The organism is Janthinobacterium sp. GW458P (genome assembly GCF_002127585.1).
Taxonomy (GTDB): Bacteria; Pseudomonadota; Gammaproteobacteria; order Burkholderiales; family Burkholderiaceae_D; genus Janthinobacterium.
Genome location: NZ_NEGZ01000003.1, coordinates 1 through 114,262 on the forward strand (window position 1 = coordinate 1; position 114,262 = coordinate 114,262).

Annotated in this window: 100 protein-coding genes (1 of these 100 cut by a window edge); 59 read left to right on the top strand and 41 right to left on the bottom strand. The window is 63.4% G+C overall.

Going from position 1 to position 114,262, the window contains the following annotated elements; all coding sequences use genetic code 11:
- On the bottom strand, positions 1-1,356 hold a 1,356-nt coding region (locus tag CBW50_RS03520; RefSeq protein WP_139842389.1), incomplete at its 3' end, for a FecR domain-containing protein.
- A gap of 112 nt (positions 1,357-1,468) precedes the next feature.
- Positions 1,469-2,110 carry a LysE family transporter gene (locus CBW50_RS03525; RefSeq protein WP_086144243.1) on the bottom strand — a complete coding sequence of 214 codons (642 nt, stop codon included), beginning with the start codon at positions 2,108-2,110 and terminating at the stop codon, positions 1,469-1,471.
- Between the two features lie 192 nt (positions 2,111-2,302).
- Between CBW50_RS03525 and CBW50_RS03530 the strand changes: the two genes are divergently transcribed.
- From CBW50_RS03530 to CBW50_RS03540, 3 genes are all read left to right on the top strand, one after another.
- Entirely contained in the window at positions 2,303-3,250 is a 948-nt protein-coding gene (locus CBW50_RS03530; protein ID WP_086144244.1) for a DUF808 domain-containing protein, read from the top strand.
- 84 nt (positions 3,251-3,334) lie between these two features.
- Positions 3,335-3,766, top strand: a complete 432-nt coding sequence (gene yiaA / locus CBW50_RS03535) for an inner membrane protein YiaA (protein WP_086144245.1) — start codon at positions 3,335-3,337, stop codon at positions 3,764-3,766.
- 45 nt (positions 3,767-3,811) lie between these two features.
- On the top strand, positions 3,812-5,920 hold the full coding sequence (locus tag CBW50_RS03540) for an EAL domain-containing protein (protein ID WP_086144246.1): 2,109 nt from the start codon (positions 3,812-3,814) through the stop codon (positions 5,918-5,920).
- A gap of 10 nt (positions 5,921-5,930) precedes the next feature.
- Here CBW50_RS03540 and CBW50_RS03545 read toward each other — a convergent pair whose 3' ends face one another.
- Positions 5,931-7,148, bottom strand: coding sequence for a hypothetical protein (locus tag CBW50_RS03545; RefSeq protein WP_086144247.1), 1,218 nt, complete (start codon positions 7,146-7,148; stop codon positions 5,931-5,933).
- A 265-nt stretch (positions 7,149-7,413) separates the two neighbouring features.
- On the opposite strand from CBW50_RS03545, the gene CBW50_RS03550 reads away from it, so the two are divergent.
- The 5 genes from CBW50_RS03550 to ccoS are packed head-to-tail and all read left to right on the top strand — an operon-like array spanning position 7,414 to position 13,984.
- Entirely contained in the window at positions 7,414-9,084 is a 1,671-nt protein-coding gene (locus CBW50_RS03550; protein ID WP_086144248.1) for a PAS domain-containing methyl-accepting chemotaxis protein, read from the top strand.
- 25 nt (positions 9,085-9,109) lie between these two features.
- Positions 9,110-10,558, top strand: a complete 1,449-nt coding sequence (gene hemN, locus CBW50_RS03555) for an oxygen-independent coproporphyrinogen III oxidase (RefSeq protein ID WP_086144249.1) — start codon at positions 9,110-9,112, stop codon at positions 10,556-10,558.
- Positions 10,559-10,567: 9 nt separating this feature from the next.
- Positions 10,568-11,338, top strand: a complete 771-nt coding sequence (locus CBW50_RS03560) for a sulfite exporter TauE/SafE family protein (protein ID WP_086144250.1) — start codon at positions 10,568-10,570, stop codon at positions 11,336-11,338.
- Positions 11,339-11,360: 22 nt separating this feature from the next.
- On the top strand, positions 11,361-13,802 hold the full coding sequence (locus tag CBW50_RS03565) for a heavy metal translocating P-type ATPase (protein ID WP_086144251.1): 2,442 nt from the start codon (positions 11,361-11,363) through the stop codon (positions 13,800-13,802).
- Complete coding sequence (gene ccoS / locus CBW50_RS03570) at positions 13,802-13,984, top strand: cbb3-type cytochrome oxidase assembly protein CcoS (protein WP_086144252.1); 183 nt, start codon at positions 13,802-13,804, stop codon at positions 13,982-13,984. The genes CBW50_RS03565 and ccoS overlap by 1 nt, the downstream gene beginning before the upstream one ends.
- Here ccoS and CBW50_RS30265 read toward each other — a convergent pair.
- Genes CBW50_RS30265 through CBW50_RS03585 form a run of 4 tightly spaced genes read right to left on the bottom strand, consistent with a single transcriptional unit; the run spans position 13,972 to position 17,577 of the window.
- A complete protein-coding gene (locus CBW50_RS30265; protein WP_319017211.1) occupies positions 13,972-14,709 on the bottom strand; it encodes a hypothetical protein in 738 nt (245 codons plus the stop codon). The genes ccoS and CBW50_RS30265 overlap by 13 nt on opposite strands.
- Complete coding sequence (locus CBW50_RS30270) at positions 14,700-15,443, bottom strand: hypothetical protein (protein ID WP_319017210.1); 744 nt, start codon at positions 15,441-15,443, stop codon at positions 14,700-14,702. The genes CBW50_RS30265 and CBW50_RS30270 overlap by 10 nt, the downstream gene beginning before the upstream one ends.
- 37 nt (positions 15,444-15,480) lie before the next feature.
- Positions 15,481-15,888 (bottom strand): DUF3274 domain-containing protein, encoded by a 408-nt coding sequence (locus tag CBW50_RS03580; RefSeq protein ID WP_086144253.1) that lies wholly within the window; start codon positions 15,886-15,888, stop codon positions 15,481-15,483.
- 21 nt (positions 15,889-15,909) lie between these two features.
- The gene (locus CBW50_RS03585) at positions 15,910-17,577 is read right to left on the bottom strand and encodes a hypothetical protein (RefSeq protein ID WP_086144254.1); all 1,668 of its coding nucleotides are present in this window, start codon (positions 17,575-17,577) and stop codon (positions 15,910-15,912) included.
- A gap of 246 nt (positions 17,578-17,823) precedes the next feature.
- Here CBW50_RS03585 and ccoN point away from each other — a divergent pair, with 246 nt between their 5' ends.
- From ccoN to CBW50_RS03615, 6 genes are all read left to right on the top strand, one after another.
- Positions 17,824-19,251 carry a cytochrome-c oxidase, cbb3-type subunit I gene (gene ccoN / locus CBW50_RS03590; RefSeq protein ID WP_046681775.1) on the top strand — a complete coding sequence of 476 codons (1,428 nt, stop codon included), beginning with the start codon at positions 17,824-17,826 and terminating at the stop codon, positions 19,249-19,251.
- Positions 19,252-19,266: 15 nt separating this feature from the next.
- On the top strand, positions 19,267-19,881 hold the full coding sequence (gene ccoO / locus CBW50_RS03595) for a cytochrome-c oxidase, cbb3-type subunit II (protein WP_086144255.1): 615 nt from the start codon (positions 19,267-19,269) through the stop codon (positions 19,879-19,881).
- 1 nt (position 19,882) lies between these two features.
- Entirely contained in the window at positions 19,883-20,086 is a 204-nt protein-coding gene (locus CBW50_RS03600) for a cbb3-type cytochrome c oxidase subunit 3 (protein WP_086144256.1), read from the top strand.
- The gene (gene ccoP, locus CBW50_RS03605; protein ID WP_086144257.1) at positions 20,079-20,999 is read left to right on the top strand and encodes a cytochrome-c oxidase, cbb3-type subunit III; all 921 of its coding nucleotides are present in this window, start codon (positions 20,079-20,081) and stop codon (positions 20,997-20,999) included. The genes CBW50_RS03600 and ccoP overlap by 8 nt, the downstream gene beginning before the upstream one ends.
- A 4-nt stretch (positions 21,000-21,003) precedes the next feature.
- Positions 21,004-22,386, top strand: coding sequence for a cytochrome c oxidase accessory protein CcoG (gene ccoG, locus CBW50_RS03610; protein ID WP_086144258.1), 1,383 nt, complete (start codon positions 21,004-21,006; stop codon positions 22,384-22,386).
- A gap of 147 nt (positions 22,387-22,533) precedes the next feature.
- On the top strand, positions 22,534-23,058 hold the full coding sequence (locus tag CBW50_RS03615; protein WP_086144259.1) for a FixH family protein: 525 nt from the start codon (positions 22,534-22,536) through the stop codon (positions 23,056-23,058).
- Positions 23,059-23,182: 124 nt separating this feature from the next.
- Here the strand turns inward: CBW50_RS03615 and fnr are convergent, their stop codons facing one another.
- Complete coding sequence (fnr, locus tag CBW50_RS03620) at positions 23,183-23,941, bottom strand: fumarate/nitrate reduction transcriptional regulator Fnr (RefSeq protein ID WP_086144260.1); 759 nt, start codon at positions 23,939-23,941, stop codon at positions 23,183-23,185.
- 240 nt (positions 23,942-24,181) lie between these two features.
- Between fnr and CBW50_RS03625 the strand changes: the two genes are divergently transcribed.
- Positions 24,182-27,256, top strand: a complete 3,075-nt coding sequence (locus CBW50_RS03625) for a response regulator (RefSeq protein ID WP_086144261.1) — start codon at positions 24,182-24,184, stop codon at positions 27,254-27,256.
- Positions 27,257-27,322: 66 nt separating this feature from the next.
- Here CBW50_RS03625 and CBW50_RS03630 read toward each other — a convergent pair whose 3' ends face one another.
- From CBW50_RS03630 to CBW50_RS03670, 9 genes are all read right to left on the bottom strand, one after another.
- Positions 27,323-28,090 (bottom strand): TOBE domain-containing protein, encoded by a 768-nt coding sequence (locus tag CBW50_RS03630; protein WP_086144429.1) that lies wholly within the window; start codon positions 28,088-28,090, stop codon positions 27,323-27,325.
- Between the two features lie 40 nt (positions 28,091-28,130).
- The gene (locus tag CBW50_RS03635) at positions 28,131-28,832 is read right to left on the bottom strand and encodes a sulfate/molybdate ABC transporter ATP-binding protein (RefSeq protein ID WP_086144262.1); all 702 of its coding nucleotides are present in this window, start codon (positions 28,830-28,832) and stop codon (positions 28,131-28,133) included.
- Positions 28,833-28,837: 5 nt separating this feature from the next.
- A complete protein-coding gene (modB, locus tag CBW50_RS03640) occupies positions 28,838-29,509 on the bottom strand; it encodes a molybdate ABC transporter permease subunit (RefSeq protein WP_086144263.1) in 672 nt (223 codons plus the stop codon).
- A gap of 16 nt (positions 29,510-29,525) precedes the next feature.
- Positions 29,526-30,284: a molybdate ABC transporter substrate-binding protein gene (gene modA / locus CBW50_RS03645; RefSeq protein WP_086144264.1), complete on the bottom strand. Its 759-nt coding sequence runs from the start codon at positions 30,282-30,284 to the stop codon at positions 29,526-29,528.
- Positions 30,285-30,402: 118 nt separating this feature from the next.
- Complete coding sequence (locus CBW50_RS03650) at positions 30,403-31,416, bottom strand: bile acid:sodium symporter family protein (RefSeq protein ID WP_086144265.1); 1,014 nt, start codon at positions 31,414-31,416, stop codon at positions 30,403-30,405.
- 203 nt (positions 31,417-31,619) lie between these two features.
- Positions 31,620-31,982 (bottom strand): BON domain-containing protein, encoded by a 363-nt coding sequence (locus CBW50_RS03655; protein WP_070223276.1) that lies wholly within the window; start codon positions 31,980-31,982, stop codon positions 31,620-31,622.
- A 267-nt stretch (positions 31,983-32,249) separates the two neighbouring features.
- Positions 32,250-33,617, bottom strand: coding sequence for a sigma 54-interacting transcriptional regulator (locus CBW50_RS03660; protein WP_086144266.1), 1,368 nt, complete (start codon positions 33,615-33,617; stop codon positions 32,250-32,252).
- Positions 33,614-34,156 carry a hypothetical protein gene (locus CBW50_RS03665; RefSeq protein ID WP_226936154.1) on the bottom strand — a complete coding sequence of 181 codons (543 nt, stop codon included), beginning with the start codon at positions 34,154-34,156 and terminating at the stop codon, positions 33,614-33,616. The genes CBW50_RS03660 and CBW50_RS03665 overlap by 4 nt, the downstream gene beginning before the upstream one ends.
- Positions 34,153-35,565, bottom strand: coding sequence for an ATP-binding protein (locus CBW50_RS03670; protein ID WP_086144267.1), 1,413 nt, complete (start codon positions 35,563-35,565; stop codon positions 34,153-34,155). Before CBW50_RS03670 ends, CBW50_RS03665 begins: the two co-directional genes overlap by 4 nt.
- A 284-nt stretch (positions 35,566-35,849) precedes the next feature.
- On the opposite strand from CBW50_RS03670, the gene CBW50_RS03675 reads away from it, so the two are divergent.
- A complete protein-coding gene (locus CBW50_RS03675; protein WP_086144268.1) occupies positions 35,850-38,720 on the top strand; it encodes an insulinase family protein in 2,871 nt (956 codons plus the stop codon).
- A gap of 60 nt (positions 38,721-38,780) precedes the next feature.
- Here the strand turns inward: CBW50_RS03675 and CBW50_RS03680 are convergent, their stop codons facing one another.
- Complete coding sequence (locus CBW50_RS03680) at positions 38,781-39,185, bottom strand: VOC family protein (protein WP_086144269.1); 405 nt, start codon at positions 39,183-39,185, stop codon at positions 38,781-38,783.
- A gap of 57 nt (positions 39,186-39,242) precedes the next feature.
- Positions 39,243-40,133 carry an AraC family transcriptional regulator gene (locus CBW50_RS03685; RefSeq protein WP_226936152.1) on the bottom strand — a complete coding sequence of 297 codons (891 nt, stop codon included), beginning with the start codon at positions 40,131-40,133 and terminating at the stop codon, positions 39,243-39,245.
- 128 nt (positions 40,134-40,261) lie between these two features.
- On the opposite strand from CBW50_RS03685, the gene CBW50_RS03690 reads away from it, so the two are divergent.
- Complete coding sequence (locus CBW50_RS03690) at positions 40,262-41,299, top strand: class I SAM-dependent methyltransferase (RefSeq protein ID WP_086144270.1); 1,038 nt, start codon at positions 40,262-40,264, stop codon at positions 41,297-41,299.
- Positions 41,300-41,651: 352 nt separating this feature from the next.
- Positions 41,652-42,404, top strand: a complete 753-nt coding sequence (locus tag CBW50_RS03695; protein WP_086144271.1) for an SDR family oxidoreductase — start codon at positions 41,652-41,654, stop codon at positions 42,402-42,404.
- Here CBW50_RS03695 and CBW50_RS03700 read toward each other — a convergent pair.
- Positions 42,401-43,297, bottom strand: coding sequence for a LysR substrate-binding domain-containing protein (locus CBW50_RS03700; RefSeq protein WP_086144272.1), 897 nt, complete (start codon positions 43,295-43,297; stop codon positions 42,401-42,403). The two genes, CBW50_RS03695 and CBW50_RS03700, sit on opposite strands and share 4 nt — an antisense overlap.
- Positions 43,298-43,409: 112 nt before the next feature.
- On the opposite strand from CBW50_RS03700, the gene CBW50_RS03705 reads away from it, so the two are divergent.
- Positions 43,410-44,666, top strand: coding sequence for an MFS transporter (locus CBW50_RS03705; RefSeq protein WP_086144432.1), 1,257 nt, complete (start codon positions 43,410-43,412; stop codon positions 44,664-44,666).
- Here the strand turns inward: CBW50_RS03705 and CBW50_RS03710 are convergent.
- Positions 44,663-45,322, bottom strand: coding sequence for a MarR family transcriptional regulator (locus tag CBW50_RS03710; protein ID WP_086144433.1), 660 nt, complete (start codon positions 45,320-45,322; stop codon positions 44,663-44,665). The genes CBW50_RS03705 and CBW50_RS03710 overlap by 4 nt on opposite strands.
- 125 nt (positions 45,323-45,447) lie before the next feature.
- Here CBW50_RS03710 and CBW50_RS03715 point away from each other — a divergent pair, with 125 nt between their 5' ends.
- The 5 genes from CBW50_RS03715 (at position 45,448) to CBW50_RS03735 (ending at position 52,221) form a co-directional block, all read left to right on the top strand.
- Positions 45,448-45,930 (top strand): DUF2165 family protein, encoded by a 483-nt coding sequence (locus CBW50_RS03715; protein ID WP_086144273.1) that lies wholly within the window; start codon positions 45,448-45,450, stop codon positions 45,928-45,930.
- A 66-nt stretch (positions 45,931-45,996) separates the two neighbouring features.
- A complete protein-coding gene (locus tag CBW50_RS03720) occupies positions 45,997-47,097 on the top strand; it encodes an efflux RND transporter periplasmic adaptor subunit (RefSeq protein WP_086144274.1) in 1,101 nt (366 codons plus the stop codon).
- 12 nt (positions 47,098-47,109) lie between these two features.
- A complete protein-coding gene (locus CBW50_RS03725; RefSeq protein ID WP_086144275.1) occupies positions 47,110-50,208 on the top strand; it encodes a MexW/MexI family multidrug efflux RND transporter permease subunit in 3,099 nt (1,032 codons plus the stop codon).
- Positions 50,205-51,620: an efflux transporter outer membrane subunit gene (locus tag CBW50_RS03730; protein WP_086144276.1), complete on the top strand. Its 1,416-nt coding sequence runs from the start codon at positions 50,205-50,207 to the stop codon at positions 51,618-51,620. The genes CBW50_RS03725 and CBW50_RS03730 overlap by 4 nt, the downstream gene beginning before the upstream one ends.
- 25 nt (positions 51,621-51,645) lie before the next feature.
- Positions 51,646-52,221, top strand: coding sequence for a DUF1349 domain-containing protein (locus CBW50_RS03735; RefSeq protein ID WP_086144277.1), 576 nt, complete (start codon positions 51,646-51,648; stop codon positions 52,219-52,221).
- Between the two features lies 1 nt (position 52,222).
- Here the strand turns inward: CBW50_RS03735 and CBW50_RS03740 are convergent, their stop codons facing one another.
- Positions 52,223-52,621 carry a hypothetical protein gene (locus CBW50_RS03740; RefSeq protein WP_086144278.1) on the bottom strand — a complete coding sequence of 133 codons (399 nt, stop codon included), beginning with the start codon at positions 52,619-52,621 and terminating at the stop codon, positions 52,223-52,225.
- On the bottom strand, positions 52,618-54,045 hold the full coding sequence (locus CBW50_RS03745; RefSeq protein WP_086144279.1) for an MFS transporter: 1,428 nt from the start codon (positions 54,043-54,045) through the stop codon (positions 52,618-52,620). Before CBW50_RS03745 ends, CBW50_RS03740 begins: the two co-directional genes overlap by 4 nt.
- A 122-nt stretch (positions 54,046-54,167) precedes the next feature.
- Here CBW50_RS03745 and CBW50_RS03750 point away from each other — a divergent pair, with 122 nt between their 5' ends.
- Together CBW50_RS03750 and CBW50_RS03755 are read left to right on the top strand one after the other, a co-directional pair.
- Complete coding sequence (locus tag CBW50_RS03750; RefSeq protein ID WP_086144280.1) at positions 54,168-55,070, top strand: LysR family transcriptional regulator; 903 nt, start codon at positions 54,168-54,170, stop codon at positions 55,068-55,070.
- 138 nt (positions 55,071-55,208) lie between these two features.
- Complete coding sequence (locus CBW50_RS03755; protein ID WP_139842390.1) at positions 55,209-56,042, top strand: hypothetical protein; 834 nt, start codon at positions 55,209-55,211, stop codon at positions 56,040-56,042.
- Positions 56,043-56,068: 26 nt separating this feature from the next.
- On the opposite strand, the gene CBW50_RS03760 is transcribed toward CBW50_RS03755, so the two are convergent.
- The 4 genes from CBW50_RS03760 to CBW50_RS03775 form a co-directional block, all read right to left on the bottom strand.
- Positions 56,069-57,124, bottom strand: coding sequence for a bifunctional nicotinamide-nucleotide adenylyltransferase/Nudix hydroxylase (locus CBW50_RS03760; protein WP_086144282.1), 1,056 nt, complete (start codon positions 57,122-57,124; stop codon positions 56,069-56,071).
- Positions 57,121-58,836 (bottom strand): NAD+ synthase, encoded by a 1,716-nt coding sequence (locus tag CBW50_RS03765; RefSeq protein ID WP_086144283.1) that lies wholly within the window; start codon positions 58,834-58,836, stop codon positions 57,121-57,123. Before CBW50_RS03765 ends, CBW50_RS03760 begins: the two co-directional genes overlap by 4 nt.
- A 95-nt stretch (positions 58,837-58,931) precedes the next feature.
- Positions 58,932-59,444, bottom strand: coding sequence for a ClbS/DfsB family four-helix bundle protein (locus tag CBW50_RS03770; protein ID WP_086144284.1), 513 nt, complete (start codon positions 59,442-59,444; stop codon positions 58,932-58,934).
- Entirely contained in the window at positions 59,444-60,088 is a 645-nt protein-coding gene (locus CBW50_RS03775; RefSeq protein WP_086144285.1) for a metalloregulator ArsR/SmtB family transcription factor, read from the bottom strand. The genes CBW50_RS03770 and CBW50_RS03775 overlap by 1 nt, the downstream gene beginning before the upstream one ends.
- Before the next feature lie 63 nt (positions 60,089-60,151).
- Here CBW50_RS03775 and CBW50_RS03780 point away from each other — a divergent pair, with 63 nt between their 5' ends.
- The gene (locus CBW50_RS03780) at positions 60,152-60,640 is read left to right on the top strand and encodes a DUF2938 domain-containing protein (RefSeq protein WP_086144286.1); all 489 of its coding nucleotides are present in this window, start codon (positions 60,152-60,154) and stop codon (positions 60,638-60,640) included.
- A 9-nt stretch (positions 60,641-60,649) separates the two neighbouring features.
- Here CBW50_RS03780 and CBW50_RS03785 read toward each other — a convergent pair whose 3' ends face one another.
- On the bottom strand, positions 60,650-63,118 hold the full coding sequence (locus tag CBW50_RS03785) for a DUF3772 domain-containing protein (RefSeq protein ID WP_226936150.1): 2,469 nt from the start codon (positions 63,116-63,118) through the stop codon (positions 60,650-60,652).
- 372 nt (positions 63,119-63,490) lie between these two features.
- Here CBW50_RS03785 and CBW50_RS03790 point away from each other — a divergent pair, with 372 nt between their 5' ends.
- From CBW50_RS03790 to CBW50_RS03805, 4 genes are read left to right on the top strand one after another with little or no spacing between them, the layout of a single operon-like run.
- Positions 63,491-64,612, top strand: coding sequence for an AAA family ATPase (locus CBW50_RS03790; protein ID WP_086144287.1), 1,122 nt, complete (start codon positions 63,491-63,493; stop codon positions 64,610-64,612).
- Positions 64,613-64,620: 8 nt separating this feature from the next.
- Positions 64,621-65,028, top strand: a complete 408-nt coding sequence (locus CBW50_RS03795; RefSeq protein WP_139842391.1) for a hypothetical protein — start codon at positions 64,621-64,623, stop codon at positions 65,026-65,028.
- Positions 65,025-66,836, top strand: a complete 1,812-nt coding sequence (locus CBW50_RS03800) for a hypothetical protein (RefSeq protein WP_086144289.1) — start codon at positions 65,025-65,027, stop codon at positions 66,834-66,836. The genes CBW50_RS03795 and CBW50_RS03800 overlap by 4 nt, the downstream gene beginning before the upstream one ends.
- Complete coding sequence (locus CBW50_RS03805) at positions 66,826-69,534, top strand: bpX6 domain-containing protein (protein ID WP_139842392.1); 2,709 nt, start codon at positions 66,826-66,828, stop codon at positions 69,532-69,534. The genes CBW50_RS03800 and CBW50_RS03805 overlap by 11 nt, the downstream gene beginning before the upstream one ends.
- An 86-nt stretch (positions 69,535-69,620) precedes the next feature.
- Here CBW50_RS03805 and CBW50_RS03810 read toward each other — a convergent pair whose 3' ends face one another.
- The 3 genes from CBW50_RS03810 to msuE all read right to left on the bottom strand — a co-directional run bounded on the left by CBW50_RS03810 (position 69,621) and on the right by msuE (position 72,302).
- Complete coding sequence (locus CBW50_RS03810; protein ID WP_086144291.1) at positions 69,621-70,646, bottom strand: methionine synthase; 1,026 nt, start codon at positions 70,644-70,646, stop codon at positions 69,621-69,623.
- Between the two features lie 23 nt (positions 70,647-70,669).
- Positions 70,670-71,650 carry a DUF1852 domain-containing protein gene (locus CBW50_RS03815; protein ID WP_086144292.1) on the bottom strand — a complete coding sequence of 327 codons (981 nt, stop codon included), beginning with the start codon at positions 71,648-71,650 and terminating at the stop codon, positions 70,670-70,672.
- Between the two features lie 70 nt (positions 71,651-71,720).
- Positions 71,721-72,302, bottom strand: coding sequence for an FMN reductase (gene msuE, locus CBW50_RS03820; protein WP_086144293.1), 582 nt, complete (start codon positions 72,300-72,302; stop codon positions 71,721-71,723).
- A 127-nt stretch (positions 72,303-72,429) separates the two neighbouring features.
- Between msuE and CBW50_RS03825 the strand changes: the two genes are divergently transcribed.
- Entirely contained in the window at positions 72,430-73,329 is a 900-nt protein-coding gene (locus CBW50_RS03825) for a LysR family transcriptional regulator (protein ID WP_086144294.1), read from the top strand.
- Between the two features lie 27 nt (positions 73,330-73,356).
- Here the strand turns inward: CBW50_RS03825 and CBW50_RS03830 are convergent, their stop codons facing one another.
- On the bottom strand, positions 73,357-74,475 hold the full coding sequence (locus CBW50_RS03830) for a serine hydrolase (protein WP_216356309.1): 1,119 nt from the start codon (positions 74,473-74,475) through the stop codon (positions 73,357-73,359).
- A gap of 178 nt (positions 74,476-74,653) precedes the next feature.
- Positions 74,654-76,483 carry a glutamine--fructose-6-phosphate transaminase (isomerizing) gene (gene glmS / locus CBW50_RS03835; protein WP_086144295.1) on the bottom strand — a complete coding sequence of 610 codons (1,830 nt, stop codon included), beginning with the start codon at positions 76,481-76,483 and terminating at the stop codon, positions 74,654-74,656.
- Between the two features lie 161 nt (positions 76,484-76,644).
- Between glmS and CBW50_RS03840 the strand changes: the two genes are divergently transcribed.
- Complete coding sequence (locus tag CBW50_RS03840; RefSeq protein ID WP_086144296.1) at positions 76,645-77,118, top strand: Lrp/AsnC family transcriptional regulator; 474 nt, start codon at positions 76,645-76,647, stop codon at positions 77,116-77,118.
- Between the two features lie 782 nt (positions 77,119-77,900).
- Here the strand turns inward: CBW50_RS03840 and glmU are convergent.
- Complete coding sequence (glmU, locus tag CBW50_RS03845) at positions 77,901-79,277, bottom strand: bifunctional UDP-N-acetylglucosamine diphosphorylase/glucosamine-1-phosphate N-acetyltransferase GlmU (RefSeq protein WP_086144297.1); 1,377 nt, start codon at positions 79,275-79,277, stop codon at positions 77,901-77,903.
- A 29-nt stretch (positions 79,278-79,306) separates the two neighbouring features.
- On the opposite strand from glmU, the gene CBW50_RS03850 reads away from it, so the two are divergent.
- From CBW50_RS03850 to CBW50_RS03870, 5 genes are all read left to right on the top strand, one after another.
- Complete coding sequence (locus tag CBW50_RS03850; protein WP_086144298.1) at positions 79,307-80,203, top strand: DUF6279 family lipoprotein; 897 nt, start codon at positions 79,307-79,309, stop codon at positions 80,201-80,203.
- A 69-nt stretch (positions 80,204-80,272) separates the two neighbouring features.
- Positions 80,273-80,932: a 16S rRNA (guanine(966)-N(2))-methyltransferase RsmD gene (gene rsmD / locus CBW50_RS03855; protein WP_172404667.1), complete on the top strand. Its 660-nt coding sequence runs from the start codon at positions 80,273-80,275 to the stop codon at positions 80,930-80,932.
- 112 nt (positions 80,933-81,044) lie between these two features.
- Positions 81,045-81,542 (top strand): pantetheine-phosphate adenylyltransferase, encoded by a 498-nt coding sequence (gene coaD / locus CBW50_RS03860; protein WP_034752633.1) that lies wholly within the window; start codon positions 81,045-81,047, stop codon positions 81,540-81,542.
- Between the two features lie 14 nt (positions 81,543-81,556).
- Positions 81,557-81,823 (top strand): YfhL family 4Fe-4S dicluster ferredoxin, encoded by a 267-nt coding sequence (locus CBW50_RS03865; RefSeq protein ID WP_070218911.1) that lies wholly within the window; start codon positions 81,557-81,559, stop codon positions 81,821-81,823.
- 100 nt (positions 81,824-81,923) lie between these two features.
- Positions 81,924-82,520, top strand: a complete 597-nt coding sequence (locus CBW50_RS03870; RefSeq protein WP_086144300.1) for a chalcone isomerase family protein — start codon at positions 81,924-81,926, stop codon at positions 82,518-82,520.
- A gap of 66 nt (positions 82,521-82,586) precedes the next feature.
- Here the strand turns inward: CBW50_RS03870 and CBW50_RS03875 are convergent, their stop codons facing one another.
- Positions 82,587-82,892 carry a hypothetical protein gene (locus tag CBW50_RS03875; protein ID WP_076564739.1) on the bottom strand — a complete coding sequence of 102 codons (306 nt, stop codon included), beginning with the start codon at positions 82,890-82,892 and terminating at the stop codon, positions 82,587-82,589.
- A gap of 197 nt (positions 82,893-83,089) precedes the next feature.
- Here CBW50_RS03875 and CBW50_RS03880 point away from each other — a divergent pair, with 197 nt between their 5' ends.
- Positions 83,090-84,070 carry a LysR family transcriptional regulator gene (locus CBW50_RS03880; RefSeq protein WP_086144301.1) on the top strand — a complete coding sequence of 327 codons (981 nt, stop codon included), beginning with the start codon at positions 83,090-83,092 and terminating at the stop codon, positions 84,068-84,070.
- 49 nt (positions 84,071-84,119) lie between these two features.
- On the opposite strand, the gene CBW50_RS03885 is transcribed toward CBW50_RS03880, so the two are convergent.
- Positions 84,120-85,682, bottom strand: a complete 1,563-nt coding sequence (locus tag CBW50_RS03885) for a methyl-accepting chemotaxis protein (protein ID WP_086144302.1) — start codon at positions 85,680-85,682, stop codon at positions 84,120-84,122.
- A 205-nt stretch (positions 85,683-85,887) separates the two neighbouring features.
- Positions 85,888-86,349 (bottom strand): Lrp/AsnC ligand binding domain-containing protein, encoded by a 462-nt coding sequence (locus CBW50_RS03890; RefSeq protein WP_216356310.1) that lies wholly within the window; start codon positions 86,347-86,349, stop codon positions 85,888-85,890.
- 201 nt (positions 86,350-86,550) lie between these two features.
- Here CBW50_RS03890 and putA point away from each other — a divergent pair, with 201 nt between their 5' ends.
- Positions 86,551-90,204 (top strand): trifunctional transcriptional regulator/proline dehydrogenase/L-glutamate gamma-semialdehyde dehydrogenase, encoded by a 3,654-nt coding sequence (putA, locus tag CBW50_RS03895; RefSeq protein ID WP_086144303.1) that lies wholly within the window; start codon positions 86,551-86,553, stop codon positions 90,202-90,204.
- A 166-nt stretch (positions 90,205-90,370) separates the two neighbouring features.
- Here putA and CBW50_RS03900 read toward each other — a convergent pair whose 3' ends face one another.
- Entirely contained in the window at positions 90,371-91,147 is a 777-nt protein-coding gene (locus tag CBW50_RS03900; RefSeq protein WP_086144304.1) for a 5'-methylthioadenosine/adenosylhomocysteine nucleosidase, read from the bottom strand.
- A gap of 1,479 nt (positions 91,148-92,626) precedes the next feature.
- On the opposite strand from CBW50_RS03900, the gene CBW50_RS03905 reads away from it, so the two are divergent.
- From CBW50_RS03905 to CBW50_RS03935, 7 genes are all read left to right on the top strand, one after another.
- Entirely contained in the window at positions 92,627-94,252 is a 1,626-nt protein-coding gene (locus tag CBW50_RS03905; protein WP_086144305.1) for a GMC family oxidoreductase, read from the top strand.
- Positions 94,253-94,385: 133 nt separating this feature from the next.
- A complete protein-coding gene (locus tag CBW50_RS03910; protein ID WP_086144306.1) occupies positions 94,386-95,156 on the top strand; it encodes an ABC transporter ATP-binding protein in 771 nt (256 codons plus the stop codon).
- A complete protein-coding gene (locus tag CBW50_RS03915; RefSeq protein ID WP_076564748.1) occupies positions 95,156-95,884 on the top strand; it encodes an ABC transporter ATP-binding protein in 729 nt (242 codons plus the stop codon). The genes CBW50_RS03910 and CBW50_RS03915 overlap by 1 nt, the downstream gene beginning before the upstream one ends.
- A gap of 73 nt (positions 95,885-95,957) precedes the next feature.
- Positions 95,958-97,166: an ABC transporter substrate-binding protein gene (locus CBW50_RS03920; protein WP_076564750.1), complete on the top strand. Its 1,209-nt coding sequence runs from the start codon at positions 95,958-95,960 to the stop codon at positions 97,164-97,166.
- A gap of 163 nt (positions 97,167-97,329) precedes the next feature.
- On the top strand, positions 97,330-98,214 hold the full coding sequence (locus tag CBW50_RS03925; protein ID WP_086144307.1) for a branched-chain amino acid ABC transporter permease: 885 nt from the start codon (positions 97,330-97,332) through the stop codon (positions 98,212-98,214).
- Between the two features lie 31 nt (positions 98,215-98,245).
- Entirely contained in the window at positions 98,246-99,226 is a 981-nt protein-coding gene (locus tag CBW50_RS03930) for a branched-chain amino acid ABC transporter permease (protein ID WP_086144308.1), read from the top strand.
- 76 nt (positions 99,227-99,302) lie between these two features.
- Positions 99,303-101,369 carry a 3-hydroxybutyrate oligomer hydrolase family protein gene (locus CBW50_RS03935; RefSeq protein ID WP_086144309.1) on the top strand — a complete coding sequence of 689 codons (2,067 nt, stop codon included), beginning with the start codon at positions 99,303-99,305 and terminating at the stop codon, positions 101,367-101,369.
- 3 nt (positions 101,370-101,372) lie between these two features.
- Here CBW50_RS03935 and CBW50_RS03940 read toward each other — a convergent pair whose 3' ends face one another.
- From CBW50_RS03940 to sugE, 3 genes are all read right to left on the bottom strand, one after another.
- Positions 101,373-102,530, bottom strand: coding sequence for an iron-containing alcohol dehydrogenase (locus CBW50_RS03940; RefSeq protein ID WP_086144310.1), 1,158 nt, complete (start codon positions 102,528-102,530; stop codon positions 101,373-101,375).
- 186 nt (positions 102,531-102,716) lie between these two features.
- Positions 102,717-103,076 carry an NADH-quinone oxidoreductase subunit A gene (locus CBW50_RS03945; RefSeq protein WP_086144311.1) on the bottom strand — a complete coding sequence of 120 codons (360 nt, stop codon included), beginning with the start codon at positions 103,074-103,076 and terminating at the stop codon, positions 102,717-102,719.
- Between the two features lie 11 nt (positions 103,077-103,087).
- Positions 103,088-103,408: a quaternary ammonium compound efflux SMR transporter SugE gene (gene sugE / locus CBW50_RS03950; protein WP_086144312.1), complete on the bottom strand. Its 321-nt coding sequence runs from the start codon at positions 103,406-103,408 to the stop codon at positions 103,088-103,090.
- 312 nt (positions 103,409-103,720) lie between these two features.
- On the opposite strand from sugE, the gene mnmG reads away from it, so the two are divergent.
- From mnmG to atpD, 12 genes are all read left to right on the top strand, one after another.
- The gene (gene mnmG / locus CBW50_RS03955) at positions 103,721-105,658 is read left to right on the top strand and encodes a tRNA uridine-5-carboxymethylaminomethyl(34) synthesis enzyme MnmG (protein WP_086144313.1); all 1,938 of its coding nucleotides are present in this window, start codon (positions 103,721-103,723) and stop codon (positions 105,656-105,658) included.
- On the top strand, positions 105,655-106,299 hold the full coding sequence (gene rsmG / locus CBW50_RS03960) for a 16S rRNA (guanine(527)-N(7))-methyltransferase RsmG (protein WP_086144314.1): 645 nt from the start codon (positions 105,655-105,657) through the stop codon (positions 106,297-106,299). The genes mnmG and rsmG overlap by 4 nt, the downstream gene beginning before the upstream one ends.
- Positions 106,300-106,456: 157 nt before the next feature.
- Positions 106,457-107,227, top strand: coding sequence for a ParA family protein (locus CBW50_RS03965; protein WP_086144315.1), 771 nt, complete (start codon positions 106,457-106,459; stop codon positions 107,225-107,227).
- A gap of 64 nt (positions 107,228-107,291) precedes the next feature.
- Entirely contained in the window at positions 107,292-108,176 is an 885-nt protein-coding gene (locus tag CBW50_RS03970) for a ParB/RepB/Spo0J family partition protein (RefSeq protein WP_086144316.1), read from the top strand.
- Positions 108,177-108,457: 281 nt separating this feature from the next.
- Positions 108,458-108,826, top strand: coding sequence for an ATP synthase subunit I (locus CBW50_RS03975; protein WP_076564767.1), 369 nt, complete (start codon positions 108,458-108,460; stop codon positions 108,824-108,826).
- Positions 108,827-108,877: 51 nt separating this feature from the next.
- The gene (gene atpB, locus CBW50_RS03980; RefSeq protein ID WP_046681851.1) at positions 108,878-109,687 is read left to right on the top strand and encodes a F0F1 ATP synthase subunit A; all 810 of its coding nucleotides are present in this window, start codon (positions 108,878-108,880) and stop codon (positions 109,685-109,687) included.
- Positions 109,688-109,746: 59 nt separating this feature from the next.
- Positions 109,747-110,025, top strand: coding sequence for a F0F1 ATP synthase subunit C (gene atpE / locus CBW50_RS03985; RefSeq protein WP_034752695.1), 279 nt, complete (start codon positions 109,747-109,749; stop codon positions 110,023-110,025).
- Positions 110,026-110,068: 43 nt separating this feature from the next.
- Positions 110,069-110,539: a F0F1 ATP synthase subunit B gene (locus CBW50_RS03990; protein WP_071325906.1), complete on the top strand. Its 471-nt coding sequence runs from the start codon at positions 110,069-110,071 to the stop codon at positions 110,537-110,539.
- A 2-nt stretch (positions 110,540-110,541) separates the two neighbouring features.
- On the top strand, positions 110,542-111,087 hold the full coding sequence (locus tag CBW50_RS03995) for a F0F1 ATP synthase subunit delta (RefSeq protein WP_076564768.1): 546 nt from the start codon (positions 110,542-110,544) through the stop codon (positions 111,085-111,087).
- A gap of 78 nt (positions 111,088-111,165) precedes the next feature.
- A complete protein-coding gene (gene atpA, locus CBW50_RS04000; RefSeq protein WP_034752701.1) occupies positions 111,166-112,707 on the top strand; it encodes a F0F1 ATP synthase subunit alpha in 1,542 nt (513 codons plus the stop codon).
- Positions 112,708-112,769: 62 nt separating this feature from the next.
- Positions 112,770-113,645 carry a F0F1 ATP synthase subunit gamma gene (gene atpG / locus CBW50_RS04005; RefSeq protein ID WP_086144317.1) on the top strand — a complete coding sequence of 292 codons (876 nt, stop codon included), beginning with the start codon at positions 112,770-112,772 and terminating at the stop codon, positions 113,643-113,645.
- 29 nt (positions 113,646-113,674) lie between these two features.
- Positions 113,675-114,262: the beginning of a F0F1 ATP synthase subunit beta gene (gene atpD, locus CBW50_RS04010; protein WP_034752705.1), read on the top strand. The gene runs 813 nt beyond the window's last position; 588 of the gene's 1,401 nt are visible here — the first part of the coding sequence; its start codon is at positions 113,675-113,677; the stop codon falls past the right edge of the window.

Below are 114,262 nucleotides of genomic sequence, written 5' to 3' on the forward strand. Positions count from 1 at the left end.
GTACTCAAGGGCAAACTTTGCATGACGGGCGGCGGCATGGTGGTGCGGTTGCGGCGCGGCACGTCCACCGTGCGCGCGCCGCCAAAACGTTCGCCCGGCAGCACGGTCATGCCTGCGCGCCGTTCGCGCTCCCCCAGTACTCAAGGGCAAACTTTGCATGACGGGCGGCGGCATGGTGGTGCGGTTGCGGCGCGGCACGTCCACCGTGCGCGCGCCGCCAAAACGTTCGCCCGGCAGCACGGTCATGCCTGCGCGCCGTTCGCGCTCCCCCATGACGGGGCGCCGGCCGTCGGCATAGCGGTTGAGGCGGCGTTCATAGTCGGCGCTGGCGCGGTAACCGGGCACGTAGCGGTCGTGCGGCGACAGGGGGAACCAGCCGACGCCGGGCCCTGGCCGCTGGCCATGCTGCTGCCAGTCGTTGCCGCCGACCCAGCCCACCAGCGCCGGCGCCCACGGCACGCGGCCGCGCTCGCGGCCCGGCGCCCAGCCCCAGCGGTGGCCCAGCAGCACCCAGCGGCCGTAATGCGAAGGCGCATAGCCCCACGGCGCATTGTCGACCCAGGTCCAGCCCCACGGCGCGATCCACGTCCAGCGCCCGTCGCTGTACGGCGCCCAGCCGGCCGGCACCGCGCTGGGCAGCCACAAGGGGCCATATTCGGCGTCGTCCTGCCAGGCGCCGTAGCGGTCCAGCTCTTCATAGCCGGTCGTATCGTCCGTGACATAGCGCAAGGCCGGTGCCGCGACGGGCAAGGCTTCGGGCCAGTTGTCAAAGGCGATCCTCTGCACGGCGCCCGTGCGCCATTCCTCGTCCGTCAGTTCCGCGCGCTTGCCGGCGCGCAAAGTCACGCTACCCGTCGCGCCATCGACGTCGGCCGTGCCTTCCAGCACGCTGACAACGCTGACGCCGGGCGGGCGCCCCGCCTCGACGCGCACCCAGCCAGCCTGCGGCAAGGTCACGCGGGCCTGGTGCGTCGTCAGCGCCAGGCCGCGCAGCGCATCGGGATTGCGCACGCGCACGCTGACCGTGCCATAGCTGAGGTGCAAGCTGACACTGTCGTCATCGAGTGCGTTCACGTCCAGCTCGGAGTCGCCATCGAGGCGCACGGCCACGGCGCCCACGCGAAACTCGGCCAGCGCGCCGCGCAGGGTGGTCAAGCGGTTATCCGTCGTGACGGGCCAGTTCAGCAGGGCGTTTTGCACCTCGCCATCGCCGGCGCGCACCACGACCTGCCCTTCGACGGTGGAAATGCGCCCCACGCGGGCGGGCGGGTCCTGCGCCAGGGCAAGGGCGCACGCCGAGGACAGCAGCACGGCGCACACGGTGTTGAACAGGGGAAGAGGCAGGGTCGGACGCATGGCAGCGCTCCAGGCAGGACGGACAGCAATGAAAGATGGACAACAGCCCGATTACATTCCTATCGGGCCGGCATCGCAAGCGGGCTTACAAATGTTTGCAAGTTGTCCTGTTTCAGGCGGCCGCCTGGCTGCCGCGCTTGACGAAGAACAAGGCCGTGCCGACGGCCATCAGCAGGCCGCCGAAGAAGCGGTTCTGCTTCTTCACGGCGCGGGCATCGCGAAAAAAACGCTGCATCGACGAGGCGAGGAAGGCGTAGCCGTGCATGACGAGCAGGTCGATCGTGCACATGGTGACGGCCAGGATCAGCAGCTGCGGCAGCAGCGGCGCCGTGGGGCTGATGAATTGCGGCAAGACCGCCACCATGAAGATGATGCCTTTCGGATTCGTCACATTGGTCAAAAAGCCCGTCAGCACGCGCCGGCGCAGCGACGGCAGCACGGCCGCCGCATGTAGGTCGCCCGTCACCGCCACCCGGGCGCGCCACTGCGACAGGCCCAGGTAGATCAGGTACAAGGCGCCCACCGTCTTGACGACATTGAACGCCACTTCGGAGGCCAGCAGCAAAGAGCCGACGCCGGCGCCGGCGATGCCCAGCACGACCAGCAGCCCCAGCTGCAGGCCCAGAATCGTCGCGCTGGCCTTTCTGACCCCGTACGACAGGCCGTGCGACATCGACAGCACGGCGCCCGATCCCGGCGAGACGGCGATGATGGAAGCGGCGAAGACAAAGGCGATCCAGGTGGCGAAATGCATGCGGTGTCCAGAAAACGGTGACGAGAAGCAATTTTAACCCGGCCAGTGCGACCCTGCCGGCCATCCCTGGGGTAAGATCGCAGGCGCGCCTTAGCGGTGCTTTTCCTTGCCGTACAACCAAGAATAACATCATGAAAAACAATACTTTCCTCGCTGCACAATTCCCTGCCACCGCCGCGGGAGCGCGCTGAGATGGCCGGCTCCAGCCTGCTGGCCCTGCTCGACGACATCGCCAGCATCCTCGATGACGTTTCCCTGATGACCAAGGTGGCCGCCAAGAAGACGGCCGGCGTGCTCGGCGACGACCTGGCCCTGAACGCGCAGCAGGTGGCCGGCGTGCGCGCCGAGCGCGAACTGCCCGTCGTCTGGGCCGTCGCCGTCGGTTCGCTGAAGAACAAGGCCATCCTCGTGCCCGCCGCGCTGGCCATCAGCGCGTTCGCGCCGTGGGCCATCACGCCGCTCTTGATGGTGGGCGGCGCCTACCTGTGCTTCGAGGGTTTCGAAAAGATCGCCCACACCTACCTGCACCCGGACGACAGCCACAAGGCCGAGCTGGCGCAGGCGCTGCGCGATCCGCAAGTCGACCTCGTCGCCCTGGAAAAGGACAAGATCAAGGGCGCCATCCGCACCGACTTCATTTTGTCGGCGGAAATCATCGTCATCGCCCTGGGCACGGTGGCCGCGGCCACCTTCGCCGAGCAGGTGGCCGTCGTCGTCGGCATCGCCATCCTCATGACGGTGGGCGTGTACGGCCTGGTGGCGGGCATCGTCAAGCTCGACGACGCGGGCTTTTATTTGTCCGCGCGCAAGGGCGCGGGCGCGCTGATGGATGGCGTGCGCGGCTTGGGCCGCATGCTCGTGTCGGCGGCGCCGAAACTGATGAAATTCCTGTCCGTGGTGGGCACGCTGGCCATGTTCATGGTGGGCGGCGGCATCCTGACGCACGGCTGGCCGTGGGCCAGCGCCATGCTGCACCACGCAGAAGTTGCCGTCGGCAGCGTGGCCGTCGCCGGCCCCGTGCTGGCGGCCGTCACGCCCAGCCTGATCAATGCCGTGGCCGGCGTCATCGCCGGCGGCCTGGTGCTGGCCGGCGTCACGGCCGTGTCGGCTTTGTTGCGCCTGGTCAAATCGGGCAAATAGCTTTTCTGGTCTGATGGAGCGGCAGGCGCATCCCTGCCTGCCGCCCCGGCCATGCCGGCGGCGCCGTCCGTCCATGGAGACCCTATGCAGACTTCCCCCGTCCCACGTCCCAGCAGCGCCTTCATCGGCGCTTCCTGGGCGGCACTGCTGATCGGCATCGTCACTTACCTGTCCGGCCTGTGGAACGCCAGCATGGCGCTCAACGAGAAGGGCTATTACTTCACGATCCTGATGTACGGCCTGTTCGCCGCCATCTCGCTGCAAAAATCCGTGCGCGACCGCAGCGAAGGCATCGCCGTGACGGGCATTTACTTTGGCCTGTGCTGGATTTCCGTGCTGCTGGCCTTGCTGTTATTGACTGTGGGCCTGTGGAACGCTAATCTGCAAAATAGCGAGAAGGGGTTTTATGCGATGGCATTCCTGTTGAGCCTATTTGCAGCCGTGGCCGTGCAAAAGAATGTGCGCGACGTGGCGCGCGCCCTGCCTGCCACCTCTGCCGAGGCGCCGGGAACCTAGCCGCCGCCCGCCTGTCTATGTCGGTATCCGGGTAGGGGAAAGGGCATGAGCGACCTGCAGAAACGATTACAGATGGCGCTGGAAGCGGCGCACATGGCGATCTGGGATTCGCGCATCATCGATGGCCGGGTCATCGACGGCACGGTCAGCTGGTCGGCCAAGGGCGCCGCGCTGCTGGGCCTGGAGGAACGCGCCCTGACGCAGCCGTTTCGCCGTTTTCTCGACTGCGTGCATCCCGGCGACCGCGACAAGGTGATCAAAGTGCTGCAGGACGGCGTGCGCCGGCGCGGCGGCTATGCGCTGCAGTACCGCGTCGTCTGGCCCGACGGCAGCGAACACTGGCTGGCGGCCAAGGCGCACGTCTTCGTCGATGCCGCCGGGCAACCCGAACGCACCCTCGGCATCATCTGGGATATCACCGAGCACATGGCGCGCGAACTGATGATCGCCGAGCGCAAGGAACTGGCCGAAGTGACGCTCAGCTCCATCGCCGACGGCGTCATCACCACGGACCCGCAGGGCAAGACGCGCTACCTGAACCGCGTGGCCGAGCTGTTGACGGGCTGGAGCAGTGACATGGTGCAGGGGCAGGACATCCGGGAAACCCTGAGCCTGATCGATGAACACACGGGCCAGCCGTCCGAGCACGTGGCCGTCAAGTGTTTGCGCCTGCGCCAGGCCATCGGCATGTCCACCCACACGCTGCTGCTCACGCGCGAAGGGCGGCGCATCGCCATCGAGGAGTCGGCCGCACCGATCTGGTCGCGCGAGGGCGACATCCTCGGCGCCGTCGTCGTGTTTCGCGACGTCAGTCACGAACGCAAGCTGAGCCAGGAACTGTCATGGCAAGCCACGCACGATGCGCTGACGGGCCTGCTCAACCGGCGCGAATTCGAACACCTGGTGGCCGGCGCCCTGCACACGGCCAAGCAGGACGGCCACGTGCATGCGCTGCTGTACCTGGACCTGGACCAGTTCAAGGTCATCAACGACACTTGCGGCCACGGCGCCGGCGACGTGCTGCTGCAGCTGCTGGCGAAGATGCTGCAGGGGCGCATGCGCGACAGCGACATCCTGGCGCGCCTCGGCGGCGACGAGCTGGGCGTGCTGCTGCCGCATTGTCCGCTCGAACATGCGCGCCAGATCGGCGAACAGCTGCGCCAGTCCGTGCGCGAATTCCGCTTCGCCTGGGACGAACGCAGCTTCGAGCTGGGCGTGAGCATCGGCATCGTGGAAATCAGCCAGGACAGCAAGTCCATGAGCGAGCTGCTCAGCGCGGCCGACCAGGCCTGCTACCTGGCCAAGGAGCAGGGCCGCAACCGTCTGCACGTGTACCGGGAGGCCGACGTCATGCTGGCGCAGCGGCATGGCGAAATGCTGTGGATTTCGCGCCTGAACGAAGCGTTCACGCACGACTATTTCCGCCTGTACGCCATGCCCATCGTGCACCTGCGCGACAGCCCGGAACACCACGACGAAGTGCTGATCCGCATCCGCAACGGCAAGGGCGACCTGATTCTGCCCGGCACCTTCATTCCCGCCGCCGAACGCTATGACATGATGCTGTCCATCGACCGCTGGGTCATCCGCGCCGTCTGCCAGCATATCCAGAGCGTGCGCGACAGCCTGCCGCCGCTGGTAGCCATGGCCGAAAGCCGCCGCCGCGCGCCGGCCCTGTATTCGGTCAACCTGTCGGGCATGTCGCTGGCCGACACGGGCCTGCACGACTACATCACCGGGCAGTTCGTGCAGTACGCCGTCGCGCCCGAGCAGATCTGCTTTGAAATCACGGAAACGGCCGTCATTGCCAACCTGCCCCAGGCGCAGGTGTTCATGCACAAGCTCAAGGCGCTGGGCTGCCGCTTCTCGCTTGACGACTTCGGCAGCGGCTTTTCCTCGTTCGGCTACCTGCGGGCCCTGCCCGTCGACTACCTGAAGATCGACGGCGTCTTCGTGCGCGACATCGCCAGCAATGCCGTCAACCGCGCCATGGTCAAGGCCATCAATGAAGTGGGCCACGTGATGGGCTTGAAAACCGTGGCCGAATACGTGGAAGACGACGCCACCCTGGCCATCATCCGCGACCTGGGCATTGATTATGCGCAAGGCTACGCCGTGGGCGGCTTGCGGCCGCTGACGGCGGGCGTGGACTAGCGGCCAGGCTTCAGAGCTCGCAGGCCGGCGCCGCCGCCACGCACTGCGCATCGGGAAACGCGCGCACGCGGTAGCGCACCGGGTAGCAATCGATTTGCTCCATCAGGCCGCCGCCGATGGCTTGCGCCTCGTCCCACGCCAGCAGCTTGCTGCCGCTGCGCTCGCCATGCTCGTCGCGCACCTCGAGCGCCACGACATCGGTGCGCGGCAGCAAGGTATGCACGTCGCGGGCCCAGCTGCTCACGGAAACGACGCGCTCGCCCGGCTGCCGTTCGATCAGCAGGCAGCTGGCGACGAAGACATCTTCGCCCGTGCTCGTGTTGAGTTGCTCCCACTCTGCCTTCTGCTGGTTGTAGAGATCGGCGCGCACGATCGTCTGGAAACGCCGCAGCGCCGTGGCGACGGCCGCATCGGCCGGTTCGCAGGCGACGATTTTCCCGTCCCGCACGCCATACAGGGCGGTCGAGACCTGCCGCCCCTCGTCGCGCGCCAGCTGGTCGGCCAGGGCCACCATGGCCAGCTGTCCCGCCGCATGGTGCGACGACGCCAGCAGGAAGCGGCCGCGCGTGGGCACCATCACCAGCGGTTCGCCGCCTTCGCAGGCGCGGTACAGCAAGTCCGGCAGCAGCAGACGCGAAGAATCATAGGCGTCGTTCCAGTCGCCCAGCAGCAAGCCGTTGCCCAACGCGACGAAACTGTGCGCCGTGCGGTCGCGCAAATTGTCCATGGCCGCCGCCAGCGCCTGTTCGAACGTCACGCCCCACTGCGCCAGCGTAGCCTGGCCGATGGTGGCCATATTCGCTTCCGTATCGTAGGCCAGCATGACGACCGCATCCTCGCTGAAGTCCTGGCAGGCAGTGGCAAATGCCGGACGCTGCGGCTCGGTCTGCGCCAGCAGGCGCAGATGGTCGCCCTGCCGGCGGCTGCGCAGTACGGGCATCAGGCTGGCGCGGGCGTCGGCAAAGCTGGATGGCACGCCGGGAGCCGAGTAGATGCTCAGGTAGTGCTGCACGACGTGTGCCCGCTGCTTGCGCGGCGCGGCGCAATAGTCGCGGTAGGCATTGTCCAGATTGAAAACATGCCCGTCGTCGCTGCCCGACACGATGCGAAACTGTTCCCGTTCATAGCGGCTGTCGGATGCCAGGCCATCCTGGCCGATCTGCCGCAGGACGATCTGCGCAAAGGCATCGCGCGAGGGAGGGCGGCGGAAAAAATCGAATAAACCCATGGGTCTCCTGAATCCAAAGAAAGCCGCCAAGGCAAATAGTGCCAATTGGCAAAATAAATAGCCAATTTGGCACTATAAACGAAAAGCCGCCATGACGAAACCGCTGCTCGCTTGAGGGGCACGGTAAATTACCGAAGCCAATCTTGAGGATTTTGATCTACATCAATAAAAATGCGTAGTCGACTCCTTACACTGATCTCCGTTCTTGCAATCGTGCAAGTCTTACTCACCAATTGCTTATTTAACTGATCAGGAAGCCGCGACCATGCGCCAAAATTTGCCAGTGACTAACCGCGAAGTCCTCGTCCTGGACGACCAGGCCATCGTGTCGAAAACGGATATGAACGGCAATATCGTGTATGTGAATCCGTACTTCAGCCAGGTCAGCGGCTTCAGCGAGGCAGAGCTGCTCGGTTCGCCACAAAACATCGTGCGCCACCCGGACATGCCGGCCGAAGCGTTTGCCGACCTGTGGGCGTCGATCCAGGCGGGCACGCCGTGGACGGGCCTGGTCAAGAACCGCTGCAAGAACGGCGATTTTTACTGGGTGCGCGCCAACGTCACGCCCATCCGCGAAGCGGGCAAGACCATCGGCTACATGTCCGTGCGCGTGAAGGCGGACAAGGACCAGGTCAAGGCGGCCGAAGAGGCGTATGCGGCCATCCGCAGCAAGCAGGGCGGCAACATCATCATCAAGCATGGCCAGATCGTGCGTCCTGGCCTGGCGCACCTGCTGCACAGCCTGACGCACATGTCGCTGAACCTGCGCATCTGGGCCGCCACCTCCATCGTCAACTGTCTGCAATTGCTGGTGTGCCTCATCAGCCTGTTCGCCAGCGGCGGCCAGATCACCAACTACGCCATCTTCGGCGCCACCCTGTTCGGTTTCCTGATCAACGTCTTCCTCTGGTACACCTTGCGCATGTCCGTGCTCAAGCCGCTGGGCAAGGCATTGAACGGCGCGCGCGCCATTGCCGCCGGCGACCTGTCGGGCAGTTTCGAGACGGACAGCACGGATGAAATGGGGCAATTGCTGCGCGCGCTGCAGCAGATGAACAGCAACCTGATCGCCACCATCCGCGACGTGCGCATCAACGTCGAAACCATGGCCGTGGCCACCAGGCAGATCGCCGTCGGCAATATGGACCTGTCGGGCCGCACGGAATCGCAGGCGGCCAGCCTGGAAGAGACGGCCTCGAGCATCGAGGAATTCTCGTCGACGGTAAAACAGAACGCGGACAACTCCGTGCAGGCCAACGAACTGGCCGTGGCCGCCTCGAAAGTGGCGGTGCAGGGCGGCGAAATCGTTTCCGACGTGATCACCACCATGGACGACATCAACACCTCGTCGAAGAAGATCGTCGACATCATCGGCCTGATCGAGGGCATCGCCTTCCAGACCAACATCCTGGCCCTGAACGCGGCCGTGGAAGCGGCGCGCGCCGGTGAACAGGGCCGGGGCTTCGCCGTCGTGGCGGGCGAGGTGCGCAACCTGGCGCAGCGCTCGTCGGTGGCGGCCAAGGACATCAAGCAGCTGATCGAGATTTCCGTCGGCAAGGTGGGCGCCGGCATGCTGCAGGTCAACCGCGCCGGCGCCACCATGGAACAGGTGGTCAGTTCCGTCAAGCAAGTCACGGCCATCATGCAGGAAATTTCCATCGCCTCGCGCGAACAGAGCATCGGCGTCGACCAGGTCAACCAGGCCATCGCCCACATGGACCAGGTGACGCAGCAGAACGCGGCCCTGGTGGAAGAAGCCGCCGCGGCCGCCACCCGCCTGGCGGAAGAAGCAGCCAGCCTGTCGCAAGCCGTGAGTCTGTTTAATTTCGGCAAAATGCCGCCACCGCGCCGCGTCGCCATGCCTGGCGGCAAGTCGGGCGCTGCGGGCGCCGCGAATACCGGCAAGAGCGCCGGCCTGAAACGCCTGGCCGCCTAATCCTTTCAAGACCTCAAAACACATCATGCCTACACTACTCAGCAGTGCTTCCGCCGAACTCGATGCGGTCGTCGAATTCGACCCGGTCATCATCGGCAAGATGAGCCAGTCCGGCCCCCGCTACACGTCGTATCCGACCGCCGACCGTTTCAATACCGACTTTGGCTACGGAAACTTCCTCGAAGCGCTGGCCGCGCTGCGCATGCGCGGCGGCCGCCGTCCGCTGTCGCTGTACGTGCACGTGCCGTTCTGCGACACCCTGTGCTACTACTGCGCCTGCAACAAGATCATCACGAAAGACCGCAGCAAGGCCGCCACCTACCTCAGCTATCTGAAGCAGGAAATCGCCATGCAGGGCAAGCTGTTTGCCGGCATGAACCACATCGAACAGCTGCATTTCGGCGGCGGCACGCCGACCTACCTGAGCGAAAAGCAGATGGACGAGCTGATGACCCACCTGCGCCAGCATTTCGAGTTCGCTTCCGATGAAGACGGCGAATATTCGATCGAAATCGACCCGCGCACGGTGTCGCGCGAACGCGTGTTTTCGCTGCGCGCGCAAGGTTTCAACCGCATCAGCCTGGGCGTACAGGATTTCGACGCCGACGTGCAGAAGGCCGTCAACCGCATCCAGCCGGAAGCGGAGACGGTGGCCATCATGCAGGCGGCGCGCGACGCCGGTTTCCGCTCGATCAGCATCGACCTGATCTACGGTTTGCCCAAGCAGAATCTGGAAACGATGACGGAAACCTTGCGCAAGGTCATCTCCGCCAGCCCCGACCGCATCGCCCTGTACCACTACGCGCACATGCCGCACCTGTTCAAGCCGCAGCGCCGCATCCTCGACGCCGACATGCCCGACAGCGCCGCCAAGCTGGCCATGCTGGGCCTGTGCATCGCGCGCCTGACGGCCGCCGGCTATGTCTACATCGGCATGGACCATTTCGCCAAGCCGACGGACGACCTGGCCGTGGCGCAGCGCCAGGGCCGCTTGCACCGCAACTTCCAGGGCTATTCGACGCGCGCGGAAGCCGATTTGATCGCCTGCGGCGTGTCGGCCATCAGTTCCGTCGGCGCCGTCTACAGCCAGAATGAAAAGACGCTGGACGCCTACTACGAAAAGCTCGACGAAGGCGTGCTGCCGATCGCGCGCGGCATCAAGCTCGATACCGATGATTTATTGCGCCGCATCATCATTCAAATGCTGATGTGCAACTTCGAATTGTCGATCGCCACCATCGAGCAGGCACACCCCGTCAAGTTCCGCAGCTATTTCGCCAGCGAGCTGGAAAAGCTGCGCGAACTGGCCCGCGACGGCTTGCTCGTCATCGAGGAAGACTGGCTGACGGTGACGCCGAAAGGGCGCTTGCTGATCCGCAATATCTGCATGGTCTTCGACCGCTACCTGACCCTGGCGCGCGCGAACGCCACGCCGGATGCGCCGCAGCCGCTGCGCTACTCGAAAACGGTGTAACGCCGCCCGATGAACGCCCTGAGCCTCCTGCCGCTGTTCATGGTCGGCCTGGCCGGCAGCGTGCACTGCATCGGCATGTGCGGCGGCATCGTCGGCGCCCTGTCGATCAGCGGCGGCGCAGCGGCAGCGCCGGCCCGCCCCGTGATCGCCATCGCCGTGGCGCGCCCGGCATTGCAGACAACCGTGCAGACCAATGTGCTGCGCGTGCTGGCCTACAACGGCGGGCGCATCGTCAGCTACATGCTGGCCGGCGCCCTGGCCGGCAGCCTGGCGGGCGCCGGCATGCTGCACCTGGCGTCCTTGCAGGTGGCCGGCTACTGGCTGGCCAACCTGATGCTGGTGGCTTTGGGCCTGTACCTGATGGACGCCTGGCGCGGCCTGGCCCGCCTGGAAGCGGCCGGCAACGTCATCTGGCGCCGCGTGCGCCCCCTGCTGAAACCGCTGATGCCGATGGACACCGTCTTCAAGGCCCTGGCCGTGGGCGGCCTGTGGGGCTGGGTGCCGTGCGGCATGGTCTACAGCGCCCTGCTGACGGCCATGATGCAAGGTTCGGCCCTGAGCGGCGCGGCCGCCATGGGCGCCTTCGGCCTGGGCACCCTGCCCACCCTGCTGGGCATGGGCTTGCTGGGCACGCGCCTGCGCGCGCAGATGCAGCGCCGTCCCGTGCGTATCGCCAGCGGCTTGCTGGTGCTGGGCTTTGGCCTGCTGGGCCTGCTGCGCGCCGCCAACGGCGTCTCGCTGGGCTGGCTCGACGCCCTGTGCGTCACAGGCCATCCATGAAAAGACGCATGAAAACAAATCTATGAATGCTGTTTTACAATCCTCCGCCTGCTTCCATTGCGGCTTGCCCGTGCCTGGCGGCTCGAACTGGAACGTCACCATCGACGACGTGCCGCGCGCCATGTGCTGCCCCGGCTGCGAAGCGGTGGCGCAGACCATCGTCGACATCGGCCAGAGCGCGTATTACCGCGACCGCGACGAATACGCCGTCAACGCGGCCGGCGCCGCCATGGTGCCGCCCGAACTGCGTTTGTACAGCAATGACGACGCGCAATTCGCGCGCGACGCCAGCAGCTGCGAGGCGACGCTGTCCGTCGAGGGCATCCGCTGCGCCGCCTGCGTCTGGCTGATCGAGCGCCAATTGACGCGCCTGCCCGGCGTGCAGGCAGCCAGCCTGAACGTCGCCACGGAGCGCCTGTACGTGCGCTGGAGCCGCGCGCAATGCGAGCCGGGCGATATCCTGCAGGCCGTGCGGCAAGTCGGCTACACGGCCTACCCGTATGACGCCGTGCGCCATGGCGAACGGCTGCAAAAGGCCAGCAAGACGCTGGGCCGCCAGCTGTTCGTGGCGGGCCTGTCGATGATGCAGGTGATGATGTACGTGGCGCCTTCCTACCTGGCGGCCGAAGACGGCACGCTGGACGAGAATATGGGCAGCCTGATGCGCTGGGCCAGTTTGCTGCTCACCTTGCCGGCCATCTGCTATTCAGCCATGCCGTTTTTCCAGGGCGCCTGGGCCAGCCTGCGCGCGCGCACCCTGGGCATGGACGTGCCCGTGGCGCTGGGCATCCTGGCCGCCTTCTTCGGCAGCGTGGTGGCGACGTTTACGGGCCGCGGCGAGGTGTATTACGACTCGGCCACGATGTTCATCTTCCTGCTGCTGTGCAGCCGCTATTTCGAGCTGCAGGCGCGCCGCAAGGCCGCCTCGGCGCTGGAACGGCTGCAGCACGCCTTGCCCGCGTCCGCGTCGCTGATGGCGGGCTTCCCCGACAACCGCGCCACCACCCTAGTGCCGGCCGGCAGCCTGGCCGTCGGCGACATCATCCTCGTCAAACCGGGCGAGGCGATCGCCGCCGACAGCGTCATCATCGAAGGCACGAGTGCGCTCGATTTATCGCTGCTGACGGGCGAAAGCGCGGCCCAGCGCCGCAAACTGGGCGAGCGGGTGCCGGGCGGCGCCATCAACGCCAGTGCGGCGCTGATCTTGCGCGTGCTCAAGCCGGCGCGCGAAAGCACCCTGTCCGATTTGTTGAAACTCATCGAGCGGGCCGGCAGCGGCAAGCCGCAGATCGCGCAGTGGGCCGACAAGGTCGCCGCCTGGTTCGTGCTGGGCCTGCTGCTGTTTGCCGTCGCCGTGTTCGCCTTCTGGAGCTGGCATGATGCAGCGCAAGCGTGGCCCGTGGCCATTGCCGTGCTGGTCGTGTCCTGCCCCTGCGCGCTGTCTCTTGCCACGCCGACGGCGCTGGCGGCCGCCACCGACAGCCTGCTGCGGCGCGGCGTGCTGATCGTCCAGCCGCACGTGCTCGAAACCCTGCACCGCGCCACGCACATCGTCTTCGACAAGACGGGGACATTGACCCTGGGCCGGCCCGTGCTCAAGCAGATCGAGGGCCTGGACAGCATGACGGAAGACGACTGCCTGCAGGTGGCCGCCGCGCTGGAAGCGGGCAGCGCCCATCCGCTGGCGCAAGCCATCCTTGACGCCGCCGAAGGGTTGCCAGGACCGCAGCCGCGCGCGCATGCGGAGCACCTGCAGGAAGTGCAGGGCCAGGGACTCGAAGGCGTGGTCGACGGCGTGCGCTACCGCCTGGGCAATGCGGCCTTTGTCGCCGCCGTCGCCGGTCCGCCGCTGGGCGACACGGCCGTCGGCATGCAGGGCATGACGCCGCTGTACCTGGGCACGCAGGGGCGCTGGCTGACGCGTTTCCTGCTCAGCGACGCGCTGCGCCCGGAAGCGCGCGACGTCGTCGCGTATTTCCACCGGCACGGCAAGCAAGTCGTGCTGCTGAGCGGCGACCAGGAAGCGCTGACGCAAAGCGTGGCGGCGGAGCTGGGCATCGCCACGGCGTGCGGCGAGTGCCTGCCCGATGAAAAGCTCGATTTCGTGCAGCAATTGCAGGCGACGGGCGCCGTCGTGGCCATGGTCGGCGACGGCATCAACGACGCCGCCGTGCTGAGCGGCGCCGACGTCTCGTTCGCCATGGGTTCCGGCGCCGCGCTGGCGCAAGCCCATGCGGACACGGTGCTGCTGTCGAGCCAATTGGTTTCCGTGCTGGACACGGCCAGGACGGCGGCGCGCAGCATGCGCATCATCCGCGAAAACCTCGGCTGGGCAACCCTGTACAATCTGACGGCCATCCCGGCCGCCGCGCTGGGCTTTTTAAACCCCTGGCTGTCCGGCGTCGGCATGGCTGCCAGCTCGGCGGTCGTCATCGCCAACGCCCTGCGCCTGCGGAAAGTCTAATGGAAGCTCTCTACCTCCTCATCCCCCTCAGCGTCGTGGTCGTCTTCATCGCCCTGTGGGTGTATTTCACGGCCTCGGACAGCGGCCAGTTCGACGACCTCGTCGGACCGGGCCTGCGCGTGCTGCAGGACGACGATACGCCGCCGGAAGCGCCCGCCCCGCCCGCGCCTCAGCGCGAATAACCCTGCGACCCCGGCCGCGCATCGAAGCGCCGGCCCCACCATGGTAAAAACACGGTATTGCCGCCGCGCGCGCGGAACCACGGCTGTTCGTGGTCGACGGGCCGCACGACGGCCGGCGGCGCCACCACCACGGCAGTCGCGCTCTCGCTGTCGCTGCTGCCCGCCACCAGCACGGGCCGGCCCACGTGGTTGGCATGGGCGATGGCCAGTGCCACGTTCGTCAGCGCCGTGCCCGCGCCCGTCTCGCCCAGCAGCGCCGGCATGTTGAACGTCTGCTTGTTGAAATCAAAGTCGGGCAATTGCTGCGTCAGGCTTTGCGCCAGCGGACCGAGACGCTCCGACGAGGCAGGATAGCTGCTGCCCGCATCGTGGATGACGTAGCCGATGGCGTCGTCGTTCACTTGCGCGTTCCGGGCGGCAGCGTCGATGGCAGCGCTCCACGCCTGCACGGCGCGCGGGGACTGTCCCTTGCCGGCGCTGAAATCGGCGACACTGCGCGTGGCGGGAAAGCCCAGCCAGGCCAGCGGCGCGCGCTGCGTCTTGTAGCCGGGACCGGCCAGGACCAGCAAGACCATGTTTTCATTGATCTGCTCATCCCTGGGCGGATAGCTGGGCGCATCCCAGTTCATCACCCACACCGTCTTGTCGGGATTGGCCTGCAGGTAAGCCAGGCCCGCCGCCAGGGACGTAAAGCCCGCATTGGCACCACCCAGGGTCACGCGCACGTCGGGCGGCGTGGCCGTGGTCCAGGAATCGGGGAAATGGGGGTTGCCGATGCTGAAGGCATCGGTAATCGTTTCAACGACATACTTTCCCGCCTCGTCTGGATAAGGCGTCCAGCCGGCAAGGCATATTCGACGTGAATGCCCGCCAGTTCGCGGCGCGTGGATTTGTCGGTCAGCGAGTGTGCGTTGTAAAAATACTCCTGATTAGAAAAGTAAATATCATGAAACAACATAATCATTTTGTACACATATTTTTCGTGAAACCCTACGAATGATTCTTTCCCATTATTACCATAAGCAATCATGCCGACTGATTGCACTTTGCCAAAACGCACGGGGTTCTCTTTCACTTTGCTATCGTCCTTGTTCGGCTTGGCCAGGCCCAGCGTCCACAGCAGTTGCCATGCGGTCGGATAATCGCGCCGCTGCAGGGGATTGAGCCACTGCACGCCCACCACCTGCGCCATGTACGGCTGCGCGGGCGCAGCAGGGATAACGGCGGCAACCGGTGCCGCGATCGGCGCCTTGCTGGCACAGGCCGAGGTCAGGAAAAGGACGGCAAGCGCCAGCAATCCCGGCTTCAACAATAATCGTTTCATCAGCAATCCTTCTTCAAGAGGAACGTCGACTGGCGGGGCCTGCAATACCGACCAGAGTGCAATACCAGACGCAAAGCTGAATACGCACATGCTCCAGCCCAGCCGACGAGGAAAAGTAGCAATCAAGTTGCGCATCAGGATGTCTCCGGGCGCTTGTACATACGTTCATCCACTATTTCGGCAGGCATGCTCCCGGTGCCGCCACCACATTGACCCATGCCAGCAAAGACATTTTCATAAACTTTCCAGTAGAGAAATATTCAAGAAATATCTTGCTAGATCCGTCCTTATCCGTATCCTCCGATAAGCGCCAATCAGCAGCAATCCTCAATTCCCGCATCGCCTCCTCGCTGATATGGCACACCCCGATCGCCACGTCATACGCCAGCGCCTTTTCCGCGTGCCGGGGATTGCTCAGGATGGTGGAGTGGTCGGTCGCATGCGTGTCGCAGGTGGCCGCCAGCTGCCCCTGGATTTCCTGCTTGCGCCATTGCAAATATTCCGGCGTGGCCGTGGACAGGTCGTCTTCCATCATCGCCTCGCCGTCAAGGCCGTCGAGCTTCCCGCGGCGGGCCTTCATGCGCAGGCGGGCATGGTCTTCCTAGCGCAGTGCCGCCTCGGTATCGCGGTCGCCCTGCGGCGTGCCGCCCACGCTTGTATCGGCATACGGCTCGCCTGCCGGGCGCGCCTTGCCCGCATGGCGGTGCGTGCCGGGCGGATCGAGATTCTGGTCGAACTGCGGGCTGGGTACGCCAAAGCGCACGGCCTGCGGTGTAAACACCTGCGGCAAGGCGGGCGCCGTCACGGGGATGCGCCAGTCGTCGGGCGGCACGGCATTGATGGGCGTCTTCAGCATCTTCATGAGGGCCGACATGGCGGCAGCCGTGCGCACGCTCGCCGCCTTGCCGGCCGCGCTGGTACTGGCGCGCACGCCCTTGTCCGGGTCGTATCTGGAGATCGGCGAACGGGGATGCCAGAAATCGGCGCTGCCCCGCGCGGGCTGGCGATAGTGATTGCTCCAATAATCATAATCGCCGTGCTGGCCAACGGGAAAGCCTTGCGCAAACACGCGCTGGCTGAACACGCCGGCGCCGCGCGTGGCCTTGATCTCTTCGGCGCTCAGACCCAACCAGCCCATGCCCTGGATGGGCGTGGCGGAAATCACCCGGTCGTGCGGATTGCAATACAAGGTGACGCGGCCGCGCGTCGTGGGCTGCTGGCCGCAGGCATAGGCGGCCCGGTCTTTCTCCAGCGTGAAATCATGGCGCACGTTGGCGGCCATGTCCGCCAGCGCTACAGACAGGGGCGGCTCCGTGGCCTGACCTCGCACGATGTCGAAGAACGCCGCCAGGGTCTTGCGGCGCGCCTCGCCGCTTTGCCGGCCCACATTGCCATCGACGTCCCTGACCTGCCCCTGCAGCCAGCCTTCCGTGTCGTTTCTGCGCAACAGGCTGTAGGGCGGGTTGCACAAGACATAAGTATCGGCCACGCAACGGCCGCTTTTGCCTGCCGCATCCCGCACCCTGGCCATCTTATTGCCCAGAAATGCGGCCGCCATGCCCACCATATTGCCCTGGCTGTGGCAGACGAGGGGAATCGGCACGTCGGCCTGCTGCCGGCGGATGGCCGCCACCAGGTGCGCCAGGCGCAGCGCGGCCAGCACGAAATAGGGGCGCGGCGGGCAGGCATGCACGATGCGGTCGTTGACGGGATTCAGATGCTCGATGTGGATGAACAGGAAGAGGGCGTCCGACAGGCCCTCGCCCCACAGGTCAGGCAGCGATGAGCAGCCATTGGTGAACGGGCCGCCGCCCCAGTAAGCGTGTTCGTTCAGGTAGACCGAATCGCCATATTGCTGCAATTCCCTGTCGCTGGCCTTGTAGCCCCAGCGGAACTGGATCACGGGCGAGAAATGCGCGTGCGGCCCGATGAAGGTGGCGGCCGTGTAGTCGGGATCGACATAGCCGTCATCGCTCAGTTCGCTACGGTAGCATACCGGCGTCAGCTGCCCCGCCTGCGCCGTGGCATGGACTATATGCTCGTCGCAGCGCTTCATGCGCATGTTCAGGCCCTGGCACAGGCCGGCTTCGGCCGCGCGGTACCACTCGCCGTCGGAATTGACGCCATGCACGAAGATGACGATGCCCGGCGACGGCATCTGCTGCAGGCAATCGAGCAGGCAGTGACTGAACAGGGTCGTACCTTCGGCCTTGCCCACGACCATGTCCACCTGGGCATCAAACGGATCGCGGCGTTCGGGATCTTCCATGGCGGGCCTTGGGCGTGTCTGGACAAGCCACAGTAGGCCATTGCTTCCAGGTACGTTTTACGCCATGTCAAGCCAGCCGTTGCAGGGATCTTGCACGGCTTTTTTGACCGGAATATCACTTTATTTCGATGCCACTTCGCTACGCTTATTTCATCCGGGGAATTTTGATCCACATCAAAGTTTTTTCGCGGTCAAACACTTACTCTCTGGCCACCATCATAAATAGTAATTCCAGGGAGAGTCTTTGTGGATCAATCGCTGAACTATAACTACAAGATCGTGAAGCAATTCGCGGTCGCTACTGTGGTATGGGGCATCATCGGCATGCTGGTTGGCGTTATCATCGCCGCGCAGCTGGCCTGGCCTGCCCTGAACCTCGACATACCATGGCTGACATACGGACGTCTGCGTCCGCTGCACACGAATGCGGTGATTTTCGCCTTCGGCATCTGCGGCCTGTTCGCCACCTCGTACTACGTCGTGCAACGCACCTGCCAGGTGCGCCTGTTTTCCGACAAACTGGCCGCCTTCACGTTCTGGGGCTGGCAAGCCGTGATCCTGTGCGCGGTCGTCAGCCTGCCCATGGGCCTGACCCGCGGCAAGGAATACGCCGAACTGGAATGGCCTATCGCCATCCTCATCGCCGTCGTCTGGATCGCCTACGCCATCGTGTTCTTCGGCACCTTGATCAAGCGCAAGGTCAAGCACATCTACGTGGCCAACTGGTTCTTCGGCGCCTACATCCTGGCCGTGACGATTCTGCACGTGGTCAATGGCGCCGTCATGCCAGCCTCGTTCACCAAGTCGTATTCCGCCTATGCGGGCGTGCAGGACGCCATGATCCAGTGGTGGTACGGCCATAACGCGGTGGGCTTCATCCTGACCGCCGGCTACCTGGGCATGGTCTACTACTTCATCCCGAAACAGGCCGAGCGCCCCGTGTACTCGTACCGCCTGTCCATCGTCCACTTCTGGGCGCTGATCTTCACCTACATGTGGGCCGGCCCGCATCACCTGCACTACACGGCATTGCCTGACTGGACGCAATCGATCGGCATGGTCTTCTCGCTGGTCCTGCTGGCACCAAGCTGGGGCGGCATGATCAACGGCATCATGACCCTGTCGGGCGCCTGGCACAAGCTGCGCACCGACCCGATCCTGAAATTCATGATCGTTTCGCTGTCGTTCTACGGCATCGCCACCTTCGAAGGTCCGATGATGTCGATCAAGACCATCAACTCGCTGTCGCACTACACCGACTGGACCGTTGCCCACGTGCATGCGGGCGCCCTGGGCTGGGTCGGCTTCATCACCATGGGTTCGATCTACTACCTGCTGCCGCGCCTGGCGGGCCGCACGCAGATGCACAGCACGCGCCTGGTCGACGTGCACTTCTGGGTGGCCACCATCGGCATCGTGCTGTACATCGCCGCCATGTGGATCGCCGGCGTGATGCAGGGCCTGATGTGGCGCGCGGTCAATCCGGACGGCACCCTGACCTACACCTTTGTCGAGAGCGTGAAAGCAACGTATCCGTACTACGTGGTGCGCGTGGCCGGTGGCCTGCTGTACCTGTCGGGTATGTGCATCATGGGCTACAACACCTGGATGACCTTGCGCGGCAGCAAACTCCCCGTCGCCCGCATTCCGGAACTGAACGCGGCGCACGCCTGATAGGAGCAAAAGCAAATGAAATTTTCACATGCATGGATTGAGAGAAACCCCTGGCTGCTGATCGCCCTGGTCACGGTGGTGATCAGCATCGGCGGCGCCGTCGAGATCGTCCCCCTGTTCTTCCAGAAGAGCACGACGGAGCCGGTCGCCGGCCTGAAGCCGTATTCGCCGCTGCGCCTGGCGGGCCGCGACATCTACGTGCGCGAAGGCTGCTACAACTGCCACTCGCAGATGGTGCGTCCGCTGCGCGCGGAAACGGAACGCTATGGCCACTATTCGGTCGCCGGCGAGTTCGTGTATGACCGTCCGTTCCAGTGGGGTTCCAAGCGCACGGGGCCGGACCTGGCCCGCGTGGGCGCCCGCTACAGCGACGAATGGCACCGCACGCACTTGAACAACCCGCGCGACGTGGTGCCCGAGTCGAACATGCCGGCCTACCCCTGGCTGGCGAAGACCAAGCTGGTGCCCGACGACATCATGCCGAAGATGCGCGCCCTGAAGCGCCTGGGCCAGCCGTACAGCGATGAAGAAATCGCCGCCGGCCCGGCACAGCTGCAGGACAAGACGGAAGAGGACGCCCTGGTCGCCTATCTGCAAGGCCTCGGTACATTAATCAAAACAAGGAATTAGCATGGCAATCGAGAACCTGTTTGACAGCGCCAGCAGCGTCATGACGGTGGTTTCCTTTATGACGTTCGTGGGCATCCTGTGGTGGACTTTCAGCCGCAGCAATGGCGACTTCGACGCGGCGGCACGCCTGCCGTTCGCCGACGAGGCGCTCGACTATCCGGCCGAGGCCGAGATGAACCTGGCGAAGGAGCGCAACCATGGCTGACTTTACCAATGGCTTCTGGAATATCTATGTCATCGTGCTGTCCCTGCTGGGCATCATCGGCTGCGGCGTGCTGCTGTACTCGCAGTCGAAAGTGAAAGTGGCCGCCGGCGCCCCCGCCGACGGCACCACGGGCCACGTCTGGGACGAGGACTTGAAGGAACTCAATACGCCGATGCCGCGCTGGTGGATGTGGTTGTTCTACATCACCATCGTCTTCGCGCTGGCCTACCTGTTCCTGTACCCGGGCCTGGGCAACTATGCGGGCAGTCTGGGCTGGAAATCCACGGGCCAGTACGAGGAAGAGCTGAAGAAGGCGGAAGCCGACTACGGTCCCCTGTTCAACAAGTACCTGAGCCAGGACCTGAAGACGGTGGCCGCCGATCCGCAGGCGCAAGCCATCGGCCAGCGTCTGTTCCTGACCTACTGCGCGCAATGCCACGGTTCGGATGCGCGCGGCAACAAGGGCTTCCCCAACCTGACGGACAAGGACTGGCTGTATGGCGGTGATCCTGCCACCATCAAGACCACCATCCTGCACGGCCGCAATGGCCAGATGCCGCCGATGGGCGCCGCGCTCGGTTCCGAGAAGGATATCGAGAACGTGGCCCACTACGTGCTGAGCCTGTCCGGCTCCACCTCGGACCCCGTCAAATCCGTGCTGGGCAAGGGCAAGTTCGGCGCCTGCATGGCCTGTCACGGCGCCGATGCGAAGGGCAACCCGATGCTGGGCGCGCCTAACCTGACGGACAAGGTCTGGCTGTACGGCGGCAGCGCCGATACCATCATGGAAACCATCCGCAAGGGGCGCAACAACACCATGCCGGCATTCAGCGATTTCCTTGGGGAATCAAAAGTGCACGTGCTGTCAGCCTATGTCTGGAGCTTGTCGAATCCCCAGACGCCCGTGAAATGATGTAATGGAACCTCAAGTCATCAAGATGTATGCGGCCCGCGAGCAAATCTACCCTCGCGAGGCCAAAGGACGCTACGCTACCTGGCGATGGGTGTGCGTGTGGCTTACCCAGCTCGCGTTCTACGGCTTGCCGTGGTTGACCTGGAATGGCAGGCAAGCCCTGCTGTTCGATTTGACCACGCGCAAGTTCTACATTTTCGGCGTCGTGCTGTGGCCCCAGGATTTCATCTATCTGGCGGCCCTGCTGATCATCTGTGCCTATCTGCTGTTCCTCGTCACGGCCATTGCGGGGCGGGTGTGGTGCGGGTTTTCCTGCCCGCAAACGGTGTACACGGAAATCTTCCTGTGGGTCGAACGCCGCATCGAAGGCACGCGCAGCGCGCGCATGGCCCTCGACAAGCAGGGCCCGTCGCTGCGCAAGACGGCCAAGAAGACGGCCAAGCACCTGGTGTGGGGCGCCATCGCCCTGTGGACGGGCTTTACCTTTGTCGGCTACTTCACGCCGATCAAGGAACTCGCGCATTCCGTGCAGACCCTCAACTTTGGTCCCTGGGAATGGTTCTGGGTCTTGTTCTACAGCCTGGCAACCTACGGCAACGCGGGCTGGCTGCGCGAGCAGGTGTGCAAATACATGTGCCCCTACGCGCGTTTCCAGAGCGCCATGTTCGACCAGGACACGCTGATCATCACCTACGATGCCAAGCGGGGCGAACCACGCGGCGCGCTGAGCAAGAAGGCCGGCAACAACGACAAGCTGGGCGACTGCATCGATTGCACCCTGTGCGTGCAGGTGTGTCCGACCGGTATCGATATCCGCAACGGCCTGCAGTATGAGTGCATCGGCTGCGCCGCCTGCGTCGATGCCTGCAACAGCGTGATGGACAAGGTCGACCGGCCGCGGGGACTGGTACGCTACAGTACCGACCATGCGATGGAAAACAACTTCGATTCGAAGCAGATACGCCAGCGCGCCATGCGCCCGCGCGTGCTGATCTACACCTCCATCCTGGCCCTGATCATCATCGCCGTGTGTACGTCGCTGGCCCTGCGCACGCCCCTGAAAATGGACGTGATCCGCGACCGCGGTTCGATGGGACGCGAAGTGGAGGACGGCATGATCGAAAACGTCTACCGCCTGCAGATCATGAACACCTCGGAGCAAAGCCAGCATTTCAAGATCAGCGCATCGGGCTTGCCGGGCCTGACCTTGCTGACGCGCGAAGAAGTGACCTTGCAGCCGACGGAAACGCTGGGCTGGCCGATCCGCCTGCGCGTGCCGCACGGCGTGGGCGAAAAGGGCTCGAACAAGATTGCAATCGAATTGCAATCGCTGGACGACCCGTCGCTGCATGTGCGTGAAAGCGCGGTCTTCATCGTGCCGCGGTAACGGTGATGCGGGGTCGGGCCCTCCGGGTCCGCCCCCGGTATTTTCGCCGCAGGAGTATCATCAATCATGCGTTGGGTTGATTTTATGCTCAACCCGGAAGCAAAAGCCGGGGGCAGGCCCACAGGGTCTGGCCCCAAGGAGAACACAATGTCCGACAGTCTGAAACTGCAAGCCCCCGTTGCCCCGTGGTACAAGCACCGCTGGCCATGGCTGCTGATGATCGGTCCCGGCCTGTCCGTGGTCGTCGGCAGCTTCATGGGCTATATTGCGTTTACGCAACCCGATGCGCTGGTGGTGGGCGATTATTACAAGCAGGGCAAGGCCATCAACCAGGATTTGAAGCGCGACACGATCGCCAGCGACCTGGCGATGGATACGACCCTGGCGTATGACGTCGCTGCAGCGCGCCTGAGCGGCTCCGTGCACAGCTTCGGCAAGGCGTACCAGAAGCCTTTGCTGCTGCACCTGGCGCATGCGACCCTGCCGGAAAAGGATATCAAGCTGCTGGTGCAGCCCGATGCGGCCGGCAATTTCTCGGTGGCGCTGCCGATGCTCGAACGCAGCCGCTGGCAGGTGCTGGTGGAAAACGACAAGCGCGAATGGCGCCTGTCCGGCATCTGGACCTGGCCGCTGCAGCGCAGCATCGCGCTGCACGCCGATGAGGAACTATAACGTACAGTGGCGGGAAAACCGTAGCGAGCGGCAGTGATTTGTGGCTGAGAAGCACAGCTGTGCTATAGCACAGCGAGCATCGCAGGCCGCAAAGCGCGACGCGCAGTCGGTTTTGACGGTGCGGTTATTTGCAGACGTCCGTACCGGCCGTAATGGCCTTCAATTTCGCTGGCTGCAGGATTTCAATCTCGCGGTTCGACACGCGCAGCCAGCCTTCCTTCTTGAATTTCGACAATAAACGGCTGACGCTTTCGATGGTCAGTCCCAGGTAGTTGCCGATTTCCTCGCGCGACATGCGCAGCTGGAATTTGCTGCTCGAATAGCCGCGCGCTTCATAGCGCGACGCCAGGTTGACGATGAAGGCGGCAAAGCGCTGCGTCGCCTGCATGTTACCTAAAAGCAACATAACGCTTTGCTCGCGCGTGATTTCCTGGCTCATCATGCGGTGGAAATGGCGCAGCAGGGTCGGCATATTGCCCAGCAATTGTTCCAGGCTGGAAAACGGGATTTCACATACTTCGCTGTCTTCCAGCGCCACCGCATTACAGTGGTGGCGGTCGGCGCTGATGGCGTCCATGCCCAGCAGTTCGCCCGCCATCTGGAAACCCGTCACCTGCTCTTCGCCGCCCGGATTGATCTGGTAGGTCTTGAAGTGGCCCAGGCGGATCGCGTACAGGTTCTGGAACGAGTCGCCGATGCGGAACAGCGAGGCGCCGCGCGCGATCTTGCGGCGGCGGCCGATGATCTGGTCCAGCCTGTCCATGTCGCCCACGTCGAGGCCCATCGGCAGGCACAATTGATGCATGCTGCAGGTCGAGCATCGCGCACGCAACGCTTCCACGTTCACGGTGGGCAAGGTTGGAGAGAGTAGCGCTTCAGTCATGTCGGTACCTTTTAGAAAATGCAATAACAAGTTTACTGCATACACGGTTGCCGTGTGCCAATTTCACCGTAATTTCGCTGAATAAACGACGTTCGGACTTTAATTATATGGCAACATCGTCAAAAGCCCGTGCGGGGCGGGCCATTTGCGCGGCGCCGCTTGCCAAGTTGATGTATTGATAGGAAAATTCCTAACGGCATTATCTGCCGCCTGTAGCGCCCGGTACCGAAAAAGGAAATCATGAAGCCTCTCGGCATCAAAGCAAAAGTCGCGCTGGCAACCAGCCTGACCTCGATCGCCATGATCGCGCTGGTCACCATGATCCAGGTGCAGCACATGCGCGACGACTTCACCCGAGTTCTGCTGAGCCAGCAGTCATCGCTGATCACCCGCACCGCCGCCGAGCTCGATGACAAGCTGGCCATGCTGCTGCAAATCGTCACCCTGACGGCCAGGCAGCAGCCGCCGGAACTGATCGCGCAGCCCGCCCAGTTGCGCCAGTACTATTCGCGCCGCTCGATGCTGGTGCTGTTCGACGACGTGCTGGTGCTCGACGCGCACGGCGCCGTCGTGGCCGACATGCCGGAAGTGGCGGGGCGCGCCGGCATCAACGTGGCCGAGCGCGAGTACTTCCAGACCGTGCTGCGCACGCGCCAGCCCATGATCACCGAACCGATGCTGGGCAAGTCCAGCGGCATGCCCATCGTGCAGATGGTGGCGCCCGTGCTGGCCGCCGACGGCCAGGTGGCCGGCGTGGTGATCGGCGTATTGCGCCTGTACAAGGATAACCTGCTGGGGCGTTTGCGCACGGAAAAGATCGGCAAGAGCGGCTATTACTTCATCCTCACGCGCGGCGCCGTGCCGCGCTACGTGCTGCACCCCGACACCAGCCGCTTGCTGCAGCCGCGCAAGCCGAACGCCAACCTGACCACCACGCAGCTGCTGAAGGACGACGGCGAAGGCAGCATGGTCAGCACCAACAGCCGCGGCATCACGGCCGTCAACAGCTTCAAGCGCCTGAAATCCGTGAACTGGCTGCTGGCCGCCTCGCTGCCCCTCGACGACGCCTTCGAGCCGTTCGACGGCGTGCTGTACCGGCTGGTGCTGTGGAGCATCCTCGCCTCGCTGCTGGCCGCGTCGGTGCTGGGCTGGGTCACCGTGCGCCTGCTCTCGCCCCTGGTGCGCCTGCGCGACACCCTGCAGGCCCTGCGCACCAGCGGCAGCCGCTTCACCCCCGTTCCCGTGCAGCAGCGCGACGAGATCGGCGAGCTGACGGAAGCGTTCAACAGCCTGATGAGCGAACGCGACCGGCTGCAGCAGGAGCTCGAAGCGCGCGCGGCCGAGCTGGAACAGGAGCGTGACCGGGCCGAGGCGGCCAACCGCGCGAAGAGCGATTTCGTGGCCAACATGAGCCATGAAATCCGCACGCCCCTCAATGCCGTGCTGGGCATGGTGTATCTGTTAGGCAATACCAAGCTCGATACGGAACAGCGCAAATACCTGACCATGGTGCGCGTGGCGGGCCAGTCGCTGCTGGGCATCCTGAACGATGTGCTCGACTATTCGAAGATCGAGGCGCGCCGCATGGAGCTGTCGCCCGTCGAATTCGACCTCGACGAGGTCATGAACACGCTGGCCACGACGATGACGATGAATGCGGGCGAAAAGGAACTGGAGCTGGCCATCGCCGTCGAAGCGGACGTGCCGCGGCGCCTCATGGGCGACGCCCAGCGCCTGCAGCAGATTCTCGTCAACCTGGCCGGCAACGCCATCAAGTTTACCGAGAGCGGCGAAGTGGTGGTGGCCGTCAGCCTGGCCGACAGCCAGCAAGGCCGCGCCTGGCTGCGCTTCGAAGTGCGCGATACGGGCATCGGCATGACACAGTTGCAGCAACAGCAATTGTTTGCCGCGTTTTCGCAGGGCGACCAGAGCATCACGCGGCGCTTCGGCGGCACGGGGCTGGGCCTGGCCATCAGCAAGCAGCTGATCCACATGATGGGCGGCGACATCGCCGTCGCCAGCAGCGAAGGCAAGGGCAGCCGCTTCTGGTTCAGCGTGCCGTTCGAGCTGCTGGCGCAGCCGGCCGAAACGCGGCGCACGCCGGCCCTGGGCCATCTGCGCCTGCTGGTGGCCGACGATAACCGCACCACGCGCGAACTGATCGTCAAGCTGATCGAGGCCTGGGGCTGGAACGCCGACGAGGTCGATTCCGGCTTTGCCGCCATCGAGCTGTACCGCGAGCGCCTGGCGCAGCAGCAGCCCTACGACGTGGTGCTGGCCGACTGGCACATGCCCGTGATGGACGGCCTGGCCACGGCCAAGGCCATCCGCCAGGCGGCCGCCGGCCAGCGCCAGCCCATCGTCGTGATGGTCAACGCCTTCGCCCGCAACCACCTCGAGGAAATCTCCAGCGCGGCCGAGGCCGACGTCGTGCTGATGAAGCCGATCACGGGATCGAGCCTGTTCGACGCCCTGCACCAGGCGCTGATCGCCAAGCACGACGGCGGCGAACAGCACATCCTGCACCAGCCGCTGGGCACGCAACTGGCCGGCGTGCATTTCCTGCTGGTGGAAGACAATCATTTGAACCAGGCCGTGGCGCGCGGCATCCTCGAACACATGGGCGCCACCCTGGACGTGGTCGGCGACGGCTTGCAGGCCGTGGAACGGCTGCGCACGGAAGCGCTGCGCTACGACATCGTGCTGATGGACATGCAGATGCCCGTCATGGACGGCTTCAGCGCCACCCACATCATCCGCACGGAACTGCGCCTGACCCTGCCCGTGATCGCCATGACGGCCGGCGTGCTGGCGTCCGAGCGCGAGCGCTGCATGACGGCCGGCATCAGCGACTTCATCGCCAAGCCCGTGGTGGTGGAAGAGATGATGGCCGTCATCGCGCGCCACCTGCCGAAGCGCCCGCCAGTGCAGACGGCCGGGCCGGCGCGCGTCGCCGATGAAGAAGTGTTTTCCATGGCCCCTTTGATGCGCGTGATGGGGCGCGACGCCAAGGGGCGCGGCGTGCTGCGGCGCATGGTGGAAGACGCGCTGAACAAGGGCATGACGCCCCTGCGCGACGCCGAAACGGCCCTGCAGGCGGGCCGCCACAGCGACGTGGCGCGCATCCTGCACAGCGTGCGCGGCTCCGTCGGCACCCTGGGCACGAAGCGCCTGATCCGCGCCGCCTTCGCCACCGAGGAAGCCATCGACGGCGGCCGCCTGGACGAGGTGCCGGCGCTGCTGGCACGCACGGCGCAGGAGCTGGAGCAGGCGCTGGCGGCCGCGGCGGATTGGTTGTCCAGGCTGAAGGATTAAGCCTGCAACGTAAAACTGGGGTCAGACCTGCCGGGTCTGCCCCCGGAACCTGGTCAGCATCGCCGCTTACGCCGGCACGCCCAGGATCACGCTGGACGCCTTGAAAATCGCCGTCACGCTGCTGCCGATGGCGATGCCCAGGTCGGTGCTGCTCTGGTTCGTGATGATGGCGGCGATGGTGCCGCCGCGCGGCAAGTCCAGCACCACTTCCGTGTTCACGGCGCCCGTCTGCACGCGCGTGACGGTGCCGGTCAATTGGTTGCGCGCCGAAAAGCGCGCGCCCGCGCTGTCAGCGACGAGGATGATGGACGAGGCCTTGATCAGCGCAAACGCTTCCGCGCCCGGCGCCAGGCCCAGGCTGTCGCTGCTGCCCTGCGTGACGATGGCCACGATATGCTGTCCGCCCGGTAATTCCAGCGTGACTTCGTCGTTGACGGCGCCTTGTTTCATTTCAGCAACTTTGCCGAGGAATTGATTGCGTGCCGTGGTTTTCATGGCCATTCTCCGTATGAGTAAAAGATCGTCGGCGATGCCTTCCGCCTGGCTGCCCAGCTGGCGCAGGTAGCGGGCATGCTCGCGCTCGATGATACGGAAATTGTCGACCAGCTGGCGTCCCCGTTGCGTCAGCCGCGTGCCGCCGCCGCCCTTGCCGCCCGTCAGGCGTTCCACCAGCGGCTCGCCGGCCAGGTTGTTCATCGCGTCGATGGCGTCCCAGGCCGCCTTGTAGCTCATCTTGACGAGCTTGGCCGCCTGCGTGATGGAGCCGCATTCGGCGATGGCGCCCAGCAATTCCACCCTGCCGGCGCCGCCCAGGTTTTCTCCGCCCACCGTCATCCATACCGAGCCTTGCAGGCCGATTTCCGCTGCCGCTGATTTATCCAATGCGTTCACCCCATGCCTTATTTTCTTCCATGCTGTCAATTTGTCCGTCACGCAAGTAAAGCACATGTTCGCCCAGAATGCGCGCATCTTCGGGATCATGTGTGATCAGGATCATGGGCACGTCCAAGCGCTGCTGCCACTGGCTCAGTTCCAGGCGCATTTTGACACGCAGCGCCGGATCGAGGGCGGCAAACGGCTCGTCGAGCAGCAATGCGGCCGGTTCGGCCACGAGCGCCCTCGCCAGCGCCACCCTTTGGCGCTGGCCACCGGACAACTCGTCGGGGAACTGGTGCGCCAGCTCCTGCAAATGAAACGCATCGAGCCAATGCTCGACTTTCTGCAGTTTTTCGCGCGCGCGCGGATTGAACCAGCCGCGGCTCAGGCCGAAGCCCACGTTCTGGCGCACCGTCAGGTGCGGGAACAGCGCGTAATCCTGGAACAGGTAGGCGACATTGCGCTGCTGCGGCGGCAAATTGACGCCGGCGGCCGAATCGAACAGGGTGCGCCCGTTCAGGCGGATATGGCCCGCCTCCGGTGTAAACAGTCCGGCAATGGCTTTCAGGGTCATGCTCTTGCCGGCGCCGGAGGGGCCATACACGGCGATGCGCTGGCTGCTGGACGTGCATTGCACCTGCATGTCGAAGCGGCGTTTGCCGGAGCGCAAGGTGGCGCGGATGTCGAGGTCGAGTTGCATAGTGGTCATTTGTGCACGATGCGCCCGGGCGCCAGGCGGCCGGCGGCCAGCAGCACGGCGATGCAGACGAGCGAAGTGATCAGCACCAGCATGTTGGCGGCGTCGTCCTGGCCCGCCTGCACGGCCTCATACACGGCCACCGACAGGGTCTGCGTCTTGCCGGGGATGCTGCCGGCCACCATCAGGGTGGCGCCGAATTCGCCGAGCGCGCGCACAAAGCCCAGCAGGACGCCGGCCAGGATGCCGCGCCAGGCCAGCGGTAACGTGACGCGGAAGAAGATCGCCATTTCAGAGATGCCCAGCACGCGGGCGGCCTGTTCCAGCTGCCCGTCGACGGCTTCGAAGGCGGCCCGCGCCGGCTTGAAGACGAGGGGAAAGGCGACCACCGTGGAGGCGATGACGGCGCCCTGCCACGTAAAAATGAGGTTGATGCCGAAGTTGTCCTGCAGCCAGATGCCCAGGGGGCCGCGCCGACCCAATAACACCAGCAGATAATAGCCGAGCACGGTGGGCGGCATCACCATCGGCAAGGTCAGCAGCGCATCAAGCAAGTTACGCCCAGGAAAGCGGGCGCGCGCCAGCAGATAGCCGGTACCGATGCCGAGCAGCAAATTGAGCGCCGTGGCCCACGCCGCCACTTTCAGCGACAGGGCCAGCGCGGTCCAGGCGATATCCATGTGCAGTCGTTTTACTTTATGGCTTTTTAAACCCGTATTTGGCCAGGATGGCTTGCGCCGGCGCCGTTTGCAAATAGCTGACGAAGCGCTTCGCTTCGGCGGCATTGCCGCTGCCCTTGATGGTGGCGATCGGGTACAGCACGGGCGCGTCGAGCGGCACTTCCAGCACCACGTTCACTTTATCCTTCATGATGGCCGCGTCCGTGCCATACACGAAGCCCGCATCGACTTCACCGCGCGCCACGTAATCGAGCGACTGGCGCACGTTCTGCGTGCTGATGGCTTTCGGCTGCACCGCATCCCACAGCTTCGCCTTCTTCAGCGCGCCTTCGGAATAGCGGCCGACGGGCACGCTGGCCGGGTTGGCGATGGCCACGCGGGTCACGCTTTTTTGCGTCAGGTCCGTCAAGCTCTTGATGCCCAGCTTGCTATCGTGCGGCACGATCAGCACCAGGCTGTTGCCGACGAAGTCCATACGCTCGGCCGGCAACACCAGGCCCTGCTTTTGCGCCGCATCCATGGTTTCCTGGTCGGCCGAGGCAAACACGTCCACGGGCGCGCCCTTGACGATCTGCTGCAGCAGCACGCCCGAGGCGGCAAAATTCAAGGACACCTTGCTGCCCGGATACTGCGCCTCATAGCCCTGCGCCGCATCCTTGAACGCATTCGTCAGGCTGGCCGCGGCCGACACCACCACCTCGCCGGCAAAGGCGGACGAGGCGGCGCTGGCCAGCAGGGCGGCACTGAGGAGTTTGGCGAGGGAGGTGAGGCGCATGATCGTATCCTTGTAAAGTGAACGGTGAACAAGGACCGTAATATACACTTATATATAGCGTTCTGCCATGGCGCAAGTCAAGACGGCTGAACTTGCTTCAAGCACGCCCTTGGCAGCCTCAGGCGGCCGCCTTCCCGCTGTCCAGCTCATCCTTGCGCCGCGCATAGCGCTGCGCGATCACGGCGCAGACCATCAATTGAATCTGGTGGAACAGCATCAGCGGCAAAATCACCATGCCCAGCGAGTGTGTGGCGAACAGCACCTTGGCCATGGGCACGCCGCTGGCCAGGCTTTTCTTCGAGCCGCAAAAGACGATGGCGATTTCATCTTCCTTGTTAAAGCCCAGGCGGCGGCTGATGAACGTCATCAGGCCCAGGACCAGGGCCAGCAGCAAGATGCTGAACAGGCCCAGGGCCACCAGGGTTTCCACTGAAATCGTGTGCCACAGGCCTTCGCTGACGGCTTCGCTGAAGGCCGTGTAGACCACCAGCAAGATCGAACCCTGGTCGACGAATTTCAGCATGGCCTTGTGGCGGTCGACCCAGCGGCCTATCCAGCGGCGCAGGAACTGGCCGGCCAGGAAGGGCAGCAGCAGCTGCATGACGATGGCGAGCACGGCGTCCGACGACGACTTGCTGGCCGCCCCCTTGGCCACCAGCAAGCCCACCAGGATGGGGGCGAGGAAGATGCCGATGAAATTCGAGGCCGAGGCGCTGCAGATGGCGGCCGGCACGTTGCCGCGCGCCATGGCCGTCAAGGCGATCGACGACTGCACGGTCGACGGCAGGGCGCACAGGAACAAAATGCCCACGTACAGCTCGGGCGTGAGGAAAGTCAGCGCCAGCGGCCGCAGAGCCAGGCCCAGCAGGGGGAACAGGATGAACGTGCTGGCCAGCACCAGCAAATGCAGGCGCCAGTGCAGGATGCCGGCCACCACGGCTTCGCGCGACAGCTTGGCGCCGTGCAGGAAAAACAGGGCGCCGATGGCCACCGTGGTGATATGGCCGAAGACGACGGCCGTCTGGCCGGTGCAGGGCAGGAAGCTGGCCAGCGCCACGGTGGCGAGCAGGGCGATGGTGAAATTGTCGGGTTTCAGATTGCGCAACAGGGCGGCGGGAGAGAATGAAGACATGCGGTAGCCTGGTAGCGGCCCAGCCTTGCAACACTGCGCCATGGATGACAAAAAGCGCCGGAAACGGCGCCAGTGCTGGCTATTCTAACCGTATTGCCGAGCTATCTGCCTAACAGCATGGCTTGCCAACAACAAGCGCACGCGCAAAAAAATGCCCTGTCCGCAGACAGGGCAACCCGGAGTAAAGTACAGCGCGAGGACGTTTAGCCGGCGGCTTTGACTTTCAGCTCGTTCTTGATTTCTTTCACGCCGCTCACGGAAGCGACGATCTGCACGACGCGGTCGCCCGCTTCGGCGCTCGGCACGTCGCCCGACAGGACGACCACGCCTTGCTGGGTTGCCACCTTGACCGGCAGGGCAGCGGCTTGCGCATCGGCGCTCAGGGCGGCCTTGGCCGAGGAAGTGATGGTTTCATCAGGGACGGCAGCGGCGGCGTTGGCGGCCACGACAGTGTTAGCAGGAGCTTGTGCTTTTGGGGCGGAGTCAGCTGCATGCGAAGCGGTGATCGAGGCGCCCGACAGTACGATAGCGGCGACCAGGGTATTGAACAGTTTCGATGTTTGCATGGTAGTTCCTCTCAATGAAGTTAAAAGCTTCTTACTTAGATAAAGCAACACTTTGAAGCGTCACATCTACCCATGTAGCAAGCACCGTGCCAGCTTTTAAATTTCCTTCAAAATCAACAACTTATATTCACACGCAATTTTTTCGGCCGCTTCCGGCAGGATCCGGCGCGAAAAACCGGGCCTTTTGTCGCCAGACAGCGACAAGGCATGGCAACAATATCAATGTTTTAAGATAAGTCGTTGATTATGAATACTTTATTTTTGTCGCTATTCAGCGACAGGGTCGCCGTCGGCCCGGAACAGGGCCGGCGTCAGCTCGTATTTCTGCAGTAAACGGTAGAACTCCGTGCGGTTGCGGTCGGCCAGGCGGGCCGCGTCGGCCACGTTGCCGTCCGTCAGGCGCAGCAGCTGGATCAGGTAGTCGCGCTCGAAGCGCTGCTTGGCTTCGTTGTAGCTGAGCGCTTCGAGCGACGGCACGCGCAAGGCGCGTTGCACCAGGCTCAGGGGCACGAGCGGCGCCGTGGCCAGCGCGCACACCTGCTCGACCACATTGACCAGCTGGCGCACGTTGCCGGGCCAGGGCGCCGCCACCAGGGCCGTGAGGGCGTCGGGGGCGAAGCCGTTCAGGGGTTTTTGGTACTTGGCGGCCAGCTTCTGCAGGAAATGGTTTGCCAGCAGGGCGATGTCTTCGCGACGCTCGGCCAGCGGCGGCAGGGTCAGGGTCACCACGTTGAGGCGGTAATACAGGTCTTCGCGGAATTGCCCCTCCCCCATGGCCACATCGAGGTCGCGGTGCGTGGCGGACAACAAGCGCACGTCCACCGGCCGCGTCTGGTCGGCGCCGACGGGGCGCACGGCCCGCTCCTGCAGCACGCGCAGCAGTTTGACCTGCAGCGGCAGCGGCATGTCGCCGATCTCATCTAAAAACAGGGTGCCGCCGTCGGCCGCCTGGAATAAACCTTCGCGGTTGCCGACGGCGCCCGTAAACGCGCCTTTGACGTGGCCGAACAGTTCCGATTCCAGCAGCTGCTCGGGAATGGCGCCGCAGTTGACGGCGATGAACGGCGCCTTGGCGCGGCGGCTGGCGTTGTGCAGCGCGCGCGCCAGCAGCTCCTTGCCGGTGCCGCTGGGGCCGCGGATCAAAATGCTGGCGTCGGAGCCGGCCACCAGCCTGGCTTCGGCCAGCAGCTCGGCCATCTGCGCACTGCGGCTGATCAGCTCGGCACGCCAGCTCTCGTCGCCGGGCGCCGGCGCCGGCATGACGGTGGACAGGTTGACGGCATACGCCACCTTTTCCATCAGCAACTTGCCGTCGAACGGCTTCGTCAGGTAGGCAAACGCGCCGCGCGCCGTGGCGTCGACGGCGTCGGGGATGGTGCCGTGCGCCGTGAGCAAAATGACGGGCAGGGCCGCGTGCTGGCGGCGGATTTCATCGAACAGGGCCAGGCCGTCGCGGCCCGGCAATTGCACGTCGGTAATGACCAGGGCCGGCAATTCCACGGCCAGGCGCGCCAGCGCCGCTTCCGCGCTGCCCACGGCCGTGACGCGGTAATTGCCCGCCTTCAGGCGGATGGTCAGCAGGCGCAGCAGGTCGGGATCGTCATCGACCAAGAGGATGTGGGCGTGCTCGCTCATTTCGGCGCTCCCGCGGCAGGGCGCACGGACAGGCTGCGCTCGATGTTTTTCAGCGCTTCCAGTTTTTCATTGAGCAAGTCGTTGCGGCGCTGGGCGTCGCGCAGCTGGGCATTGAGCTTGTCGATGCTCTCTTCCTGGCGGCGCAGTTCCGCGTACTGGCTGCCCAGCAATTGCGCCAGCGGCGCCAGCAGCTGCTCATCCTTGCCCGTCGCCGTGGCCAGCGGTTCGAGCAGGGCCTGCGCGCGGGCCAGATCGCCGGCGCCGCGCAAGGTCGAGTGCAGCATGGCGCGGCGGATGACGTTCTGCGGCGCCGTATCGGCCTTGGCCAGGTCGAGCTGGGCTTTTGCCAGTTCCGACGGCGTCATCAGGCGCAAGGCGTTCTGGTATGCCAGCAGTTCAGTCAGCTTGGGATCGGCCACGACCACCACGCGGGGCGGCGTCTGCACCAGCACGGGCGTCTGTTTGGCGGGCTTGGCGGCGCAAGCGCCCAACAGCAGCGCACAGGCGGCCACGGTGGCCACGGAAGTTCTCGTCATCATAAGGGCAGTTCTATCCGAAAATGCGCGCCGGCCTGGCGCGGTAAAAGAGTGACGCTGCCATCGTGGGCGGCGACATATTCGCGCACGATGGACAGGCCGATGCCATTGCCGTTGCGCGCGCCGGCCGCCTGGCGCACGCCCTGGTAAAACGGTTCAAAAATACGCGCGGCGTCCTCGGGCGCCACGCCGCTGCCTTCGTCGATGCAGTCGATGCGCGCGCGGCCGCCCTCGGCGGACAGGCTGAAGCGCACGCTGCCGCCTTCCGGGCTGAAGCGCACGGCATTCGACAGCAGGTTCGCCAGGGCGGTGGCCAGCTTGTCGCGGTCGGCCTGCACGATCAGGGACGCGCCATGCAGCTCGACCGTCAAACGGCGCGCCTGCCATTGCAGGCGCTGGCCCGCCACCACATCGTGCAGCAGAACCAGCAAGTCCACCTTGCTGTGCGCCAGATGCTGGGCGTCGAAGGCGGCGGTATTGTAGCGCAGCAAGTCCTCGATCTGGGTTTGCAGCGATGCCGTGTTTTGCCGCAGGATGCCGGCGATTTCGCGCTGGCCCTCGCTGAGCTTGCCGGCCACCTCGTCTTCCAGCAGGGCCACGCCTTCGCGCAGGGCCGCCAGCGGGGTTTTCAGCTCATGCGAGATATGGCGCAAAAAGCGTTCCTTGTCGGCGTCGAGGTCCGCCAGGCGCTGGCGCAGCCAGTCCAGCTGCTGGCCCAGGCGGCGCGTGTCGGCCGGGCCGCCGACGACGATGGGCTGGTCATAGCGCTTCTCGCCGAGGCGCTCGATGGCCGTCTTGATGCGGCGCAAGGGACGCGACAATAAAAAACCGAAGCAGGTGGCCAGCACGGCCGCCAGCAGCACGGCGCCGATGACCAGCGCGCCGAGCAGGCGGCGCTGGCGTTCCAGCTCGGCCAGCAACGCATCGTTGCGGCTGCCGATGGCCGTCTTGCTCTCGCGCGCCAGGCTGTCATTGATCTGCGTCATGCGGGCAAACGCGCGGTAGACAAGGGCGTGGCCGTCGCGCTTGCGGCGCTTTCCGGCCTGCAATACTTCCCATGCCGATTGCGCCTGCGCCGTCCACTCGTCGGCCAGCTGCGGCGCGAAATGGGGCGTGGCGCGGTTCAGCACTTGCAGCGCCGCCGTCGCTTCGTCGCGGGCGGCCGCAAAACGCTCGCGGAAGACGGGATCGTCCAGCACGAGGAACTGGCGCGCGCTGCGCTCCATGGCCAGGGTGCGCTCGGACAGGCGCTGCGACTGTTCCGTCAGGGTAATCGCCTGCGCCGCCGTCTCGCGCCCCAGCCGCGCCAGGTGTTCCAGGGTCAGCAGCGCTTGCACGGATGTGGCCGTMAAAATACCCGCCGTCAAAATGAAGGCGGCGAACAATAATTGGCGAAAAGAAAGTCGGGACAAGGTAGGCGCCTTCGGTTCAGTCTGGAGTGCAAAAGGCGCATGGTACGCTAAGCCCCCATCCTGGGGCGCCGCCTGTCAGAAAATAGTCTATTTTGCAATATTGTTGCTTTTACGGCGAACAAGCAAGGCCCGGCGGCGGCGCGCGAGTACTCCTAGTACAATAGGGAAAAACTTCACGCAGGCATCAAAGTGGCCCACGGCCCTCGCATTGCGCCACTTTGCCCCCACATGTGATGCAGCCCCACCGACCATCCGAATCACCTACCGCAGAGATCCCATACCGCATGAGCACATTTGAAAAAGTCAGCAGCAACTTCATTCCAGTCTTGCAGGCGACCATCGAGCAGTACGTCGACCCCGCAACGGGCATGCGCCATATCCACATGCATACCGAGCAGGCTGAAATGGTGTTCCTGGTGGCGTTTCCCACTGTGCCCGAAGTGAGCGACGGACGCGCCCACATCCTCGAGCACCTGGCCTTGTGCGGCTCGGCCCGCTACCCGGTGCGCGACCCGTTCTTCTCGATGCTGCGCCGCTCGACGGCCACCTTCATGAATGCGATGACCTATCCGGACCGCACCGTGTACCCGTTCGCCAGCACGGACCGCAAGGATTTCTTCAACCTGCTCGACGTGTACCTGGACGCCGCCTTCTTCCCGAATCTCGATTACCTGAATTTCCGCCAGGAAGGCTGGCGCCACGCCTTCGAAGGCGACAAGCTCGTGTACCAGGGCATCGTCTTCAATGAAATGAAGGGCGCCTTCAACAGCCCCATGCGCGCATTGGACAGCGGCATCGCCAGCGCCTTGCTCAAGGGCACGACGTATGAAGTGGAATCGGGCGGCGACCCGCTCGACATCCCCGCGCTGACGCATGCCATGCTGAAAGAATTCCACGCCAGCCACTACCACCCCTCGCAAGCCGTGATCATGACTTCCGGCAATATCGAGGCGTCGGCCGTGCAGGAACAGGTCGCCGAGCGCGTGCTGTCCAAGCTCAGCGGTTTCAGTCCGCGCCGCCTGCCGCAGCTGGCGCCCGCGTGGACGGCGCCGCAGGAAAATGTGGTGAAAATTCCGTCGCAGGAAGCGCGCGACGATGAATTCGGCCTGCAATTCGCCTGGCTGATGGGCGAGTCGAGCGATCCCGTCGCCTACTATCACGCGCATCTGCTGTCGCACGGCTTGCTCGGCGAATCGTCGGCGCCCGTCATGCGCGCCATGGAATCGGCCGGCTATGGCCGTCCATCGGACATGAATGGCCGCGACGCGGGCATCCGCCAGATGGTGTTCCACATCGGCATGGAAGGTTTAACCAAAGAACAGATCGCCGACGCGCACCAGCGCATCTGGACGGCGCTGGAAGAAACGGCGCAAGAGGGCATCCCGGCCGCCGTGCTGCACGCGGCCTTGCGCGATATCAAATACAGCCAGCGCGAAATCAGCAGCGGCCGCATGCCGTATGGCCTGGGCCGTTTGCTGCACGCCTTGCCGCTGGCCATGTACGACGGCAACGTCATGGACGCCTTCGACAATGCGGCGATTTTGGAAACGCTGGAACAACAGATCGAGGACCCGGCATTCTTCAAGCAGCTGGTGCGCGAGCTGATCGCCAACCCGACCCGTTTGACCACGCGCGTGGTGCCCGATGCCGCCTTCTTCACGGACCGCGCCGCGCAGGAAGACGCCACATTGGCGGCCCTGCAGGCGCAGCTGACGGATGCCGAGCGCGAGCACATCGTCGCCGAGTCCGCCGCGCTGGAAGCGCACCAGCAACTGCCGTCGAATTCGGAAGTGCTGCCGCGCATCCGCCCGGGCGACGTCAGCGCCTCGCCGCGTCCGGCGCTGCCGATTCCGCCCGCCGTCGACGGTGCCGTGGCGTTTTCCATCGCCTCGAACGGCATCAGCTACGCCAACGTGCTGTACGACGTGTCGGCCTTGCCGGAAGCGTCGTGGCCCTGGCTGCGCCTGTACACGGACCTGGCGCCGGAACTGGGCGTGGGCGACATGTCGTTCGACGACGCCAGCGCCTGGCGCCAGAGCATGGTGCCTTCGTTCCACATCGGCCTGGAAGCCATTCCCCGCCCGCAACAGGCAATGCGCGTGGAACTGTCGTTCTCGGCCAGCGGCTTGCGTGAAGAACACGCGGCCATTGCCGCCGTGCTGTCGGCCTGGATCGCCAAGCCCCGCTTCGATGAAGAAGAGCGCCTGGCCTTCCTGATCGAAAGCCTGGTGCAGGACAAATTAAGCAGCCTGGCCGAATCGGGCAACCGCTACGCCATGCTGGCGTCGGCAGCGCCGCTGTCGCCGACGCGCCGCTTCGACGACATCGTCGGCGGCCCGGCCGCCTTGCCGTTCTACCACCGCTTGCAGCAGCTGAGCAAGACCTCGGCAGGCTTGCAGGAAATCGCGCGCGAGCTCGACACCCTGCACGCGCACATCATCGCCCAGCCGCCGACCGTGCTGTGCGCGGGCCTGGAGCAGGATGGCATCACCCTGGCCCGTCTGCTGGACTTGCCTGCCGCCACCGCTGGCGCGGCCGCGCCTGTTGAAGTGGCAACGCCGGCAGCATTGCCGCTGGCCAATTCAGCCCTGCATGCAACGAGCCAGATCAACCATTGCTTCGTTTCCTGGGCCGTGCCCGGCGTGCACAATCCGGACGCCTCCGCCCTGGCCGTGGCCGCCGAACTGATGACCAACCAGGTGCTGCATACGGCCCTGCGCGAAAAAGGCGGCGCGTATGGCGGCAGCGCCAGCTACGCGGCCGGCGCCGGCACGTTCACGCTCAGTTCCTACCGCGATCCGCGCCTGGCCGGCACGTTCGCCGACTTCGGCACGACGCTGGACCAGATCCTCGCCGGCGATTTCTCGCAAGAGCAGGTGGAAGAAGCCATCATCTGCGTCATCAAGGGCCTCGACAAGCCGCATTCGCCGTACGCGGAAGCGCTGACGGCGTGGAACATGCAGCAGCGGGGCACGACGGAAGCCGTGCGCCAGCAGTTCCGTACCGGCGTGCTCAATTGCACCCTGGCGCAGATCAAGGACGTGACGCGCACCTGGCTGAAAAACGGCCAGCAAAGCCGCGCCGCGTTTGCGGGCAACACGACGCAGGACCTGGCCGGGCTGGAGGTGGTCGATCTGCTGGCGCTGGCGTCCTAAGCTGGCCGGAGATGCCGGATTACGCGCGGCTTTGCCGCGCTAATCCGCCACCACCACCGATCAGCCAGGTACGGCGCCCGGCTCCATGTACATCAATTCCCATTGATGTCCATCGGGGTCCTGGAAACTGTGGCCATACATGAAGCCGAAATCGATGGGCTCCTTGTAGATGCTGCCGCCCGCCTGGACGGCTTTGGCCACCAGCTCATCGACCTCGCCGCGGCTCTCGGCCGACAGGCACACGAGCACTTCCGTCGCCACCTTGGTGTCGCACAGCTGCTTGGGCGTGAACTGCTTGAATTTGTCGTGCGTCAATAACATGACGAAGATATCGTCGGTGACGATCATGCAGGTCGCTGTTTCATCGGTGAAATGGGCATTGAAACTGAAGCCCAGCGCCGTGAAGAACGCGACGGAACGCTCGAGCGACTGGACGGGCAGATTGACAAAGATTTTGCGGGCCATCATGTCTCCTTGTGGGTCGTATGAGTATTTGCTGCCCGCCGATTCTACACCGGCTTTTTACCCGCCCGCGCGCCCCACGGTCTTCGGCGCATAGCCGAAATAGCGGCTGAAGGCGGCGCTGAAATTGGCCGGATGCCGATAACCGGTCTGCCAAGCTGCCTGCGCCACCTGGCAACCATTTTCCAGCAGTAACTTTGCCCGCCGCATGCGCAACGCCAGCAAGGTACGCTGGGGGCTGTCCCCATAGCGGTAGCGCCACCCCTGCTTGAGCTTGAACAAGCTCAGCCCCGCTTGCGCGCACAGGTAATCGAGCGTGAGTGCCTGCGCCATCTGCTCCTGCATCAGCGCGTGGACGCGCTCGAGCTTGATGATATCGGCGTCGGACCAGCGCGGCACGGCAAGCGGCGGCGGCTGCAAGCCCCGCAGCTGTTCCGCCAGGATACTGAGCACGCCGATATGCACGGCCAGCGGGTCCGCCGCGCGCAGCAGGGCGCGCGCGTGCTGGGCGACAGCTGCCGTGGTGGCCGCATGCGCCAGCTGGCGCGCGCCGCCATGGGGCAGCAGCGATGCCAGGCCCTGCGGCCAGTAGCGCGCCAGCGCGTGCTCGTCGACCAGCACGCGCAATTGCGCCGCCCGCTGGTTCGCCTCGAAGCGGCGCTCGCCGCTGACGTGCTGGAACACCGTCATGGTCGTGTGGCCGCCCTGGAAACGCAGTTGTTCGCCATCGCGCGTGGCGTAGGCGGATGCGCCTTCCAGGCCGATGGTGATCACCATGCCGCCCCCGTCGTCATGCTGCGATGGCTCGACGAGCGCCAGGCGCGGGCGGTAATCGGAATGCACGAGCAGCACGCCCTGGTCGACCTGGCGCTGGTCGGCGCGGCACTCTTTCAACCCCGGGTCCAGCTGGCGCCGCACCCAGCCTGCCGCTGCCCTGTCCTGTTCCATCATCGCTCCTCCCGTTTTCCCGCGCGCCGTCCCGCATACGAAAAACGCCGCCGCGCATACAAATGCAAATGATAATTATTCTCATTGTTGCATAAAATGACGCTGATGCCCACCTCGCCGAAAGGAAGATCATGTCATGCAATCCGCAACACGCCCTGCAGCCGTACTGGGACCTGGCCGTCGCCCCCGTGCAGGCGGACGGGCTGGCCGCCGCCCTGGAACTGGGCATACTCGATGTACTGACCGTGCCGCACACACCGGCGCAACTGGCCGAGGCCCTGTCGCTGCATGCGCCGCACACGGCCCTGCTGCTCGAATTGCTTTGGAGCATGCAGGTGCTGGAACGCGATGCGGCCGATGCGGATGCACAGCGCTACCGCTGCACGGCCGCCACCGTGCAGTATTTCTGCCGCGACTCCGTGGCCTTTTGCGGCGACGCCTGGCTGTACCGGCTGCACGCGCTGCGCCATTTCGCCACGCAATTGAACTCGCTCGTGCGCGACGGCGGCAAAGCGGCGCCGTACAGCACGGCCAATGGCGTCAACTGGGCCGCCGCCGCGCAGCAGCAGATCGGCCAGGAGCAGCGCGCCGTCACCATGCGCGCCGCGCTGTCCGTGATGGAGCGCGTCGCGCCGTTCGCGGCACGCGCTACGCCCTTGAACTTGCTGGACCTCGGCGGCGGCCCCGGCTGGGTTGCCATTGCGCTGGCGCAAGCCCACGCGGGCTTGCACGGCTGCGTTTTCGACTGGCCGGAAACGGTGGCCGTGGCGGCCGCGAACATTGCCCATGCGCAATTATCCGAGCGCCTGGAAACGTTGGGCGGCGACCTGGACAGCGACGATATCGGCGGCGATTACGACCTCGTCTGGTGCTCGTCCGTGCTGCATTTCGTGCCCGACATGGCGGGCGCCTTGCGCAAGATCCATGCGGCCTTGAAGCCCGGCGGCGTGTTCGTCTGCGTGCAGGCGGAAATCGCCGCGACAGCGGGCGAGGCGGCGCGCGTGCTGCCGTATTACTTGCCGATGCGCATGCTGGGCCGCGCCGTCACGCGCCAGGGAGAACTGGCGCTGCTGCTGCGCGCGGCCGGATGGCGGCAGGTGGAACAATATGGCGCCAGCGACTTCCCCATGGCGCCCGTGCAAGTGCTGGTCGCCCGGCGGGACGCTTGAGCTTTATCCAGGGCAACGGCCGCCAGCCAGGTCACTATCGACAAGCAAGCGGCGAGGCGCCGCCGTCGCGCGCCTCATGCTCGACAGCGGCGCGAGCTGTTGCACGGCTTGCCACCTAATAATTGTCAATTATGCAGCAAATGCGCTAAGCTGTAGCTGCCGCGTATTGCAGTGAAACAACCCAGTTCGGCAGCGCAGCAAAAAATACCAGCATGTCCAGTCGATTCACCATATGGCGGCCTCGCAATGCTGCCCATTTTGGGAATGGTAAACAACATCATTTCCATGGGAGCATGGCGGGCCCGATACTGATGTCAACCGCAGCAGCCGCTGCCTCCACGAGGAATTCATCATGAGTCAAAATATCGCAGGAAAAGTCGTCGTCATCACCGGTGCCAGCAGCGGCCTGGGCGAAGCCACCGCGCGCCACCTGGCCTCACTGGGCGCTTCCGTCGTGCTCGGCGCGCGCCGCATGGACTTGCTCACCGCCATCGCTGAAGAAATCACGGCCGCCGGCGGCCTGGCCGCCGTTGCCCTGACCGACGTCACAGTGCCTGCCGACGTCAAGAATCTGATCGATACGGCCCTGGCCGTGTTCGGCAAGGTCGACGTGATGATCAACAATGCGGGGCTGATGGCCATCGCACCGATGAGCGCCTTGCAAGTCGACGAGTGGAACAACATGATCGATATCAACATCAAAGGCGTGCTGAACGGCATCGCCGCCGTCCTGCCGCATTTCCAGGCGCAAAACAGCGGCCACTTCATCAATATTTCGTCGGTGGCGGGGCTCAAAGTCTTCAGCCCCGGCGGCACCGTCTACAGCGGCACCAAGTTTGCCGTCAGCGCCATTTCGGAAGGTTTGCGCCACGAGCTGGCGGCCAGCGGCGGCACCATCCGCACCACCGTCATTGCGCCGGGCGCCGTGGACACGGAATTGAGCCAGGGCAGCAGCCACGCCGAGAGCGCCAAGGCCGTCAAGGAGTTCTACCAGATCGCCATTTCCGCCGGCTCGGTGGCGCGCGCCATCGCGTATGCGATCGAGCAGCCGGCCGACGTGGATATCAATGAAATCGTGCTGCGCCCCACGGCACAGGCGTTTTAAGGCCCAGCCTGCAGTGCCGCGATGAGCAGGGCCGCCAGGCGCTCGACTGGCGGCCCGGGCACGCTGGAGGCCTGCAGCAATTCCAGCGACAGCGCGGGCAGGGCGGGCAAGCCCGCCGCCACGTGGTCGAGCACGCGCACGGACGGCGGCAAGCCCAGGCTGGTGCGCACCGTCACCCCGAGCCCTGCGGCGGCCGCGGCCCACAGTCCCGCCAGGCTGGGACTGGTAAACGCGATGCGCCAGGCGATGCCGGCCTGGTCCAGCGCCTGCGTGGCGCAGCGCTGGAACAGGCATTCGCGGTCGAACATGATCAGGGGCAAGGCTTCGCCCGACTCGGGCTGCCACGCCAGGCTGGACGAGGCGATCCAGCGCATGGCCGGTTCGGCGATGCGCTGACGCTGCTGCGGCGGATAGGCCGCCACGTCGGCGATGCACGCGCCGCCCCACAGCAGGGCCAGGTCCAGCTGGCCCATGGTGAGCCGGTCCATCAGTTCCGTGTTGCGCGCCACATGCGCCTCGATGCGCACTTTCGGATGCGCGCGCGCAAAGCGCCCCAGCACCTCGGGCAGCAAGGCTTCGCCGAAATCCTCCTGCAGGCCGAGCTTGATCCAGCCGTCCAGTTCCACGCCGCGCAAGGCGACGGCCGCCTCGTCGTTCAGTTCCAGCAGGCGGCGCGCATAGCCGAGCAAGACTTCGCCGGCCGGCGTCAGCGCCAGGCCCCGGCCATCCTTGCGGAACAGGGGCAGGCCCGCCTGCTCCTCGAGTTTTTTCAGCTGCGCGCTGACGGCCGAGGTGGAGCGGCCCACCTTGTCGGCCGCGCGGGCAAAGCTGCCCAGCTCGATGCCGGCCACATAGCTGCGCAGGAAGGCGATGTCGAAATTGAGCTGATGCATGGCGTGACGGCAATCGTCCTGTTTTATGGGATGGTATAGCGTAAATTATCTGATATTCAGAATGATCGTAGCGCGCCACACTGCCTGGGTCAACCACTTTCCTGTCCCTGCCATGCGCACCAGCTGCCCTGCCGTCCCTGTCCCCATCACCGCGCCCTCGTTGAGCGCCTCGCACCGCTGGAAAGTACTGGCCGTCGGCGTGGCGGCCAACGCCAGCTTTTCCGCCGCCGCCAACGGCATGCCCACGACGGCCGTCTGGCTGCGCAGCGGCTATCACCTGAGCAATACGGAACTGGGGGTGGCGCTGGGCGCCATGGGCCTGGGCGTGGCGCTGACTGAATTGCCATGGGGCATGGCGACCGACCGCTGGGGCGACCGCCCCGTGCTGCTGACGGGCTTGCTGGGCACCATGCTGGCCTTGCTGGCCCTGCTGTTGTGGATCACGCCCGCTGACGGGTCCGTGCCGCCGTTGTGGGCGCTGGCGGCCGGGCTGGCGGCAGTCGGCGTGCTGGGCGGCAGCGTGAACGGCGCCAGCGGCCGCGCCGTGATGCGCTGGTTCGGCGCTGGCGAACGGGGTTTCGCCATGAGCATCCGCCAGACGGCCGTGCCGCTCGGCGGCGGCCTCGGCGCGCTCATCCTGCCCAGCCTGGCGTCGCGCCATGGCTTCATGCCCGTCTTCGGCGCCCTGGCCCTCGTATGCGCGCTGTCGGCGTTTTTGACGTGGCGCTGGATGCATGAGCCCGATTCCGCTGCCGAGGCCGCCACGGGGCCGCACAACGCGTCGCAAGGCCTGTCTGGTGTCAAGCCGCCGCCGCTGCGCAATCGACAGGTCTGGCGCATGGTGGCCGCCATCGGCTTGCTGTGCGTGCCGCAGTTTGCCGTACTCAGCTATGCCACCGTCTTCCTGCACGACCATGGCCGCCTGGGCCTGGCGGCCATCACGGCCGTGATGGTGGCCCTGCAAATGGGCGCCATGGTGATGCGCATCTGGAGCGGGCGCCATACGGACCGCCGCGCCAACCGGCCCGCTTATCTGCGCGGCTCGGCCCTGGTGGCGCTGGCCGCGTTCATCTTGCTGGGATGCATCGCCTGGCTGGAGGCGCCGGGCTGGCTGCTGATGGCCGCCGTGGTGCTCGCCGGCATCGCCGTGTCCGCCTGGCATGGCGTGGCCTACACGGAGCTGGCCACGGAAGCGGGCGGCGCCAGCGCGGGCACGGCCCTGGGCATGGCGAACACGGCCGTCTACGTGGGGCTGTTCCTCACGCCCGTCACGCTGCCGCACCTGCTGGCGGCCAGCAGCTGGGCCGTCGTATGGTGGACGGCGGGGCTGGTGGCGCTGGCCGCCCGGCCCCTGTTTCCCAAGCCTTAAGGCAGCGGCGAAATGCGATAGACGCAGCGCATCGCATTGGCCAGCACGTGCTGCTCGCGCACGATGCTGGCGCTTGGCCCCACCACTTCCTGGAACAGCTGCAGTTCCGAGCGGCAAAAGCCCTGGCAGGTGCGGGCGGCTGCGCAGATGGGGCAGTGGTCCTCGATCAGCAGCCAGTCGCCGCCGTCCGCTTCCACGCGCGCCATATACCCCTCTTCATCGCGCACGGCGGCCAGCTGCCGCAGCCGCGTGGGCAAGTCCGGCGCCGAGCACGCAAGCGCATACGCGCTGCGGCTTTCCTCTTCGCGCTGCGTGATCAATTTGTCCAGCCCCGCCTCGCCGAACAGCTGGCGCACCGAGCCGATCAGCTTGATCGTCAGCTGCGCATGCGTGTCGGGAAAGCGCGCATTGCCCGCCTCCGTCAAGACCCAGTTCTGGCGCGGCCGTCCCGCACCCGCCTGCGCTTCCTGGCGCCCCTCGATCAGGCCCGCCGCCACCAGCTTTTGCACCTGCTGGCGCGCCGCCTCGCCCGTCATGTCCAGGGTCCTGGCCAGGGTCGCCGTAGAGACGGGTCCCTTGGTCTTGATGAAATACAGGATGCGCTCCGTCGTTTGCGGCGCCTCGCTATTATCCAAACGTTTACTTGTGTAATTCATTTCGCTCAACTATCATGGGGCCAGTTAACCAACTAATTGCTTGCATAATAGGCCGGTAGCTCCCCGCTGTCGAGGAATTTCCACGCCTGCATGCCGGCAAGGTACTCTTTTGACAGGATTTTCCCATGCAACTGTCTCACTCCATCTGGCTGTTTCACGCCATCCTCGCCGCCGGCCTGGCCTCCTGGCTCACCCTGGCCGCCATCAACAACCTGCACGCCTTCCACGGCTCCGTCTGGGCCATCGGCAACACCATGCGCATGGACCCGCTGCGCCAGGACCCCACCATCCAGACGCCGCTGCTGCGCCGCGCGCTCACCTCATTGACCTTGCACCGCTTGTCGCTGGGCGTGGTGCTGGCGCTGCAACTGCTGGCCGCCATCGCCGCCTGGACGGGCGTGGCGCTGTTGCTCGGCGGCGGCCTGGCGGCCGGCTTGCCCTGGCTGAACCTGGCCCTGTGCGCCATGGCCGCCTTCTTGCTGCTGATGCACCTGGGCGGCCTGTGGTTCGGCTACTGGATCGCGCAGGAAGGCTTGCAGACGACGCACCTGGTGCTGCTGCTGTGGACCATCGGCCTGTTTTTACTCTTCAACGCGCAGCGGACCTGATCAGCCTCCGCTGCGCCTCTTCTTCCCTTTGTACTTTTCCCTTTTACTACTGTAAAGGACTTCATCATGAATACGAAAATCGTCGGCGCCTCCGCGCTGGCCATCGCCCTGGCCGTCGCGGGCGGCGCGCTGTATCCGCGCGCAGACTCCCATGCGGCCGATGCCGCCGCCACTCCCGCCACCAAGGTGGCGCTGGTGCCCGTCGTGCTGGGCACGCAGGAGCGCTTTTTTGCCGGCGTGGGCGAGCTGGAAGCGGCGCGCCAGGTGCAGGTGGCGGCCGAAACGGGCGGCCGGATCACGCAGATCCGCTTCGAATCGGGACAGAGCGTGGCCGCAGGCGCCGTGCTGGTACAGCTCAATGACGCCCAAGAACAGGCAATGCTGCTGCGCCAGCGCGCGCAGCTGAAAAACGCGGAAAGCAGCCATGCGCGCACGGCGCAGATGGTCAGGGACAAGGCGGCCACGCAGGAGCAGCTCGACAGCGCCCTGGCCGCGCGCGACGCGGCCCTGGGCGACGTGCGGCAGACGGAGGCGCTGATCGCGCAAAAGACCATCCGCGCGCCGTTCGCCGGCCAGCTGGGCATCCGCAAGGTGCACGCGGGCCAGTACCTGAACGCGGCCGACACGGTGGCCAGCCTGATCGACACCAAGTCGCTGCTGGTGAACTTCGCCCTCGATGAACAGAGCAGCGCCAAGCTGGCGCCGGGCCAGGCCGTGCAAGTGCTGGTGGACGCGTATCCGGGCGACGTTTTTACGGCCAGGATCAACGCCATCGACCCGCTGGTCGCCCGTTCGCGCATGGTGCAGGTGCAGGCGACGCTGACAAATCCCCGTGGCGCCCTGAAAGCGGGCATGTACGCGAACGTGCGCGTGGAGCGCGAAGCCGGCCAGCAGCTGACGGTGCCGGAAACGGCCGTGACCTACAGCGCGTATGGCGACACGGTGTTCGTCGCGCAGCAGGAGGGCAAGCAGCCGCTCACCGTCAAGCGCGTGGGCGTGAAACTGGGCGAGCGGGCAGGGGGCCGCGTGGCCATCCTCGACGGCTTGCGCGAAGGCCAGCGCGTGGTCGCCTCGGGCCAGCTGAAACTGGCCGACGGCATGGCCGTGCAGGCAGTCGCCAACACCCTGGACGAGGCCAAGCGCGCCGCGCCCAGGGCCGGTTCTTGAGGGAAGGCCGCCATGAAATTTACCGATCTATTCGTACGCCGCCCCGTGCTGGCGCTGGTGATCAGCACCTTGATCCTGATGCTGGGCGTGATCGCCATCCTGCAGCTGCCGATCCGCCAGTACCCGATGCTCGAATCGTCCACCATCACGGTGAAAACCACGTATCCGGGCGCCTCGGCGGAACTGATGCAGGGTTTTGTCACGCAGCCGATCGCGCAAGCCGTGTCGTCGGTGGAAGGCATCGATTACCTGACCTCGTCGTCGGTGCAGGGCAGCAGCACGGTCACCGTGCGCATGGAACTGAACCGCGATTCCACGCAGGCATTGACGGAGGTCATGGCCAAGGTCAATCAGGTGCGCTATAAATTGCCTGAAGGTGCTTTTGACCCCGTCATCGAGCGTTCGGCCGGCGATTCCTCGGCCGTCGCCTACGTCGGCTTTGCCAGCGAGAGCGTGTCCGCGCCCGCGCTGACCGATTATCTGGCGCGCGTGGTGCAGCCGATGTTCGCCACCATCGACGGCGTGGCCAAGGTCGACGTGTATGGCGGCCAGCAGCTGGCCATGCGCCTGTGGATCGACCCGGAAAAACTGGCGGCGCGCGGCCTGACGGCGGCCGACGTGGCCGATGCCGTGCGGCGCAATAACTACCAGGCGGCGCCCGGCAAGGTGAAGGGGCAGTTCGTCGTCGCTAACATCAGCGTCAACACGGATCTCACCAGCGTGGAACAATTCCGCGACATGGTCATCACCAAGGGCGGCGATGAAAAAGACAGCGCATCGCTCGTGCGTCTGAAGGACGTGGGCACGGTGGAACTGGGCGCGGCCGCCACGGAGACGAGCGGCATCATGGACGGCGTGCCGGCCGTGTACCTGGGCCTGTCGCCCACGCCCGGCGGCAACCCGCTGGTGATCGTCGACGGCATCAAGAAGCTGCTGCCCGAGATCCAGAAAACCCTGCCGCCCGGCGTGAAAGTCGAGCTGGCGTTCGAGACGGCGCGCTTCATCCAGTCGTCCATCGACGAGGTGGCGCACACCCTGCTCGAAGCGCTCTTGATCGTCGTCATCGTCATCTATTTGTGCATGGGTTCCCTGCGCTCCGTGCTGATACCCGTCGTGACGATACCGCTGTCGATGCTGGGCGCGGCGGCGCTGATGCTGGCCTTCGGCTTCAGCATCAATCTGCTCACCCTGCTAGCGATGGTGCTGGCCGTGGGCCTGGTGGTCGACGACGCCATCGTCGTGGTGGAAAACGTGCACCGGCATATCGAGGAAGGCAAGACGCCCGTGGCCGCCGCGCTGGTGGGCGCGCGCGAAGTGGCCGGCCCCGTGATCGCCATGACGATCACGCTGGCGGCCGTGTATGCGCCGATCGGCATGATGGGGGGATTGACTGGCGCGCTGTTCAAGGAATTCGCACTCACTTTGGCCGGCGCCGTGGTGGTGTCGGGCGTGGTGGCATTGACCTTGTCTCCCGTGATGAGCTCTTTGCTGCTGCAGCCGAAACAATCGGAAGGGCGCATGGCGCGCGCCGCCGAGCATTTCTTCGAAGGCTTGACCAGCCGTTATGCGCGCCTGCTGGACCGCTCGCTGCACCACCGCTGGCTCAGCGCCGGTTTCGCCGCGCTGGTGATGGTGAGTCTGCCGTTTTTGTACCTGCTGCCGCAGCGCGAACTGGCGCCCGCGGAAGACCAGGCCAGCGTCTTGACGGCGATCAAGGCGCCGCAGCACGCCAACCTCGATTACGTCGAGCGCTTTTCGTACAAGCTCGATGATATCTACAAAAACATCCCCGAAACGCACTCGCGCTGGATCATCAACGGCGGCGAAGGCCCGGCGTCGAGCATCGGCGGCATCAACCTCACGCCATGGGCCGAACGCGCGCGCAATGCGGCCGTCATCCAGGCCGAACTCCAGCACGCCGCGGGCGACGTGGAGGGCACGAGCGTCTTCGCCTTCCAGCTGGCGCCTCTGCCCGGGTCGAGCGGCGGCCTGCCCGTGCAGATGGTCTTGCGCAGCGCGCAGGATTACGCCACCCTGTTCCGCACCATGGAAGACGTCAAGCAGCGCGCGCGCGACAGCGGCCTGTTTGCCGTCGTCGACAGCGACCTCGATTACAACAATCCCGTCGTCAAGGTGCGCGTGGACCGCTCGAAAGCGAACAGCCTGGGCATCCGCATGCAGGACGTCGGCGAATCGCTGGCCGTGCTGGTGGGCGAGAATTACCTGAACCGCTTCGGCATGGATGGCCGCGCCTACGACGTCATCGCGCAAAGCCCGCGCGAGCAGCGCTTGACGGCGCAAGCCCTGACGCAGCAGTACGTGCGCGCCGACGACGGCAGCCTGCTGCCCCTGTCCGCCGTCGTCTCGGTAACGGAACAGATCGAGCCGAACATGCTGACGCAGTTCAACCAGCAAAATGCGGCCACCTTCCAGGGCGTGCCGGCGCCGGGCGTGACCCTGGGCGACGCCGTCGCCTTCCTCGACGGCGTGGCGAAAACCCTGCCGCCGGGCTTCAGCTACGACTGGCAATCGGACGCGCGCCAGTTCGCCACGGAAGGCAATGCCCTGCTGCTGGCCTTCCTGGCGGCCGTCGTCGTCATCTACCTGGTGCTGGCGGCGCAATATGAAAGCCTGACGGACCCGTTGATCATCCTGATCACCGTGCCGCTGTCGATCTGCGGCGCGCTGATTCCGCTGGCCCTCGGCTACGCCACCGTGAACATCTACACGCAGATCGGCCTGGTGACCCTGATCGGCTTGATCAGCAAGCACGGCATCCTGATGGTGGAATTTGCCAACGAATTGCAGGTGCATGAACAGCTCGACCGCATCACGGCCATCCGCAAGGCGGCGCAGATCCGCCTGCGCCCGATCTTGATGACGACGGCCGCCATGGTGGTGGGCCTGGTGCCGCTGCTGTTCGCGTCCGGCGCGGGCGCCAACAGCCGCTTCGGCCTGGGCGTGGTGATCGTCTCGGGCATGTTGATCGGCACCTTCTTTACCCTGTTCGTGCTGCCCACCGTGTACACCTTTCTGGCCCGCCGCCACACGGCCGACCATGCCACGCCGCGTGCCCGCGATTTGTCGCAGGCGCTGAAGGAATCCCCATGAAAAATGACCGCTATCTAGCTTCCCTTTTTGCCGCCCTTTTCCCCTTGCTGGCCGGCTGCGTCGTCAGTCCCGCCTATGTGACGCCGGGCACGCCAGACATCGCCCTGGCCAGCCCGCAGCAGGCGCAGTTTGCGCCAGCTCAAACGGCTGCCAGCAGCGCCGCCTGGTGGACGTTTTTTGACGATGCACGGCTGTCGCAGCTGATCGCCAGCGCGCTCGAACATAACCTTGATATCGCGCAAGCGCAAGCGAACCTGCTGGCAGCGCGCGCCGTCTTCGACGAGCGCAGGCTCGATGAACTGCCCGCTGTCACGGGCCAGGCAGGATGGCAGCGCACGGTGCAGCAAAATACGCCAGACAGGCGCGCCGCCACGGTGAATACGCGCGTGGGATTCGACGCGCAATGGGAAATCGACCTGTTCGGCCGCCTGGCGCACATGCGCCGCTCGGCGCAGGCAAGCGCGGACGCGGCGCAGGCGGACGTGCGGCAAGTGCAGCTGACGATCGCCGCCGAGGTGGCGCGCAATTATTACGAGGCGCTGGGCTACCAGCAAAACCTGGCGCTGACGCAGGCGCAGGCACAAAGCTGGCGCGACACGGTGGCATTGACCGATGCGCGCATCCGCGCCGGCAGCGGCTTGCCGGAAGAGCGCCATAACGCGCTGGCCAACCTGGCGCGCAGCGAGGCGGCCCTGCCACCGTTGCAGGCGCTCTTGCGCCAGGCGCAGTACCGGCTCGACGTGCTGAGCGGTCAACGACCTGGCACAGACACTGCGGGCGCCATCGCGCTGGCCACCAAGCCCCAACAGCAGGCGCCGCTGGCGGGCCGGCTGCCGCTCGGCGACGTGAACCGGCTGATCAAGCAGCGGCCCGACGTGGTGCGCGCCGAGCGCCTGCTGGCCGCCTCCAGCGAAAACGTTGGGGCGGCCACGGCCGACCTGTATCCGCGCCTCAGTCTCGGCGGTTTCCTGGGCTTCTTCGCCCTGCGCGGCAGCGGCGTGTTTGACGGCGGCGCGCGCGCCTTCGAGGTGGCGCCCTCCGTCAGCTATCCGGCCTTCCGCCTGGGCAGCGTCAAGGCGCGCCTGCGCGGCGCGCGGGCCGAGGCGCAGGGCGCCCTGGCGCGCTATGCACAAACGATGTTATTGGCGCAGGAAGACGTGGAAAACGCCGTCACGCAGCTGGCGGAAAACCAGACGCGTCTCGCGTCACTGCTGGAATCGGCGCGCCACGGCAACGCGGCCCTCGGCATCGCCAGCACGCGCTACCAGGGCGGCTCCGGCAGCTACCAGGCCGTGCTGGAAAACCAGCGTGCCTTGTTCGATATCCGGCGCGAAGCGCTGCAGGCGGAAACGGCGTCCTATATCGACGCGATCGCGCTGTACAAGGCGCTGGGTTGGGGGCACACTATGTGATCTTTTTAGCTCAGAAAGGGGCGCAATGTTCACGCAAGGCAGCTGGCTCAATCCACCGGAAAACTGGTCCGCCGACGGCGCGCAGCTGCGCGTGACGACGGATGCGCAGACGGATTTCTGGCGCAAGACCTCGTATGGCTTTATCCGCGACAGCGGCCATTTTTTCGGCACTGACATCAGCGGCGATTTTACGGCGCAGCTGCACGTGGCGGCGCAGTATTCTGCGCTGTACGACCAGGCCGGCATGATGGTGCGCATCGACGAGCAACACTGGATCAAATGCGGCGTCGAATTTTCCGACGGCCAGCTGCTGTTGAGCTCCGTATTGACGCAGGACAAATCCGACTGGGCCGTCAGCCTCGCGCCCGCGATGCCCGATGGTTTCTGGCTGCGCGTCACGGTGGAAAAAGGCGTGATCCGGGTGCAGTATTCGACCGATGGCCGGCGCTGGCCGCTGCTGCGCCTGGCGCCGTTTCCCGAGGCCGGCAGCTACCGCGTCGGACCCATGTGCTGCACGCCGGAACGCGGTGGGCTGGAGGTGGTGTTTTCGCAGTTTTCCATCGCTCCGGCGCAGCAAAAAGACTTGCATGATTTAAGCTAGATCAAGCCACCCACGTCTCGTGCAAATGGCGCCACAACAAGGCTCCAGACGGGGTTTTGTCATACACGACGGTCGACAGGCGCTCCGTGTTTTCTGCGCCGGGCATGGCTTGGAACTCGCGATAAGACACGGTGGCGCCGGCCGCGCTTTCCTGGATCAGAACGAGATCCGAAATGTGCATCTGCAAGCCCGGACGGCTGCCGCCGGCGGCGCGGAAAAACGCCGCCAGGCCGGCGCCATCGAGCTGCTTGCCAACGGGCGCCACCATCGTGAAGGCGGGCGAGAAACGCGCGAGCAAATCAGTGCAATGTTCGGGCGCCGTGACGTCGCCGGAGAGCCAGTCGCGGATCAGCACATGCGTGGTTAAAACGTCGTCAAAATAGAGATTTGTAGCATTCATTTTTTGCTTGCTCCATGGTGATGTAAAAGGTCGAGAACGGCGCGGTTGTCGATGCGCAGGCACAACGCCAGCGGCAGCACGCACGCGCTGGCGGCCAGGGCAAAACACCAGTGAAACACCTGCGCCGCGCGCGCATGCAGGGCGGGGTCGTCCAGGGTGGCGATGCCTTGCGCCGCCAGCAAGCCATTGAGCAGTACGCTGAGCAGCGCCACGCCCAGGCAAAATCCCAGCTGGCGGTTGATATTCCACAAGGCGCTGGCCTGGCTCAGTTGCCCGTCGGGCGTACGCAAGAAGGCCGTGCTTTGCGCCGTGCTGCTGCACAAGCCGCCGCCAAAACCCATCACGGCATACGCGCCGGCCAGCCAGAATAACTGGTCCGCCGAATCCACCCGCAGCAGCATCAGCATGCCGGCCGCCTGCAGCAGGGCGCCGGCGATGAACAGCGGTTGCGGCCCCACGCGGCGGTAGCTTTTTCCCGTCAGCGCAATGGCGCCAAACGAGGCCAGCGCCCACGGCAGCATCAGGGCGCCCGCCGTCGATGCCGGCATGCCCAGCACGCCCTGCAGATACAGCATGGCCAGCAGGCTCACGCCCATGAACACGCCCGGCACCAGCAGGTACATCAGCATGGCAATGCGCAGCAGCGGCTCGGCGGCCAGGCGCAGGTTGAGCAGCGGCGTCGACTTGCGCAGCGCGCCGCGCACATAACCCCACGCGCAGGCGGCGCCCAGCGCCAGCACGCCGGCACCGGCCAGGCCATCGCCGGGCGTACCCAGCATGGTCAGGCCCAGCAGCAGCAACAGGATCGCCGTGCTGCCGGCCAGCAGGCCGCCCGCGTCGAGACGGGGCACCGAGCCGGCCACGCGCGGCGGATCGGGGCGCAGCCAGCAGGCGGCCAGCAGCAGCGCCAGCGCCGCGAACGGCACGTTCAAATAAAAAATCCAGCGCCACGACAGGCTGTCGACGATCACGCCGCCCAAGGCGGGCGACAGGGCCGGCGCCAGCAAGCCCACCAGCATGATGACGGCGGACAGGCCGGGGCGCTCGGCAGGTTGATACAGCTGGTAGGTCATGCTTTGCCCCAGCGGAATGAGCAGGCCGCCGCCCAGGCCCTGCACGCAGCGCCAGGCGATCAGCGCCTCGATCGATGGCGCCAGGCCCGCGCCCACGCTGGCGCATAGAAAGGTGAGCAACGATGCCATGAACACGGTTTTGCTGCCATAATAGGCAGCCAGCCAGGCGCTGGCGGGGATGACGATGGTCAAGCCGAGGATGTAGGCGGTGCTGATCCAGGCCAACTGCGCCACCGAGGCGTGCAGGGCATGGCCGATGTCGGGGTAGGCGACGCTGGTGATGAACATGTTGATCAGGTCGACGAAAAATCCCAGCAGATAGATGGCCGCCACTTTTTTGCGATAGTCCATGGTGCTCCGAATGGCAAACGGCCAGCTTAAGCGCCCGTCGCCATTTGCGTAACGGGCCAGCCCCGATTACACTGTCAAATCTATTTTGACAAATCCCTGCAAGCTTCCATCTCCTTCCATCTATGATCAGTCTTGACCGTTTGGGTATTTTCATCGCCATCGTCGACGCCGGTTCGCTGACGGCCGCCGCCGCCGTGCTGGGCCAGAGCAAGGCCGTCGTCAGTTTTAATTTGAAACAGCTGGAGGCGGAGCTGGGCGTGTCGCTGCTCACGCGCAGCACGCGCAGCCTGGCGCTGACCGACGTGGGACGGCGCTTTTACGAGGATTGCCAGCGCGTGCTGAGCGAAGCGCACGGCGCCATCGAGACGGCGCGCCAGGGCCACCAGGGCTTGCGCGGCACCCTGCGCCTGACCACCACCGTCGAATACGGCAGCCGCACGGTGGTCCCCGCGCTGATCGCCTTCGCCGCCGCCCATCCGCAGCTGCAGATCCAGCATTCGTCGTCATCCTCGCATGAAGACCTGATCTCGGGCCGCTACGACGTGGCCATCCGCATGGGTTCGCTCAACGATTCGAGCTACCGCGCCGCGCTGATCGAGCCGTATGCGATCTGGCCCGTCGCCTCGCCCGCCTACCTGGCCAGCCTGCCGGGCCAGGGCATCGCCACCTTGCCCGACTTGCAGCGCGCGCGCTGGCTGGCGCACAGCCGCCTGGCCTCGCCGCTGCGCTGGGAGGTGCAGACGCCCGATGGCCCGGCTGCGTTTGCCGTGCAGGACGCCGCCGTCATCCAGTCCGACTCCGCCTCGGCCCTGCTGGGCTTTGCCCTGGGCGGCTGCGGCGTGGCCCTGCTGCCGCAGTGGCAGGTGGAAGGAGAGGTGCGCGCGGGACGCCTGCGCCGCCTGCTGCCCGACGTCGCCTTCCCGGAGCAGGGCGTGTATGCCGTGTATCCGAACACCCAGCATATTGCGGAAAAGGTGCGCGCCTTTATCGACTTCTTGCACGCGTTCGTGGGCACGCCCGCATAAGTTTCACGTGGCGCCACGGCGTCAGTGTCACGTCGTCAATACTTGTTGCATACAACGATTTCCAAGAGGCAAACGAGCGCCCATTTCGTTTTTCACGGCCTACACTGAAGGGACGTTGTTCACCGATTGGAGACCATCATGGCACATACATTGGCAGCAGTTTTCGCGCAGCGCGACATGGCCGAACATGCGCGGCAAGACCTCATCACCGCTGGCTTTCCCAGCGCCAACATCCGCCTGCACGAGGCGGGCAGCGACGCGGCGTCCGCCCCGGCAGACGCCCGCCGCGACGATGGCGAAACGCTGCTCGACAGCGTCAAGCATTTCTTTACAGACCTGTTCGGCAGCCACGCCGACCGCCACATCTATGCGGAAGCCGTGCGGCGCGGCCACATCGTGCTGACCCTGGAAGGGGCCAGCGACGCCGACATCCAGCGCGCCACCGACCTCGTCGAGCGCTATGCGCCCATCGACATCGATGCGCACGCGGACAGCTGGCGCGCCAGCGGCTGGCAGGGTATGCCGCAAAACGACAGCGCGATGCGCCAGGGCGCCGGCATGCAGTCGGGCGCGCCGTCCCAGCAGGGCATGCCGGCCGGCAACGTGAACCGGCAGGATGCCTCGTCGTCGCAGCAATTTGCCGGCAGCATGCCGCAGGAGGGAACGCGCGGCGGCGCCACCGTGCGCCACTATCCGGGCGCCGACAACCTGCCGCGCACCAGCGACGACGACGAGCAGTACTACCAGGCGCACTGGAGCAGCGTGTATGCGGCCAGCGGCGCGCGCTTCGAGGACTACGATCCCGCCTACCGCTATGGCCACTCGATGGCGGGCAGCGACAGCTACCGCGGCCAGCACTGGGAGCAGGTCGAGCCCGAGCTGCGCAGCAACTGGGAGCACACGTATCCGCAGTCGGCCTGGGACGACTTCAAGGCGGCCGTCAGGCATGGCTGGGAGCGCGTGACGTCCTGACGCGCCAGGGGCGCTGCGGGCTGCCCCTAGCGCCCCTCGTGCGTGAGGTGCAGGAAGTGGTTCAGGATATGGAAGTGGTCTTCGAAGAATTCCTCTTCCATGGCCGGCAGCACCGTCACCGGCACCCATTGCGCCAGCGCCGCGTCGTCGGCCGCCGTCACGGCTGGCAGCTGGCGCGTCTTCAGGTCAAAATAATGCGCATGCGTGATGGTGCGCCCGCGCTGGCTGCGGTCCGGATGGTCGAACACGGCCACGCCGACCAGCGCCTCGACGAGGGTGGGCGCCAGCACGCCCAGCTGCGTCTCTTCCGCCAGTTCGCGCAGGGCGCCCTGCAACAGGCGCTCGCGCGGCTCCAGGAAGCCGCCCGGCAAGGCCCACAGGCCCTTGCCCGGGTAGCCGCCGCGGCGCACGAGCAGGACGTGGCCGCCCGTCTGCACCAGTGCGTCGACGGTGGTGAAGATGGGCGGATACGGCGCCACCTTCCAGCGCGCTTTATAGGCTTCGATGGCGCGGTATTCCTGCACCAGCGGCGCGTACCACGGCAGCAAGGTCCACGCCTTCAGGTACTGGCCGATCGCCGCCGGCAGCAGCTGCGCCACGGCGCTCAGCGACACGTCCACGTCCTCGGCTTCGAACAGCACGTTGCGGATGGCCGTCGCGCCGATGGGCGCGCCGGGGTCGATCTCCAGGTTCAGCAGCTGCCAGTGCGGAAAATGGTGCAGATAATAGCTGGTGGCGTCCTTGAAGCAGGCCACCAGGGTCACGCGCTGCGCGCGTGGCACGGCGCCGGCCACGGCGTGGCGCACGGCGTCGGCCCACAGGCCGTCGTCATAGTAGTCGCGCACGGCCACGTAATGCACGCGGTCGCGCTGCGCCTCGGGCAGGGTGGCGGCGATCATGGCGGCCCGCTCCTGCCACGTAAACGGGTTTTTGGGACTGCGCGCATGGAAGGCGGAACCGAGCACCACCACCACCTGCGACGCCGTCGCCAGCGCCTTCTGCAGCAGGCCCGCATGGCCGTTATGAAAAGGCTGGAAGCGGCCGATCAGGATGGCCGCGTCGGCTGGATAGGCGAGGGTCATGCGTCGTCTCCGGTGGGGTAGCGGGCGGCGATCGGCAATTGGCGGCCGCTGCCAAAGGCGCGCGAACGCACGCGGATGATGGGCGCAGCCTGCCGCCGTTTGTACTCGTTGCGGGCGACCATGCCGAGGATGCGCGTCACGAGGGTCCGCCCCTCGTGCGTCTCGCGCAGCTGGTCGACCAGGGTCAGCGCCTGCGCGCTTTCGGCCGCCGGCAAACGCCGTCCCTCGATATGCCATTTGAGGATTTCATCGAGCACCGGGTACGGCGGCAGGCTGTCCGTGTCGCGCTGGCCCGGCGCCAGTTCCGCCGACGGGGGTTTATCGAGCACGGCCACAGGAATCAGTTCGCGCCCGGCGCTGGCGTTGATGTGGCGCGACAGGGCAAAGACCTCCGTTTTATACAGGTCGCCGATCAGCCCCAGGCCCCCGTTCGTGTCGCCGTACAGGGTGCAGTAGCCAACCGAGATTTCGCTCTTGTTGCCGGTGGTGAGCAGCAGGGCGCCGAAGGCGTTCGAGTATTCCATCAAGATGGTGCCGCGCACGCGCGCCTGCAGGTTTTCCAGCGGCAGCCCCTGCAGCCTGCCGTCGAAGGCCTGGGCATAGCCGGCTTCGTACTGCGCCACGATGTCGCGTATCGGATGCGTGGTCAGGGCGATGCCGAGGTTGGCGCACAGGGCCACGGAATCGGTGACGGAGCCGGCGCTGGAAAAGACGGACGGCATGGTAATGGCCGCCACGTTGTCGGCCCCCAGCGCCTCGACGGCCAGGGCCAGCGTCAGCGCCGAATCGATGCCGCCCGAGCAGCCGACGACGACTTGCGTAAAGCCGCAGCGGCGCGCGTAGTCGCGCAAGCCGAGCACGATTTGACGCCGCGCAAACTCGACGGCGGGGATGCCTGCCGGATCCGGCACGGGAAACGCCGCGCCATCGGTGCGCGTAAAACGCCCATCGGCAAAGCGCAGCAATGGAAAATCTTCGGCGAAGCGGGCCGCCTCGAACTGCAGGCCGTCGCCGGGCGAGAAGGCGAACGAGGCGCCGTCGAACACGAGCTGGTCCTGGCCGCCCACCTGGTTGACGAACAGCAGGGGCAGGTGCACGCGCTGGCAGGCGGCGCCAAACACGGCATGGCGCTGCGCGCGCTTGCCGATGTCGGACGGGCTGGCGTTGATGCTGACGATGAGGTCCGGCCGCGCCGCGTGCAGGGCCTCAAACGGATTGACGGCGTAGGCGCGGCCGTCGTCATTCCAGCCGTCCTCGCAGATCATGAAACCGACCTTGCAGCCGGCGATGGCGAGGGTGCAGGCGCCGGGCGGCCCCGGCTCAAAATGCCGGCCCTCGTCGAAGATGCCGTAGGTCGGCAGCAGCTGCTTGTAGTATTCGGCGACGATATGCCCGTCGCGGATCGCCAGCAGGGCGTTATATAAGGGCTTGCCGACGCCGGGATTCGGGCGCGCCGTGCCGATGACGGTGACCAGCGCCGGCCAGCGCGTGGACGCCTGCAGCAGCGCATCGAGCGCCTGCCGCAGGCCGCGCAGGAAGGCGGCATCCTCGAACAGGTCGCCCGGGTAATACGCGCACAGCGACAGTTCCGGGCATACCAGCAGGTCGGCGCCATCGCTGCTCGCGCAGGCCATGCGCGCGGTGATGGCGGCGACATTGGCGTCGAAATCGCCCACGGTGGGATTCATCTGGGCGAGGGCGATGGTCAGCATGGTGATCCTTCATTGGTTACGCTTGAAACCACTATCCTGCCTGAAAAATTTTCTGAGCGTACTGATGCAATCGTGCAAGCCTGCCGATCCAGCGCCTACAAGGTCTTGAGCCAGGCCCGCAAGCGCGTGCGCGCATTCGCATACGGCGACGCCGTATTGAACTGGATCATGCGCCCCATCGTGTAATGCGTGTACCAGGGCTGGCCATACAGTTGCACATCGTCATGCGCGTCGATCAGCGCCAGCAGCTGGTCTTTTGCCTGTTCCAGGCGCGGCAGCAAGTCCTCCATGCCCAGTTCAGCATAGTCGGCATAGAAGCGCTGCGCCAGTTCTCCCAGAGCGTTCCACGTGAAACCTTCGGCGGGAAAGGCGATGTCCTCGATGCGTTTGCCGTCGCGCAGCTGCGCATGCCAGTGCAAGACCAGCTCGTTCCAGCCCACCAGGTAGGCCAGCAAATCGCACACGCTCATGCGCGTGCCTTTCACTTGCCCCTCCAGCACGGGATCGCGCGCCAGCGCCGGCGGCACGCGCGCCAGTTCCTGCATCAGCCTGGCGTAGGTGGTGGTAATCGCCTCGACCAGTTCCTGCTTGCTGTTGGGGATCGCCATCACGCCGCCCGGATCACCGGCAAGCCGGCCGCCTGCCAGTCGTCGTAGCCGCTGCCGAGGCGGCGCGCATGCAAGCCATGCTGGCGCAGGGCCGCCACGGCCTGCACGGACAACACGCAGTACGGGCCGCGGCAGTAGGCGGCAATCTCTGCGTTCGCGGGCAGTTCGCCCAGGCGGCGCTGCAAGTCGTCAAACGGAATATTGATCGCTCCGGGCAAGTGGCCGGCGGCAAATTCCTGCGCGGGACGCACGTCGAGCACGGTGATGCTGGCTTCCTGCATGCGTTCCAGCAACTCGTCGCCCGTGATGGCTTCCACGTGGTCGCCGCGGCCCAGCGCCTGCAATTCGCTGCGCTGGTGCTGCGCATACAGGCCCAGCGCATCGAGCAACTGCATCACAGGGCCGCTGCCCAGGCGATACAGCACGCGCTTGCCGTCGCGCCGCGCCTGCACGAAACCGGCGCGCCGCAACTGCTGCAGATGCTGCGAGGTGTTCGCCACGGACAGGCCCGTCAACTCCACCAGCTGCTCCACCGCATACTCGCCGTGCGCGATCTGCTCGAGCAGGCGCAAACGCGGCGCGCTGCCTAAAACATGGGCAAACCCGGCGGAACCGGTGAGCAATTCGATATCGGCATTTTTCATTGACACGATGCTAGCACCCTTATAACATTCAAGCAATCAATTGAATGTTATAAGGGAGAGACGATGCAAACAATCTGGCTCGATGCGCTGGCGATCGGCGTGGGCGCGACGGCGGTGATGGACGTATGGGCCATGGCATTAAAGCGCTTCTGGTGCATACCCTCGCTGAACTTTGCCATGGTGGGGCGCTGGCTCGGCCATCTGCCGCGTGGCACCTTGAGCCACGTCAACATCGCCCAGGCGGCGCCCGTGCGCGATGAAGCCATCCTGGGCTGGACGGCCCACTACGTGATCGGCGTGCTGTTTGCGGCCGTGCTGCTGGCGCTGGTGGGACAGCAGTGGGTGCAAGGGCCGACGTTCGCGCCGGCCCTGCTGGCGGGCCTGGTGAGCGTGGCCGCGCCGTTTTGCATCTTGCAACCGGGCATGGGCGCCGGCCTGGCCGCCAGCAAGACGCCGCATCCGAACGCCGCCCGCCTGCGCAGCCTGATGGCGCACACGGCGTTCGGCGTCGGCCTGTACCTGGCGGCGCTGCTGTGGTCGACCGTGCGCTGACTTGTCCGGCTAGCTCGTCAGCGGCGGCACGGGGGCGGGCGCCGCCGTCGGCACCGCCACCGCCGGGACCAGCGGCGCCTCGGGCTGCGCCGGCACGGTGCTCAGCACCATGGTGCTGGGCTTGGCGATCGCGATATGCGCCGCGTCCAGGCGCTTGAGCAGCTCGAACAGCAGGGCGCTGCGGATGCCCGACGTCAGGCGCGGCGACGAGGCATAGCCGGTGGCGTTGAACAGCAACAGGCCGTTGTCGATGCCGTCGAGCTGCACGCTGGGCGCCGGCGTATCGAGCACGTCGGGATTGTCGACAAACGCGGACAGGATCAGCGCGCGCGCCGCCTGCGCATCCGTGCCCAGCGGCAGCGGCAGCTTGACCTGCACCAGGCCCAGGGGATTGGCCAGGGTCACGTTGCGCACCGTCTTGGTGATGAATTCCGAGTTCGGCACGATCACCGTGGAACGGTCGCCCAGCTGGATTTCCGTGGCGCGCACGTTGATGCGGCGGATATCGCCCTCCACGCCGCCGAGGGACACCCAGTCGCCCACTTTCACGGGGCGCTCGGCCAGCAGGATCAGGCCGGAGACGAAATTCTGCACCACGGCCTGCAAGCCGAAACCGATCCCCACCGACAGGGCCGACGCCACCCACGCGATGCGTTCCAGGCCGATGCCGGCCGCCGACAGGGCCAGCGCCACGGCCAGCACGCCGCCGATATAGCCGAACAGGGTGATGAACGACACTTGCATGCCGGAATCGAGATTCGTGGTCGGCAAATAGCTGTTCTGCAGCCAGCGCTTGAACAGGCCCAGCGCAATGAAGCCCACCACCAGCACCAGCAGGGCCTGGATCAGGGCGGACGGGCGGATCGCCACTTCGCCGATGGCCAGGCCATCCTGCAGCTTGCCGACCCGCTGGAACAGCTCGCCCGGACCTTCGCCGAACGGCGCCAGCAGCAGCATCAGCGCCAGCAGCACGACGATGGCGCGGCCTATGCCCGACAGCAGCACGGCCGCCTGGTCGCGCGCCTTGGGCGTGGCCAGCACGGGGTGGGCCGCGTCCGGCGGCGGCGGCGTGGACGCCAGCAGCATGCAGATATCGTCGACCAGCACCGTCAGCAAGTAGGTGCTGCACAGCACCACGATGACCCAGGCGATTTGCTTGGCGACAAAACTGCCGAACGCCACGTAACCGATCAGCAGGCTGATGACGCTGGACGCCAGCGCCAGCCACAGCAGCACCGTGACGCAGCGCAGCCACAGCGGCGTGACGTGCGTGGCGGGGTCGGCCTCGCGCAGCTGCCGCCAGCAGCGCTCGGCGCGCATCAGGCCATAGGCGATGGTCGTGCTCATCACCAGGGCGACGATGCAATTGACGGCCACGGCCGTGGACAGGCCAGCGTTGATGACGATGGTGACCCGCTCCGTCGCCCACACCAGCACGACGATGAAGGAAAACATCGACGGGAAGTTGCGCATGCGGTGCGCCAGCGCGTCGGGCAGGGGCAGCAAACGCCAGGACACGCGCCACGGCGACAGCAGCGCGTGACCGAGGCCCGCCGTGAAACCGGAAAAACAGATGATGCCGATCAAGCTGCTGAGGAAAGTCGAGGTTTTTTCGGACAGGCTGCCATCCCAGCGCAAGCCCATGGCCAGCAATTCGGCCACCAGCCCCGGCGTGGCGGCGGCCAGCACCAGCACGGCCAGCGCATGGAGCGAACGGCGCAGGCGGCCGTGCGGCACGCGCGTGGCCGTCACCACCAGCAAGTAGCGCGAAGCCCAGATGCTGGCGCCGATCACGGCCACGATCCCCGCCAGCAAGCCGCCCCAGGCCGACCACGGCGTGGCGCGTGCCGCATTCGCCAATTCCAGCTCCAGCGCCCGCAAACGCTGCAGATTCTGCGGCAATTCGCCATGCAGCTGTTTCCAGAACGAGCCGGCCAGAATCGATGCCGTGCGCTCGCCCAGGCGCGCCTGCAGCTGCGCGCGGCGCGCCATCGACACCTGCTCGGACGCCTGCGTCGCTTCCACGGCCAGCAGGCGCGCCAGTTTTACCTGTGCGTCGAGGGCGCTGCTGGTGCGGTCCAGCTGGTTGCGCTGCGCCGCCACGTCGGGCGCCTCTTTCGTGCCCGCCGCCGGCTTGCCCAGCTCGGCGAGGCGCGCCTGCACGCTCGACAGCGTCGGCGCCAGCGACTCGGCCACCTTGTCCGCATCGGCGCTGGCTGCCAGCGCGTCGGCGCGCATCTGCGACAGGGTCGCGTCATCGAGGTCGGCGTCGCCATCGAGCGCCTTCTGGATGGTCGTGATCTGCTTGCGCAAGCCGTCAAGACGCTGGTCGGCCGTGGCGGCATCGTCGACGGGCTGCGACCAGGCGGCAGGTGTTGATAAGGAACAAGCCAGCAGCAGGCTCAATAGCAGCGGCAGCAGCCAGCCGCGCCGGCGCGGGCGCGCGGACAAACAGTGGGGGGTACGGAATGAAATCATGCGGTCCTATGGGCCAGGTGAGACAAGTGGTATCAAGACGGCATCGCACCGGCGTGCGCGGCTGTGAAATGCCTCTGCAGGGGGCCGGAAACGACGGGTAGTACGGGAGTTGCTGAACTGTACGGCAAACATCGAGAGACTAGCGCACTCCTGCGATCGCTGACGGATATTTTCGTGCGGCAAGAGCAAGCCCGTGCCAGCCAGCGGCCGCAGGGCGCCATTTCCATCCCGTATCATGCCCGTCCGGCGGCCCGCAAAGGCGGCGGCCAGGGGACCGCAATGGTCTTGATGTTTACAAAAAAATTTCCACAAGACAACATATCAGCTTCTTGTTAAAATATTAAATTATTCTCTATTTCAACGCGAGCACCCATGACATTGCCTGTGAATCAAGCCGCGCAGCATTTACGAGCCGCCATTCGCGAGGCCACGGCAGGCCTGGTCGATCGCGAACAACTGGCCGAACTGATGATCCTGGCGGCCGTGGCAAGGGAACATTTGCTGGTGATTGGTCCCCCCGGCACGGCGAAGAGCGCTGTGGTACGGCGCGTGGCGCAGAGCCTTGGCGGACAGTATTTCGAATATCTGCTAGGCCGTTTCACGGAGCCATCCGAGCTGTTCGGCCCCGTCAACCTGAGCAAACTGCGCGTGGGCCAGGTGGAAACCGATATCGCCGGCATGCTGCCTGAAGCGGAAATCGCCTTCCTCGACGAAGTTTTCCTTGGCTCGACCGCCATCCTCAATACCTTGCTGGGACTGCTGAACGAACGCCAGTTCCGGCGCGGCCATACGCGCATTGAGTGCCCGCTGCGGGTCTGTGTCGGCGCCGCCAACGCGCTACCCGAGGATGAGGGCCTGGCAGCGTTCGCCGACCGCTTCCTGCTACACGTGTTTGTCGAGCCGGTGCCCGACAACCGTCTGGAGGATCTGCTGGCTGGCGGTTGGGCTGCCGGCCAGCACCAGGTGACGGCCATGCTCGACCTGTCCAGCCTCGACGTGCTGAACCAGGCCGTGCCGCAGGTCGACATGGAGGGCGTGCGGCTGGCGCTGGCACAGGCGATCCGCCTGCTGCGCCAGGCCCAGGTACAACTGTCGGACCGCCGCATCGTCAAGGCCCAGCAGCTGATCGCGGCGGCGGCCGTGCTGGCCGGCCGCAAGGCGGCCAGCCGCGCCGACCTGTGGCCGCTGCTGTACGTGATACCGACGGCGGCAGGCCAGCTCAGCGCGCGCGAAATCCTGCGCGAACTGCTGGCGGAAGCCAGCCATCCACTGCTGCACGCGGTGGTCGAGCAGGCCGCCCAGCAGCCGATGGCGCGGCTGGCGCGCCTGGCCGAAAGCGCCGACCTGCTATTGGCGAACAGCGGCGCTGGTGATACCCGCCCGCGCATCGAAGCGCTGCTGCGCGAAATCGACGCCAACTTTGATGCCGCGCAACTACCCGAGCAACTGGCGCAGCGCCGCCAGCAGTTGATCGCCGCGGCGGGCACAGTCTGATGCCGGTGATGGCATGGCAAACGCGCGCCACCGCGCTGGCGCCGGCCGGCATGGTGGCGCCCGCTGCGCTGGCCCCCGTGCTGCTGGCGCGCCTGCGCACCTGCAGTGCCAGCCAGTTGCTGGCCTTGTCGGTGGTGGCGACGCGCGACCTGATGGTGCTGCTCGGCGCGAACGATGCGTTGCCATGGGTCGACGGCGCGCGCTACTGCGCCCCGCATCCGCAAGCCCCGAATCTGTGGACGCCCACGCATCTGGAGCCGGCGCTGCCGGCAGACCTGGTGCAAACCAATCTGATCGAACGGGCCGGCAGCAGCCCGGTACTGCTGTGGCCCGCGCCGGAGCTGCTGCTGCCGCTGGCCGCGGCCCAGGCACTGACACCATCCTTGCTGGACTGGCTGGCCCAGGAGTTGGCATGACCTCGCTGCCGGCCGCACTCGAGCCGTGGGCGCCATGGCTGACGCTGTTTCCGCCCGATCTGGCGCCCGCCGTCGGCGCACTGCTGCTGCGCCTGCATCCGCTGGTCGGCAAACTCAGTACCGCCACCCTGGAGCGCGGCGCCGACCCCGCCGGCATCGGCAACATCGTGCGGCGCGGCCAGTACGAGCGCCTGCTGATGACGCAATGGGTGTATGCCGATGCCGAGCCGGATGAATTCCTGCGCCGCGCCGCCAGTGGCGAGCTGCTGTTCAACGGCCCCGAACCGGCGGTACACCAGCGCTCGCTGCACAGCGTGGCGCTGTTCGACGCGGGGCCATCCCAGCTGGGCGAGCCGCGTCTCGCACATTTGGCGCTGTTCATCCTGCTGGCGCGCCGCGCGCAGCAGGCTGGCGCCCGGTTCAGCTGGGGCATCTGGCAGCTGCCCGGTATCCTGTCCGAAGACACGGAAAAGGAAGGCTTGCGCAAGCTGATCCAGTCGCGCACCCTGCACGCAGCGCCCGCCAACGCGCGCGAGCAGTGGCAAACCAGGCTTGGCGGCGACCTGGCCGACTGCTGGCTGATCGGCGTTGCCGGCGAGGCGCCCAGGCAGGCGCGTGAGCGGGTGGCGATTCGCCGCGCCCTCTGCGGCAACCATCTGAATGTCAGCCTGCGGCAGCGGCATGACTACCGCACGGTGCAACTGGAATTGCCCGACGCGCCGACAGGCGTGCGCCTGCTGCGAAAACCGTTTGCGCCGCGCGCGCCAGCGGGCGTGATCCATCACCACGGCCACCAGCCGTCACGCGCACAGGCGCCGCGCTTCGCCAGCGGCGGCAATCTCGTGTGCGCGCCGCAACTCAATGGCGGCGCCATCGTCTATCACGTGCCCCAGTCGGCGTCCGTCAAACCCGGCAAGCCGCGCATCATCTCCGCGCCGAAGCATGGCGCCATCCTGGCAGCCGGCGTGTTCAAGCCGGCGCTGTCCTGTATTACCTCGGCCGGCGGCACGCTGGGTTTTCACAACTTTCCCGGTCCCCTGTTTTCCAGCAAACCGATCATGTGCGACCGGCCGCCGCTGGAACAATTCCATGCGCCGCCCGGCATGGGACGATGGTTGCAGACGTTCTATCTGCTGGCCAACCACAACGTCAATTGCTACGAACATGTCGTTGTACTCGATACCAAAAGACGGCTGGTTTGCTGGCAGGCGGCTCCGGCGGCATCGCACAAGGTGGCGTCCACGGTTTCCTTCCGGGCTGTGCTCGACAATGTGATCGGCGCTGACCAGCTGGGCGACTCGCTGTACATCGGCTGCGCCGATGGCGACGGCGTGCAGCTGTATCACTGGCATCGCCAGAATGCGACCCCGTACAAGATGCAACGGATCGCGCAACAAGGCAGCAGGCTGCTGCATGGCGCCTTGAAAGGCGAGCACGCCGGGCACAGCGGCAACCTGCTCGCGCTCAAAACCGGCCCGAGCCGCTGGTGGGTCGGCAGCCACGCCATGGGCGAAGCGATGGACATCGACGACAACGCCGCCGTGCTGGGCGTGGCCATCAGCGAAAAACACCCCAAGCCCGGCCTGGTGGTGCTGCATCCGGGCCGCTACCGCATCGAATTGCGGGTCGGCCATCTGCGCTACACGCTGGCCACGTCACCCGAAGCGATACAGCAAGCCAGCATGGATCCTGCCAGCGCGCGCATCGCCTGGATCACGGCCAAGAGCAGCACCCTCGTCGTGCGCCATATCGATGACGAGCAGCCGCTGTTGCAAATTTCCTGCGATCGAGACATTGATGAGTCATAAGATACGCCGCCCCCTGCATGACGGCATGCAGCTGGTGCATGCGCTGTGGTTCGACCTGGCCCTGCTGGGCGAGGCCGAGGTGCGCCGCCGCGTGCTGCGGCACTGGGCGCCGGGCGCGCGACTGCACCGGGTGCACGATGGTTTCCTGCTGTTGCTGGCGACGCCGCGCTACGGCCAGTGCGCCGCGCTGGACGGCTTGCCGCTGTGCGAACAGGCGGGCATCCTCAGCAGCGCGCCACTGGCGGCGGACGAACGGGCGGTCACGCCTCCGTCCGGCATCTGGCTGGTGCGCGCGGCGCAGGCGCAGCTGATCAGCCTTGCGGCGGCGCCGCGTATCGACCCGGCCGCCTGGCTCGATCTGCGCGCGATTCCCCTGCATGCGCCATTGCGCCCGCCGCTAGCCGCTGCGGCTGCGGCCACTGCGGCCTTGCTGGAAACGCTGCCCGTGCACGACATCTTCGCGGGCGCGCTGGCACCGCCCAGCGACAAACGCGAAGCGTTTCTACGCCAGATGGACAAGGCGCAGCACGGCGCCAAGGCCATGCGGCGCGGCGCCGGCATCGCGCTGGCGGTGACGGGCGTGGCGGCCGTCCTGCTGGGCGCCATACCGCTGGGCTTGATCAAGCTGTTCGGCGGCGGCAAGCAGGCCGCATCCGCGCAGGCGGACAGCGGCCGGCAACAGCGACCGCCATCGGCGCTGCAGCAGCGCCTGGCCGCGCTGGCGACCCGGCTGGCGATCATGACGCGCGCCTCCACGGTGATCGGCTGGCGCCAGGCCGCTTATCTGCGCAAGATGATGCAGCTGCTGGAACAGGGCGACGTGAAAGAAGCCCTGCGCCATGCGATCCCGCTCGACACCCTGTCGCCAGCGCGCCGTCCCGCCTTCGGCACGCCGCGCCCGCGCACCAGCCTGGAAATTTCCGGCCCCGGCCAGGCGAGCAGCTCGATCAGCCTCGGCGGCGAGCTGGAGCAATACTTGCGCGCGACCTACCGCGCCACCTTCGAGCGGCTCGATCGTGAAGGCAAGATCGACGAAGCCACCTACGTGCTGGCGGAACTGCTCAAGTGCGGTAGCGAGGCAGTCGACTATCTGGAGAAAAAGGGCCGCATCAAGCAAGCCGCGCAGCTGGCGGAAACCATGGAGCTGGCGCCGGAAGTCGCCGTGCGCCTGTGGTGCATGGCAGGCGACGTCGAACGGGCGGTGAAGCTGGCCCGGCTCGGCCAGGCGTTTGCCGCGGCGGTCCAGTTGCTGGAACGGCGCAAGAGTCCGCAAGCACCGGAGATGCGCTTGCTATGGGCCGAGGATCTGGCCATGCGCGGCCAGCTGAGCGAAGCGGCGGAAGCCATCTGGCCATTGCCGGAGCAGCAGGACAAGGCGCTGGCATGGCTGCTGGAAGGCGAGCGCACGGGGGGCGTGCTGGGCATGCGTGCCCTCCTCAAAAAGCTGGCCTTGCTGCCAGCCAGCCTGGCCGACAGCGAAGCGGCCGTGCTGCAGCTGCTCGACGACGACAGCGACGAAGGCGCGCAGCAGCGCATGCGCCTGGGCACGGAATTGCTGGCGCTGTCGCTGCATTCGCCCGCCACCCGACGCGTGGCGGCGGAACTCATGCGCCCCTTGCTGGCTGACCGCATGGGCGAACGTATCGCATTCGACAAGAAGGCAATGGCCAAGCTGCTGTCACTGTCCGACGGCGCCGTCCTGCGGGCCGATCTGTCGGCATTGACCCTGCCTGCCATGGTGCCGCCCCAGGAGCTGCGCAAGCGCCGCAAGCCGCTGCGGGTGCATCTGGCCGAACGCGGCCTGTTGACGATCCATGATGCCCGGCGCCTGCCGGACGGCCATTACCTGCTGGCGCTGGGCGAGGGCGGCGTGGTGCGCATCGACCGGCATGGCCGGCAACTGGCGCAGTTCCCAGTACCGGCGACGCGGCTGGTGATGGCGGCCGGCGGCCAGCGTGCGCTGGCGCTGGTGCAGCGCGACAGCATGTGGCGCGTCAGCCGCATCGACTTGATCGCGCGCAAAGTGTCGGACTGGATCATCCAGCCACTGCGCTTCTGGGCCGACAACTATGACGGCCTGATCTGGAACGCGGTGATCGACAACCGCCTCGTCGCCATCGACAGCAGCAAGGATCAGTTGTCGGTGAGCTGGCAAGTGGCCGACTTGCCAGGGCGGGTGGTCGCCTTCCAGGAAGAGCCTGGCGTACAGACCTTGCTGCTGGCGACGGCAGAAGGCATCCAGCAATGGCGCTATCAATTGCCCGCGCGCCGCCTGCTGCAGCGCGACAGCTTCCCGCATCCACGCGATCCAGTGCTGGCGCTGCTGCCGCATAGCGCGCGCGATGCGCCCACCCTGGTCTGCATCATGGGCGATGACGGGCCTCGCTACCTGCAAGTGCATCACGGCGGCGCCACTGCGCCCTTGACGCTGCCGTTGCAGGCGATTGCCTCGGTTCCCGAGGTGACCCAGGCGGCAGGCTTGCTGATGGTGCGCAGCCACCTCGACGACGACAGCCCCATGGAATGCCTGGTGGCCGATGGCGGAACGGGAACCGTCCTGGCCCAATTGCGGCTGGACGAATGCGATGCGGCACGCGTGCATGTCAATGACGGCCACATCCTGCTGTGCGACGACGCGGGCCGGCTGATCGATATCGACTGCGAAAACAGCCAGGTGCACACCTTGACGCTGGCGTAGACGCGTGCCAGGTCAATCGGATGCCCGAACATATTGGGGAGGCGCGTCGCCCCGGGCGACGCACCGGAACCGTACTTCACTTCCTGCTAGGCGAGTTCTCCGCGGATGATTGCCGCACCGGCGCTGAGCGCATTGAGTTTGCCTCTTGCCACGCGACGCGCCAGGGGCGCCATGCCGCAGTTGGTGCTCGGGTAGAGCTTGTCGGCATCGACAAAGCGCAGCGCCTTGCGCAGGGTGTTGGCCACTTCCTCCGGCGTTTCAATGGCATTGCTTGCCACGTCGATGGCCCCGACCATTACTTTCTTGCCGCGTATGAGTTCAATCAGGTCGATGGGCACGCGCGAGTTGTGGCATTCCAGCGAGATGATGTCGATATTCGACTGCTGCAGCTTGGGGAACGATTCCTCATATTGGCGCCATTCGGATCCCAGCGTATTTTTCCAGTCCGTATTGGCCTTGATGCCGTAACCATAGCAAATATGCACGGCCGTTTCGCATTTGAGCCCTTCAATTGCCCGCTCCAGGGTGGCGATGCCCCAATCGTTCACTTCATCGAAGAACACATTGAACGCGGGTTCGTCAAACTGGATGATATCGACGCCGGCCGCCTCCAGTTCCCGCGCTTCCTGATTGAGGATCCTGGCGAATTCCCAGGCCAGCTTTTCGCGGCTTTTATAGTGGCTGTCGTACAGCGTATCGATCATCGTCATCGGACCTGGCAGCGCCCATTTGATCGGCTGCGTGGTTTGCTGGCGTAAAAATCTGGCGTCGTCGACAAAAACCGGCCTGGTGCGGCTCACGGCGCCCACCACGGTCGGCACGCTCGCATCGTAGCGGTCACGAATGCGGACGGTCTCGCGTTTGTCGAAATCGACGCCGCTCAGATGCTCGATGAACGTGGTGACAAAATGCTGGCGGGTCTGCTCGCCATCGCTGACGATATCGATGCCGGCCTGCTGCTGTTCCTGCAGCGACAAGCGCAAGGCATCCTGTTTGCCCTCAATCAATTCCTCGTCCTGTAATTTCCACGGCGACCAGAGTTTTTCAGGCTGCGCCAGCCAGGAAGGTTTGGGCAGGCTGCCGGCAGTGGAAGTAGGTAACAATTTTTTCATGATGGTGATTTCGTGTATTGTGATTAATCAACGAGCGTGGCGGCAGCCCATTGTTCAAGAAGATGCTTGTATGGCTTGATGAAGTGCTCTTCCGTATATTTGCCCTGCTTGACAGCCAGCTCGCTGCGCTCTTCGCGGTCATAGACAATTTGCGTCAATGAATAATCCTGGTTCTTCAGGCTGGGCTGATAGCATTTCCCCGCCGCGGCATTGGCGTTGTAAATCTCGGGCCGATAAATCTTCTGGAATGTTTCCATCGTGCTGATGGTGCCGATCAGCTCAAGATTGCTGTAGTCCGCCAGCAGGTCGCCGATAAAGTAAAACGCCAGCGGTGCGGCGCTGTTCGGCGGCATGAAATAGCGCACTTGCATGCCCATTTTCTCGAAATAGGCATCCGTCGATGAGAACTCATTTTGCTGATACTCGACGCCCAGGATGGGGTGCTGGTTTTCCGTGCGCCGATAGGTCTTGCTGCTCGAAGCGCTGAGGCAGATGACAGGCGGCTTGCTGAAACGCTCTTGATAAGCATCGGATCTGACAAAGTGCTTGAACAACTTGCCATGAAAATCGCCGAAATCCTCTGGTGCGCTGAATGCGGATTGATTGTTGTTGTGCTCTGGCAGCAGCACGCTGAAGTCGTAATCGCGCACGTAAGAGGAAAAGTTATTTCCGGCGATGCCATCGATGCGTTTTCCGGTTTTTTTGTCGATAATATTCGGCTTCAATATCTCGATCAGCGGGATATTGCCGCCTTTGACATCGATATTCAACTCGACGGAAATGATTTCGAGCTCGACAGAGTAGCGGTCTGCGTTCGGGTTGTCCCAATGCGCCAGGCTGTTGAAGCGGCTGGCTATCATTTTCAGCGTATTGCGCAAATTCTCCTGGCGGCTCTTTCCCCTGGCCAGATTGGCAAAGTTGGTCGTCAGGCGCGTGTTGTCCGATGGATGATAGTTTTCATCGAAAACAATGCTCTTGATGCTGAATACAAAATCGTTGCTCATGGTGATCTGCTGTCCTGATTTCTGCGAAAAGGTGAATGGGTTGCTTGCTTGGTGCCTGCGGTGAGGCTTATCAGGCGGCGGCCAGCTCTTGCGTCGTGGCCGGTCTCGCATGGCGCGTCAATGCGATCAAGGGCAAGGCCCGTTGCACCGCCAGTGTCGCCCGCTGGATCAGCGCCTCGTCCTGCAGGCGGTAGTCGAGGAAATCCTTGTCGGTCGCGTAGACGCCCAGCGGCAAGGTGCGTGCCTGGAAGAAGCTGAACAGCGGGCGCAACTGGTGGTCGATCATCAGGGCATGGCGCTCGCTGCCGCCGGTGGCGGCCAGCAGGACGGGCTTGTCGATCAAGGCATCCTGATCAATAAAGTCGAAGAAGTGCTTGAACAGTCCCGTGTACGAGCCGCGATAGACCGGTGTCGCCACCACCACGATGTCAGCTTGCTCGACGGCAGCAAGTTCGCGCTCCACCGTCTCGGGCAGCTGCGAGCGCCAGACGGCGCCGGCCAGCTGCGGCGCCAACTGGCCCAGTTCGACCAGGCGTTGCTCGCACAGCACTTCGTCGGCGATCAGGTCCATCAGGTGTTCGGCCAGGGCTGCCGCCTTGGACGGGCGTTGCAGCCCGCCGGAGACGGCGACTAGACGCAGTGGACGTGTCATGTTTGCTTTCATAGGGATGGATGCGCGAGGGCGAAGAACGCCGGCAACAGGGAAGTGGATGATAGCGGCGGGAATCGATGAAGTATAATGGTCATATTTCATACATCCATGAATATGGCTCATTCCAATGCTTGAACGCATCCACCTCAGCATCGTCCAGCAGGTCGAAAAACAAGGGTCGTTGACGGCCGCCGCAGGCGTGCTGCACCTGACCCAGTCGGCCCTGAGCCACAGCATGAAGAAGCTGGAGCAGCAGCTGGGCACCGACGTCTGGCTGCGCGAAGGAAGAAATTTGCGCCTGACGCAGGCTGGCCAGTACTTGCTGGCGGTGGCGAACCGGGTGCTGCCGCAGCTGGACCTGGCCGAAGAGCGCCTGGGCCAGTTTGCGCAGGGCGAGCGCGGCGCGCTGCGCATCGGCATGGAATGCCACCCCTGCTACCAGTGGCTGCTCAAAATCGTGTCCCCGTATCTGGCCGCATGGCCCGACGTGGATGTGGACGTCAAGCAGAAGTTCCAGTTCGGCGGGATCGGCGCGCTGTTCGGCTACGAGATCGACCTGCTGGTCACGCCCGACCCGCTGTACAAGCCGGGGCTGACCTTCGAACCCGTGTTCGACTACGAGCAGGTGCTCGTCGTGGCCAAGGGCCATGCGCTAGCTGGGGCGGCGTATGTGCAGCCGCAGCAACTGACCCGGGAAGTGCTCATCAGCTACCCTGTGGACATCGAGCGCCTGGATATTTACAATCAATTCCTCTTGCCGGCCGGCGTCACGCCCAAGCGCCACAAGGCCATCGAAACGACCGATATCATGCTGCAAATGGTGGCCAGCGGCCGCGGCGTGGCCGCCCTGCCGCGCTGGCTGGTCGAGGAATATGCGGCCAAGATGGACGTGGTGCCGGTGCGGCTGGGCGCGCGCGGCATCGCCAAGCAGATCTTCCTGGGCGCACGCGAGACGGACACCGCCATCGACTATGTGCGCGCCTTCATCGCACTGGCGCGCCAGCCTGTCGTTGCGCAGGGAAACTAAGCACGCACGCCGGTTCGCCGGGGCCGGCTACCGCGCGCCTTCCATGGCTTCCACGGTGTCGAAAAGACGCGCCAGCGCGCTTTCCATGGCGCCGGCCGTAGCGTCGCCGCTCTGGTTGGTGATGATGAAGACGCCAAGCTGATATTTGGGAACGATGTAGGCGTAGCTTTGCGCACGCGGCACGCCGCCATGGTGGACATAATGCGTGCCCAGCTGGCGATTGCTGCCGATGTTCCAGAAATAGCCGATGCTGAAGTCGTCCTGAAAGCGGACCAGCGGCTGGTGCGATTCGACGACGGCGGGATGGGCGCTCAACTGCAGGCGCAGGTATTTCGCCATGTCCGGCATCGTCGACTTCAGGTTACCGGCCGCCCCCCAGGGCAGCTGCGGCATCGGCGTGGTGACGACGGGATTGTCGCTGTGGTAGCCGGGCGCCAGCCGGCCGGCATCCTGGGCGGTGATGCTCAGCCTGGTATCGTGCATGCCCGCTGCGCGCGCGAGCCATTGCGTGAGCAGGACGTCATAAGGCATGCCGTAGATTGTTTCGAGCGTGTGCGCAATGAGTTCGGTCGCGGCGCTGGAATAGGCGTAATCCTTGCCGAGCGGGCCTTTGATGCTGACCGTGTGCAAGTCCTGCCAGAATTGCCGTTGCCCGTAGCCGGCGTAGGCGGCATTGAGCTTTGCCGGCGTGGCGTGTGCCGTGAAATCCTTCAAGACGGTGTTTACCTGCAATGGCAGCATGCCCGGCATATTGCTCGTGTGCGTGATCAAGTGGCGCAGGCGTATGGGCTCCCCCTGCGACTGCAGGTTCGGGTAGGCGGCCGGCAGATACATTTGTATGGGATCGTCGAGCGCCGCCTTCCCATCGAGCACGGCCTTCGCCAGCAGCAGGCCGGCAAAAGTCTTGCTGACCGAGCCGATTTCATACAGCGTCGTATCGTCCGGCGGATTGGCTTTGCCGGTCTCCAGCTCGCCTTGATGCAGCATGAATTGCTTGCCGCGATACACGACGGCAATCGAAGTCGCGTGCAGCAATGGCGACTGCAGCAAAGTGGTCGCGGTCTGGCGCATGGCCGCAGGAATGTCGTGCGCAGGTGCCGTGGCTGCGGGCTTGCAAGCTGCCAGCACGAGTGTCATTCCAGTCATGATTGCGGCGAGTTTGTTCATCATGCGCACCATCGAAGGGGGAGGGGCATTCTCGCACAACGGGTTCTGCGGCGGCAGAAAAAAGTCATGCGTATGAATTTTCCAGGTAGAAAGAAAACGCCACCTGGCGGTGGCGTTTTCTTTCTCTTCCTGATGGCCTGGGCGGCGCCCGGCCGGCTTATTCCACCGTCACCGACTTGGCCAGATTCCTTGGCTTGTCCACGTCCGTGCCGCGCGCCAGCGCCGTGTGGTACGCCAGCAGTTGCAAGGCGCACACGTGCAGGATAGGCGACAGATCGCCGTAGTGCTCGGGCAGGCGGATGACGTGCAGGCCTTCGCCGGAGCTGATGCGCGAATCGACGTCGGCAAAGACGTACAATTGGCCGCCGCGGGCGCGCACTTCCTGCATGTTCGATTTGAGTTTTTCGATCAGGGCGTCGTTCGGCGCGATGGTAACGACCGGCATTTCATTCGTCACCAGGGCCAGCGGGCCGTGTTTCAGTTCGCCGGCCGGATACGCTTCGGCGTGGATGTACGAGATTTCCTTCAGTTTTAATGCGCCTTCCAGGGCGATCGGGTAGTGCATGCCGCGGCCCAGGAAGAGGGCGTTTTCCTTGCGCGCGAACTCCTCGGACCAGGCGATGATCTGCGGCTCCAGCGCCAGCACGGAAGCGATGGCGACGGGCAGGTGGCGCATGGCTTTCAGGTGCGCCGCTTCCTGCTCTTCGGACAGGTGGCCATTGACTTGCGCCAGGCACAGGGTCAGCAGGAACAGGCCCGCCAGCTGCGTCGTGAACGCCTTGGTCGACGCCACGCCCACTTCCACGCCGGCGCGCGTGATGTAGGCCAGCGCGCATTCGCGCACCATGGCGCTGGTGGCCACGTTGCAGATGGTCAAAGTGTGCTGCATGCCCAGGCTGCGCGCATGTTTCAGCGCGGCCAGGGTGTCGGCCGTTTCGCCGCTTTGCGAAATCGTCACCACCAGCGTGTTCGGGTGCGGCACGCTGTCGCGGTAGCGGTATTCGCTGGCCACTTCCACGCTGACGGGCACTTTCGCAATCGCTTCGATCCAGTATTTGGCCGTCATACCCGCATACGAGCTGGTGCCGCAGGCGAGGATCAGCACGCGGTCGATCTGCTTGAAGATTTTATAGGCGCCGTCGCCGAACAGTTCCGGCATGATGGCCGTCACGCCTTCGAGCGTGTCGCCGATGGCGCGCGGCTGTTCAAAAATTTCCTTCTGCATGTAGTGGCGGTACGGGCCCAGCTCGGCCGCGCCCGTGTGCGCATGCACGGTTTTGACTTCGCGCTCGACCGGCTTGCCGTCCACGTCGACGATCCAGCAGCGCGACAGCTGCAGGTCGACCACGTCGCCTTCTTCCAGGTAGATGATCTGGTCCGTCGTGCCGGCCAGCGCCATGGCGTCCGACGCAACGAAGTTTTCACCGTTGCCCAGGCCGACGATCAGCGGCGAGCCCTGGCGCGCGGCCACCACGCGGTGCGGTTCGTCGCGGCAGAAGACGGCGATCGCGTACGCGCCGTCGAGGCGTTTCACGGCCTGCTGCACGGTCTCGAACAGGTCGCCGTTATACATGTGCTCGACCAGGTGGGCGATCACTTCCGTGTCCGTCTGGCTCTGGAAGACGTAACCCAAGGCCGTCAGTTCGGCGCGCAGTTCGTCGTGGTTTTCGATGATGCCGTTGTGCACCAGCGCCACGCGGGCGTTTTCTTCCGTCGGGGAAAAGTGCGGGTGGGCATTGAACGAGACAGGGGCGCCATGCGTGGCCCAGCGCGTGTGGGCGATGCCCGTAAAACCGCCCAGGCCTTCTTCGCCGATCTGCTTTTCCAGCTCGGCCACGCGCGAGGTGGAGCGCGAACGCTGCAGCCGGCCATCGGCGTGCAGGGCGATGCCGCAGGAATCGTAGCCGCGGTATTCCAGGCGCTTCAAGCCTTCGAGCAGGATGGGAGTGATATTACGCTGCGCTACCGCGCCGACGATGCCGCACATGGAAACCTCTGTCTAAAAATTCATCAATGCACGCATGCTAAAGCAGAGAGCATGAAATAAGTTTTCTAAATATGTGTATTTTTGACTGAATATTTCACGACTATTTCACGATGAAATATTCTTTCATCTATACTTGATTTATTTCCAAATTCATCAAAACCATGAACGAGAACAACATTACCCTCGATGAAATCGATCGTCGCATCCTGAACGCTTTGCAAGTTGACGCATCGCAAACCAACAGCGAGCTGGCCCAGGCCGTACACGTCTCGGCGCCCACCTGTTTGCGGCGGGTCAAGCATTTGCGGGAAAGCGGCGTCATCGAGCGGCAAGTGGCCATCGTCGCGCCGCAGCGGGTGGGTGCGCGCCTGACGGCCATCGTGGAAATCACGCTCGACGTGCAGGCGTTTGAGCGCATGGCGGAATTCGAGCAGCTCGTGGCGCACGAGCCGGCCGTGCTGCAATGCTACCGCGTCTCGCCCGGCCCCGACTTCGTGCTGATGGTGCAGGTGGCCGACATGCCCGCCTACCACGCGCTGGCGCACCGCTTGTTTGCCGCGCACGCCAACGTGCGCAACGTGAAAAGCTATTTTTCCACGTTTCGCAGCAAATTCGAGACGCGTATCGCCGTCTGATCTTCGACTGTAAATTATCCACCGCTTGCACACATCTTATACGCGGCTTGCCCACCGCTTATCCGGCGCTTTTGCACAGGCTTATGCACAGCCCTGAATCCGGCGCAGGGCTGATGGCGTAACGCTTTTCTTCCATGAAAAGCCCGGTCTGCCGCCAGCGTGCCCGGCAACGTAGCCTGATTCCCTGCCACCGATATTTTCACCAACAGGCACAGCGACTTTTGCACCGCTTTCACACAGCTTGCCAACAGGTTGTTGCACCACTTATCGACACACTTATCCACATCGTCCGCCCGCGCCATCCGGGACCTGCGCCCCCAGGCAAGCCGCGGCCGCTTCCGTGCGCGCAGCGACATGGCGCAGAACGCCCCGTTCAGGCACTTGAGTTTGCTGAAAGCATGACTTGATATGGAACAATACTTGTCCACATGTTTTCAACCCTCTTTTCCACAGGCTTACCCACAGAGCACACTCGAGCACAAGGCGGGAAAGCACACTTATCCCCACTTATGCAAAGGCTATGCAGTGCTTATCCGCAGGCTTACGCACAGACTTATCCACATTCGATGGGTAAACCGGCTTGCCGGGCTGCAGAATGGCGGAAAGTGCAGGGGAGAACCACGACAGGCGCATGGCAGGCGAAGCCGGCAACTTTACACACAGCTTATGCATGGGCTTGTCCACATGCTTATGCAGTACTTACTGATGGGCTTACCCACATAGTTATCCACAAAAAAAAGGCAGGCCGCAAGGCCTGCCTGTGCAAGGACGGACTGCGCCGCTTACTTCTTGATCTTCACGGGACGCGTCCAGCCGTCGATGGTCACCTGGCGCGCGCGCGAGACAGTCAGCTTGCCTGCCGGCGCATCCTTCGACAAGGTCGTGCCGGCGCCCAGCGTGGCGCCCTTGCCGACGGTGACGGGGGCGATCAGCTGGCTGTCGCTGCCGATAAACGCGTCGTCTTCGATCACCGTGCGGAATTTATTGACGCCATCGTAATTGCAGGTGATGGTGCCGGCGCCGATATTGACCCTGGAACCGATGCTGGCGTCGCCGATGTAGGCCAGGTGGTTGGCCTTGCTGTGCGCGGCGATCTGGCTGTTTTTCACTTCCACGAAGTTACCGATGTGCACGTCTTCCGCCAGCACGGCGCCGGGGCGCAGGCGCGCATACGGGCCGATGATGGATGCGGCGCCGACGACGGCGTCCTCCAGATGGCAGAACGGCTTGATGTGCGCGCCGGCGGCCACCGTGGCGTTGATGATCACGTTGTTGGCGCCCACGCGCACGCCGTCACCGAGTTCCACGCGGCCTTCGAACACGCAGCCGACGTCGATGGTGACATCGCGGCCGCAAATGAGTTCGCCGCGCACGTCGATGCGGGCCGGGTCCAGCAAGGTCACGCCCCGCTCGAGCAAGGCTTGCGCGATATTGTTCTGGTGGATGCGTTCGAGCTGGGCCAGCTGCACCTTGCTGTTGACGCCCGCCACTTCCCACACGGCGCCCGGCTGGGCCGAGGTGACGGGCACGCCATCGGCGACGGCCTGGGCGACGATATCGGTCAGATAATATTCCCCTTGGGCATTGTTGTTCGACAAGGACGACAGCCATTTCTTCAGGGGCACGGTGGGCGCGACCATGATGCCGCTGTTGATTTCGCGAATCGCGCGCTCGCCTGGTGAGGCATCCTTTTCCTCGACGATGCGCACGATGGCGCCCTGGTCGCGCACGATGCGGCCCAGGCCGAAAGGATCGTCCTGTTCCACGGTCAGGATGGCCAGCTTGTCGCTGCCGGCGGCGTCCACCAATTTCTGCAGGGAAACAGCACTGGTCAGCGGCACGTCGCCGTACAGGATCAGGGTCGGCACCGATTCGTCGAGCAGGGACACGGCTTGCTGCACCGCATGGCCCGTACCCAGCTGCTGCGTTTGCTCGGCGGCGTCGACCGCCAGGCCATGGTTCGCCTTGTAGCCGTCAAGCAACTTGAGCACCGCAGCGCCCCCATGCCCGTAAATCACGCATAATCGGGACGGCGCCAGACTGCGCGCCGTATCGATCACATGCGACAGCAGCGGCTTGCCAGCCAGCGGGTGCAGTACTTTTGGCAGCGCCGACTGCATGCGTTTCCCCATACCGGCGGCGAGAATGACAACGTTCATAGACCGTATTTATTTATTAAGTTAAGAATATGAAAAAGTTTAACACGCAAGCCCCTCTCGCCAGTCGCTTTCGCACTGCCGTGCTGGCCGTCTTGCTGGTCGTCATAGCCGGCTGCAGCGGCTTGCGCCTGGCCTACAACAACGGCGACACCGTGCTGTACTGGTGGCTGAACGCGTATGTCGACCTGGACCGCGACCAGAAGGGCTGGGTGCGCGACGATATCGGCAAGCTGTTCGACTGGCACCGCAAGACGCAATTGAAGGATTACGTCGACATCCTGCATACGGGCCAGAAGCAGTTGCAGGGCAACATCACGCAGGCGGACCTGATGGCCGACTACGGCGAGATCAAGCACCGCACGCAGACGCTGCTGCTGAAGGCGGCGCCGGACCTGGCCGACCTGGCCCGCTCGCTCAAGCCCGAGCAACTTGCGCAGATGGAAAAGAAGTTCAAGTCGAACAATGACGACTACCGCAAGAAATACCTGAGCGGCGACAAGGACAAGCGCCAGAAGCTGCGCTACAAGAAGGCCATGGAGCAATTCGAGCTGTGGTTCGGCGGTTTCAGCAGTGAGCAGGAAGCCATCATCCGCAAGGCGTCCGACGCGCGTCCGCTGGACAATGAGATCTGGCTCGACGAACGCATGCGGCGCCAGCAGAATGTCTTGAACCTGGTCAAGAAAGTGCAGCAGGAAAAGCTCGGCAAGGACGCCACCGTGTCCCTGATCAATACGCTGATCAGGGACAGTTTCGAGCGCCTCGAGCACTCCGAGCGCAAAGCCTTCTTTGACGCCTACCAGGACAGCACGGCGCAGATGGTTTTGACGGTGATCAAGATCGCCACGCCGGCGCAAAAAGCCCACGCCGTCAAGCGCATGCAGGGCTGGATCGACGATTTCAACTCGCTGGCCACGCAAGCCAAATAGCCAGGCAGCGCCAGCAGGGGGGAGGGGGCCATATGCTATAGTGGCCGCCACCGAATTGAAGAAATGCCCATGCAAAAGAAAATTAAAAAACCCGCCAAAGTCCCCGTCCACCACGCACCGCCACCGAACCAGGTGCGCATCATCGGCGGCCAATGGAAACGCTCCGTGCTGCCTGTCTTGCAGGCGCTGGGCTTGCGCCCGACGCCGGACCGCGTGCGCGAGACCGTCTTTAACTGGATCAATCATCTGCGCGACGGCGACTGGTCCAACGCCCAGGTGCTGGACCTGTTCGCCGGCAGCGGCGCGCTGGGTTTTGAAGCGGCCAGCCGCGGCGCCGCGTCCGTCACCATGGTCGACACGCACACGCCGGTGATCCGCCAGCTGGAAGAGAACAAGGTGAAATTGCGCGCCGACAACGTGCACCTGCTGCGCGGCGACGCCCTGCTGACGGCGCAAGGCCTGGCCTCGCGCGGCCAGCGTTACGACCTGATCTTCCTCGACCCGCCTTACCAGCAGGATTTCCTGGCCAAGGTCTTGCCCCTGTGCGCCAATCTGCTCAAGGAAGGCGGCATGGTCTACGCGGAATCGGGCTTGCCGCTGGTCTTCGACGAGCACAGCGCACTGGAAAAACCCGAGTGGATGGCGCCATGGGAAGTCATCCGCGCCGACAAGGCGGGCACCGTTTATTATCATTTGCTAACTTACAACAAAGTGCCGGCAACTGCCTGAATCTGCCTATAAATGAGGCAAAAAAGCTCCCTGGCCCGAGGCGCGGCAGCAAGGTGGTCACCAATTTCAGGCATAATGCGCGTCTATATTGGTGCATCATCAGGGAGCCGCAATGGTTGTAGCCGTTTATCCAGGAACATTCGATCCGCTCACGCGCGGTCATGAAGATTTGGTGCGCCGCGCATCGGGTCTATTTGACAAGCTGATCGTCGGTGTGGCCGACAGCAAGAACAAGCAACCGTTTTTCTCGCTCGACGAACGCCTGGAAATCGCCAATGAAGTGCTCGGTCACTATCCGAACGTGCAGGTGGAAAGCTTTTCCGGCCTGCTCAAGGATTTCGTGCGCAAGCACGAGGCGCGCGTCATCGTGCGCGGCTTGCGCGCCGTCTCCGACTTTGAATACGAATTCCAGATGGCGGGCATGAACCGCTACCTGCTGCCCGATGTCGAAACCATGTTCCTGACGCCGTCCGACCAGTACCAGTTCATTTCGGGCACCATCGTGCGCGAAATCGCGGCGCTGGGCGGCGACGTCTCCAAGTTTGTCTTCCCCTCGGTGAACCGCTGGCTGCAAAACAAGATTGCCGCCAACGCTGCATCATCGCAATAAGTAAGAGTGAAATCATGGCATTACTGATCACCGACGAATGCATCAATTGCGACATTTGCGAGCCCGAGTGCCCGAATGATGCGATCTACATGGGTGCGGAAATCTACGAAATCGATCCCAACAAGTGCACCGAATGCGTGGGCCACTTTGACGAGCCGCAATGCCAGCAAGTATGCCCCGTCAGCTGCATTCCATTCAATCCCGCCTGGCGCGAAAGCCCGGAGCAATTGATGGCCAAGTACGAGCGCCTGCAGGCGGAACTGCCTGCCGCCAAGCCCTGAGCTTGCCCTCCGCGCCCCTTCTGCGTGGCGCCAGCTTCTGCCAACTGTTCTACACTATGTGCTGACTTATCCACAGCCCATGGTTTCACGGAGGTAGAAGATGCATATCAGCACATCCCGTTTTGGCCTCTCCCTGGCTGCCGCCTGCCTGTGCGCCGGCCTGGCGCAGCCGGCGCTGGCCGTCGACGTGGGCGGCGTCAAGCTCGACGAGACGGTGCAGCTGGCCAGCCGTGAACTCAAGCTCAACGGCGCCGGCGTGCGCTACAAGATCATCTTCAAGGTCTACACGATCGCGCTGTACCTGCCGGAAAAAAAAACCCAGCTCGACGACATCCTGGCGCTGCCCGGCCCGCGCCGTCTCGAAATCGTCATGTTGCGCAATATCACGTCCGACGAGCTGGGCCAGGCCTTCATGCAAGGCTTGAAGCGCAGTTCCGACCAGGCCGACCGCACGCGTTTGCTGAGCCAGACGATGCAGTTCGGCGCCATGTTCGAAATGGTGCCGGGCCTGAAAAAGGGCGACATTCTCACCGTGGACTGGCTGCCGGACGAGGGCACGTTGTGCAAACTCAACGGCAAGCAGGTGGGCGACAAGGTGCCGGACCTGGCCTTCTACAATGCGCTGCTGAAAATCTGGCTGGGCGCCCATCCGGCCGACACCGCCCTGCGCGCGCATTTGCTGGGCGAGGTGGCCTGAAGCAAGACGCGGGCGTAAAAAAAGCCGGTGCATGCACCGGCTTGTCTTTCTGCAACAGTTTAACGCTTATGCGCGCGTCGACAGGGCGCGCAATTCGGCGGCATTGCTCGGCGAGACGCCATCCATCTTGCCCAGCGTGCGCTTGAGCGCCTGCGCTTCGCGCATCTGCTGGCGCGCCAAACGCTCTTCGCGGCTCAGCTTGGGACGCACCACCAGCACCATGGCGCGGGCGATGCCCACCAGCAAAGGCTTGAACAGCAGGGCGAAAGCGCCCACGGCCACGATCACCAGGGCGATTTGCAGGGTGTTGAGCAGGGAAATCTCCAGCACGGGTGCGGATACTGCGTACAGGGCGGAGGCGAAGGTAGACATACTGTTCCAGTGCATTATAGAATTTGACAGTACTATAGTGCAGTGCAACATATAAATCTAATTCCATTTCTTGATACCAATTATATGAATTGTGAATGGAAAACTGTAATATTTTTTTACGAGTGAAAATATTCGTGCCCGGCGCGGTTTACACTCCTAACTAATTATCTGAATTCAACTTTTATCTTGGGCTTTCCATGAGTTTTCTGACGCTGGATCTGAACTTGCTGCGTGTTTTCGACGCCGTCATGACGGAACAAAACCTGACGCGCGCGGCCGGCCACCTGGCGATGACGCAGCCGGCGGTATCGAACGCCATCAAACGCCTGCGCGAAAGCCTCGGTGACGAATTGCTGATCCGCACGGCGTATGGCGTGAAACCCACGCCGCGCGCCGAAGCCCTGTGGCCGTCCGTGCGCTCGGCCCTGGCCAGCCTGGAAGCGGCCGTCACGCCGGAAACCTTCGACGTGTCGAAAACCCACGCCACTTTCCGCATGGCCATGGCCGACGCCACGGCCGCGTTCTGGCTGCCCTCGCTGATGCGCTCGATCGAACGCGAAGCGCCGGGCGTCAACGTGCGCATGATGCCGCTGACCACGCGCGAACCGCGTCCCATGCTGCTGCGCGGCGACATCGACCTGGCCGTGGGCTTCTTTCCCGGCGTGGCGGCGCAGTTGTCGAGCGACACCAGCTCGCCGATCCGCCATGAACGTTTATATTCCGGCAAATATGTCTGCGTGATGCGGCGCGGCCACCCGCTGGCGAAAGTGGAACTCAATCTGGATAATTACTGCGCGGCAAATCACCTGCTGGTGAGCTTTTCCGGCCGCGCCCACGGCCTCGTCGACGAGGCGCTGGCGCAGATCCACCGCGAACGGCGCATCCTGTTGACGGTGAACCAGTTCTTCACGGCCGGGCGCGTGGTCGCCAATTCCGACCTGATCACGGTCTTGCCGCGCCACCTGATCGCCTCGACGGGCATGACGGAGTCCTTGCTGTACAAGGATTTGCCGTTTGCCTTGCCGGCCGTCCACCTGGACATGCTGTGGCATGAACGCGACGCCCGCAGCCCGGCCCACAAATGGCTGCGCAACCACCTCGAAGAAATGAATACGCCGACCCTGCGCTCGGCCACGGCGGCCGGCGGCGGCGTGGCGCCGAAACCGCATATTGAGTAAGGCTGAGATGGGTCAAAGGGAAGCCTGATGCACATGCATCAGGCTTTTTTCATGCGTGATTGCTGGAGCGGTAGCCGATGCGGAAACCGCCCCAGTGCTTGCCCTCGACGTGGATCGGCACGGACAAGTCGTGCATGACTTCGCCCGTGTCGCGTTTATAGGTTTGCAACAGGAACGGCTTCGTGTTGCTGCCGCAGCGCTTGCCCGTGCGGTCGCTGAAGATGCGCTTGGTACGGTTGTTAATGATATCGGTGGCGTAGTCGCCCGTCAGCGGCTGCGAAAACTTCTTGTTGTGCGTCGGAAAGTATCCATTGTTGTCGACGGCGCCCGCATACGCCAGGTGGGGCAATGCCGCCAGCACGTCTTCCTGCAGGTCCGGCAGCACCTTGTCCGTAAAGGCGTCGAATTTCGTGTTGTGCTTGGGCGGATTGGTGTTCGGGATGGGGCGGTAATGGCGGTCGAACAGGGCTTCGCGCGTGATGCGGCCCGAGGCGATCGCCTGCTCGAACAATTTGCCCACCTCGCGCGCGGCGCGCTGGGCGGCCTCGCGGATCTCATCATGCGGCGTGGCCACGCCGGCTTCGCCGAGGGCGCCGGCGATCACTTCAGCCCGCTCGGCCAGGGCCATGGCCGACTGCGTGGCGCGCGGCAATTCGGCATTCGTCGACAGCATGCTGTCGCGGATTTTCAGGATGGCGTCGGCGATCAGCTGCGTCGTGTCGACGTGTTCGCGCGAGGCGCGGGCGATTTGCCCGATCTCGTCCTCGGACACGCCCGAGGATTCCTCGATATGGCTGAGCGAGCCATGCACGCTTTCCACATTGCGCGCCGCCTCCGTCACGCCGGTGGCCAACGCCGTCATGCCTTGCGCGGCTTTTTCCGCCTGTTCATTGATTTCGCGCACCATCACGCTGATTTCATCGGACGCTTCCTTGGTGCGCTGCGCCAGTTGCCGCACTTCGCCGGCCACCACGGCAAAACCACGGCCGTGCTCGCCGGCGCGCGCCGCTTCGATGGCGGCGTTCAGCGCCAGCAAGTTGGTGCGCGCGGAAATATCGGAAATGGCTTCCGTAAAACCCGTGATGCGTCTGGATTTTTCCTGCAGGCCCAGCATGGCGCTGGAGGCGCCTTGCGCTTCTTCGCGTGCTTTATTGATGCGGCGCAAGCCCTGATCCACTTCGGCGCGCGCCGCCACGCTTTCCACGCGCACGCCGGCGGCCACCTTGGCGGCCCGTTCCGCATTGGCGGCGATCTTTTCCGTCATCATGGCGTTCTGTCCGGAACTGTCGGCGATCTCGCTGGCCGTGCGCACGTCCAGGTCCACCTTCTGTTTGACGGAATCGACAAAATACGACGTTTCCGCCGCGCCGATCATGATGGCGTCAATGGCGTGCCCGACCGTGCCGGAAAACGCGTGCAACCCCCCTTCGCCGCGCGGGCGTCCGGCAAAGGCCAGCAGCGCGGCGCCCGTAACGGCCGCCACGCAGGCAATCAGATACGGATGCTCGCCGCCGCCCAGCGCCAGCAGCAGATAGGCCAGGCAACAAGCCACGGCCATGGCCAGAACAGTGAATACAAAGAAACGCACCAGCTGATGCTGCAACTGCTTCATTTGTCCCCCGCTGCGAGAACCCGTCGCCCCTCCCGCCAGGGGAGAGGCCATAACCGTATGCGCATGGGCACGATTGCCCATTTTGCACCCTGAACCTGACGTCTGCGCGTCGTTTCAGGCGGCTACCGGATGGCAGAATTGTAGTTCTACCCTACAACATTTGTTCCGATAGCTCAATCAGAAAAACGGGAGCACTACACCGCGGTCACTTAATCGGCAACTTGGTGGTGTTTTTGACCTCTTCCATGACGGCATAAGTGTGGGTTTCCCGCACACCTTTTTGCAACAGCGTCTTGCCCAGGAATTCGCGGTAAGCGGCCATGTCCTTGACGCGCGCCTTGACCAGGTAATCAAAACCGCCGGCCACCATATGACATTCCAGTACCTCTGGAATGATTTGTACGCTATGCTTGAAGGCGTCGAACACTTCCGGTGTCGTGCGATCGAGCACCACTTCGATGAACACCAGCAGCGACACGTCGAGCAGCTGCGGGTTCAACTGGGCCGTATAGCCCATGATGTAACCGGATTCGTGCAATTTGCGCACGCGCTCCAGGCAGGCGGCCGGCGACAGGTTCACGCGCGCGGCCAGCTCCACATTGCTGATGCGTCCATCGCTCTGCAATTCCATCAAGATTTTCTTACTGATCTTGTCCAGCATTTCCATCACCCCCAAATTAATATTATTTGGTTAAATTGTCGCATCAAAAACTATCTATTGCTAGTCCCCTGTATTACCAGAATTAATCCATAAGAATCCCCTTTACAATCGAATCATCTTAACGTCCGACTTTCTGTATTTTTTTGCACCAAAAAAGAGCAGGCATGGCGGGCGTTTTCGTCCCCTTTTTCCTTGTAAAGAGCACTTATGCACCCTGCAGGCCCCTCGGCTTTTACCCCGATTCCCTTTGCCGCGCTCCAGGCGGAAATCCTGCCCGAAGCGACGCCACAACGCGCCGCCATCACCGCCGCCTATAGGCGCGATGAGGTTTCCGCCGTGCAGTGGCTGTTGCAACAAGTGCGCGCCAGCAGCACCGAAACGACGGCCGCAGGCCAGGCCCTGGCGCACCGGCTGGTGTCGGCCGTGCGCCAGAAACGCACGCGCGCTTCCGGCGTCGATGCGCTGATGCATGAGTTCTCGCTATCATCGGAAGAGGGTGTTGCGCTGATGTGCCTGGCCGAAGCGCTGTTGCGTATACCCGACAGTCAAACGGCCGATCGCCTGATCGCCGACAAAATCAGCAAGGGCGACTGGCGCAAGCACCTGGGCGAATCGCCGTCGCTGTTCGTCAACGCCGCCACCTGGGGCTTGCTGATCACGGGCAAACTGGTCAGTACCAGCAGCGAATCGGGCCTCGGCTCGGCCATGACCAAGCTCATCGCCAAAGGCGGCGAGCCGCTGATACGCAAGGGCGTCGACCTGGCCATGCGCATGCTGGGCAACCAGTTCGTCACGGGCCAGACCATCGAGGAAGCGTTAAAAAACAGCCGCGAGAATGAAACGCGCGGCTACCGCTACTCGTACGACATGCTGGGCGAGGCGGCCCTGACGCAAGCCGACGCGGCCAGCTACTACGCCTCGTACGAAACGGCGATCCACGCCATCGGCAAGGCGTCGAACGGGCGCGGCATCAAGAACGGCCCCGGCATTTCCGTAAAACTGTCGGCCCTGCACGCGCGCTACAGCCGCGCCCAGCGCGCCCGCGTCATGGAAGAACTGTTGCCGAAAGTCAAAGCGCTGCTGTTGCTGGCAAAACAGTACAACATCGGCTTCAACATTGATGCGGAAGAAACGGACCGCCTGGAACTGTCGCTGGACCTGATGGAAGCCCTCGCTTTTGATCCGGACCTGGCCGGCTTCGACGGCATCGGCTACGTGGTGCAGGCGTATCAGAAGCGCTGCCCGTTCGCCATCGATTTCCTGATCGACCTGGCGCGCCGCAGCGGCCGCAAGTTCATGGTGCGCCTGGTCAAGGGCGCATATTGGGATGCGGAAATCAAACGCGCCCAGGTCGACGGCCAGGAAGGCTATCCCGTCTACACGCGCAAGGTCTACACGGACGTGTCTTACCTCGTCTGCGCGCAAAAACTGCTGGACGCCAGCAGCCTGATCTACCCGCAATTTGCCACGCACAATGCGCAAACCCTGTCGACCATCTTTACCTGGGCGAAACGCGACGGCGTTACCGACTACGAATTCCAGTGCCTGCACGGCATGGGCGAAACCCTGTACGACCAGGTCGTCGGCCCGGCCAACCTGGACAAGCCTTGCCGCATCTACGCGCCCGTCGGCTCGCATGAAACCCTGCTGGCCTACCTGGTGCGCCGGCTGCTGGAAAACGGCGCCAACTCGTCCTTCGTCAACCAGATCGTCGACGAAAGCGTGGCCATCGACAGCCTGATCCGCGATCCGCTGGAACAGGCGCGCCTGCAGGGCGGCTTGCCGCACCCGTCGATCCCGCTGCCGCTGGACATGTTTGGCAGCGAGCGCAGGAACTCGGCCGGCCTGGACCTGTCGAATGAAGACACCTTGCGCGCCCTGGCCGCCGGCCTGGCGCAGCAGCAGCAATGGCAGGCGGGACCGCTGATCGACGGCGCCGTCAGCCTGAATACGCCAACGCAAGTGATCCACAATCCGGCCCAGCACGACGATGTCGTCGGCAAGGTCATGGAAGCGGCGCCGGCCGACGTGGAAACGGCCCTGGCCAGCGCCAGCGCCTACGCCATGGAATGGCAGACAACGGAGCCGTCGCTGCGCGCACTAGCCTTGCTGCGCGCCGCCGACCTGTTCGAGGAACACCACATCGAGCTGATGGCCCTGGCCGTGCGCGAAGCGGGCAAGTCGCTGCCGAACGCGATCGCGGAAATCCGCGAAGCCGTCGACTTCCTGCGCTATTACGCAGCGCAGGTGGAACACGCGCCCAATACCGTGGCGCTCGGTCCCGTCACCTGCATCAGCCCGTGGAATTTCCCGCTGGCCATCTTTACGGGCCAGCTGGCCGCCGCCCTGGCCGCCGGCAACGTGGTGCTGGCCAAGCCGGCCGAGCAAACGCCGCTGATCGCCCACCGCGCCGTGCAGCTGCTGCATGCGGCGGGCGTGCCGCGCGGCGCGCTGCAGTTCTTGCCCGGCAGCGGAGAAGTCGTCGGCGCCGGCCTGTGCAATGATGCGCGCGTGAAAGGCGTGATTTTCACGGGTTCCACGGAAGTGGCGCAATTGATCAACCGCAACCTGACCGCGCGCGCCGTGGCCGAAGGCATCGACCTTCCCCTGATCGCCGAAACGGGCGGCCAGAACGCCCTGATCGTCGATTCGTCGGCCCTGCCGGAACAGGTGGTGCAGGACGTGATGTCGTCCGCCTTCGACAGCGCCGGCCAGCGCTGCTCGGCCTTGCGCGTGCTGTTCCTGCAAACGGAAATCGCCGACAAGACCATCCACATGCTGAAAGGCGCCATGCAGGAATTGCGCGTTGGCAATCCTGACCGCCTGGCCACCGATATCGGCCCCGTCATCGACGCGGAAGCGCAAAGTAATCTGCTGGCGCACATCAACAAGATGAAAACCATGGCCATCGACCATTATTCCCTCGATTTACCGACCGTGAAAGGCACGTTCGTCGCCCCGACCGTGCTGGAAATCAAGTCGCTGGCGCAATTGACGCAGGAAGTCTTCGGCCCCGTACTGCACGTGATCCGCTACAAGCGGTCCGAACTGCCGCAACTGGTGCAATCGATCAACGACAGCGGTTACGGCTTGACCCTGGGCATCCATACGCGCATTGATGAAACCATCGGCTTCATCACCAAACGCGCGCACGTGGGCAATATTTATGTGAACCGCAACATCGTCGGCGCCGTCGTCGGCGTGCAGCCGTTCGGCGGCGAAGGCAAGTCGGGCACCGGTCCGAAGGCGGGCGGCCCCCTGTACCTGAAACGCCTGCAGCGCAATGCGCCGGCCGGCGCGCAGCACCAGCGCCAGGCGCCGCCGGCGCTCGACGCGCTGACCGTATGGGCCAAGATGCACGGCCACGACCAGGTGCAGCAACTGGCGCAGGAATACGCGCGCACTACCTTGTTGGGCAGCACCACCGTCTTGCCAGGCCCGACGGGCGAGCGCAATACGCTGAGCTTTGCCGCCCGCGGCACGATCTTGTGCGCGGCAGCCACCTCCGGCACCTTGATGAACCAGCTGGCGGCGGTATTGGCCACCGGTAACCAGGCCCTGGTGCTGGCGCAAGCGCCGGACCTGATCCCGGGTGACTTGCCGGCCGCGCTGAAGGACCGCATCCAGGTCGTCAGCAGCCTGGAGTCGGTCAAGCAGGATTTCCAGATCGCCATGATCGAGCCGAGTCTCGATGGCCAGCTCAAACCGCTGCTGGCGGCCCGGGAAGGGGCCCTGGTGAGCACCATCGCCACGACGCAGGACGATGTCATCCCCCTGTGGCGCCTGGTCGCTGAACGGGCGCTGTGCGTAAATACGACGGCAGCGGGCGGAAACGCCAGTTTAATGATGCTCAGTGTCTAAAGGAACCTGAGAAAAAGTCCATGGCGTTGTTGCCTTGCCTGGCCGTACATTCGTACTGCCTGCAGCAAGGCGCCTAGCCCTGAACATTTTTCAGGCTACTTTGTTTTTAAATACAAAGGGCAGAACCGCTGGTTCTGCCCTTTTTTTATGCACGCTAGCTGAAAAATCAGCCGACCAGGCGCTGGCACAGCTGCTGAATTACCGTCAACGCATACGGCGAGGCGACGGTCTGCACGAAACGCATGAAGTCGACGGCAGCGTCTTCATTGGCGTTGTCGGAAATGGTGCGCATGACCGTAAACGGCACGCCCAGCTCAAAACACACTTGCGCCACGGCGGCGCCTTCCATTTCGACGGCCAGCAGGTCGGGGATATCCGCTTTCAGCTCGTTGATATGCGCGGCGCTGCTGATGAACTGGTCGCCGCTGGCGATCAGGCCGCGGTGTACTTTGGCGTGCTGCAAACAGAATTGCGCGATATCGGCGGCCTTGAGCACGCTGGAGACATCGTCACGCAGGAAATCTTCCGCGGCGCCAGCCAGTTGCGTGCTCAGTTCCAGGTCCGTGGCAAAGCGCTGCAAGCCCGTCAGCGGCACTTCGAAGCGGGGAAACAGGGGGCGGGCGTCCATATCGTGCTGCAGCAGTGCTTCGGCCACGACGATATCGCCTACTTTCACGTGGTGATCGCCACTGCCGGCCACGCCGGTGAAGACGATGTGGGTAACTCCGTACTTTTCCACAAGGATAGAAGCTGTCATGGCAGCGGCAACCTTGCCCAGACGCGACAGGACGCACACAGCGTCGATATTCCACAGGGTTCCCAGGGTGTAGTCACGCATGCCGTGCGAACGCCTCTGGGGGCCTTGCATGGCTTCTACCAGCCCCTGCTGTTCTTCGTGCAAGGCACTGATGATGCCTAAACGCATTTTTTTGTGTGAATTCATGCTGTTTTTACAGGTTTTTTGCATTGCAAAACGGTTTACAGGGTGAAAACAGCCGTTTTGGCGACTTTTCCACCGTTCGCGTTTGTCTCTGTGTTTTAAATAAAGATGTATACATAAAAATAGTAGTGATAGTAAACGGCCATTTTTTTGTGGATAAGTCGGTATACCATCGAAAAATCATCGACTTAGCGCACAAAAAAGTAGGCGTACATGCATTGTATCTACGGAGGACTTGTTTGGGATAAAAATTGGCTTGTGGACAAAGATCGACTTTTCCCACATCTCATCCTGTGGATATGCAGGCACTTATCCACATAGCCAAGCAAAAATCACGGTTTTTCTTGCTGTCGTGGCATGTTTAATGTGCTTCGCATGTCGTGATCCCTGTTTGGCAATCAACGTTGAGCGATCACGAACGCTGTTCTTTCGCGAACATTGGCGTCCAGGTGATTGCTGGAAGACGGTTTGGCAGTGGGTCGCGCTGTTGCCGTTGGCTCTTTTTTTGACGTTTTTTGTATGCTTTTTGGAAATATCCCCGGACTTCCGTTTTTTTTGTCGGTTTACAATAGATCTATATATAAAAATAGTAGTAATAGTAAACGCGCTTTTTTCTGTGGATAAGTCGCTTTTTTTCAACAGGATCAATCGTTTACGCGCAAAATAAAGCGTGCATAATCGCTGTATCACGCGAGGAGCAAAATTGTATAAAATGCGGGCCTGCGCATAACTTCGTGTTTACGCACAAGTCATCCTGTGGATATCAAGTGACTTATCCACAATCGTTGTAAATTCCCCCTCTTTTTGACATCGAATTGCTTGCTGGCTCTGTGCCTGGTCAGGTCTGTTGGCGTTTCCATTTTGCAAAACGGTTTGGCAGTGCAGTGTGCGTGATGCCGGCCGTGCCGGTTTTCGTCGCTCAGTTGTTGGCTGGATTTTTTTTTTGCGTACTGAAAGCCGCTTGCGGTTTTTTTTACAGGCAAAGACTGCAGGGCTTTCTTTTTTTCGAAGGGCAGGCAAAGCGGGCGTTGTCGGGTTTACCTTAACAAGATCGTATACAAGAATAGTAATAGTAGTTAACGGCGGCATCTTCTGTGGATAAGTCCTGATTTATCCTTGTAAACAATCGCTTGGCGTACGGATAAGCGCTGAGTAAGCGTTGTATCTGCATGGGATGGTTTTGGGATAAAAAAAAGTCATCCAAAAAAAATTTCGTTTACTCACATATCGTACCTGTGGATATCCATACGGTTATCCACAGCTCGCAACCCCTGTTGGGGACGGTTTTTTCGTTGCCCGACAAGCGCGTCAACACGGCGATCATGCTAGCCATGCGATTAATGTCGCCCTGGGCCGGCACTGGTGGTAATCTCAATGTGGCTCAGCAGCCAAGCATGCATGAACGAATACAGACTCTGGTAACGCGATGCGGCGGGGAGACACGCCGCGCGACAGCTTGATGGCATACCGAAAGGAGCTTCATTGGAATCGGCAGGCGAATACGACTACATCATCGTGGGCGGCGGCACGGCCGGCTGCGTACTGGCCAACCGGCTCACGCGCGACAAGGACGCCAGCGTTTTACTCGTGGAAGCGGGCGGCAAGGACGATTACGTGTGGATCCACATCCCCGTCGGCTATCTGCATTGCATCGGCAATCCCCGCACGGACTGGCTGTATGCCACGCAGGCGGACGCGGGCCTGGGCGGGCGCAGCCTGATGTATCCGCGCGGTAAAGTGCTCGGCGGCAGCTCATCCATCAACGGCATGATCTATATGCGCGGCCAGGCCGGCGATTACGACCATTGGGCCGACCTGACGGACGACGCTTCCTGGCGCTGGGACAAAGTCTTGCCGCTGTTTAAGCAAAGCGAGGATTATTACGGCGGCGCGTCGGAAAACCATGGCGCTGGCGGCGAGTGGCGCGTGGAAAAACAGCGCCTGTCGTGGGATATCCTCAATGCCTTCCGCGACGCGGCGCAGCAGGTCGGCATCCCGAAAACCAGCGATTTCAACGGTGGCGACAATAGCGGCAGCGCGTATTTCGACGTCAACCAGCGCCGCGGCATCCGCTGGAACACCTCGAAAGCGTTTCTGAAACCGGCGTCGCGCCGGCCGAATCTGACGATCATGACAGGGTGCCATGTGGAACGTCTATTGATCGAGACCACGGAAGCGGGGCCGCGCTGCACGGGCGTCGTGTTGACGGGCGGCGGCACGCAGTGGCAGGCGACGGCCCGGCGTGAAACTTTATTGACGGCGGGCGCCATCGGTTCGCCGCAATTGCTGCAATTGTCCGGCATCGGCCCGGCCGCCTTGCTGCGCGAACACGGCATCACGCCCGTGCTCGACGCCGCCGGCGTGGGCGGCAATTTGCAGGACCACCTGCAGCTGCGCATGGTGTACAAGGTGCAGGGGGTGAAAACCTTGAACGTGATGGCCAGCAATATCGTCGGAAAAATGCAGATCGGCTTGCAATATGCGCTATTCCAGAGCGGGCCCATGTCGATGGCGCCGTCGCAGCTGGGGGCATTCGCCAAGTCCGATCCGCAGCAAGCCACGCCGAACCTGCAATACCACGTGCAGCCCTTGTCGCTCGATAAATTCGGCGAACCCTTGCACGCGTTTCCCGCGTTTACGGCCAGCGTCTGCAATCTGCGCCCCACCTCGCGCGGCCACGTGCGGATCGCCTCGGCCGACAGCTATGCGGCGCCGAACATCGTGCCCAATTACCTGAGTACAGAACAGGACCGCAAGGTGGCGGCCGACGCCCTGCGCCTGACGCGGGCCATCGTGGCCGCGCCCGCCCTGAAAAAGTTTGCGCCGCAGGAATACAAGCCGGGACTGCAATTCCAGAGCGAGGAAGAGCTGGCGCAGGCGGCCAGCCAGATCGGCACCACGATCTTTCACCCGGTGGGCACCTGCCGCATGGGCGTGGCCGGCGATCCGTCCAGCGTGGTCGACAGCACCTTGCGCGTGATCGGCGTGGCTGGTTTACGCGTCGTCGACGCTTCCATCATGCCCTACATTACTTCTGGTAATACGAACTCGCCCACCGTGATGATTGCGGAAAAAGCGGCGCAAATGATACATGCGGCCTGGAAATAGCAGGGCAAGCGTGCAAGTTTGCGCCATTCGGCCTGGCGAAAAATCCCCGTAGTTATACTGTATTGTGCGTTAAATTCAAGTTGTGTATTATAAAAATGACTAAGTAGTACAAAAAGTACAACTAGGAGACACGATGTCAAACGTAATCTTGGAAACAAGAAATTTGACCAAGGAATTCAAGGGTTTCACCGCCGTCAGCGAGGTGAACCTGAAGGTAGAGCGGGGCCATATCCACGCCTTGATCGGTCCTAACGGCGCCGGCAAGACCACGTGTTTCAACTTGCTCACCAAATTCCTGGTCCCCACCGGCGGACAGATCCTGTTCAACGGGAAAGACATCACGGCCGCCAAACCGGCCCAGATCGCCCGCATGGGCGTGATCCGTTCCTTCCAGATTTCCGCCGTCTTCCCCCATTTGTCCGTGCTGCAGAATGTGCGCATCGGCTTGCAGCGCCAGCTCGGCACCTCGTTTCACTTCTGGAAAAGCGAACGTTCATTAAGCCAGCTCAACGACCGTGCCATGGCCTTGCTGGCTGAGGTCGACCTGACGGAGTTTGCCGACACCATCACGGTCGACATGCCTTACGGACGCAAGCGGGCGCTGGAGATCGCCACCACCCTGGCGATGGAACCGGAAATGATGCTGCTCGATGAACCGACGCAAGGCATGGGCCACGAGGACGTGCACCGCGTGACGGAACTGATTAAAAAAGTGTCGGCCGGGCGCACGATTTTGATGGTGGAACACAATATGAGCGTGGTGTCCGGCATCTGCGACAAGATTTCTGTCCTGCAGCGCGGCGCCATGCTGGCCGAAGGCAGTTACGCGGAAGTATCGCGCAATCCGCAAGTGATGGAAGCGTACATGGGCACCACCCACGCCGAACTGGAAGGGGCGCATTGATGGCGACACAAGTGAATGGCAACGCACCCGCGCTGGAAATTGCACAATTGCATACGTGGTATGGCGAATCGCACATCCTGCACGACGTTAACTTGAAGGTGGAGCAGGGCGAGGTGGTGACCTTGCTGGGCCGCAACGGCGCCGGCCGCACGACCACCTTGCGCGCCATTATGGGGCTGACGGGCGCGCGCACGGGTTCCATCAAAGTCCATGGCGCCGAAGCGATAGGTTTGGCCACGCACAAGATCGCCCACCTGGGCATCGGTTACTGTCCTGAAGAGCGCGGTATTTTCTCGTCGCTGTCGACCGAGGAAAACCTGATGCTGCCGCCGACCCTGGCCAGCGGCGAGAAGGGCATGTCGGTGGAGGAAATCTACGCCATGTTCCCGAACCTGCAGGAACGCCGGCACAGCCAGGGCACGCGCCTGTCGGGCGGCGAGCAGCAGATGCTGGCCGTGGCGCGCATCCTGCGCACGGGCGCACGATTGCTGCTGCTCGATGAAATATCCGAAGGCCTGGCGCCCGTCATCGTGCAGGGCCTGGCGCGCATGATTACCACCCTGAAAGCGAAGGGATACACCATCGTCATGGTGGAGCAGAATTTCCGGTTTGCCGCGCCGCTGGCGGACCGGTTTTATGTGATGGAGCACGGTCAGATCGTCGAGACTTTTGCTGCATCCGAACTGGAGGCCAAGATGCCGGTATTGACCGAGCTGCTTGGCGTGTAGTGCCCATGTCGTTTTTACTCGTCATCGTCCAGCAATCGACTGAATAGCAAACAATAATCCCAACGGAGACACTATGAAACGTAACGCTATCGCCATTGCCACCGCCACCCTGTGCGCACTGGGTTTTTCCGCTGCCGCGCATGCCCAGGTATCGGGCGACACCATCAAGATCGGTTTTATTTCCGACATGTCGGGCGTGTATTCCGACGTCGACGGCCTCGGCGGCGCGGAAGCCATCAAGATGGCGATCGCCGATGCCGGCGTCGTTCTCGCCGGCAAGAAGGTGGAATTCATTTCCGCCGACCACCAGAACAAGGCCGACATCGCCGCCTCGAAGGCGCGCGAATGGTTCGACCAGCAGGGCGTCGACATGCTGATCGGCGGCACCAATTCCGGCGCCAGCCTGGCCATGGCCAAGGTCGCGGCGGAAAAGAAAAAAATCTTCATCGCCATCGGCGCCGGCTCTTCGCGCCTGACGAACGAGGAATGCACGCCGTACACCGTGCACTACGCTTACGACACGGTGGCGCTGGCGCGCGGCACGGGCGGCACCATCGTCAAGCAGGGCGGCAAGAACTGGTATTTCATGACGGCCGACTATGCGTTCGGCCATTCGCTGGAAAAAGACACGGCCGAAGTCGTCAAGGCGGCCGGCGGCAAGGTGCTGGGCAGCGTCAAGCATCCGCTGGGCGCTTCGGATTTCTCTTCCTTCCTGCTGCAGGCGCAGGCGGCCAAGCCGCAGATCCTGGGTCTGGCCAATGCGGGCGGCGACGCCATCAACAGCATCAAGGCGGCCAACGAGTTTGGCCTGACGAAGTCCATGAAGCTGGCCGGCCTGCTGATCTTCATCAACGATATTCATTCGCTGGGCCTGAACCTGACGCAGGGCATGTACCTGACGGACGGCTGGTACTGGGACTTGAATGCGGAAACGCGCGCCTGGTCGAAACGCTATTTCGCCAAGATGAAGAAGGAGCCGTCGATGCTGCAGGCGGCCGACTATTCGGCCGCGGCGAACTACCTGAAAGCCGTCAAGGCCGTCGGCACGGACGATACCGAGAAAGTCATGGCGTATCTGAAAAAGACCAAGATCAACGACATGTTCACCCAGAATGGCGAAGTGCGTCCCGACGGCCGCATGGTGCACGACATGTATCTGATGGAAGTCAAGAAGCCGTCCGAATCGAAGTACCCATGGGATTACTACAAGGTCGTGGCCACCGTGCCCGGCGCGCAGGCGTATGTGACCAAGGCTGAATCGAAGTGTTCGCTGTGGAAGTAACGCTGTAGCAGTCCGTCAAACGGATTGCCCGCCCGGTGCGGGCAGTCTCTCCTGCAGGCGCTTTGCCTGCAGGGTTCGCCTTGCGCCGCCGCGCCCGTCTGCGGTGGCGTGTTTCCCTTGATACCACACCGTCGTCCGGCGGTGCTTTTTATACTGTGATGCCATGGAAATTTTCGGCGTTCCATTACCTGCGATGATGAGCCAGCTGCTGCTGGGCCTCGTCAACGGCTCGTTCTATGCCATGTTGTCCCTCGGACTGGCCGTCATCTTCGGCTTGCTCAATGTCATCAACTTCTCGCATGGCGCCATGTACATGATGGGCGCCTTCCTGGCCTGGATGGGCCTCAGTTACTTCGACATCAATTACTGGGCCATGCTGGTCATCGCCCCGATCATCGTCGGCCTGTTCGGCATCCTGATCGAAAAAACCATGCTGCGCTGGCTATATAAACTCGACCACCTGTATGGACTGCTGCTGACGTTCGGCATCACCCTGATCGTCGAAGGCGTGTTTCGTTCCTTCTATGGCGTCTCGGGCCAGCCGTACGCGGTGCCCGAAGCGCTGGCCGGCGCGACGGACCTGGGCTTCATGATCCTGCCGAACTACCGTGCCTGGGTGGTGATCGCCTCGCTGTTCGTCTGCCTGGCCACCTGGTTCGTCATCGAAAAAACCAAGTTGGGCGCCTACCTGCGGGCCGGCACGGAAAACCCGAAACTGGTGGAAGCGTTCGGCATCAACGTGCCGCTGATGGTGACCCTGACCTTCGGCTTCGGCGTGGCGCTGGCCGGTTTTGCCGGCGTGCTGGCCGCGCCGATCATCCAGGTTTCGCCGCTGATGGGCTCGAACCTGATCATCGTCGTCTTCGCCGTGGTGGTGATCGGCGGCATGGGGTCCATCATGGGTTCCATCCTCACGGGCCTGGGCCTGGGCGTGATCGAGGGCCTGACCCGCGTGTTTTACCCGGAAGGCTCGGCCACCGTGGTCTTCGTGGTGATGGTCATCGTGCTGCTGCTGCGTCCCGCCGGCCTGTTCGGCAAAGAAAAGTAATCCTCATCAGTCATGTATTGGAGCTACCACGATGAATAAGAATGTAGGCTACGCCATTGCCCTGCTGCTGGCACTGGCGGCCCCGTTTTACGGCTATCCCGTCTTCCTGATGAAGTTGCTGTGTTTTGCCCTGTTTGCCTGCGCCTTCAATTTGCTGATCGGCTATACGGGCTTGCTGTCGTTCGGCCACGCGGCCTTCTTTGGCGGCGCCGGCTATGTCACCGGCTACGCGCTGCGCAGCTGGGGCTGGCCGACGGAACTCGGTCTGCTGGCCGGCGTGCTCACCGGCGCCGGGCTGGGTCTGGTCATGGGCGGCCTGGCGATCCGCCGCCAGGGCATCTACTTTACGATGATCACCCTGGCGCTGGCGCAGATGGTGTATTTCCTCGCCCTGCGCCTGCCGTTCACGGGCGGCGAAGATGGCTTGCAGGGTGTTCCACGTGGAACCTTGCTGGGCATGATAGACCTGGGCAACGACACGGTGCTGTACTACGTCGTGCTGGCCATCTTCATCGCCGGCTTTGCCCTGATCGTGCGCACCATCCACTCGCCGTTCGGGCAAGTGCTCAAGGCCATCAAGGAAAATGAACCGCGCGCCATCTCGCTCGGCTATGACGTCAACCGCTACAAGCTGATGGCCATCGTGCTGTCCGCTTCGCTGGCCGCGCTGGCCGGCGCCACCAAGACCCTGGTGCTGGGCTTTGAGACTTTGACGGACGTGTACTGGGGCATGTCGGGCCTGGTCGTGCTGATGACCCTGGTTGGCGGCATGGGCACCCTGGCCGGACCCATCCTTGGCGCCGTGCTGATCATCGCGCTGGAAAACAAGCTGGGCGACTTCGGCACGTATCTGGCCACGCACACGGGCATCGAATGGTTCGGCACCCTGGGCGAATCGGTGGGCATGGTCACCGGCGTCATCTTTGTCCTCTGCGTGCTGATGTTCCGGCGCGGCATCGTCGGCGAAGCCATCGCGCGCTTCAGCGCCAGGCCAGCCAAGGCCGCTGTCTGATTTTCAAGCAACGCCGGACCGATCATCCGGCGTTTTTCATTGTGCGTCCATTGTGACTTCAACGGAGAGAACCACCATGCAAACGACGAGTACGTGCGCGCCCGCTGGCGTGGGCCTGTGCACCTTGCTGCTGCTGGCAGCCTGCGGCAGCAACCATGCACCCGAAGAGCTGAACCGGATGCCCGGCTACCTGGGAACGATTGCGCGCGCCGACTACGACGGCAAGAGCAATGACTTGCTGACGGCGGGCCTGGGCAAGACGGGGCTGGCGGGCGCCACGCCCCTGTATGCGAATGCGGAACAGCCGACGCCGGTGGAACTGCGCCGCAATGCGATTTATGCCAACTACCGCGCCGTGCTCGACATCGCTGCCAACAGCGGCTACGGCACCCTGTACGGCCCGAACGTGGACGCGGCCGGCAACGTGGGCGGCGGCGAGGGCTTGATTGCCGGCAGCGAATACATCGCCTACGCCGACGACGGCACGGGCAAGAAGAACGTGACCTTGATGGTGCAGGTGCCGTCCAGCTTCGATCCTGACCACGCCTGCATCGTCACGGGCACGTCGAGCGGTTCGCGCGGCATCTACGGCGCTATCGGCAGCTCCGGCGAATGGGGCTTGAAGAAAGGCTGCGCCGTGGCGTATGCGGACAAGGGGTCCGGCACGGGCTTGTATGTGTTCGAGGATGACAGCGTCAATCTGCAAAACGGCGTGCGCGCGGGAAGGGGGGCTGCCGGCAAGAGCGCCATTTTCGCCCCCGACCTGGGCGACGCCGATCGCCTCGCCTGGGCCGCCGCCTATCCGAACCGAATCGCCTTCAAGCATGCGCACTCGCAGCAGAACCCGGAAAAGGACTGGGGCAAGGTGACCTTGCAGGCGGTCGAGATGGCGTTCTACGTCTTGAACGAGCGCTACGGCGTGCTGGCCCGCGACGGCAGCTCGCGCATCGTGCGCCTGACGCCGAAGAACACCATCACGATTGCGTCGAGCATTTCCAATGGCGCCGGCTCGGCCCTGCTGGCGGCGGAACAGGATACGGGGGGGCTGATCAGCGGCGTGGCGGCCAGCGAGCCGCAGATCCAGCCGCAGCCTTCCGCGGCCTACAGCGTGCGCCAGGGCGGGGTGCTGGTGGCCAATCCCGGGCGCGCCCTGTTCGACTACGCCACCTACGCGGCCCTGTACCAGCCATGTATCGCTTCCGTGGCCGGCAATGCGGGACGCTGCACGGTGCTGGTGGCCAAAGGCTTGTTGAACGGTGCCGACCTGGCGGCGCAGCAGGCGGACGCAAAACTGCGCTTGCAGGCGTATGGCTGGCAGGCCGATTCCGACCCGCTGCAGGCGGCGCATGCGGGCACGAATATCCTGGTGGCCGTCACGTATGCGTATGCCTACGGGAAATTTTCCGTGACGGATAAAGTATGCGGGTTCACGTTTGCGCAGACGGATGGCGGCGGCAACCCGATCGCGTTCACGTCGGCGCAGAAGGTCGCCAGCTTTGCCACCCAGAGCGGCATCGTCGGCAATGTCGTATATGAAAACAGCGTGGGCGGCGCCAGGGTGTACACGGCCGGCGTGTCGCCCTCAAGCAATCTGGCGGACCAGTCGCTCGACGGCTTCCTGTGCCTGCGCAGCCTGGCCACGGGGCGCGACGCCGTCAGCGGCGCCAACCTGGAAGGCACCCTGGCTGGGCAAAGCGTGCGCGTGCGTGCCGGCATGGCGGAGGTGCAGGCGGTTGGCAAGCTCAACGGCAAGCCGGCCATCATCGTGCATGGCCGCAGCGATACCTTGATACCTGTCAATCATGCCTCGCGCGCGTATGTGGGCCTTAATGCCGCCGTGGAAGGCGCCGCCAGTCGCTTGCGCTATATCGAGGTAACCAACGCCAACCACTTCGATTCTTTCAGCAGCGCCTTGCCGACCCGGATCGTGCCCTTGCACGTCTATCTGAACCGCGCGCTCGACGCCATGTACGCACACCTGGCTTCGCAGCAGGCCCTGCCGCCGTCGCAGGTGGTGCGCACGGTGACGCGGGCCGATGCGTCGACCCTGATCACCAACGTCAACGTGCCGCCGATTGCCGCCGCGCCCGTGCCGGCCAATCTGATCAGCGTGACGGGCGCCGTGGTGGATGTGCCCAACTGAGTGTCATAGGGCCGCCGCATAGATGGCCCGGGCATCCCCGCGCGTGACGGTGCGGGGATTGTTGCCTAGCAAGCGCGTCTGCAGCATGGCCTCGTCGGCCAGCCGGTCCAGGTCGCTGGCCGCGATGCCCACCTCGCGCAGGGTACGCGCGATGCCGGTGGTTGCGGCAATTTCCTGCATGGTATCGATCAGCGCCTGTGCCCGCGCTTCATCGCTGCCCTTCATGGCGGGCCGGAGCACGGTGGCCAGCTCCGCATACAGGGGCGCCGCATGGGACAGATTAAAACGCAGCACATGCGGCAGCACCAACGCATTCGACAGGCCATGTGGCACGTGGAACAGGCCGCCGATCGGATACGCGAGCGCATGCACGGCCGCGACGGGCGCATTGGAAAACGCCTGGCCGGCCAGCATGGCGCCCAGCAGCATGGCCTGGCGTGCCGGCAAGTTGGCGCCATCGCTGCAAGCCGTGACGAGGTGGCCATGCAGCAATGACAGTGCCTGGCGGGCCAGCATGTCGGACAGGGGATTTTTCAGCAGCCGGCTGGTATAGGCTTCGATCGCATGCACCATGGCATCGATGCCGGTGGCGGCCGTGATCGCGGGCGGCAAGCCCAGGGTGAGGCTGGCGTCGAGGATGGCCAGGTCCGCATACAGCTGCGGCGCGACGACGCCCATCTTGCTGGTGGCGCCCGTGGTGACGATGGCGATGTTGCTCACTTCCGAACCCGTGCCCGCCGTGGTCGGCAATTGCACCAGCGGCAGGCGCTGGCCTTGGACATTGCCGATGCCATATAGTTGTCCCAGTTCCTGATGCCCGGGCGCCAGGACGGCAATCAGCTTGGCGACATCGAGCGAGCTGCCGCCGCCGAGGCCGATAATCAGTTCCACGTGAAACATCTGGGCCTGGGCCACGCCGGCCAGCACGACGGCTTCCGGGGGATCGGCTTGCACTTCGGAAAATACGTGGACGTCGATGCCCGCCACCCGCAGGCTGTGCAGGGGAGCCTCGGCCAGTCCCGTGGACAGGAAGCCCGCATCGGTGACGAGCAGGGCGCGGCGTACCGACGGAAAGTGATGGGCGATGTGCGCGCCCAGTTGGGCAGCGGCGCCCGCGTCGACGATTACATGGGGCACGGTGCGAAACTGGAAGGCGGACATGCGTACTCCTGGCGAGGAACAGAAGCCAAGCTTACTCCGCTTTCCGGCTCCGCGCATGTTCCACGTGGAACAGTTTGTGCCCGGTAAGCGGTTGGCCGGCGCCTGGCTCACGACGAGCGCCACGCCGGACACCGCCGCCAGCATCCGGGCCGACACCCATGAGCAGCTTGAGCAGGAGCAGGTCTGTCATTCCCACTCCAACGCACCGCGTTTCCATTCGTAGGCCAGGCCGATGGTCAATACGGCGAGAAAACCCATGACGGCCCAGAAGCCGGGCAAGCCCAGTGCGTTGACGTTGGCCGCCCACGGCATCAGGAAGATGACTTCGATATCGAACAGGATGAACAGGATGGCGACCAGGTAGAAGCGGATATCGAACTTCATGCGCGCATCGCCGAATGCTTCGAAGCCGCATTCATACGGCGACAGCTTGTGTGCGTCGGGTTTGTGCGGACCGAGCACGCGTCCCAGCAGCATGGGCACGATGCCGACCAGGATACCGATCAGTATGAACAGGAGGACGGGGAAATAGTTTTCGAGGAGCATGGAGATTCCTCTTAGTGGCTCGATGACAGTTTCATCAGCACGATGCCGCACACGATGAGCACGGCGGCGCACACGCGCATGGCGTTGACTTGTTCGCCCAGAAAGACGATGCCGACGATGAAGGCGCCGACGGCGCCGATGCCGGTCCAGATGGTGTAGGCCGTGCCCAGGGGCAGGGTGCGCATGGCCAGCGACAGCAAGCCGAAGCTGGCGATCATCATGACGACGGTGACAACGGAGGGGGTGAGTCTGGTGAAACCCGCGGAGAGTTTCATCGAATATGCCCACACGACTTCAAGCATGCCGGCAATAATTAAAAGTATCCAGGCCATGGCGGCTCCTTATACAGAGCGGGCCGTCCCGGTATGTTCCCATGATGGGGGAGGCCGTCCTCCTGGAGGATCGTCGCGCCGGCCACTGGCGTGACCTTGCGGACGACGCGGCAATTGTAACAAACATTGACGGTTGCCGCAGCCCGGGCCAGGACGCGATTCGTGTTCCACGTGAAACAGAAACAGCCCTTGTCATGCCCTTGCTGAGTAAAAATTAAGCAAAAAGTGACCCGCGTAAGGTTGCGCTTGCAAAAAGACTCTATAATCGGAGCTCAATCCTCGCATTTTTACCTGCACTGTTACCTATTTATCATGTTATTTCCTACAGAATTCGACGTCATCGTTGTCGGTGGTGGTCACGCCGGTACCGAGGCGGCCCTCGCTTCCGCCCGCATGGGGCAGAAGACGCTATTGCTCACGCATAATATTGAGACACTGGGCCAGATGTCGTGCAATCCTTCCATCGGTGGCATCGGCAAGGGCCACCTGGTCAAGGAGGTCGATGCCATGGGCGGCGCGATGGCGATCGCCACCGACGAGTCCGGCATCCAGTTCCGCATCCTGAATTCCTCGAAAGGCCCGGCAGTGCGCGCCACGCGCGCCCAGGCTGACCGTATTCTCTACAAGGCCGCCATCCGCACGCGCCTGGAAAACCAGCCCAACCTGTGGCTGTTCCAGCAGGCGGTCGATGATTTGATGGTCGAAGGCGACCGCGTCGTCGGCGCCGTGACGCAGATCGGCCTGAAGTTCCTGGCGCGCGCCGTGGTGCTGACGGCCGGTACCTTCCTCGACGGCAAGATCCACGTGGGCCTGAATAATTATTCGGCCGGTCGCGCCGGCGATCCGCCCGCCATCTCGCTGTCCGCCCGGTTAAAAGAGCTGAAACTGCCGCAGGGGCGCTTGAAAACGGGCACGCCGCCGCGCATCGACGGCCGCACGATCGACTTTTCCGTGATGCAGGAACAGCCGGGCGACCTCGATCCCGTGCCCGTGTTCTCCGTCATGGGCAACACGGCCATGCACCCGCGCCAGGTGCCGTGCTGGGTCACGCACACGAACGCGCAGACGCACGACATCATCCGCGCCGGCCTGGACCGCAGCCCCATGTACACGGGCGTGATCGAAGGCGTGGGTCCCCGTTATTGCCCGTCGATCGAAGACAAGATCCACCGTTTCTCGGGCAAGGAATCGCACCAGATCTTCCTCGAGCCGGAAGGCTTGACGACGCATGAGTTCTATCCGAACGGCATCTCCACGAGCCTGCCGTTCGACGTACAGATCGCCCTGGTGCAATCGATGAAGGGCATGGAAAACGCGCACATCCTGCGTCCCGGCTATGCCATCGAATACGATTATTTCGACCCGCGCGGCTTGAAGGCCTCGCTGGAAACGAAGGCCGTTGCCGGCCTGTTCTTCGCCGGCCAGATCAACGGCACCACGGGCTACGAAGAAGCGGCCGCGCAAGGCATGCTGGCGGGCCTGAATGCGGCCTTGCTGACGCAGGACAAGGACGCCTGGGTACCGGGCCGCTCCGAGGCTTATCTGGGCGTGCTGGTCGACGATCTGATCACCCAGGGCGTGCAGGAACCGTACCGCATGTTTACCAGCCGCGCCGAGTACCGTCTGAGCCTGCGCGAAGACAATGCCGACATGCGCCTGACGGAAATCGGCCGCGCCTTGGGCTGCGTGGGCGACGCCCAGTGGCAAGCGTTCGAGACTAAGCGCGAAGCGGTGGCGCGCGAGCTTGAGCGCCTGCGTTCCACGTGGGTCAATCCGCGCATCCTGGCGGCCGCCGAGTCGGAACGCATCGTCGGCCAGGCCCTCGAGCGCGAGTACTCGCTGGCCGACCTGCTGCGCCGTCCGAACGTGGCCTACGACACCCTGATGAGCATGACGGGCATCGAAGGCCAGGCGCTGGCCGGGCCCGGCGTGGAAGACCCCGCCGTGCGCGAGCAGGTGGAAATCCAGCTCAAATATGCGGGCTACATCGAGCGCCAGAGCAAGGAAATCGAGCGCCATGAACACTATGAAAACCTGGCCTTGCCGGCAGGTTTTAATTACCTGGACATCGCTGCGCTGTCGGTCGAAGTGCGGCAAAAACTCGACAAGCAGCGCCCGGAAACCCTGGGCCAGGCATCGCGCATTTCGGGCGTGACGCCGGCGGCGATTTCGCTGCTGCTGGTGCACCTGAAAAAGCGCGGCTTCGGCGCCGCGCAGACCACCACTTTAAAGGACGAGGTTGTTGAATGAAGCAGTTTGACCGGGCGCAACTTGCCCAGATTTTGAATGAAGGCATCGCCGCGCTGGGGCTGGACCTGAGCGCGGATCAGACGGAAAAACTGCTCGATTACCTGGCCTTGCTGGCCAAATGGAACAGCGTGTACAACCTGACGTCGGTGCGCGATCCCCTGCAGATGCTGACCTTGCACGTACTCGATTCGCTGGCCGCCGTGCCGGCGTTCGCGGATGCAAAGAATGTGCTCGACGTGGGCGCCGGCGGCGGCTTGCCGGGCATGGTGCTGGCCATCGCGCGGCCCGATATGAAGGTGTCGATGATCGACACGGTGCACAAGAAGACGGCCTTCCTGACGCAAGTGAAGGCCGAACTGGGCCTGGCCAACGTCACGGTGTACACGAAGCGCGTGGAGCAGCTGGAAGTGCAGCAGAAATTCGACGTGATCACCTCGCGCGCCTTTGCCGACCTGTCCGACTTCGTCAACTGGTCGAACCATGTGCTGGCCGAGGGCGGCCAATTCATCGCCTTGAAAGGCGTGGCGCCGCCAGACGAGAGAGAGAGACTGCCGGCAGACTGGCAAGTGACGCAATTGCGGGCTATCCAGGTGCCAGGGCTAAATGCAGAGCGTCATCTGGTCTTTATAGCAAGAGTCTGAAAAGCGGAAATAAAAAGTATAAATAGTTTATACGGTATAAATAATATAAACCATATAAATGATTTATATCGTATAAACGAAATAAACAGTATAAATCGTTTCGGCCTGATGCCGGGGCGCACGATGATGTTTGCATCTCTTTACAACTAGAAGATACATGGCCAAAATTTTTTGTGTAGCAAATCAAAAGGGTGGTGTTGGTAAAACCACAACAAGCGTCAACCTCTCCGCCGGTCTGGCCAAGTTGAACCAGCGCGTGCTGCTGGTCGACCTCGACCCGCAGGGCAATGCGACCATGGGCGCCGGCATCAACAAGGCCGGCCTGACGGCGTCGACCTATGAGGTGATGCTGGGCGAGTCCGATGTCAAAACGGCACGCCAGCGTTCGGAAGCGGGGCGCTTCGATGTCTTGCCGTCGAACCGCGAGCTGGCCGGCGCCGAAGTGGAGATGGTCGAACTCGATAACCGCGAACGCCGCCTGAAGGATGCGCTGGCCGAAGTGGACGGCGAATACGATTTCATCCTGGTCGATTGCCCACCGGCACTATCGATGCTGACCCTGAACGGCCTGTGCGCCGCGCATGGCGTGATCATCCCGATGCAGTGCGAGTACTACGCGCTGGAAGGGCTGTCCGATCTGGTCAACACCATCAAGAAGGTGCACGCCAACCTGAACCCCGACCTGAAGATCATCGGCCTGTTGCGCGTGATGTTCGATCCGCGCATGACATTATCGCAACAAGTGTCGGCCCAGCTGGAACAGCATTTCGGCGACAAGGTGTTTACCACCATTATTCCGCGCAACGTGCGCCTGGCCGAAGCGCCATCGTACGGCTTGCCCGGCGTGACCTTCGACCCGAGCTCGAAAGGTGCCCAGGCATATATCGCCTTCGGCGCCGAAATGGTCGAACGCATCAAACATATGTAAACAAGGAGCAAGCGCGAACGCAATGTGATGTGAGCGCTTACTCTGAAAACACGATTAGGACAGCATGGCTACGAAAAAACTAAAAGGACTGGGTCGCGGACTCGATGCGCTGTTGGGCGGCGGCGGCGACTTCGCCAGTCCGGACACGCATCAACCGTCGAACTTGCCCGTGTCACAAATGCAAGCCGGCAAATATCAGCCGCGCACGCGCATGGACGAGGGCGCGCTCAATGAACTGGCCGCCTCGATCAAGGCGCAGGGGTTGATGCAGCCTATCCTGGTGCGCCCGATAGGCCAGGATACCCTGAGCGGACTTGTTAAATATGAAATCATCGCCGGCGAACGCCGCTTCCGCGCCTCGCAGCTGGCCGGTTTGATGGAAGTGCCGGTGCTGGTGCGCGATGTGGACGACCTGGCCGCCGCGGCCATGGCGCTGATCGAGAACATCCAGCGCGAGGACTTGAATCCCCTGGAAGAGGCCCAGGGCATCCACCGCCTGATCGCCGACTTCAGTTTTACGCATGAGCAAGCGGCCACTGCGCTGGGACGCTCGCGCAGCGCCGTGTCGAACCTGTTGCGCCTGATGAATCTGGCCAGCCCCGTGCAGACCATGCTGATGGCCGGCGATATCGACATGGGCCATGCGCGCGCGCTGCTGGCCGTCGATGCGGCCACTCAGATTACGCTGGCGAATCAGGTCGTGGCCAAGCGCCTGTCGGTGCGCGAAACGGAAAAGCTGGTGACCCGCACGCTTGAGGAAGCGACCAACCCGGTCGAGCCGCGGCAAAAGGAAAAGTCCGGTGACATCGCGCGCCTGGAAGAAGAGCTGTCCGATGCGCTGGCCACGCCCGTGGTGTTCAAGATGGGCAACAAAGGCCGTGGTCAATTGGTCATCGATTTTGCCGATCTTGACGTGCTCGATGGCTTGTTGACCCGTTTGCGTGGTTAAATAGCAAGTTGGCAAAGCAGCGGAACGGTGCGTTGAGAAACGGGCTGGACAAGCTGGCCACGCTTTCCGGGCGCATCACGTGATTCCTTGATAACACGGCTGGAAGCGGCCCGGCAAGCGGCTTTGCCACATAGTGGCGCAAATGGCGGCGAATAGTCGGTAAAGCGTCAGTTTCGCGCAGCAATTGCCCTGCTGCGGTGCAGCAACGTTTGACTCTATAGATCAAAGCCAACTATAATCCCGTGTCTTTGCGTGTGTAGATTTTTCTGGGAACTTGGTAATTGAGTGATTCACAACAAAATATTGCCAAACCAGTCTACAAAGTAGTTGCTCTGCAGCTTGCAATCGCTATCAGTTTTGCAACGGTCACCCTGTTTTTTGGTGGCAGTGTCAAAGGCTGGTCCGCCGCTTACGGCGGCGCTATCGCAGTCATCGGTAGCCTGGTGTATGCCATGCTGGTCGTTCGCGGTTCCAGCGACGCCAACAAGGCATTCCGGGCGCATTTGCGCGCAGAAGTGGTGAAAATATTTATCACAGCGGTGCTGTTTATATTGGCACTGGTGTTGTTTCAGTCGGCCGCCTGGTTATGGCTGATCTTGGGTTTCGCGGTGGCAACCTTAGCATACTGGTTTTCATTGCTCGCTGTTTAATCATTGGTTTTGGGGCCTGTTGTGCTCTGAAACGACAAATCTAAATTCATTATGACCACAGAACACGCTATTGAAGCGGGCCATGCTGCCCCGGCCAACGCCACAGAATACATCAGTCACCATCTGGCCCACCTGAGAAGTGCCGACGGCATGATCAATCTGGATACGTTCTGGATTTCGGCCATTCTGGGCTTCGTTTTCCTGGCTGTTTTCTACATGGCGTCGCGCCGCGCGACGGCTGGTGTCCCTGGCAAGTTGCAAAACTTCGTCGAAATGGTCATGGAAATCGTCAATGACACTATTAATGGGGCCTTCCACGCGAAAAGCAAGGTCATCGCGCCGCTGGCCATCACGATTTTTGTGTGGGTCTGGCTGCTCAACGCGATGGACTTCCTGCCGGTTGACCTGTTGCCGAAGATCCTGAGCTGGTTTGGCGTGCATAAACTGCGCGCCGTGCCGACCGCCGACGTCAATCACACCTTCGCCATGTCGCTGTCCGTCGTGCTGTGCGTGATTGCCTTCTCGATCAAGGCCAAGGGCCTGGGCGGCTGGATCAAGGAACTGTTCACGGCGCCGTTCCATGCGAGCGGCCTGATCGGCACGATTGCCCTGGCACCCGTCAATTTCCTGCTGCAAATGGTTGAGCTGGTTGCAAAACTGATCTCCCTGTCGCTGCGACTGTTCGGCAATATGTATGCCGGCGAACTGATTTTCATCTTGATCGCGTTGTTGCCTTGGTGGGCACAGTGGGCGTTGGGTGGTCCATGGGCAATTTTCCATATCTTGATTGTAACTTTGCAAGCTTTTGTGTTTATGGCGTTGACGGTTGTGTATCTGAGCCTTGCGGTTGAGAAACATTAATCTTTAACTTTATATTTTGTTTTTTTAGTATCTTTCGTTTTTAAATTTAGGAGAATTTTATGCAAGCTCTGATCGCACAAGTACAAAGCATGACCGTTCTGGCAGCAGCAATCATCATCGGCCTGGCCGCAATCGGCACCGCTCTGGGCTTCGCTATCTTGGGTGGCAAATTCCTGGAAGCGTCGGCACGTCAACCAGAACTGATGCCACAACTGCAAACCAAACTGTTCGTTATCGCTGGTCTGCTGGATGCTATCTCGATGATCGGCGTTGGTGTTGCTCTGCTGTACACGTTCGCTAACCCGTTCCTGTCCGCTCTGACGGCTGTTGCTCAGTAATTCGCTCCAACCCTAGGAGAAACTTTTAGTTAGGAGCAAAGGTATGGACATCAATATGTCGCTCATCGGCCAGATGATCACCTTCGCGGTGTTGGTCTGGTTCTCGATGAAGTTCGTATTTCCAGCGCTGAACAACGCGCTGGATGAGCGTGCCAAACGAATCGCGGATGGATTGGCTGCGGCCGATCAAGGTCAGGCTTCGATGGCTGTCGCTGAAAAGCGTGCGCAAGAGGCATTGAACAGTGCACGTGAAGAAGCTTCGCAACGCGTTGCGGACGCTGAAAAGCGCGCGCAGCTGGTTGCTGAAGAGATCAAGCAAAATGCACAAGCTGAAGCTGCGCGTATCATTGCGCAAGCCCAGTCGGACGCCGAACAGCAACTGTCGAAAGCACGCGAACAATTGCGCGCTCAGGTGGCTGACCTGGCTGTCAAGGGTGCCGAGCAGATCTTGAAGCGTGAAGTAAACCCAACGGCTCACGCCGAAATGTTGCAGCGTCTTGCTGTCGAGCTGTAATCATGGCAGAACTCGCAACCGTCGCCCGTCCCTACGCGGAAGCTTTGTTCCGCGTAGCCCAAGCTGGTAAGGAGTCAAGCAACCTCGCGGCGTGGTCCGAACTGGTGTCCGAACTGGCACAGATCGGTAGCCACCCCGAGGTACAGGCGTACGCGCGCAATCCGAAAGTTTCGGAAAGCGACGTCGCCGCCACCATCCTGTCGTTGTTGAAATCGCCGCTCAATGAGGAAGTGAAAAACTTCGTCACCATGTTGATCGAAAATGGCCGCATCAGCCTGCTGCCGGAAATCGGCGCGCAATTCCACACCTTGAAAAATAGTGTGGAAGGTGCGGCTGACGCCGAGATCACGAGCGCTTTCGATCTGAGCGAAGGCCAAACGGCCGAGCTGGTCGCAACGCTGGAAAAGAAATTCAGTCGTAAGCTCAACCCTGCCGTCACAGTGGATCCATCGCTGCTCGGCGGCGTGCGCGTGGTTGTTGGCGACCAAGTGCTCGATACCTCGGTGCGCGCCAAGCTGCAGCAACTGCACGCTGCACTGGTGTCGTAAGACACGCGCTTCGGCAGGCCAGCTTAGACAGACCCTTACCCCTCGCGCAAGCTGAGAGAAACACTTTTAGGAGTTAGTATGCAACTCAACCCATCTGAAATCAGCGAGTTGATCAAGAGCCGGATCCAAGGTCTTGACGGCGGCGCTGAAGTGCGTAATCAAGGCACGGTTATTTCCGTTGCCGACGGTATCTGCCGCATCCACGGTTTGTCGGACGTGATGCAAGGCGAGATGCTGGAATTCCCAGGCAACACGTTTGGCCTGGCAATGAATCTGGAACGCGACTCCGTCGGTTCCGTGATTCTGGGTGCCTACGAGCACATCTCCGAAGGCGACACGGTGAAATGCACCGGCCGCATTCTGGAAGTGCCAGTCGGTCCTGAGCTGCTTGGCCGCGTAGTCAACGCGCTGGGCCAGCCGATCGACGGCAAAGGCGCCATCGAGACCAAACTGACGGCCGCGATTGAAAAAATCGCCCCGGGCGTGATCGCCCGTGAATCCGTTTCGCAACCGATGCAAACCGGCCTGAAGTCGATCGATGCGATGGTTCCAGTTGGCCGCGGCCAGCGCGAACTGATCATCGGCGACCGTCAAACCGGCAAGTCGGCTGTGGCGATTGATGCGATCATCAATCAAAAAGGCCAGGGCATGAAGTGTATCTACGTCGCGATTGGCCAAAAAGCCTCGTCGATCAAGAACATCGTGCGCTCGCTGGAACAGCACGGCGCGATGGAATACACCATCGTTGTCGCCGCTTCCGCTTCGGAATCGGCCGCCATGCAATACATCTCGCCGTACTCCGGTTGCGCCATGGGCGAATACTTCCGTGACCGCGGTGAAGATGCACTGATCGTCTACGATGATCTGTCCAAACAAGCTGTTGCATACCGTCAAATCTCGCTGCTGCTGCGCCGTCCACCAGGTCGCGAAGCGTACCCAGGCGACGTGTTCTACCTGCACAGCCGCCTGCTGGAACGCGCAGCACGCGTGAACGCCGACTACGTCGAGAAGTTCACCGACGGCGCCGTCAAAGGCAAGACCGGTTCCCTGACGGCACTGCCGATCATTGAAACGCAAGCTGGCGACGTGTCCGCATTCGTTCCAACCAACGTGATTTCGATTACCGACGGTCAGATCTTCCTGGAAACCTCACTGTTCAACGCCGGTATCCGTCCTGCGATTAACGCCGGTATTTCCGTATCGCGCGTCGGTGGCGCCGCCCAGACCAAGGTCATCAAAAACCTGTCCGGCGGTATCCGTACCGACTTGGCGCAGTACCGTGAACTGGCCGCGTTTGCGCAGTTCGCTTCGGACCTGGATGAATCGACCCGCAAGCAGCTGGACCGTGGTGCCCGCGTAACGGAATTGCTCAAGCAAGCCCAATACTCGCCACTGTCGATCTCGCTGATGGCCGTATCGCTGTTCTCGGTGAACAAAGGCTTCATGGACGACGTGCCAGTCAAGCAAGTGCTGTCGTTCGAAGCTGGTGTCCACGCTTACATGAAGACCAAGCAAGCTGCTCTGCTGGCCAAGATCGAAGAAACCAAGCAACTCGACAAAGACAGCGAAGCAACTCTGTCGGCGGCCATTGCTGATTTCAAGAAATCCGGCGCATATTAAGCGGCCAGGCGGCGCCCGCCTCGAGTGAGGCGCCGCCCTACGCGCAGAAGGAGTAAGGACTCATGGCATCAAGCAAAGAGATACGAGGCAAGATCAAGAGCGTAGAGAATACGAAGAAGATCACCAAGGCGATGGAAATGGTCGCCGCGTCCAAAATGCGCAAGGCGCAAGACCGGATGCGGGCCGCCCGTCCCTACAGTGACAAGATTCGGAATATCGCCGCCAATCTGGCGACCGCCAATCCGGAATACACGCACCCGTTCCTGGCAGCTGCCCAGGGTACGCAAGCGAAGGCAGTGGGTTTCATCGTTGTCACGACCGACAAGGGTCTGTGCGGCGGCATGAACACCAACATCCTGCGCCAGGTGACGTCGAAGTCGCGCGAGCTGGAAGCAGCTGGCAACCGGATTGAAGCAGTTGCCATCGGTAACAAGGGTTTGGGTTTTTTGAATCGCATCGGCGTCAAGATCGTCGCCTCTGCCATTCAAACCGGTGATACGCCGCACCTGGATAAATTGATCGGACCTGTCAAGGTCATGCTCGAAGAATTCCAGGCTGGCAAGCTCGACGCAGTGTACCTGTGCTACACCAAATTCATCAACACGATGAAGCAGGAACCAGTGGTCGAACAGTTGCTGCCGTTGACGGCTGACAAAATGGTCGCCGACAAGAGCGCACACTCGTGGGATTACATCTACGAGCCGGATGCACAAAGCATCATCGACGAATTGCTGGAGCGCTATGTAGAAGCGCTGGTGTACCAGGCAGTCGCGGAGAATCTGGCGTCCGAGCAATCGGCACGGATGGTCGCGATGAAAGCTGCAAGCGACAACGCGGGTAGTGTGATCGGCGAATTGAAGCTGATCTACAACAAGACCCGCCAAGCTGCGATTACCAAAGAACTCTCCGAAATCGTCGCCGGTGCGGCTGCGGTTTAAACGAATTTAACTATATTGAAGGAACGAACATGGCTGATGGCAAAATCGTTCAGTGTATCGGCGCTGTGGTGGACGTTGAGTTTCCCCGCAACGCGATGCCTAAGGTATTTGATGCCTTGAAGATGGCAGGCTCGGAACTGACCCTGGAAGTACAACAGCAGTTGGGCGACGGCATTGTCCGTACCATTGCACTCGGCTCGTCCGATGGCCTGCGTCGCGGCATGATGATCCAGAACACCGGCAAACCTATCATGGTGCCAGTCGGTAAAGCAACCCTGGGTCGCATCATGGACGTGCTGGGCAACCCGATCGACGAATGCGGCCCCGTGTCGCACGAGCAGATCGCGTCGATCCACCGCACCGCTCCCGCATACGACGAACTGTCGCCATCGCAAGAACTGCTGGAAACCGGCATCAAGGTGATCGACCTGGTGTGCCCGTTTGCAAAAGGCGGTAAAGTGGGTCTGTTCGGCGGCGCTGGCGTAGGCAAGACCGTGAACATGATGGAACTGATTAACAACATCGCCAAGGCGCACAGCGGCGTGTCCGTGTTCGCCGGCGTCGGTGAGCGTACCCGTGAAGGTAACGACTTCTACCACGAGATGGCTGACGCGAAA

Bases quoted from the DNA above. Each gene is read 5' to 3' on its own strand.
- atpG (WP_086144317.1), top strand. From the start codon at position 112,770: ATGGCATCAAGCAAAGAGATACGAGGCAAGATCAAGAGCGTAGAGAAT.
- CBW50_RS03755 (WP_139842390.1), top strand. From the start codon at position 55,209: ATGGCACATACATTGGCAGCAGTTTTCGCGCAGCGCGACATGGCCGAA.
- CBW50_RS03925 (WP_086144307.1), top strand. From the start codon at position 97,330: ATGGAAATTTTCGGCGTTCCATTACCTGCGATGATGAGCCAGCTGCTG.
- CBW50_RS03560 (WP_086144250.1), top strand. From the start codon at position 10,568: ATGAACGCCCTGAGCCTCCTGCCGCTGTTCATGGTCGGCCTGGCCGGC.
- CBW50_RS03685 (WP_226936152.1), bottom strand. From the start codon at position 40,133: ATGATGGAACAGGACAGGGCAGCGGCAGGCTGGGTGCGGCGCCAGCTG.
- ccoO (WP_086144255.1), top strand. From the start codon at position 19,267: ATGAAATTTTCACATGCATGGATTGAGAGAAACCCCTGGCTGCTGATC.
- CBW50_RS03910 (WP_086144306.1), top strand. From the start codon at position 94,386: ATGTCAAACGTAATCTTGGAAACAAGAAATTTGACCAAGGAATTCAAG.
- CBW50_RS03815 (WP_086144292.1), bottom strand. From the start codon at position 71,650: ATGAGCAACGATTTTGTATTCAGCATCAAGAGCATTGTTTTCGATGAA.
- sugE (WP_086144312.1), bottom strand. From the start codon at position 103,408: ATGGCCTGGATACTTTTAATTATTGCCGGCATGCTTGAAGTCGTGTGG.
- CBW50_RS30270 (WP_319017210.1), bottom strand. From the start codon at position 15,443: ATGCGCAACTTGATTGCTACTTTTCCTCGTCGGCTGGGCTGGAGCATG.
- atpE (WP_034752695.1), top strand. From the start codon at position 109,747: ATGCAAGCTCTGATCGCACAAGTACAAAGCATGACCGTTCTGGCAGCA.
- CBW50_RS03745 (WP_086144279.1), bottom strand. From the start codon at position 54,045: ATGGACTATCGCAAAAAAGTGGCGGCCATCTATCTGCTGGGATTTTTC.
- modB (WP_086144263.1), bottom strand. From the start codon at position 29,509: ATGGATATCGCCTGGACCGCGCTGGCCCTGTCGCTGAAAGTGGCGGCG.
- atpB (WP_046681851.1), top strand. From the start codon at position 108,878: ATGACCACAGAACACGCTATTGAAGCGGGCCATGCTGCCCCGGCCAAC.
- CBW50_RS03635 (WP_086144262.1), bottom strand. From the start codon at position 28,832: ATGCAACTCGACCTCGACATCCGCGCCACCTTGCGCTCCGGCAAACGC.
- CBW50_RS03550 (WP_086144248.1), top strand. From the start codon at position 7,414: ATGCGCCAAAATTTGCCAGTGACTAACCGCGAAGTCCTCGTCCTGGAC.
- CBW50_RS03565 (WP_086144251.1), top strand. From the start codon at position 11,361: ATGAATGCTGTTTTACAATCCTCCGCCTGCTTCCATTGCGGCTTGCCC.
- ccoS (WP_086144252.1), top strand. From the start codon at position 13,802: ATGGAAGCTCTCTACCTCCTCATCCCCCTCAGCGTCGTGGTCGTCTTC.
- CBW50_RS03785 (WP_226936150.1), bottom strand. From the start codon at position 63,118: ATGATTTCATTCCGTACCCCCCACTGTTTGTCCGCGCGCCCGCGCCGG.
- CBW50_RS03935 (WP_086144309.1), top strand. From the start codon at position 99,303: ATGCAAACGACGAGTACGTGCGCGCCCGCTGGCGTGGGCCTGTGCACC.
- CBW50_RS03545 (WP_086144247.1), bottom strand. From the start codon at position 7,148: ATGGGTTTATTCGATTTTTTCCGCCGCCCTCCCTCGCGCGATGCCTTT.
- CBW50_RS03900 (WP_086144304.1), bottom strand. From the start codon at position 91,147: ATGAATTCACACAAAAAAATGCGTTTAGGCATCATCAGTGCCTTGCAC.
- CBW50_RS03780 (WP_086144286.1), top strand. From the start codon at position 60,152: ATGCAAACAATCTGGCTCGATGCGCTGGCGATCGGCGTGGGCGCGACG.
- putA (WP_086144303.1), top strand. From the start codon at position 86,551: ATGCACCCTGCAGGCCCCTCGGCTTTTACCCCGATTCCCTTTGCCGCG.
- CBW50_RS03715 (WP_086144273.1), top strand. From the start codon at position 45,448: ATGCAACTGTCTCACTCCATCTGGCTGTTTCACGCCATCCTCGCCGCC.
- CBW50_RS03680 (WP_086144269.1), bottom strand. From the start codon at position 39,185: ATGGCCCGCAAAATCTTTGTCAATCTGCCCGTCCAGTCGCTCGAGCGT.
- msuE (WP_086144293.1), bottom strand. From the start codon at position 72,302: ATGACACGTCCACTGCGTCTAGTCGCCGTCTCCGGCGGGCTGCAACGC.
- CBW50_RS03650 (WP_086144265.1), bottom strand. From the start codon at position 31,416: ATGTCTTCATTCTCTCCCGCCGCCCTGTTGCGCAATCTGAAACCCGAC.
- CBW50_RS03915 (WP_076564748.1), top strand. From the start codon at position 95,156: ATGGCGACACAAGTGAATGGCAACGCACCCGCGCTGGAAATTGCACAA.
- CBW50_RS03765 (WP_086144283.1), bottom strand. From the start codon at position 58,836: ATGCTGACCATCGCCCTCGCCCAGATGAATCCCACCGTGGGCGATTTC.
- CBW50_RS03725 (WP_086144275.1), top strand. From the start codon at position 47,110: ATGAAATTTACCGATCTATTCGTACGCCGCCCCGTGCTGGCGCTGGTG.
- ccoG (WP_086144258.1), top strand. From the start codon at position 21,004: ATGGAACCTCAAGTCATCAAGATGTATGCGGCCCGCGAGCAAATCTAC.
- CBW50_RS03790 (WP_086144287.1), top strand. From the start codon at position 63,491: ATGACATTGCCTGTGAATCAAGCCGCGCAGCATTTACGAGCCGCCATT.
- CBW50_RS03945 (WP_086144311.1), bottom strand. From the start codon at position 103,076: ATGCTCCTCGAAAACTATTTCCCCGTCCTCCTGTTCATACTGATCGGT.
- CBW50_RS03965 (WP_086144315.1), top strand. From the start codon at position 106,457: ATGGCCAAAATTTTTTGTGTAGCAAATCAAAAGGGTGGTGTTGGTAAA.
- glmU (WP_086144297.1), bottom strand. From the start codon at position 79,277: ATGAACGTTGTCATTCTCGCCGCCGGTATGGGGAAACGCATGCAGTCG.
- CBW50_RS03630 (WP_086144429.1), bottom strand. From the start codon at position 28,090: ATGACGGTGGGCGGAGAAAACCTGGGCGGCGCCGGCAGGGTGGAATTG.
- CBW50_RS03750 (WP_086144280.1), top strand. From the start codon at position 54,168: ATGATCAGTCTTGACCGTTTGGGTATTTTCATCGCCATCGTCGACGCC.
- CBW50_RS03660 (WP_086144266.1), bottom strand. From the start codon at position 33,617: ATGAGCGAGCACGCCCACATCCTCTTGGTCGATGACGATCCCGACCTG.
- CBW50_RS03800 (WP_086144289.1), top strand. From the start codon at position 65,025: ATGACCTCGCTGCCGGCCGCACTCGAGCCGTGGGCGCCATGGCTGACG.
- coaD (WP_034752633.1), top strand. From the start codon at position 81,045: ATGGTTGTAGCCGTTTATCCAGGAACATTCGATCCGCTCACGCGCGGT.
- CBW50_RS03615 (WP_086144259.1), top strand. From the start codon at position 22,534: ATGTCCGACAGTCTGAAACTGCAAGCCCCCGTTGCCCCGTGGTACAAG.
- ccoP (WP_086144257.1), top strand. From the start codon at position 20,079: ATGGCTGACTTTACCAATGGCTTCTGGAATATCTATGTCATCGTGCTG.
- CBW50_RS03585 (WP_086144254.1), bottom strand. From the start codon at position 17,577: ATGGAAGATCCCGAACGCCGCGATCCGTTTGATGCCCAGGTGGACATG.
- CBW50_RS03775 (WP_086144285.1), bottom strand. From the start codon at position 60,088: ATGAAAAATGCCGATATCGAATTGCTCACCGGTTCCGCCGGGTTTGCC.
- hemN (WP_086144249.1), top strand. From the start codon at position 9,110: ATGCCTACACTACTCAGCAGTGCTTCCGCCGAACTCGATGCGGTCGTC.
- CBW50_RS03840 (WP_086144296.1), top strand. From the start codon at position 76,645: ATGAACGAGAACAACATTACCCTCGATGAAATCGATCGTCGCATCCTG.
- CBW50_RS03970 (WP_086144316.1), top strand. From the start codon at position 107,292: ATGGCTACGAAAAAACTAAAAGGACTGGGTCGCGGACTCGATGCGCTG.
- rsmG (WP_086144314.1), top strand. From the start codon at position 105,655: ATGAAGCAGTTTGACCGGGCGCAACTTGCCCAGATTTTGAATGAAGGC.
- fnr (WP_086144260.1), bottom strand. From the start codon at position 23,941: ATGACTGAAGCGCTACTCTCTCCAACCTTGCCCACCGTGAACGTGGAA.
- CBW50_RS03675 (WP_086144268.1), top strand. From the start codon at position 35,850: ATGAGCACATTTGAAAAAGTCAGCAGCAACTTCATTCCAGTCTTGCAG.
- CBW50_RS03875 (WP_076564739.1), bottom strand. From the start codon at position 82,892: ATGTCTACCTTCGCCTCCGCCCTGTACGCAGTATCCGCACCCGTGCTG.
- CBW50_RS03850 (WP_086144298.1), top strand. From the start codon at position 79,307: ATGAAAAAGTTTAACACGCAAGCCCCTCTCGCCAGTCGCTTTCGCACT.
- CBW50_RS03995 (WP_076564768.1), top strand. From the start codon at position 110,542: ATGGCAGAACTCGCAACCGTCGCCCGTCCCTACGCGGAAGCTTTGTTC.
- CBW50_RS03770 (WP_086144284.1), bottom strand. From the start codon at position 59,444: ATGGCGATCCCCAACAGCAAGCAGGAACTGGTCGAGGCGATTACCACC.
- CBW50_RS03990 (WP_071325906.1), top strand. From the start codon at position 110,069: ATGGACATCAATATGTCGCTCATCGGCCAGATGATCACCTTCGCGGTG.
- CBW50_RS03580 (WP_086144253.1), bottom strand. From the start codon at position 15,888: ATGAAGGCCCGCCGCGGGAAGCTCGACGGCCTTGACGGCGAGGCGATG.
- mnmG (WP_086144313.1), top strand. From the start codon at position 103,721: ATGTTATTTCCTACAGAATTCGACGTCATCGTTGTCGGTGGTGGTCAC.
- CBW50_RS03665 (WP_226936154.1), bottom strand. From the start codon at position 34,156: ATGATGACGAGAACTTCCGTGGCCACCGTGGCCGCCTGTGCGCTGCTG.
- CBW50_RS03690 (WP_086144270.1), top strand. From the start codon at position 40,262: ATGTCATGCAATCCGCAACACGCCCTGCAGCCGTACTGGGACCTGGCC.
- CBW50_RS03865 (WP_070218911.1), top strand. From the start codon at position 81,557: ATGGCATTACTGATCACCGACGAATGCATCAATTGCGACATTTGCGAG.
- CBW50_RS03600 (WP_086144256.1), top strand. From the start codon at position 19,883: ATGGCAATCGAGAACCTGTTTGACAGCGCCAGCAGCGTCATGACGGTG.
- CBW50_RS03940 (WP_086144310.1), bottom strand. From the start codon at position 102,530: ATGTCCGCCTTCCAGTTTCGCACCGTGCCCCATGTAATCGTCGACGCG.
- CBW50_RS03705 (WP_086144432.1), top strand. From the start codon at position 43,410: ATGCGCACCAGCTGCCCTGCCGTCCCTGTCCCCATCACCGCGCCCTCG.
- atpA (WP_034752701.1), top strand. From the start codon at position 111,166: ATGCAACTCAACCCATCTGAAATCAGCGAGTTGATCAAGAGCCGGATC.
- CBW50_RS03525 (WP_086144243.1), bottom strand. From the start codon at position 2,110: ATGCATTTCGCCACCTGGATCGCCTTTGTCTTCGCCGCTTCCATCATC.
- rsmD (WP_172404667.1), top strand. From the start codon at position 80,273: ATGCAAAAGAAAATTAAAAAACCCGCCAAAGTCCCCGTCCACCACGCA.
- CBW50_RS03810 (WP_086144291.1), bottom strand. From the start codon at position 70,646: ATGAAAAAATTGTTACCTACTTCCACTGCCGGCAGCCTGCCCAAACCT.
- CBW50_RS03740 (WP_086144278.1), bottom strand. From the start codon at position 52,621: ATGAATGCTACAAATCTCTATTTTGACGACGTTTTAACCACGCATGTG.
- glmS (WP_086144295.1), bottom strand. From the start codon at position 76,483: ATGTGCGGCATCGTCGGCGCGGTAGCGCAGCGTAATATCACTCCCATC.
- modA (WP_086144264.1), bottom strand. From the start codon at position 30,284: ATGCGCCTCACCTCCCTCGCCAAACTCCTCAGTGCCGCCCTGCTGGCC.
- CBW50_RS03795 (WP_139842391.1), top strand. From the start codon at position 64,621: ATGGCATGGCAAACGCGCGCCACCGCGCTGGCGCCGGCCGGCATGGTG.
- CBW50_RS03735 (WP_086144277.1), top strand. From the start codon at position 51,646: ATGTTCACGCAAGGCAGCTGGCTCAATCCACCGGAAAACTGGTCCGCC.
- CBW50_RS03695 (WP_086144271.1), top strand. From the start codon at position 41,652: ATGAGTCAAAATATCGCAGGAAAAGTCGTCGTCATCACCGGTGCCAGC.
- CBW50_RS03880 (WP_086144301.1), top strand. From the start codon at position 83,090: ATGAGTTTTCTGACGCTGGATCTGAACTTGCTGCGTGTTTTCGACGCC.
- yiaA (WP_086144245.1), top strand. From the start codon at position 3,335: ATGCAGACTTCCCCCGTCCCACGTCCCAGCAGCGCCTTCATCGGCGCT.
- CBW50_RS03870 (WP_086144300.1), top strand. From the start codon at position 81,924: ATGCATATCAGCACATCCCGTTTTGGCCTCTCCCTGGCTGCCGCCTGC.
- CBW50_RS03930 (WP_086144308.1), top strand. From the start codon at position 98,246: ATGAATAAGAATGTAGGCTACGCCATTGCCCTGCTGCTGGCACTGGCG.
- CBW50_RS03530 (WP_086144244.1), top strand. From the start codon at position 2,303: ATGGCCGGCTCCAGCCTGCTGGCCCTGCTCGACGACATCGCCAGCATC.
- CBW50_RS03885 (WP_086144302.1), bottom strand. From the start codon at position 85,682: ATGAAGCAGTTGCAGCATCAGCTGGTGCGTTTCTTTGTATTCACTGTT.
- CBW50_RS03920 (WP_076564750.1), top strand. From the start codon at position 95,958: ATGAAACGTAACGCTATCGCCATTGCCACCGCCACCCTGTGCGCACTG.
- CBW50_RS03655 (WP_070223276.1), bottom strand. From the start codon at position 31,982: ATGCAAACATCGAAACTGTTCAATACCCTGGTCGCCGCTATCGTACTG.
- CBW50_RS03825 (WP_086144294.1), top strand. From the start codon at position 72,430: ATGCTTGAACGCATCCACCTCAGCATCGTCCAGCAGGTCGAAAAACAA.
- CBW50_RS03830 (WP_216356309.1), bottom strand. From the start codon at position 74,475: ATGACTGGAATGACACTCGTGCTGGCAGCTTGCAAGCCCGCAGCCACG.
- CBW50_RS03730 (WP_086144276.1), top strand. From the start codon at position 50,205: ATGAAAAATGACCGCTATCTAGCTTCCCTTTTTGCCGCCCTTTTCCCC.
- CBW50_RS03625 (WP_086144261.1), top strand. From the start codon at position 24,182: ATGAAGCCTCTCGGCATCAAAGCAAAAGTCGCGCTGGCAACCAGCCTG.
- CBW50_RS03710 (WP_086144433.1), bottom strand. From the start codon at position 45,322: ATGAATTACACAAGTAAACGTTTGGATAATAGCGAGGCGCCGCAAACG.
- CBW50_RS03760 (WP_086144282.1), bottom strand. From the start codon at position 57,124: ATGACCCTCGCCTATCCAGCCGACGCGGCCATCCTGATCGGCCGCTTC.
- CBW50_RS03700 (WP_086144272.1), bottom strand. From the start codon at position 43,297: ATGCATCAGCTCAATTTCGACATCGCCTTCCTGCGCAGCTATGTGGCC.
- CBW50_RS03720 (WP_086144274.1), top strand. From the start codon at position 45,997: ATGAATACGAAAATCGTCGGCGCCTCCGCGCTGGCCATCGCCCTGGCC.
- CBW50_RS03540 (WP_086144246.1), top strand. From the start codon at position 3,812: ATGAGCGACCTGCAGAAACGATTACAGATGGCGCTGGAAGCGGCGCAC.
- CBW50_RS03805 (WP_139842392.1), top strand. From the start codon at position 66,826: ATGAGTCATAAGATACGCCGCCCCCTGCATGACGGCATGCAGCTGGTG.
- CBW50_RS03890 (WP_216356310.1), bottom strand. From the start codon at position 86,349: ATGGAAATGCTGGACAAGATCAGTAAGAAAATCTTGATGGAATTGCAG.